Annotated in this window: 100 protein-coding genes, 2 tRNA genes, 1 other RNA gene and 1 pseudogene (1 of these 104 running past the window's edge); 32 read left to right on the top strand and 72 right to left on the bottom strand. The window is 40.1% G+C overall.

Annotated features, from left to right (window positions below):
- The 17 genes from nuoN to H0U71_04080 all read right to left on the bottom strand — a co-directional run.
- Nucleotides 1–94 carry the start of an NADH-quinone oxidoreductase subunit NuoN gene (gene nuoN / locus H0U71_04160; GenBank protein MBA2654246.1) on the bottom strand. It extends 1343 nt beyond the left edge of the window, so 94 of the gene's 1437 nt are visible here — the first part of the coding sequence; its start codon is at nt 92–94; its stop codon lies beyond the left edge, outside the window.
- 304 nt (nt 95–398) lie between these two features.
- A complete protein-coding gene (locus tag H0U71_04155) occupies nt 399–1916 on the bottom strand; it encodes an NADH-quinone oxidoreductase subunit M (protein MBA2654245.1) in 1518 nt (505 codons plus the stop codon).
- 13 nt (nt 1917–1929) lie between these two features.
- Nucleotides 1930–3837 carry an NADH-quinone oxidoreductase subunit L gene (gene nuoL, locus H0U71_04150; protein ID MBA2654244.1) on the bottom strand — a complete coding sequence of 636 codons (1908 nt, stop codon included), beginning with the start codon at nt 3835–3837 and terminating at the stop codon, nt 1930–1932.
- Between the two features lie 64 nt (nt 3838–3901).
- Nucleotides 3902–4207, bottom strand: coding sequence for an NADH-quinone oxidoreductase subunit NuoK (gene nuoK / locus H0U71_04145; GenBank protein ID MBA2654243.1), 306 nt, complete (start codon nt 4205–4207; stop codon nt 3902–3904).
- Nucleotides 4204–4809: an NADH-quinone oxidoreductase subunit J gene (locus H0U71_04140; GenBank protein MBA2654242.1), complete on the bottom strand. Its 606-nt coding sequence runs from the start codon at nt 4807–4809 to the stop codon at nt 4204–4206. Before H0U71_04140 ends, nuoK begins: the two co-directional genes overlap by 4 nt.
- The gene (gene nuoI / locus H0U71_04135; GenBank protein MBA2654241.1) at nt 4806–5303 is read right to left on the bottom strand and encodes an NADH-quinone oxidoreductase subunit NuoI; all 498 of its coding nucleotides are present in this window, start codon (nt 5301–5303) and stop codon (nt 4806–4808) included. Before nuoI ends, H0U71_04140 begins: the two co-directional genes overlap by 4 nt.
- 34 nt (nt 5304–5337) lie before the next feature.
- Complete coding sequence (gene nuoH / locus H0U71_04130) at nt 5338–6363, bottom strand: NADH-quinone oxidoreductase subunit NuoH (GenBank protein MBA2654240.1); 1026 nt, start codon at nt 6361–6363, stop codon at nt 5338–5340.
- Nucleotides 6360–8741: an NADH-quinone oxidoreductase subunit G gene (locus tag H0U71_04125; protein MBA2654239.1), complete on the bottom strand. Its 2382-nt coding sequence runs from the start codon at nt 8739–8741 to the stop codon at nt 6360–6362. Before H0U71_04125 ends, nuoH begins: the two co-directional genes overlap by 4 nt.
- Before the next feature lie 5 nt (nt 8742–8746).
- Nucleotides 8747–10012 (bottom strand): NADH-quinone oxidoreductase subunit NuoF, encoded by a 1266-nt coding sequence (nuoF, locus tag H0U71_04120; GenBank protein MBA2654238.1) that lies wholly within the window; start codon nt 10010–10012, stop codon nt 8747–8749.
- Nucleotides 10002–10511: an NADH-quinone oxidoreductase subunit NuoE gene (nuoE, locus tag H0U71_04115; protein ID MBA2654237.1), complete on the bottom strand. Its 510-nt coding sequence runs from the start codon at nt 10509–10511 to the stop codon at nt 10002–10004. Before nuoE ends, nuoF begins: the two co-directional genes overlap by 11 nt.
- A 35-nt stretch (nt 10512–10546) precedes the next feature.
- Nucleotides 10547–11800, bottom strand: a complete 1254-nt coding sequence (locus H0U71_04110) for an NADH-quinone oxidoreductase subunit D (GenBank protein MBA2654236.1) — start codon at nt 11798–11800, stop codon at nt 10547–10549.
- Entirely contained in the window at nt 11793–12488 is a 696-nt protein-coding gene (locus tag H0U71_04105) for an NADH-quinone oxidoreductase subunit C (GenBank protein ID MBA2654235.1), read from the bottom strand. The genes H0U71_04110 and H0U71_04105 overlap by 8 nt, the downstream gene beginning before the upstream one ends.
- 65 nt (nt 12489–12553) lie before the next feature.
- Nucleotides 12554–13036 carry an NADH-quinone oxidoreductase subunit B gene (locus H0U71_04100; protein ID MBA2654234.1) on the bottom strand — a complete coding sequence of 161 codons (483 nt, stop codon included), beginning with the start codon at nt 13034–13036 and terminating at the stop codon, nt 12554–12556.
- Nucleotides 13027–13383 carry an NADH-quinone oxidoreductase subunit A gene (locus H0U71_04095; protein ID MBA2654233.1) on the bottom strand — a complete coding sequence of 119 codons (357 nt, stop codon included), beginning with the start codon at nt 13381–13383 and terminating at the stop codon, nt 13027–13029. The genes H0U71_04100 and H0U71_04095 overlap by 10 nt, the downstream gene beginning before the upstream one ends.
- An 87-nt stretch (nt 13384–13470) precedes the next feature.
- Nucleotides 13471–13555: transfer RNA gene (locus H0U71_04090), tRNA-Leu, on the bottom strand.
- 14 nt (nt 13556–13569) lie between these two features.
- Nucleotides 13570–13926 (bottom strand): preprotein translocase subunit SecG, encoded by a 357-nt coding sequence (gene secG, locus H0U71_04085; GenBank protein MBA2654232.1) that lies wholly within the window; start codon nt 13924–13926, stop codon nt 13570–13572.
- Nucleotides 13914–14672: a triose-phosphate isomerase gene (locus tag H0U71_04080; protein MBA2654231.1), complete on the bottom strand. Its 759-nt coding sequence runs from the start codon at nt 14670–14672 to the stop codon at nt 13914–13916. The genes secG and H0U71_04080 overlap by 13 nt, the downstream gene beginning before the upstream one ends.
- 158 nt (nt 14673–14830) lie before the next feature.
- Here H0U71_04080 and H0U71_04075 point away from each other — a divergent pair, with 158 nt between their 5' ends.
- Nucleotides 14831–15553, top strand: coding sequence for a TerC family protein (locus H0U71_04075; protein MBA2654230.1), 723 nt, complete (start codon nt 14831–14833; stop codon nt 15551–15553).
- A 57-nt stretch (nt 15554–15610) separates the two neighbouring features.
- On the opposite strand, the gene glmM is transcribed toward H0U71_04075, so the two are convergent.
- The 4 genes from glmM to rlmE all read right to left on the bottom strand — a co-directional run bounded on the left by glmM (nt 15611) and on the right by rlmE (nt 20568).
- Nucleotides 15611–16951: a phosphoglucosamine mutase gene (glmM, locus tag H0U71_04070; protein MBA2654229.1), complete on the bottom strand. Its 1341-nt coding sequence runs from the start codon at nt 16949–16951 to the stop codon at nt 15611–15613.
- Entirely contained in the window at nt 16942–17832 is an 891-nt protein-coding gene (gene folP, locus H0U71_04065) for a dihydropteroate synthase (protein ID MBA2654228.1), read from the bottom strand. The genes glmM and folP overlap by 10 nt, the downstream gene beginning before the upstream one ends.
- A gap of 104 nt (nt 17833–17936) precedes the next feature.
- Nucleotides 17937–19871, bottom strand: coding sequence for an ATP-dependent zinc metalloprotease FtsH (ftsH, locus tag H0U71_04060; protein MBA2654227.1), 1935 nt, complete (start codon nt 19869–19871; stop codon nt 17937–17939).
- Nucleotides 19872–19938: 67 nt separating this feature from the next.
- Complete coding sequence (gene rlmE, locus H0U71_04055) at nt 19939–20568, bottom strand: 23S rRNA (uridine(2552)-2'-O)-methyltransferase RlmE (protein MBA2654226.1); 630 nt, start codon at nt 20566–20568, stop codon at nt 19939–19941.
- Between the two features lie 94 nt (nt 20569–20662).
- Here rlmE and H0U71_04050 point away from each other — a divergent pair, with 94 nt between their 5' ends.
- Nucleotides 20663–20929, top strand: a complete 267-nt coding sequence (locus H0U71_04050) for a YhbY family RNA-binding protein (GenBank protein MBA2654225.1) — start codon at nt 20663–20665, stop codon at nt 20927–20929.
- A complete protein-coding gene (locus H0U71_04045; GenBank protein MBA2654224.1) occupies nt 20926–21219 on the top strand; it encodes a DUF503 domain-containing protein in 294 nt (97 codons plus the stop codon). The genes H0U71_04050 and H0U71_04045 overlap by 4 nt, the downstream gene beginning before the upstream one ends.
- On the opposite strand, the gene rimO is transcribed toward H0U71_04045, so the two are convergent.
- Nucleotides 21216–22544 (bottom strand): 30S ribosomal protein S12 methylthiotransferase RimO, encoded by a 1329-nt coding sequence (gene rimO / locus H0U71_04040; protein ID MBA2654223.1) that lies wholly within the window; start codon nt 22542–22544, stop codon nt 21216–21218. The two genes, H0U71_04045 and rimO, sit on opposite strands and share 4 nt — an antisense overlap.
- Before the next feature lie 155 nt (nt 22545–22699).
- Between rimO and H0U71_04035 the strand changes: the two genes are divergently transcribed.
- Nucleotides 22700–26056, top strand: a complete 3357-nt coding sequence (locus H0U71_04035) for a CCA tRNA nucleotidyltransferase (GenBank protein ID MBA2654222.1) — start codon at nt 22700–22702, stop codon at nt 26054–26056.
- Between the two features lie 21 nt (nt 26057–26077).
- Here the strand turns inward: H0U71_04035 and sufT are convergent, their stop codons facing one another.
- The 9 genes from sufT to H0U71_03990 form a co-directional block, all read right to left on the bottom strand.
- Nucleotides 26078–26623: a putative Fe-S cluster assembly protein SufT gene (sufT, locus tag H0U71_04030; protein MBA2654221.1), complete on the bottom strand. Its 546-nt coding sequence runs from the start codon at nt 26621–26623 to the stop codon at nt 26078–26080.
- Between the two features lie 8 nt (nt 26624–26631).
- Entirely contained in the window at nt 26632–26970 is a 339-nt protein-coding gene (locus H0U71_04025; protein ID MBA2654220.1) for an iron-sulfur cluster assembly accessory protein, read from the bottom strand.
- Nucleotides 26971–26984: 14 nt separating this feature from the next.
- On the bottom strand, nt 26985–27434 hold the full coding sequence (locus H0U71_04020) for an SUF system NifU family Fe-S cluster assembly protein (protein ID MBA2654219.1): 450 nt from the start codon (nt 27432–27434) through the stop codon (nt 26985–26987).
- Nucleotides 27434–28702 (bottom strand): cysteine desulfurase, encoded by a 1269-nt coding sequence (locus H0U71_04015; GenBank protein ID MBA2654218.1) that lies wholly within the window; start codon nt 28700–28702, stop codon nt 27434–27436. The genes H0U71_04020 and H0U71_04015 overlap by 1 nt, the downstream gene beginning before the upstream one ends.
- On the bottom strand, nt 28699–30009 hold the full coding sequence (sufD, locus tag H0U71_04010; GenBank protein MBA2654217.1) for a Fe-S cluster assembly protein SufD: 1311 nt from the start codon (nt 30007–30009) through the stop codon (nt 28699–28701). The genes H0U71_04015 and sufD overlap by 4 nt, the downstream gene beginning before the upstream one ends.
- Complete coding sequence (gene sufC / locus H0U71_04005; GenBank protein MBA2654216.1) at nt 30006–30773, bottom strand: Fe-S cluster assembly ATPase SufC; 768 nt, start codon at nt 30771–30773, stop codon at nt 30006–30008. The genes sufD and sufC overlap by 4 nt, the downstream gene beginning before the upstream one ends.
- Nucleotides 30774–30819: 46 nt before the next feature.
- Nucleotides 30820–32271, bottom strand: a complete 1452-nt coding sequence (sufB, locus tag H0U71_04000; protein ID MBA2654215.1) for a Fe-S cluster assembly protein SufB — start codon at nt 32269–32271, stop codon at nt 30820–30822.
- Nucleotides 32272–32286: 15 nt separating this feature from the next.
- Complete coding sequence (locus H0U71_03995) at nt 32287–32736, bottom strand: SUF system Fe-S cluster assembly regulator (GenBank protein ID MBA2654214.1); 450 nt, start codon at nt 32734–32736, stop codon at nt 32287–32289.
- 256 nt (nt 32737–32992) lie between these two features.
- Nucleotides 32993–33496 (bottom strand): FKBP-type peptidyl-prolyl cis-trans isomerase, encoded by a 504-nt coding sequence (locus H0U71_03990; GenBank protein ID MBA2654213.1) that lies wholly within the window; start codon nt 33494–33496, stop codon nt 32993–32995.
- A gap of 178 nt (nt 33497–33674) precedes the next feature.
- Here H0U71_03990 and H0U71_03985 point away from each other — a divergent pair, with 178 nt between their 5' ends.
- From H0U71_03985 to H0U71_03975, 3 genes are read left to right on the top strand one after another with little or no spacing between them, the layout of a single operon-like run.
- On the top strand, nt 33675–34094 hold the full coding sequence (locus tag H0U71_03985; protein ID MBA2654212.1) for an SRPBCC domain-containing protein: 420 nt from the start codon (nt 33675–33677) through the stop codon (nt 34092–34094).
- A 16-nt stretch (nt 34095–34110) separates the two neighbouring features.
- Nucleotides 34111–35148 (top strand): tryptophan--tRNA ligase, encoded by a 1038-nt coding sequence (trpS, locus tag H0U71_03980; GenBank protein MBA2654211.1) that lies wholly within the window; start codon nt 34111–34113, stop codon nt 35146–35148.
- Nucleotides 35141–36550, top strand: coding sequence for an exodeoxyribonuclease I (locus H0U71_03975; GenBank protein ID MBA2654210.1), 1410 nt, complete (start codon nt 35141–35143; stop codon nt 36548–36550). The genes trpS and H0U71_03975 overlap by 8 nt, the downstream gene beginning before the upstream one ends.
- On the opposite strand, the gene H0U71_03970 is transcribed toward H0U71_03975, so the two are convergent.
- A complete protein-coding gene (locus tag H0U71_03970) occupies nt 36525–37271 on the bottom strand; it encodes a hypothetical protein (GenBank protein MBA2654209.1) in 747 nt (248 codons plus the stop codon). The two genes, H0U71_03975 and H0U71_03970, sit on opposite strands and share 26 nt — an antisense overlap.
- A 130-nt stretch (nt 37272–37401) precedes the next feature.
- On the bottom strand, nt 37402–39063 hold the full coding sequence (locus H0U71_03965; GenBank protein MBA2654208.1) for a hypothetical protein: 1662 nt from the start codon (nt 39061–39063) through the stop codon (nt 37402–37404).
- 511 nt (nt 39064–39574) lie between these two features.
- On the opposite strand from H0U71_03965, the gene H0U71_03960 reads away from it, so the two are divergent.
- Together H0U71_03960 and H0U71_03955 are read left to right on the top strand one after the other, a co-directional pair.
- Nucleotides 39575–40855 carry an MFS transporter gene (locus H0U71_03960; protein MBA2654207.1) on the top strand — a complete coding sequence of 427 codons (1281 nt, stop codon included), beginning with the start codon at nt 39575–39577 and terminating at the stop codon, nt 40853–40855.
- A gap of 60 nt (nt 40856–40915) precedes the next feature.
- On the top strand, nt 40916–41932 hold the full coding sequence (locus H0U71_03955) for a fructose-bisphosphate aldolase class I (GenBank protein MBA2654206.1): 1017 nt from the start codon (nt 40916–40918) through the stop codon (nt 41930–41932).
- A 132-nt stretch (nt 41933–42064) separates the two neighbouring features.
- On the opposite strand, the gene greA is transcribed toward H0U71_03955, so the two are convergent.
- The 3 genes from greA to carA are packed head-to-tail and all read right to left on the bottom strand — an operon-like array spanning nt 42065 to nt 46906.
- Nucleotides 42065–42541 (bottom strand): transcription elongation factor GreA, encoded by a 477-nt coding sequence (greA, locus tag H0U71_03950; GenBank protein MBA2654205.1) that lies wholly within the window; start codon nt 42539–42541, stop codon nt 42065–42067.
- 11 nt (nt 42542–42552) lie between these two features.
- Complete coding sequence (carB, locus tag H0U71_03945) at nt 42553–45762, bottom strand: carbamoyl-phosphate synthase large subunit (protein ID MBA2654204.1); 3210 nt, start codon at nt 45760–45762, stop codon at nt 42553–42555.
- Entirely contained in the window at nt 45746–46906 is a 1161-nt protein-coding gene (gene carA, locus H0U71_03940; GenBank protein MBA2654203.1) for a glutamine-hydrolyzing carbamoyl-phosphate synthase small subunit, read from the bottom strand. Before carA ends, carB begins: the two co-directional genes overlap by 17 nt.
- 256 nt (nt 46907–47162) lie before the next feature.
- Between carA and H0U71_03935 the strand changes: the two genes are divergently transcribed.
- From H0U71_03935 to H0U71_03925, 3 genes are all read left to right on the top strand, one after another.
- Nucleotides 47163–47558 (top strand): hypothetical protein, encoded by a 396-nt coding sequence (locus tag H0U71_03935; GenBank protein MBA2654202.1) that lies wholly within the window; start codon nt 47163–47165, stop codon nt 47556–47558.
- A gap of 369 nt (nt 47559–47927) precedes the next feature.
- Nucleotides 47928–49664, top strand: coding sequence for a hypothetical protein (locus H0U71_03930; protein MBA2654201.1), 1737 nt, complete (start codon nt 47928–47930; stop codon nt 49662–49664).
- A gap of 44 nt (nt 49665–49708) precedes the next feature.
- Nucleotides 49709–52351 (top strand): hypothetical protein, encoded by a 2643-nt coding sequence (locus tag H0U71_03925; protein ID MBA2654200.1) that lies wholly within the window; start codon nt 49709–49711, stop codon nt 52349–52351.
- Here the strand turns inward: H0U71_03925 and dnaJ are convergent.
- The 4 genes from dnaJ to hrcA all read right to left on the bottom strand — a co-directional run bounded on the left by dnaJ (nt 52348) and on the right by hrcA (nt 57434).
- Entirely contained in the window at nt 52348–53475 is a 1128-nt protein-coding gene (gene dnaJ, locus H0U71_03920; protein ID MBA2654199.1) for a molecular chaperone DnaJ, read from the bottom strand. The genes H0U71_03925 and dnaJ overlap by 4 nt on opposite strands.
- 114 nt (nt 53476–53589) lie before the next feature.
- Nucleotides 53590–55533, bottom strand: coding sequence for a molecular chaperone DnaK (gene dnaK, locus H0U71_03915; GenBank protein MBA2654198.1), 1944 nt, complete (start codon nt 55531–55533; stop codon nt 53590–53592).
- A gap of 124 nt (nt 55534–55657) precedes the next feature.
- The gene (grpE, locus tag H0U71_03910) at nt 55658–56242 is read right to left on the bottom strand and encodes a nucleotide exchange factor GrpE (GenBank protein MBA2654197.1); all 585 of its coding nucleotides are present in this window, start codon (nt 56240–56242) and stop codon (nt 55658–55660) included.
- A 139-nt stretch (nt 56243–56381) separates the two neighbouring features.
- Complete coding sequence (gene hrcA, locus H0U71_03905; protein ID MBA2654196.1) at nt 56382–57434, bottom strand: heat-inducible transcription repressor HrcA; 1053 nt, start codon at nt 57432–57434, stop codon at nt 56382–56384.
- A 202-nt stretch (nt 57435–57636) separates the two neighbouring features.
- Here hrcA and H0U71_03900 point away from each other — a divergent pair, with 202 nt between their 5' ends.
- Nucleotides 57637–58515 carry an NAD(+) kinase gene (locus H0U71_03900; protein ID MBA2654195.1) on the top strand — a complete coding sequence of 293 codons (879 nt, stop codon included), beginning with the start codon at nt 57637–57639 and terminating at the stop codon, nt 58513–58515.
- The gene (recN, locus tag H0U71_03895; protein ID MBA2654194.1) at nt 58515–60179 is read left to right on the top strand and encodes a DNA repair protein RecN; all 1665 of its coding nucleotides are present in this window, start codon (nt 58515–58517) and stop codon (nt 60177–60179) included. The genes H0U71_03900 and recN overlap by 1 nt, the downstream gene beginning before the upstream one ends.
- On the opposite strand, the gene fur is transcribed toward recN, so the two are convergent.
- A complete protein-coding gene (gene fur / locus H0U71_03890; GenBank protein MBA2654193.1) occupies nt 60180–60599 on the bottom strand; it encodes a ferric iron uptake transcriptional regulator in 420 nt (139 codons plus the stop codon).
- 68 nt (nt 60600–60667) lie between these two features.
- Here fur and H0U71_03885 point away from each other — a divergent pair, with 68 nt between their 5' ends.
- Nucleotides 60668–60994, top strand: a complete 327-nt coding sequence (locus H0U71_03885; protein ID MBA2654192.1) for an outer membrane protein assembly factor BamE — start codon at nt 60668–60670, stop codon at nt 60992–60994.
- Between the two features lie 28 nt (nt 60995–61022).
- On the opposite strand, the gene H0U71_03880 is transcribed toward H0U71_03885, so the two are convergent.
- Both H0U71_03880 and H0U71_03875 read right to left on the bottom strand, forming a co-directional pair.
- Nucleotides 61023–61295, bottom strand: a complete 273-nt coding sequence (locus tag H0U71_03880) for an RnfH family protein (protein MBA2654191.1) — start codon at nt 61293–61295, stop codon at nt 61023–61025.
- A complete protein-coding gene (locus H0U71_03875) occupies nt 61276–61719 on the bottom strand; it encodes a type II toxin-antitoxin system RatA family toxin (protein ID MBA2654190.1) in 444 nt (147 codons plus the stop codon). The genes H0U71_03880 and H0U71_03875 overlap by 20 nt, the downstream gene beginning before the upstream one ends.
- A gap of 56 nt (nt 61720–61775) precedes the next feature.
- Between H0U71_03875 and smpB the strand changes: the two genes are divergently transcribed.
- Both smpB and ssrA read left to right on the top strand, forming a co-directional pair.
- Nucleotides 61776–62264 carry an SsrA-binding protein SmpB gene (smpB, locus tag H0U71_03870; GenBank protein MBA2654189.1) on the top strand — a complete coding sequence of 163 codons (489 nt, stop codon included), beginning with the start codon at nt 61776–61778 and terminating at the stop codon, nt 62262–62264.
- Between the two features lie 61 nt (nt 62265–62325).
- Nucleotides 62326–62688, top strand: a transfer-messenger RNA (tmRNA) gene (ssrA, locus tag H0U71_03865).
- Between the two features lie 50 nt (nt 62689–62738).
- Here ssrA and H0U71_03860 read toward each other — a convergent pair.
- From H0U71_03860 to H0U71_03850, 3 genes and pseudogenes are all read right to left on the bottom strand, one after another.
- Entirely contained in the window at nt 62739–62978 is a 240-nt protein-coding gene (locus H0U71_03860) for an SDR family NAD(P)-dependent oxidoreductase (protein MBA2654188.1), read from the bottom strand.
- A 234-nt stretch (nt 62979–63212) separates the two neighbouring features.
- Nucleotides 63213–63478, bottom strand: a pseudogene (locus H0U71_03855) (AAA family ATPase).
- A gap of 234 nt (nt 63479–63712) precedes the next feature.
- On the bottom strand, nt 63713–64969 hold the full coding sequence (locus H0U71_03850) for a hypothetical protein (GenBank protein MBA2654187.1): 1257 nt from the start codon (nt 64967–64969) through the stop codon (nt 63713–63715).
- Nucleotides 64970–65119: 150 nt separating this feature from the next.
- Between H0U71_03850 and bla the strand changes: the two genes are divergently transcribed.
- Nucleotides 65120–66034 carry a class A beta-lactamase gene (gene bla / locus H0U71_03845; protein ID MBA2654186.1) on the top strand — a complete coding sequence of 305 codons (915 nt, stop codon included), beginning with the start codon at nt 65120–65122 and terminating at the stop codon, nt 66032–66034.
- 32 nt (nt 66035–66066) lie between these two features.
- Here bla and H0U71_03840 read toward each other — a convergent pair whose 3' ends face one another.
- Both H0U71_03840 and H0U71_03835 read right to left on the bottom strand, forming a co-directional pair.
- Nucleotides 66067–71316, bottom strand: a complete 5250-nt coding sequence (locus H0U71_03840; protein MBA2654185.1) for an AAA family ATPase — start codon at nt 71314–71316, stop codon at nt 66067–66069.
- Nucleotides 71317–71497: 181 nt separating this feature from the next.
- Nucleotides 71498–72697, bottom strand: a complete 1200-nt coding sequence (locus tag H0U71_03835; GenBank protein ID MBA2654184.1) for a trypsin-like peptidase domain-containing protein — start codon at nt 72695–72697, stop codon at nt 71498–71500.
- A 348-nt stretch (nt 72698–73045) separates the two neighbouring features.
- Here H0U71_03835 and H0U71_03830 point away from each other — a divergent pair, with 348 nt between their 5' ends.
- From H0U71_03830 to dxs, 4 genes are all read left to right on the top strand, one after another.
- On the top strand, nt 73046–73192 hold the full coding sequence (locus H0U71_03830; GenBank protein ID MBA2654183.1) for a hypothetical protein: 147 nt from the start codon (nt 73046–73048) through the stop codon (nt 73190–73192).
- Between the two features lie 118 nt (nt 73193–73310).
- Nucleotides 73311–73541, top strand: a complete 231-nt coding sequence (locus tag H0U71_03825) for an exodeoxyribonuclease VII small subunit (protein ID MBA2654182.1) — start codon at nt 73311–73313, stop codon at nt 73539–73541.
- A gap of 1 nt (nt 73542) precedes the next feature.
- On the top strand, nt 73543–74427 hold the full coding sequence (locus H0U71_03820) for a polyprenyl synthetase family protein (protein ID MBA2654181.1): 885 nt from the start codon (nt 73543–73545) through the stop codon (nt 74425–74427).
- A 10-nt stretch (nt 74428–74437) separates the two neighbouring features.
- Nucleotides 74438–76342: a 1-deoxy-D-xylulose-5-phosphate synthase gene (gene dxs, locus H0U71_03815; protein MBA2654180.1), complete on the top strand. Its 1905-nt coding sequence runs from the start codon at nt 74438–74440 to the stop codon at nt 76340–76342.
- Here dxs and H0U71_03810 read toward each other — a convergent pair.
- Genes H0U71_03810 through bioH form a run of 3 tightly spaced genes read right to left on the bottom strand, consistent with a single transcriptional unit; the run spans nt 76286 to nt 79077 of the window.
- Nucleotides 76286–77398 (bottom strand): acyltransferase family protein, encoded by a 1113-nt coding sequence (locus H0U71_03810; GenBank protein MBA2654179.1) that lies wholly within the window; start codon nt 77396–77398, stop codon nt 76286–76288. The genes dxs and H0U71_03810 overlap by 57 nt on opposite strands.
- Nucleotides 77399–77438: 40 nt before the next feature.
- On the bottom strand, nt 77439–78320 hold the full coding sequence (gene bioC, locus H0U71_03805) for a malonyl-ACP O-methyltransferase BioC (GenBank protein ID MBA2654178.1): 882 nt from the start codon (nt 78318–78320) through the stop codon (nt 77439–77441).
- Nucleotides 78313–79077, bottom strand: a complete 765-nt coding sequence (gene bioH, locus H0U71_03800; GenBank protein MBA2654177.1) for a pimeloyl-ACP methyl ester esterase BioH — start codon at nt 79075–79077, stop codon at nt 78313–78315. The genes bioC and bioH overlap by 8 nt, the downstream gene beginning before the upstream one ends.
- A gap of 109 nt (nt 79078–79186) precedes the next feature.
- Between bioH and H0U71_03795 the strand changes: the two genes are divergently transcribed.
- On the top strand, nt 79187–79900 hold the full coding sequence (locus H0U71_03795) for a ComF family protein (protein MBA2654176.1): 714 nt from the start codon (nt 79187–79189) through the stop codon (nt 79898–79900).
- A 157-nt stretch (nt 79901–80057) separates the two neighbouring features.
- On the opposite strand, the gene lpdA is transcribed toward H0U71_03795, so the two are convergent.
- The 8 genes from lpdA to H0U71_03755 form a co-directional block, all read right to left on the bottom strand.
- Nucleotides 80058–81482 (bottom strand): dihydrolipoyl dehydrogenase, encoded by a 1425-nt coding sequence (lpdA, locus tag H0U71_03790; protein ID MBA2654175.1) that lies wholly within the window; start codon nt 81480–81482, stop codon nt 80058–80060.
- Between the two features lie 15 nt (nt 81483–81497).
- On the bottom strand, nt 81498–83102 hold the full coding sequence (gene aceF, locus H0U71_03785) for a dihydrolipoyllysine-residue acetyltransferase (protein ID MBA2654174.1): 1605 nt from the start codon (nt 83100–83102) through the stop codon (nt 81498–81500).
- 29 nt (nt 83103–83131) lie between these two features.
- Nucleotides 83132–83530: a hypothetical protein gene (locus H0U71_03780; protein ID MBA2654173.1), complete on the bottom strand. Its 399-nt coding sequence runs from the start codon at nt 83528–83530 to the stop codon at nt 83132–83134.
- Nucleotides 83531–83543: 13 nt separating this feature from the next.
- Nucleotides 83544–86210 carry a pyruvate dehydrogenase (acetyl-transferring), homodimeric type gene (aceE, locus tag H0U71_03775; GenBank protein MBA2654172.1) on the bottom strand — a complete coding sequence of 889 codons (2667 nt, stop codon included), beginning with the start codon at nt 86208–86210 and terminating at the stop codon, nt 83544–83546.
- Between the two features lie 102 nt (nt 86211–86312).
- Complete coding sequence (locus H0U71_03770) at nt 86313–87266, bottom strand: ABC transporter substrate-binding protein (GenBank protein ID MBA2654171.1); 954 nt, start codon at nt 87264–87266, stop codon at nt 86313–86315.
- On the bottom strand, nt 87215–88072 hold the full coding sequence (gene ampE, locus H0U71_03765; protein MBA2654170.1) for a regulatory signaling modulator protein AmpE: 858 nt from the start codon (nt 88070–88072) through the stop codon (nt 87215–87217). The genes H0U71_03770 and ampE overlap by 52 nt, the downstream gene beginning before the upstream one ends.
- Nucleotides 88069–88641 (bottom strand): 1,6-anhydro-N-acetylmuramyl-L-alanine amidase AmpD, encoded by a 573-nt coding sequence (ampD, locus tag H0U71_03760; GenBank protein ID MBA2654169.1) that lies wholly within the window; start codon nt 88639–88641, stop codon nt 88069–88071. Before ampD ends, ampE begins: the two co-directional genes overlap by 4 nt.
- A 2-nt stretch (nt 88642–88643) precedes the next feature.
- On the bottom strand, nt 88644–89810 hold the full coding sequence (locus tag H0U71_03755; protein ID MBA2654168.1) for a cation:proton antiporter: 1167 nt from the start codon (nt 89808–89810) through the stop codon (nt 88644–88646).
- A 435-nt stretch (nt 89811–90245) separates the two neighbouring features.
- Between H0U71_03755 and glpD the strand changes: the two genes are divergently transcribed.
- On the top strand, nt 90246–91760 hold the full coding sequence (gene glpD, locus H0U71_03750) for a glycerol-3-phosphate dehydrogenase (protein ID MBA2654167.1): 1515 nt from the start codon (nt 90246–90248) through the stop codon (nt 91758–91760).
- A 46-nt stretch (nt 91761–91806) separates the two neighbouring features.
- Nucleotides 91807–92235: a hypothetical protein gene (locus H0U71_03745; protein MBA2654166.1), complete on the top strand. Its 429-nt coding sequence runs from the start codon at nt 91807–91809 to the stop codon at nt 92233–92235.
- Nucleotides 92236–92280: 45 nt separating this feature from the next.
- On the opposite strand, the gene adk is transcribed toward H0U71_03745, so the two are convergent.
- Nucleotides 92281–92940 carry an adenylate kinase gene (gene adk / locus H0U71_03740; protein ID MBA2654165.1) on the bottom strand — a complete coding sequence of 220 codons (660 nt, stop codon included), beginning with the start codon at nt 92938–92940 and terminating at the stop codon, nt 92281–92283.
- A 24-nt stretch (nt 92941–92964) separates the two neighbouring features.
- A complete protein-coding gene (locus H0U71_03735; GenBank protein ID MBA2654164.1) occupies nt 92965–93402 on the bottom strand; it encodes a hypothetical protein in 438 nt (145 codons plus the stop codon).
- A 365-nt stretch (nt 93403–93767) separates the two neighbouring features.
- Here H0U71_03735 and H0U71_03730 point away from each other — a divergent pair, with 365 nt between their 5' ends.
- Nucleotides 93768–94907, top strand: a complete 1140-nt coding sequence (locus H0U71_03730; protein MBA2654163.1) for an alpha/beta fold hydrolase — start codon at nt 93768–93770, stop codon at nt 94905–94907.
- On the opposite strand, the gene H0U71_03725 is transcribed toward H0U71_03730, so the two are convergent.
- Entirely contained in the window at nt 94904–95359 is a 456-nt protein-coding gene (locus H0U71_03725) for a hypothetical protein (protein MBA2654162.1), read from the bottom strand. The genes H0U71_03730 and H0U71_03725 overlap by 4 nt on opposite strands.
- 108 nt (nt 95360–95467) lie before the next feature.
- On the opposite strand from H0U71_03725, the gene prfB reads away from it, so the two are divergent.
- Nucleotides 95468–96575 (top strand): peptide chain release factor 2 gene (gene prfB, locus H0U71_03720; GenBank protein ID MBA2654161.1). Its coding sequence is split into 2 segments (ribosomal slippage): nt 95468–95542 and nt 95544–96575, totalling 1107 coding nucleotides; the frame shifts between segments, so codons are not numbered across the junction.
- 36 nt (nt 96576–96611) lie between these two features.
- Nucleotides 96612–98114 (top strand): lysine--tRNA ligase, encoded by a 1503-nt coding sequence (lysS, locus tag H0U71_03715; GenBank protein ID MBA2654160.1) that lies wholly within the window; start codon nt 96612–96614, stop codon nt 98112–98114.
- 133 nt (nt 98115–98247) lie between these two features.
- Here the strand turns inward: lysS and H0U71_03710 are convergent, their stop codons facing one another.
- The 7 genes from H0U71_03710 to ffh all read right to left on the bottom strand — a co-directional run bounded on the left by H0U71_03710 (nt 98248) and on the right by ffh (nt 103075).
- Entirely contained in the window at nt 98248–99135 is an 888-nt protein-coding gene (locus tag H0U71_03710; GenBank protein ID MBA2654159.1) for a folate-binding protein YgfZ, read from the bottom strand.
- Nucleotides 99132–99608 carry a methylated-DNA--[protein]-cysteine S-methyltransferase gene (locus tag H0U71_03705; GenBank protein MBA2654158.1) on the bottom strand — a complete coding sequence of 159 codons (477 nt, stop codon included), beginning with the start codon at nt 99606–99608 and terminating at the stop codon, nt 99132–99134. The genes H0U71_03710 and H0U71_03705 overlap by 4 nt, the downstream gene beginning before the upstream one ends.
- Nucleotides 99608–99955: a 50S ribosomal protein L19 gene (gene rplS / locus H0U71_03700; GenBank protein ID MBA2654157.1), complete on the bottom strand. Its 348-nt coding sequence runs from the start codon at nt 99953–99955 to the stop codon at nt 99608–99610. The genes H0U71_03705 and rplS overlap by 1 nt, the downstream gene beginning before the upstream one ends.
- Complete coding sequence (gene trmD / locus H0U71_03695) at nt 99948–100718, bottom strand: tRNA (guanosine(37)-N1)-methyltransferase TrmD (protein ID MBA2654156.1); 771 nt, start codon at nt 100716–100718, stop codon at nt 99948–99950. Before trmD ends, rplS begins: the two co-directional genes overlap by 8 nt.
- Nucleotides 100719–100726: 8 nt before the next feature.
- Nucleotides 100727–101230 (bottom strand): ribosome maturation factor RimM, encoded by a 504-nt coding sequence (gene rimM / locus H0U71_03690; protein MBA2654155.1) that lies wholly within the window; start codon nt 101228–101230, stop codon nt 100727–100729.
- A gap of 12 nt (nt 101231–101242) precedes the next feature.
- Complete coding sequence (rpsP, locus tag H0U71_03685) at nt 101243–101617, bottom strand: 30S ribosomal protein S16 (GenBank protein ID MBA2654154.1); 375 nt, start codon at nt 101615–101617, stop codon at nt 101243–101245.
- 99 nt (nt 101618–101716) lie between these two features.
- Nucleotides 101717–103075 (bottom strand): signal recognition particle protein, encoded by a 1359-nt coding sequence (gene ffh / locus H0U71_03680; GenBank protein MBA2654153.1) that lies wholly within the window; start codon nt 103073–103075, stop codon nt 101717–101719.
- Nucleotides 103076–103225: 150 nt separating this feature from the next.
- Here ffh and ccsA point away from each other — a divergent pair, with 150 nt between their 5' ends.
- From ccsA to H0U71_03660, 4 genes are all read left to right on the top strand, one after another.
- Nucleotides 103226–104005, top strand: coding sequence for a cytochrome c biogenesis protein CcsA (gene ccsA / locus H0U71_03675; protein ID MBA2654152.1), 780 nt, complete (start codon nt 103226–103228; stop codon nt 104003–104005).
- Nucleotides 104002–105270 carry an HlyC/CorC family transporter gene (locus H0U71_03670; GenBank protein MBA2654151.1) on the top strand — a complete coding sequence of 423 codons (1269 nt, stop codon included), beginning with the start codon at nt 104002–104004 and terminating at the stop codon, nt 105268–105270. Before ccsA ends, H0U71_03670 begins: the two co-directional genes overlap by 4 nt.
- 91 nt (nt 105271–105361) lie before the next feature.
- A complete protein-coding gene (locus H0U71_03665) occupies nt 105362–105787 on the top strand; it encodes a hypothetical protein (protein MBA2654150.1) in 426 nt (141 codons plus the stop codon).
- Between the two features lie 385 nt (nt 105788–106172).
- Nucleotides 106173–112889 (top strand): ankyrin repeat domain-containing protein, encoded by a 6717-nt coding sequence (locus H0U71_03660; GenBank protein MBA2654149.1) that lies wholly within the window; start codon nt 106173–106175, stop codon nt 112887–112889.
- A gap of 56 nt (nt 112890–112945) precedes the next feature.
- Here H0U71_03660 and H0U71_03655 read toward each other — a convergent pair.
- From H0U71_03655 to H0U71_03645, 3 genes are all read right to left on the bottom strand, one after another.
- Nucleotides 112946–113021 (bottom strand) — tRNA-Lys (locus H0U71_03655).
- Between the two features lie 62 nt (nt 113022–113083).
- Nucleotides 113084–114787: a protein BatD gene (locus H0U71_03650; protein ID MBA2654148.1), complete on the bottom strand. Its 1704-nt coding sequence runs from the start codon at nt 114785–114787 to the stop codon at nt 113084–113086.
- Nucleotides 114787–115343, bottom strand: a 557-nt coding sequence (locus H0U71_03645; GenBank protein MBA2654147.1) for a hypothetical protein, incomplete at its 5' end; no start/stop codon positions are given. The genes H0U71_03645 and H0U71_03650, both read right to left, overlap by 1 nt.

The raw sequence follows: 115343 nt of genomic DNA, 5'->3' as shown, positions 1-115343 counted from the left end.
TTAATACGGGGCGTTTAAGATAAACACTTAATAAGAGGGTAACACATGCCATGATCAATATAAGTATTTCTGCAGATGCAGGCACAAAGTTCATATCCACCTCTAATAATAAAAAAAGTCCAACTCTCTTCTCCCGCTCCGCGGGAGAAGGTGGCCTGAGGACAAAAGTCCGAAGGACGGATGAGGGCAACAAGGAAACAAAACAGCCCCTCAAACTTTCCACCCTCATTGCCCCTTCGGGGCATTTCTCCCGCCAGCGGGAGAAAAAAACGCCTCAACCCAACCTGAGGGCAACAAGGAAACAAAACAGCCCCCCAAACTCTCCACCCTCATTGCCCCTTCGGGGCATTTCTCCCGCCAGCGGGAGAAAAAAAACCTCAACCCAGCATGAGCTCAAATCAAAGTTTGCTGCGTAATCCCAGCTCCAATAAGTGACCTATTGATGAATGGAACACATTTAATAATGGTTTTGGATAAAGACCAATAAAAAATATAGGGATGATTAAAAGAATGAAAATCCCGATTTCAAGCCATCCTACGTCCACTAAAGAAGCCACTTTTTCATTGGCAACAGGGCCAAAAAATACTCGCTTATACATCCAAAGGGTATAGGAGGCCCCGATGATTAAGGTTAACGCACACGTGAATGTTATCCACATACTTGCTTTAAAGGCGCTTAAGATAACCATAAACTCTCCCACGAAACCAGAAGTTCCGGGCAAAGCCACATTCGACATGGCAAAAATCATAAAAAATGCCGAAAAAATGGGCATAGTGTTCGCTATGCCTCCAAAATCTTTTATTCGTCGAGTGTGATATTGCTGATAAAGCATCCCAAAGCCGAGGAACATAGCCCCCGCTCCAAATGCGTGGGAAATCATTTGCACCATTGCGCCCTCAAGGCTTATATACGCCTCTTGAACATTCCCAGTACGGGAAAATATAATATAGAGCATGAAGCAACCTAACGTCACAAAGCCCATATGTGCTATCGAAGAATAAGCAATGAGTCTTTTCATGTCAGTTTGTGAGAGTGCTATAAAACCAATATATACGATGGCCACCAAGGAAAGCGCTATCATTAACCAATCTAATGAATGACTGGCATCCGGTGTGATAGGTAAACTAAATCTTAGAAATCCGTAACCCCCTATTTTTAGCATGAGTGCTGCCAATATTACAGACCCACCCGCGGGTGCTTCGGTATGTGCATCAGGTAACCAAGTGTGCACGGGCCACATCGGTATTTTTACGGCAAAGGCAAGCAAGAACCCCAAAAATAGCAAAAGCTGTTCGCTTGAACTGAGTTTTAAAGGATAAAAGTCAGGAATAAAGAAACTTCCCGCTTTTAAACCTAAAAACAATAGCGCCACTAACATCAGCGCCGAACCTAAAAAGGTATACAAGAAGAACTTGATTGCTGCATAGGAGCGATTCTCACTGCCCCAGATTCCAATACTGAGATACATTGGGATCAACATTCCTTCCCAAAAAACATAAAACAGAATTGAATCCAAAGAAGCAAACACACCAATGATCATGCCTTGCATAATGAGAAAGGCCGCTAAATACTGCGAGACTTTATATTTTATAGTTTTCCATGAACCTAGAATTACAAGTAATGTGGTATAGGTCGTTAATATAATGAGAGGCATTGATATGCCATCCACCCCGAGGTCATAATGGATTTTCAAAGTAGGAATCCAGACTAAATGTTCTCGAAACTGCCAGTTTTCTGTGTATATATTGAAAGATGAATAAAGCGGCACACACAATAATATGCAAATAAGGGACACTGTTAGAGCAATTATCCGTGCTTGCTCGGCATGCTTCTCACTCCCGGTAGCTAATACGAGAATTCCACCTAGGACTGGCATCCAGATCAGGAAACTTAATAAGGGAAAATTTTCTAACATTGACTGTATCCTGCTAGGCTAACAACATCCAAAATAAAAGAGCACAAAGCCCAAGAATCATGGCAAATGCATAATGATAGAGATAACCGGATTGCGCTTGGCGTAATATGCTTGCCAATCTCGCTACCCCACGGCCAGTACCATTCACAATACTATGATCGATGACTTTCATATCCGCCACTTGATAAAGATCCTTACTCAGTTTCTGGCTTCCACGCACAAACACTAAATCCGTAAATCTATCAAACCCGTATTTATCCACTAATATTTTGTATATTAAATTAAAGCGTCGCTGTATTTTCCCCGGAATATCTGGAATTCGTATGTAAAAGACCCAGGCACAGACAATACCGGCAATTGCCAGCCAAAAAGGTAAACCTAACAAAGCATGTCCAATACTTTCCCATGGACCATGAAATTCATGTGCCATTTGAGCTAACACATCACGATCGGGCGCCACATAAATAGATTTACTAAGAATCGGCGTATGAGCGAACAAAATCGGCTTAATGAGCACGATACCCAGAGCCAGAGAAGGAACCGCTAATACGATAAGTGGAATTAACACAACCCAGCGAGGCTCTTTTATTTCTTCATCATGATGACCATGGCTTTTACCGTGGAAAGTTAAAAATAACGCGCGAAAAATATAAAGGGACGTAACAAATACGGCTAACAATAAGCACACATAAGCGTAGTGCGCGCCGGGTACGTGGGTCGCCATTTGCACGGCTTCAATAATTGAATCTTTAGAATAGAAACCTGAAAAAGGTGGGATAGCGCTTAAAGATAAGGCGCCAATTAAAAATGTGATGTAAGTAATGGGCAAGTATTTTCTTAGGTTACCCATATTTCGCATATCTTGTTCGTGATGTAAGGCAATGATCACAGAACCTGCCGCTAAAAAGAGTAGCGCTTTAAAGAATGCATGAGTGACCAGATGAAACATGCCGGCGGCATAGGCTGAGGCTCCGTTTGCAGCCATCATGTAGCCAAGCTGAGACATGGTTGAATAAGCGATTACCCTTTTGATATCGTTTTCGACAAGTGCTAATAACCCTAAAAATAAGGCTCCCGTCGCACCAAACACCAGTACGACACCTAAGGCAGTTGGGGATAATTCAAAAAGAGGCGACATTCTAGCCACCATATAAATTCCCGCTGTCACCATAGTAGCAGCATGGATTAAGGCAGAGATGGGAGTAGGACCTTCCATGGATTCAGGCAACCAAATATGCAGCGGTATCTGCGCGGATTTACCCATTGCTCCGACGAAGAGAAGGATACAAATTAAGGTCATGAGAGACCACTGAACTCCGGGCATTACAGACACCATCGTACTGCTCAAGCCGGGGGCCATGGCAAACACGGTTGCATAATCCAAGCTTCCAAAATAATCAAAAATTGCCGCAATTCCAAGTATGAAACCAAAGTCACCCACTCGATTTACGAGAAATGCTTTTAAGCTTCCTTGAGCAGCGGATTCTTTTTTAAACCAAAACCCGATCAATAGATAAGAGACAAGCCCTACGCCCTCCCATCCAAAAAACAATACCAGGAAATTATTTCCTGCAGTCAGAACCAACATGAAAAAAGTAAATAGGGACATATAAGCAAAAAAACGTTGGTACCCTGGGTCATTCTCCATATAACCAATACTGTAAATATGGACTAATAAAGAGACGATATTAACTGTCACCATCATAAGAACAGTCATTTGATCTATTAATAGCCCTACATTGAAAGTATATGCACCCGAGAAACCCCAAGTGAATACCGTCTCATTCGTAATTGGCACATGGTCAAAAATATATAACTTAAATAAAATTGCGGAACAAATTAGTGATAGGGCCATGCCACTAATCGTGACCCAACTAGCTCCCTGATGCCCAATTTTTTTACCCAATAAACCGGCTACCATGGCGCCAACCAGAGGAAATAAAATAGTAGCTATTGCTAAATTAAGTACCAATGTTTGCACAGCCCTACCCTTTTAATAAATCTAATTCTTCAACATTAATTGTTTTGCGGTTGCGATATAGTACTACGATGATGGCTAATCCAATTGCAGCTTCCGCAGCGGCTACTGTCAAAATAAAAAATACAAAAATCTCTCCCGAAACCTGGTGTAGATATTGGGAAAAGGCCACGAAATTAGTATTAACGGCCAGGAACATTAACTCAATGCACATTAAAAGCACGATAAGGTTTTTTCGGTTTATAAATATACCCGTTAAACTCATACCAAATAGAATGGCACTTACAATCAAATAATAAGATAAAGGTATCATGGTTGGTCTGATCTCATGTTAACGACATAAAAACGATCTTTTTTATGGACAGCCACTTGCTCGCTAATCTTTTGCGCCTTACTGTCAGGTCGCCGCCCCCGAAACGCAAGGCTGATAGCAGACACAATCGCCACTAATAATAATGCTGAAGCTATTTCAAATGGATAAACATATTGCGTATAGAGCACACTGCCCAATTCTTTTACGTTGCTATAGTTGCCGGGATGAATTTCGGGCACTGCCGTGACACCTAAAGGAAAATGTTTCGGACTCAAGGCGTACATAATCATACCGACCGTCATCCCGGTCACTAATAAGCCTAAAGGTAAATAACGCACAAAGCCTTCGCTCAGGGGTGCCAGATCAATATTTATCATCATGACCACAAATAAAAATAAGGTCATAACCGCACCTACATAGACGAAAATAAGCACTAATGACAAGAACTCCGCTTCGAGCAGCATCCATAAAATAGAACTTGCGAAAAAAGCCAACACCAAAAATAAAACGCCTCTGACGGGGTGTCGCGAAAAAATAACCATCGCCGCCGCAAACAATAAAATGGCTGAAAATATAGAGAAAATGATTAATTGAAAATTCATTGCTCTGTACCTTTTATCTCTTGTGCTCGCGCTGCAGCGATTTGCTTTTCATATTTATCGCCTACCGCCAGCAGTTTTGCCTTGGTTAGAATATTATCGCCACGATCATGAATAGTGAAATGGCTTTCAGGTGTTACAACTACAGCATCTACGGGACAAGCGTCTTCACAAAATCCGCAATAAATACATTTGAATGCATCGATGTCATAACGTGTAGTTCTTCTTGAACCATCAGGTCTTGGCGCAGCTTCAATAGTAATAGCTAATGCCGGACATGCAGCTTCGCATAATTTACATGCGATACATCTCTCTTCACCATTAGGATATTTGCGAAGTGCTAACATTCCTCGAAAACGAGAAGAGATGGGTGTTTCTTCTTCAGGATATTGAATAGTTATCTTTTTTGCCCAAAATGCACGCCAAGTTACTCTAAGACCTTGGAGTAATTCCAGGAGTAAAAAACGTTTAGCAAAATCTTTAAGTGTCTTCTTCATACTATCTCAATTTATAACGAAATTCGGAAGTCTATCAGGAAAACCATGGACCAATTCTGAACATGATCGCTAATGCTTCTAGAAAAATCCAAATTAGGGTAACAGGGATTAAAACTTTCCAACCTAACTGCATAATTTGATCATATCGATACCGTGGAAATGTGGCTCGCATCCAAATATATAAAAACAAAAACATGCTCACCTTCACCATCAACCAAACAATACCAGGAATAAAAGCCGTCAGTGACTCAAGGAGAGGTATACCTTGAAATGGCGACAACCAGCCTCCCCAAAACACAATCGCAGCTACTGTAGAAACTAAAATCATGCTTGCATACTCAGCCAAGAAAAATATTGCAAACATAATGCCTGAATATTCCACATGGAAACCCGCCACAATTTCAGATTCGCCTTCCGCTACGTCAAAAGGTGCACGATTTGTTTCAGCCACTCCTGAAATCCAATATACAACAAATAATGGCAACAATGGCAGCCAATACCAATGCCAGATGCCGCCGCTTTGTTTCAAAATTATTTCTTGAAGATTCATGCTATTGGAGGCCATTAATACCCCAACTAAGGAGAATCCCATTGCAATTTCGTACGATATTGTTTGGGCAGCAGCACGTAATGCACCAAAAAAAGCATATTTTGAATTTGATGCCCAACCAGAAATCAAAATCCCATACACGCCAAGCGACGTCATGGCAAAAAGAAATAATAACCCAGCATCAATATTCGCTAACACCAATCCTTGATCAAAAGGTATCACAGACCATGCTACTAGTGCGGGTGCAATCGAAAGAATGGGGGCAACAATGAACATGTAACGATTTGAGGCGCTGGGAATAATCAATTCTTTTTGTAATAGTTTAAGCCCATCCGCAATCGGCTGCAGAAGTCCTAGCGGCCCGACCCTGTTAGGGCCAATTCTGGCTTGCATGTACCCAATTACTTTACGTTCTGCCAATGTTAAATAGGCAACTGCGCCTAACAAGGGAAGCACGATAGCAAATATTTTTATTAGAACCCAAAGTAGGACTAATAGACTCTCCATTATTTACTACGCCCTCTTAGTAGCTTTATCTGACCCATGTTTTCACCAAAACCTGCTGTTTCTGAAATACCGACTGGAACGACGACATAATCACCTGCGATTCGATCATCTATTATCACTGGCAAATCAAGCAAGGATTCATCCTGGATCACGGAAATAATTTCACCGGATTGAAAATCATGTTCACGCGCTACTTTGCTGTTTATACGAATAGCCACTTGATTTTCGATTTGAGACCATTCTTGTAGCGAAGTGGCACGACGCACTAAATTATCTATCTGATACATTGGCCACTCAGAAAAGCGGATTAAGCCAGCCCCTGACTGAGCGGTCTGATTTGCTGTTAATGTCAGCGATGTAGTGTTTCTAGGAATAGACTCGATCATCGACTCGAGCTCTTTAGTAATTTGAGAAGGTTTTACATAATCAAATCCTTCTAATTCAAATAAATTGCCCAGTACCCGCAGAACTTTCCAAGCGGGCTTTGCATCACCCATAGGACGGGTTACAGAATCGGAAAATTGCCAACAATTAGCGGCATTAATAAGTGTTCCTGCTGTTTCAAAAAAAGGTGCGATAGGGAGTAGCACATGGGCATACTGTTCTTGCGCCTCGGTCATAAATGGGGACATAGCCACTACAAAGTCAGCATTGGTTAATGACTCCATTGCCCGCATTGAATTCGCACAATCTAGTTCGGGTTCAATATTTAATAATAAGTAACTTTTAAGTCGCTGCGAAAACATTTCGGATGCATTAAATCCAGGGTTTTCTACAACAGTTCCCGCAGGTCCCCGATGAGGTAACATTCCGGATAGCCAGCCACCTGCGGCATTAGCACCTTCACTCAAACATCCTAAGTCAAATATACATTCCCCCGCTATTTGTTGCGCTAAAACCCGTATTAAGGTGGCTTGAGGGTGGGTAATTGCATGAATGCCAAGTAATATAATTCCTTTATTTTTACGAAGCTTTTTAGCAATATTCATTTCTTCTTTTGATGGCTCAATATCAGCCAAGAAAGGATCTAGGTCTGATTTCCTTCTTAAAAGATATTTTGCAATGCCTGCAAGTGTGCGCGGAATAGAATGAGAAGGAACGATCATTTTGTGGGTGGGCTCAAAATTCAAATCATAATCAATAGGATTGACAAAGGTGACTTGTGCCCCTTTTAGCGCTGCCTTTCTAATTCTATGGCATGCCAAGGGCTGCTCTCTTCGCACATCAGAGCCGATGATCAAGAACGTTTCCATTTTTTCCAGTGCTGGGAGTGTCACGCCTAATTCTGGATGACTTGGATAATTTTCTTGTTGGCTAAAATCTAACTGTCGAATTCTATGGTCGAGATTATTTGAACCTAAGCCTCGTAACAGTTTTTGTAGAAGAAAAAATTCTTCAACTGTGGAGTTGGGTGACGCGAGTGCGGCAATCTGAGAAACATCTTGGGCTTCAATAATATTCCGCCATTTTTCTGCTACAAAATTTAATGCTGTGGTCCAATCGACATCCACCCATTCTGATTCTCGCTTAATTTTAGGTGTCAATAAACGATCTGTGCTACGAACTGCTTCGTAACTGAAACGGTCTCTATCTGATAACCAAGTTTCATTAATTGTTTCATTTTCGCGAGGAACTACCCGCATTACCATACGATAGTCATTGTATTCATATCCTCTTGTATGCACAAAAAGATTAGATCCAACACAATCATGTGGAGAGACGGACAAGTGTTGCTTAAGCTCCCACGCACGCGCAGAGAAACGATAAGGTTTAGAGGTTAATGCTCCCACCGGACAGAGATCGATAATATTACCCGAAAGTTCCGATTGCATGGTGTGATTAACATAAGTAGTGATTTCTAAATTTTCGCCCCGCTGGGTTGCACCCAATTCCCGCATACCAGCCACTTCGCTTCCAAAACGAACGCATCTTGTACATTGAATACATCGGGTCATTTCAGTAGAAATGAGAGGGCCAAGATTTTCATCGAAAACCGACCGCTTACCCTCATAGTACCGGGAAATATCATTGCCATAGCCAAGCGAAAGATCTTGTAATTCGCATTCACCGCCCTGGTCACATATCGGACAATCTAGCGGGTGATTGATCAGCAAAAATTCCATTACTGACTTTTGAGCTTCTACTGCCATTGAAGACTGGGTAAATACTTTCATCCCTGCCATAGCGGGTGTTGCGCAGGCGGGTAAAGGTTTTTTAGACTTTTCCACTTCGACGAGGCACATACGACAGTTTGCGGCGATAGTTAATTTTTTATGATAACAAAAACGTGGAATGTATATACCCGCTGCGTCAGCAGCTTCGATAATCATACCTCCTTCTGCAACTTCGACTTTTTTATTATCAATTTCAAATTCAATCATAATAATTACGCCACCATACATTTTTTATGTTTAATGTGGTATTCGAATTCATCATAAAAATGCTTCAAAAATCCCGCTACCGGCCAAGCCGCTGCTTCGCCTAGTGCACAAATCGTCCTACCTTCAATATTCTTTGCAATCGAACGGAGCTTCTCGAGATCACCCGGAACAGCTTCGCCATGCTCTATTCTATGTACCATTCGCATCAGCCACCCCGTGCCTTCTCGGCAAGGAGTACATTGACCACACGATTCATTTTTATAGAATTCTGCAACACGAAGCAGTGCTCGCACCATACAGGTAGACTCATCCATCACAATAACTCCGCCAGATCCTAGCATTGAGCCCGCCTTCATCAAGCTGTCATAATCCATATCCGTACGCATCATTATGTCGGCCGGTAGCACTGGCATTGAGGTGCCGCCGGGAATCACTGCCTTCAGTTTATTTCCATTAGAAACACCACCAGCCAGCTCCAAAAGTTCCGCAAAAGGAATGCCTAAAGAAACCTCAAAATTTCCTGGGTTATTCACGTGACCGGATACAGAGAAAATTTTAGTCCCACCATTATTCGGTTTACCTAGCTCTAGAAACCACTTGCTGCCTTTTTCTAAGATCACCGGAATTGAGGCAAGTGTTTCGGTGTTGTTAATCGTTGTTGGGTAGCCATAGAGACCATAATTTGCAGGAAAAGGGGGTTTAAACCGCGGAAAGCCTTTCTTGCCTTCCAAGGACTCCATCAATGCCGTTTCTTCACCGCAAATATAAGCACCTGCACCCAAAGTATTAAAAATATCAATTGATATATCAGACCCAAGGATTTTAGCGCCCATCAAGCCAGCAGCGCGAGCTTCTTCAAATGCTTGTTCACAACGATGAAAGGGCTCCCAAAATTCACCCCGTAGATAGTTGTAACCAACATCGCATCCCAACGCATAACAACCAATCAACATGCCTTCTAATAATTGGTGAGGGTTATAGCGTAAAATGTCTCGATCTTTAAAAGTACCCGGCTCCCCCTCATCAGAGTTGCAAAGTAAATACTTTTGGCCAGGGGCTCCGGGCATGAAGCTCCATTTTAGTCCGGTAGGAAAACCCGCTCCGCCGCGACCTCGTAAACCCGAGTTTTTAATTTCAGAAATAATTTCTTCTGGCGAAGTTCTATTTTGAATTATTTTACGCCATGAGGAGTAGCCACCAACCTCTTCATAGCTACTTAATTCCCATGGCCTTTCAAGATGAAGCACACGGTAACAAACTTCATTTGCCATTGGCTGTCTCCAGTGCTTGCATTTCATCCAAAATAACATCAATTTTTTCAGGGGTAATGTCTTCAAAATAAGATTTATCATCTATTTGAATCGCAGGAGCATTACCACAAGCCGCTAAACATTCCACCTCTTTTAACGTAAATAGGCCATCAGGGGTGGTCTCACCCATATTAATGCCCAATCGATCGCGGAGATGAGAAATGATTTTATCGGACCCCTTTAACATGCAAGAGATACTGGTGCAAACTTTAACTTTATGACGCCCTACTGGTTTTAAATCATACATAGAATAAAAAGTGGCGACTTCATAGACGGCAATAGAGGGCAGCTCAAGATATTTTGCTACCGCATCCATGAGATCGTTAGTAAGCCATCCGCCATTTTCTTCTTGGACGACACGTAGTGCAAACAATACCGCTGATCTTTTTTGATTGGCAGGATATTTTTTTAACCACACGTTTATTTGACTTTTGGCTTGTGTAGATAATAAGTTTGTCATTTTTTCAGGCTCAATCAATGTGTCATTCATCCTAGCTACCTATCTATTTCGCCAAAAACGACGTCGATACTGGAGAGAATTGCTGACAAATCAGCAATCATATGCCCACGAGTCATTTCATCTAGGGCTGCCAAGTGCGCAAAACTTGCAGCTCGAATTTTTAGACGGTAGGGCTTATTCGCCCCATCGGAAATTAAATAAACCCCGAATTCACCTTTCGGATGTTCGATGGCAGCGTATGCCTCACCCTCTGGAATAACATATCCTTCGGTGAATAATTTAAAATGGTGAATCATTGCTTCCATATCCCGCTTCATGATCTGTCTGGGAGGAGGAATAATTTTTTGATCTTGCACTAATATGGGACCCGGATTGTGTCTCAACCACTCCACACATTGGCGCACAATTTTGTTCGATTGACGCATTTCTTCAATTCGCACCAAATATCTATCGTAACAGTCACCATTTTTTCCAATGGGAATACCAAAGTCTAAATCATCATAAACTGCATAGGGCTGTTTGCGGCGCAAATCCCACTCAACGCCAGAGCCTCGCAGCATTGGGCCACTAAAGCCTAATTGCAAAGCCCGCTCTGGGGAAACCACACCAATTCCTACGGTGCGTTGTTTCCAAATACGGTTATCCGTAAGCAAAGTCTCATATTCGTCCACTAGATGAGGGAAACGATCTGTAAAATTCCAGATAAAATCTAATAAGTTGCCCTGACGCGGAGCATTTAATCGTTCGATATCTTTTTGGGTGCGGAATTTTGATTTTTTATATTGCGGCATTGTCTCCGGTAAATCACTTTTGACACCTCCGGGTCTATAGTAGGTAGCGTGCATCCTCGCTCCTGAAACCGCTTCGTAACAATCCATTAAATCTTCACGTTCCCGAAAGCAATACAAAAATACCGTCATCGCCCCAATATCAAGGGCATGCCCGCCCAACCAGAGTAAATGATTTAAAATACGGGTGATTTCATCAAACATTACCCGAATATATTGCGCTCGACGTGGCGCCGTGATGCCCAACAGCTTCTCCATTGCGAGAACATAGCCATGTTCATTACACATCATTGATACGTAATCTAAGCGATCCATATATCCAATGGATTGAGAATAAACTTTGGACTCGACTAGTTTTTCTGTGGCTCTATGCAATAACCCTATATGCGGATCAGCACGCACAATCACTTCGCCTTCTAATTCAAGTACCAACCGAAGTACACCGTGGGCTGAAGGATGCTGGGGCCCAAAATTTAAAGTGTAATTTTGGATTTCAGCCATGCGAGACGCCCTCTTCTTCTGTAATGATATAACGATGATCTTCGCGTATTACTTTAGGCACCAAGGTTCGGGGAATTATACTTACCGGTTCGTAGATACAACGTTGGGCGGTAGCATCATAGCGCATTTCCACATTACCAATAAGGGGGAAATCTTTACGAAAGGGATGTCCAATAAATCCATAATCTGTCAATAAGCGCCGAAGATCGGGATGATCTTTAAAAAGAATACCGTATAAATCGAAAGCTTCACGCTCATACCAATCAGCCGAATTCCAAACGTCAATCACCGAATCAACTATAGGATAATCATTGTCCACATAGACTCTCACAGAGAGACGGTGATTATTTTTTATTGACAATAAATGATAGACAACAGCAAAGCGACTTTTCGGTTTTAATTCTTCAGGCATAGATTCCGGCTTGGACAAAACCCCGCGACTAAAGCCAGAGAGAGTGGCTGATTCTTTCTCCCACTCATCAAAACCATAGGCGCTGTAATCAACGCCGCATAAATCCATGAGCATATCGAAACCGAAAAAAGCATTATCTCGCAATTCATAACAAATTGGACGAATATCTTCGGCTGGTATTTCAATTGTTAATTCATCTGCAATGATAAAATAGCGTGAAATCTTTTCAGCAAAAGTATTCTGTAAATGTTCTAATAATGTTGATATTTCAGCCATTTGCTTGCACTGTCCTCAAGTCGTATAGCCAGCATCCACTTGCCAGCCGATGGATGGATGGATATTTATTTTCTTTTTAATACTCTTTGATTGCGTATTTTATTTTGTAGTTGTATGACGCCATAAAGAAGGGCTTCAGCAGTAGGAGGGCATCCTGGCACATAGATATCCACGGGAACTATACGATCACAACCTCGCACTACCGAATAGGAATAATGGTAGTAGCCCCCCCCATTAGCGCAAGAACCCATTGATATCACCCAACGAGGTTCGGCCATTTGATCATAAATTTTTCTTAATGCGGGAGCCATTTTGTTGCAAAGAGTCCCTGCTACAATCATGACGTCTGATTGTCTTGGGCTGGGTCGTAATATCGTACCAAATCTATCTAAATCATAGCGAGATGCGGCTGAGTGCATCATTTCGACTGCACAGCACGCTAAACCAAAAGTTACAGGCCAAAGAGACCCGGTACGCGCCCAGTCTAATAATTTATCCACAGAGGTGGTAACAAAACCCTGCTGCTCTAATGAAGACATCATTCCCATTCCAGCGCACCTTTTTTCCACTCATATATAAATCCAACGATTAATACGCCTAAAAAGACCAACATGGCAGCAAATCCAAACCAGCCAATTTTACGTAAAACCACGGCCCAGGGAAATAAAAAAGCAGTTTCAAGATCAAAAATGATAAAGAGGATAGCAACTAAATAATAACGAACGTCGAATGGCATGCGCGCATCCTCGAAAGCATCGAAGCCACATTCATACTGAGAAAGTTTTGCTTTACTGGGATTATTTGGAGCGATCACTGCTCCTAAAACCATAGGAGCCAGTCCGAAGAAGATTCCAACAGCGATAAAAATAATTATGGGTAAATAGTTCTCTATCATACACGCCTTATATAAAGCTAAGCTTCCTTGAGTGATTACCTTAGCGCCTAGATCCTAGCGCTCTGCTATCTGAATTGCACATAAATTTGGTGCCGTTGGTCGGACTCGAACCGACACGGCTTTCGCCACTGCCCCCTCAAGACAGCGTGTCTACCAGTTCCACCACAACGGCAATAATTTTTATTTTTAATTGTTAGGCTTTTCTTGTGACTTGCTTGGTAACTCTTGTTTGTTATTCGTTGAGTTAACAGGCGCACTTTGCTGAACAGGAGCTTCGGTCAAGTCTAATATATCAGTTTGCTTAGCTCCCCCTTTAGAAACCATATAATTCAAAGCTAAGGTGGTGCAAAAAAACACTACCGCCAAGCCTGCGACGAGTTTTACCATGAAGGGGGTAGATCCTTGGGCTCCAAACATAGTGCCGGATGCACTTGCCCCGAAAGCAGCTCCCATTTCAGAGCCCTTACCGCGCTGAACTAGAACAAGCACTACGAGTGCTACAGCCACCAATACATGTAAGATCATTACTATTAACAGTTGCATAATTTAGCTATTTCCAAAAATTCTTTTGCATTTAAAGAAGCGCCCCCAATCAATCCTCCATCGATATCTGGCATCGAAAAAAGAGCGGCGGCATTGTTAGTCTTTACACTGCCACCATATAGAATACACACTTTTTCTGCAAGGGTTTTATCAAAAATTGTGACTTCCTGACGTATAAAATCATGTACTTCTTGCGCTTGTTCGGGGGTCGCCGTAAGGCCTGTTCCAATTGCCCAAACTGGCTCGTAAGCTATCACAGCATTTTGAAAAATAGTCAGGCCCTCTTCGCTCCTGAGTAAAGACGACAGCTGTTCTTTGATAACCTCAAAGGTAAGATTGGCCTCGCGCTGCTTTTGGGTTTCACCTACACATAATATGGGAGTTATGCCCTTTTTCCCTGCACAGATGAATTTTTCTGCTACAAATTCATTACTCTCACCTAAAATATGTCTCCGCTCTGAATGCCCAACCAGCACATAATCACAATGCAATTCTTGCAACATGGAAACTGAAATTTCTCCAGTATAAGCGCCTTCTATTGCTGGGTAGACATTTTGGGCACCCCATTTGATTTTAGATCCCTTAAGCAGATGATTCGCCTCTCCTAAGAATACAAAGGGAGGAAAAACAACTAGTTCTACACCCGGAATTCCATCAGAATTTTGTTTTATTTCTGACAATAAATCTCTGGCAAACGATTTATTGCCATACATCTTCCAATTTCCCGCAACGATTTTTTTTCGCATTTTGACCCCCAGCCATGATGGCGGGCATTGTATCTAAGTTAATGATATAGGACAATAATTAATTGGTTATGTTATGCCATAGAAGACGGCATTATACCTAGACCTACCCTATCCTTATGTTTACAATCTACTAATATAACAATCCATGAGAATGATAAATGGACTTTGCTACATTCACCCACAATGCTGTCAGTTTGGTGACTTTGACCTTCTTAGAGATTGTACTCGGGGTAGACAATCTAGTATTTTTGTCGATTGCTAGCGCGAAGCTGCCCAAGCCACAACAAAAACTGGCACGTAGACTCGGGTTGCTTTTTGCACTTGTGACACGATTAATTCTTCTCGCATCAGTGGTATGGCTAGTTCATTTAAAAGAACCTCTCTTCACTATTTTCAACAAATCCTTTTCCACCCGAGACCTGTTACTGAGCTTAGGCGGTATTTTCTTGCTTTATAAGGCGACTCAAGAAATACATAGCGAAATGGAACCCAAAGATCTTTCTCCTGCCAAACGGGTTTATTCAAAAGTTTTTTCTGTCATTGTTCAGATTGGTGTGCTTGATATTATTTTTTCATTAGATAGCGTCTTCACGGCGGTAGGCTTAACAGATCAATATTGGATTATGGCAGTCGCGATTTGTATTGCCATTCTCACCATGATTTTCCTTAGTGAGCCATTGAGCGCAGTGGTTCATGATCATCCCACCATCAAAATGCTCGCCCTTAGTTTTCTGTTGTTAATTGGGGCGATATTGGTTGCAGATGGATTTGGTTACCATGTTCCGCGAGAATATATTTATTTCGCAATTTTTTTCTCTATATTTGTGGAACTGCTCAATACCCTGGTAAAAAACCGAAGAGAAAAGAAACCTAAAAAGTAAGGTAACTATTTAGAATTTGGCAGGAACGTTCTGATTTAGGTCAACTGTAATAATAAATTAAGCACACTCACGCTGGACCATCGCGGCGAGTTCTTTTGCTAAAACATGTACCATTTGTTTTTGCTCGCCCTCAACCATCACTCTGACAACGGGCTCAGTTCCGGAAGGTCTAAGCAATACTCGCCCCTGCTTACCTAATTGTTTCTCAATATCTTTCACCATGCGCTTAATAAGTGCTGATTTCAGCGCTCGATCAGCATTAGACGTACTGATATTGATAAGTACCTGCGGGTATTTAACCATACCCAATTTCAAATCATGTAAGGTTTGGCCTGTTTTACACATTGCACTCAATACTTGCAGAGCGGAAATGATGCCATCTCCCGTGGTCGTTAATCCTAGATTAACAATATGACCAGACGGTTCGCCGCCCACCAACCATGAATTCTTAGCCAGTTCAGCTAAGATATAACGGTCACCCACCTTAGTTCTTTTGAAGGGAATATTCATTCGTTTCAGAGCTACTTCAAGACCAAGATTGCTCATTGCAGTGCCTACCACTCCCCCTCGGAATGTTTTACTAGCAATTAGGTTGTTAACCATAATGTAGACTTCTTCATCTCCATCTACGACTTCACCTTTATGATCGACCATAATTACTCGATCACCATCGCCATCAAAAGCAATACCCACATCAGCACTCTCAGTGACTACAATTTTTTGTAATAATTCTGGCTGAGTGGAACCACCCTGTTCATTAATATTAAATCCATCAGGATGAGTGCCAATTTCAATCACATCGGCCCCTAATTCACGAAAAACATGAGGAGCAATGTGATAAGTAGCTCCATTAGCGCAGTCTACAACTATTTTTAGACCCGCTAGGTTGACTTGCTGTGAAACAGTACTTTTGCAAAATTCAATATAACGCCCGGGAGCATCTACAATCCTAGCCGCTTTTCCGAGCCCTGCAGAGTCCATTGTGATCATGGGTTTATCTAACTGATTTTCAATAGCAAGCTCAACAGAATCCGGTAATTTTGTTCCCTGATTTGAAAATAATTTGATGCCATTATCATGATAAGGATTATGCGATGCACTAATGACAATTCCTGCTTCCGCCCGTAATGTACGGGTAAGATAAGCAATAGCCGGGGTTGGCATTGGACCCAGCAGGTGAATATTCATACCTGCAGAAGAAAGCCCCGCTTCTAAAGCTGATTCCAACATATAACCAGAAATTCGCGTATCTTTACCAATTAATACCTTGCCGGTTTTTTTCTTGCCCAGAATTGACCCAATTGCCCAACCCAGCTTGAGAACAAAGCTTGGATTTATCTGGGCATCTCCCACCCGGCCTCTAATTCCATCGGTACCAAAATATTTTCTTACTGCCATTCCAAAGTTCCCTGCACTAAAACTGCCTCAGCGATCTTCAAAGCTTCTGCAGTAGGTTTTATATCATGTGTTCGAATAATTGATGCCCCATGAATGGTAGCAATTATATGCGCCGCTAGACTACCATATAAACGCTCTTCCACAGGCAACGATAACAGTTCCCCAACACTGGCCTTTCGTGATAATCCCACCAAAATGGGTAGACCCAGTTTTTTAAATTGGTGTAGATTCTGTAGCAAGGTCATATTATGGTCAGTGGTTTTGCCAAAACCAAATCCCGGATCAATAATAATTCTGTTACGATCTAACCCTGCATTAAGACAGCGACGCACCCTTTCATGTAAAAATTCCCCTACGTCTTGCACAACATTACTATAAGCCGGCTGATCCTGCATCGTTTGAGGAACCCCCTGCATGTGCATCAAACATATCGCGACATTATTATCTAGCAACTCTTCTAAAGCACCCGGACTTTGCAAGGCATAAATGTCATTTATGATATGGACTCCTTGCTTAATAGCCTCTCGGATAACTAAGGGCTTATAAGTATCTACCGAAATTAAAATATCAAACCGGTATTTGATAGCAATCAACATCTCCATGAGACGTTCAATTTCTTCTTGTAATGAAATGGATTTAGAGTAAGGGCGGGAGGATTCTGCACCAATATCGATAATATCAGCGCCTTGCTCGATCATAGTTTCTACATGGCTCAAGGCAAGCTCTTTAGTTAAGAACTTGCCCCCATCATAAAAGGAATCGGGAGTGATATTTAAAATTGCCATTATCCGGGGACTGGCAAGTGTTAAAACTTTATTGGCACATTGCACAAAAGGACTTGAAACTTCACTAGCCCTAGAAAGAGTGTTCACACGAGTCATCTCATTAGTCGTAACTATTCTATAATTTTGAAAGTATCTAACGTTCAGTTTTCCCTGAAATTCAGCCAAAAAAGACTTTCGCCTTTAGAAGCTGAATATTACCGTTAGTCATTAACAGGATCGGCCTGAGGACCAATGAAACCATCTAATTTAGATTCATGATTATCTTTAATGAGATCTTTTTTCTTTTTAGAAGGCTTCTTTTTTGAATCCGTATCATCATCTATCCAATCAGCAGGCGCCTCTGGTTGCTTACCTTCCATTACATCAGCAATTTGATGTTCGTCTATTGTTTCGTACTTGATAAGCGCTTCCGCCATTAAATGGAGTTTATCCACATTGTCACGCAATATTTGTTCTGCTTTCTTATAGTTTCTATCAATCACTGCTCTTACTTCTTCATCAATAATGTTGGCAGTATTGTCAGAAACTTCTTTTCGTGGTGTTACGGATCGTCCTAAGAAAATTTCGCCTTCTTCTTCGCCATAAGTCAATGGACCCAGCTTGTCAGACAAGCCCCATTTTGTAACCATATTCCGAGCAATTTCTGTGGCTCTTTCTATATCATTGGCAGCCCCGGTAGTGACTTTATCCATGCCAAAAATGATTACTTCTGCAATTCTACCCCCGAACAATCCTGCAATTTGCGATTCCAGACGCAGACGAGAATAGCTGTAGCGATCTTCTTCAGGAAGGAACATGGTGACACCTAATGCTCTGCCCCGAGGAATAATGCTCACCTTGTAAACAGGATCATGATCTTGCACCAATATACCCACAATAGCATGTCCCGCTTCATGGTAGGCGGTGAGACGTTTTTCTTCTTCATTCATCACCATGGATCGTCGTTCTGCGCCCATAAGAATTTTATCTTTGGCTTTTTCAAGCTCAGTCATTCCTACGACACGTCGATTCGCTCTCGCAGCAAATAAAGCAGCTTCATTAATTAAGTTAGCAAGGTCGGCACCTGAAAAACCAGGGGTACCACGTGCAATCTTAGAAACATGCACATCACTATTCATCGGAACTTTACGCAAATGCACTTTGAGGATCATTTCACGGCCTCGTACATCCGGTAATGGAACGACCACTTGTCGGTCAAATCGGCCGGGACGCAATAACGCAGGGTCCAATACATCTGGACGGTTAGTGGCTGCCATTACAATGACGCCTTCCTTACCTTCGAAACCATCCATTTCCACTAGTAATTGGTTTAGGGTTTGCTCTCGCTCATCGTGACCACCGCCTAAACCTGCGCCGCGATGACGACCTACTGCATCGATTTCATCGATAAAAATAATACAGGGAGCATGTTTTTTAGCTTGCTCAAACATATCTCTAACACGTGACGCACCCACACCGACAAACATCTCCACAAAATCTGAACCAGAAATGGTAAAGAAGGGTACTTTTGCCTCGCCAGCTACTGCCTTGGCTAATAAAGTTTTACCTGTACCGGGTGAGCCTACTAACAAAACACCGCAAGGAATTTTGCCGCCCAGTTTTTGAAACTTTCCTGGATCTCGTAAGAAATCAACAAGTTCCTTAACTTCTTCCTTGGCTTCTTCAACACCTGCCACATCAGCAAAGGTGACCTTAACTTGATCTTCAGTAAGCATACGAGCACGGCTTCGCCCAAAGGCCATGGGGCCACTTCTACCCCCACCCTGCATTTGACGCATAAAGAAAATCCAAACCGCTATTAATAGTAGCATTGGAAACCAATTGATGAAGATACGCATCAATAGACCTTGTTGATCAGGTGCCTTACCCTTTATATCAACCTCTTTTTTCATGAGGTCGCCTAATAAATTTTGATCTTCCATAGGCATATAGGTAGTGAATTGGCTGTTATTCTTTAATGTCCCTTGGATGTTTCGATCATCAATAGTAACGCTCTTGACGTCACCCTTGTTTACAGTTTGCATGAATTCTGAATAGCTATATTTTTGAGCCACTTCTCGACGTGGTCCAAAATTACTAAATACAGAAATTAAAATCACTGCAATGACTAACCACAATAATAAATTCTTAATCATAAAATTAACCTACGACTCAATTCTCGGCCACCTTGAAGCGGCTTTCCAGTATTGTAAATTTTTATCATCAAAGGACTACTCCTTTAAATCCCCTTGCTAATAAATAAACCTCTTTCGACCTTGGTCGTGATGCTTGAGGCTTTCTAATTTGAACTTTAGTATATTCTTGACGTATTGCCCTCAAATAGCTATCGAATCCCTCGCCTTGAAATACTTTTACTAAAAACGCTCCCCCCACCTTCAATACGTTTTTGGCGAACTCTGCAGCGAGTTCTGCCAGATACATCGCCCTCGGTTGATCCACTTCAGGCATACCACTAATATTAGGTGCAATATCCGAAATAACAAGATCAATTTTGCGATTATCGATCATATTCAATAATTTTTCAAAAACTTCTGGGTCTGTAAAGTCCCCTTGTACAAACTGAACATTGGGTACATCAGCCATTGGAAGGATATCCATGGCAAATACCTGTCCCTTAGGGCCAACCATCTTACTCGCAATTTCTGACCAACTACCCGGAGCCGCCCCTAAGTCAACTATTATCATGCCGGACGTAATTAATCGATCTTTCTCTTGGATCTCTAATAACTTGAAGGCCGCCCTAGATCGATAGCCTTTTTGCTGCGCAAGTTTAACATAAGGGTCATCAAAATGCTCTTTTAGCCACCGCCTACTGCTTTTCGATTTAGTCATTTTAGTCTCTATTTAATTGACTCGGTCTGATTTCTTGCTACGCTTCGTTATATTAGGTATGTGCTTATTATTAATATTGTGACAGGATTATTCAATGAAACAAAAAATGAGAGAACTCGCCGCGCAAGTTCATAAGCTAAAACCCGTCATTTTGATCGGTAATAAGGGGCTAACCGATGCAGTGCAATCAGAGATAAATGCTGCTCTAGAACATCATGAATTAATCAAAATTCGCATTGCTGGAGGTGACCGTGATTACAGAGAAGAAATCATACGCCAAGTTTGTGCTTCACAACAGGCTATTTTGATAAAAAGAATTGGTCACATTTTTGCCATATATCGCAAAAAGAAAGATGAATGAATGTAGGGATAATTAAATTTACTATTCGGATGCCTGCCAATCAAAGCTTGAAAGATAAACGCAAGGTTGTCCATTCACTCTGCCAAAAATTGCGCAACACTTTCGGTATTTCGGTGGCCGAAGTGGAAAGCAATGATAATTTAAAAATTGGCGTAATAGGCATCAGTTTCGTCAGTAATAGCACCCAGATTTTAGATCAAATTGTTGCGCAAATTCTGAGCTATTTACGAGAGCATTCGGGTGATTTCGTCTTGGTCGATTTCCAACAGGATATTATCGCTGGATTTTAATCTTCATCCGATGCTATCTCAGCATAAAGATCATATTCATCCGCATCGGTTATTCTGACTTTTATAAAATCCCCCACCTTTAACTTAGGATTTAAGTCTAAAAATACCTTGCCATCAATTTCTGGGGCATCCCCTTTACTGCGCGCGATAACTCCCTCACTATCAATTTCATCAATTAATACGGTTTGGATAGAATCAATTTTTTCTTCCAACAAATCGGCACTAATACGACTTTGTATTTCCATAAATCTTTGCCATCGTTCTGTTTTCACTTCTTCATCTATGGCACCCGCAATTTCATTCGCTTTTGCGCCTTCAACAGGAGAATATTTAAAACAACCCACTTTATTGAGACGAGCCTCAACGAGGAATTCCAATAATTCATTAAACTCTTCCTCAGTTTCCCCGGGGAAACCAACGATGAAGGTACTGCGAATACTCAACTCCGGACAAATTGATCGCCATTTTTTAATCCGCTCAAGATTGTTTTGAGAATTTGCAGGGCGCTTCATGGCCTTAAGAATCCGAGGGCTAGCATGTTGAAAAGGGACATCGAGGTAGGGAAGAATCTTCTCTTCTGCCATCAAAGGAATAATATTATCAACATGAGGGTAAGGGTAAACATAATGTAAACGAATCCACGCGCCTAATTCACCCAGCCCCTTTGCAAGATCTGTAATGTGAGTATTGAACTTTTTATCCCTCCAAACATCTTCTCGATACTTAGTATCTACTCCATAAGCGCTCGTATCTTGTGAAATCACCAGCAGTTCTTTCACACCCGCATTAACTAATATTTCAGCTTCTTTTAAAACTTGACCTATAGGACGGCTAACTAAGTCGCCTCGCATAGAAGGAATAATGCAAAAGGTACACCGATGATTACAACCTTCTGAGATTTTTAAATAAGCATAATGACGAGGCGTAAGCTTTATACCTTGAGGCGGCAATAAACTAACAAAAGGGTCTCGATTAGGAGGGGCATGCTTGTGAATTGCACTCACAACTTCTTCATAGGCATGGGGTCCGGAAACATGGAGGATTTCTGGATATTTCTCAAGAATCCGCTCTTTGCGCGCCCCGAGACATCCTGTAACGATAACTTTACCATTTTCATTCAGCGCTTCACCTATCGCATCTAAGGACTCCTCCACAGCGGCTTCGATAAAACCACAGGTATTTACCACAACAAGATCGGCTTGCGGATAGGTCGGGACAATTTCATAGCCATCAGCCCTAAGCTGCGTTAAAATTCGTTCAGAGTCTACTAATGCTTTTGGACAACCTAAACTTACAAAGCCTATTTTAGGATTAGCTATTACCATTGTTAATTCTCGTCTCAATATAAATTTCATAACACAAGATTGTGCTGATAAATAAAATTGGGTAGTTTAATTCTTTTCAGACTTTTTGTAACCTATTCGTTCAAGATATAGCCCACTGGCCGCTATCAAATTAAAAAAACAATAATGAGAGCACCATGTCACAAACACAAGATGAAGCAACTCTACTTTTCAAGCAATCTACCTCTTTTCTAGATGAAAAACTCGATCTCTTACTCAAAATTGGCCAACGCATAGAACTAGAAGCCATATCATTAATCAGGGAGGTCAACTCTCCTTTGACGAAGGAGAAGTCACTAGATAGTGAACAGACACTGAAAATGAGGACGCAATTGAATAGCTTTTATGAGCTAGTAAGAGAAGTTAAAGCGATGATAGTTTCATTAGGAGTCGCAATAGAAGTCAATCTAATTAAGCTCTATAGATTGCAGTTACTAAACGCTTTTAGTTTGTTTTTTTTCTATAATCAACTTCTCAATAATCTAGGCAAAAAATATTTCCCCCAAAATTGGTTAGAGATCAATCAAGAAATCATTAACCACTATCCTACTTTTGCCACACAAATTCATGAAAATAAAAAGTCGGAATTATATTTTTGTCAAACAGTGATTGTAATGTTACAAGAAATAACGGGTAACTGTTTGCTTTTAGCGGATAAAGAAGGGAGAAAACGCCTAAATAGCACTATTCGTATTTTTCATGATTTCATTCAAAATACTACAAATAATCTTATGAAAGCCCATTGTTACCTTTATCTTTTCTTGCTGGACAATGAGAATTATATAAGAAAAATCATAGAAGACATACACTCAGAAAGTCTCGACCACGAAAATTTTTACTATTCAAAGATACTGCCACTAGTTGAGGATAAACTCAGCAATTCCGATGCACAACTGCTGCACTATTATGCTTGCGCAACATCTTTTTTTAACCAAATATACTATGCCAATCATAAGAAATTTGTCACTCTCGATCCTAAGAGCGCAAAGAAATTCCAGTGCAAAATATTTTTCCCTAAAAGCAACTTTAATCGCAATGTTAATCATCACCATGTAATGCTTATTTTTATAAGAAAAATAATTTCAGAATCAAAGATTGAGCTTGCGTTGAAATTTGTAGACTCTTTAGCAAATAAAAATGGCGGGTTGTCTATTAATTCAATTTTTCAGCTTGCAGAAATCCGATGGTACTTGTTAAAACTCTACAAACACTGTTTAGGCAATTGCGATACTTTTATTGTAACAGTTTTAGATCAAAATTGTAGCCCAAAGAACCAAATTTATTATGACTATTTGTTACTAAGAAAAGAGATTTTGTCGTTACAACTAGAAATTGATTCGAAAAAAATTACTGACAAAGATAATTTAAACGTACATACATTAAGCCTCTTAGATGCCACTATCTGTGAGCTAAAAAATCGTGAAAACGACATTGAGGCAAGCGAGCGAAGTTTTCAGGCAGCGCTCCTTGCTAAGGATACCAAATTAAATAAAGGTAGGAACAAAAAATTAAAAGACCAAAAGGTGAAAGACGAATATCAAAATTACAAAAAAAATCAAAGCAATTCAACCAATGAAAATAACTCCATTGAAAAATTGCTCGAGAAGGCAAATCAACTACTTTCCCAAGGTAATTACGAAAGCGCTATAGATCTCTATCAACTTTTACTTGACTCGCACTCTGACGAGACAAGTGTATATTATTTAAAAATTAATATGGGGCTGGGCAATGCCCACAAAAAACTCAGCAATAAAGAAATAGGCGCCGATAAAAAATACCTCCTCAAAGAAGCATTGAACTATTTTCGACATGTAATAGAAGCAATTGATAACGCTCCACCAATATCAAATAATGAATCATTAACCTTGGAGCACAAAACACTTCATGACATGGCAAAGAACTTATCAGCAAAAATTGAAGCTACTGCAGCAAAAATAGCAACACTTATTCCGCAAGATAAAACTAATCCACTTATTATAAAAAAAGAGATTCCGTTACCTGAATCTTTTAATAAAATACGAAAATTACTCGAGCAACAGGGATATATACTTATTATTGTCGGGGGATATATTAGAGATTTCCTGCTAAACGAACATTCCTTTGATATAGATACTTTAGTATTCCCAGCAACATTACCCGCCCCCGAGGCAACGCTGCACAATATACTTGGATCCGTGCAAACATTATTTCCTGATGCGGAATTAAGAAGCAAAAATTTCCCCAACATTTATATTGAAGAAGATTCCACCATAATTGAATTATCAATTTCGAAAGAAATTTACTTCTTTCAAAAGGAGAAAAAATTTTCGGAAATTCAAATGCAGATACTCTATAGAGATGGGAAAAATAGGGATACGACAGAAAATGCTATTTATTATGATCCACGCACACATGAGCTCATCGATTTTTTTGGCGGCATAAAAGATATAGAAGAAGATTTTGAATTACATACAATTCAACCTCCCGAATTAAGCTTCACAGAAGATCCTGCACGTGTTTTTAGGATGATACGCTCTATTGTTTACCGCACAATGAAGCATCCAACGTTGCATTATAGTGCTTTAATTAACATCGCACTGCAGAATCATGCGCGAAACTTAAGAACACTTAATAAGGATAAATGTTTCAGTGAAATTCACAAGACGATTTTTGGTGGCCGAGCATTAGCCACATGGCAACTAGCAACCAACCTCGGTATTGAAAATGATCTTTTTCTGTTGCCTTCAGAACCACAAAACCGTTTTAAACACTCTATTTTAGTAAAATTGGTTTTATCGGGACTAGACGATCGAATAAACTCACGAGCTAAATTTTACAGTGAAGCATTAATCTTCGCAGCCCTCTTATGGGGAGTGTTTCAAGAACGATTAGAAAATATTTTGCATAGTAACCAAGCCGGGAATATTGCCAACAAAACACAGCAATTAGTTGGGGCTACCCTTTATAACAATGACTTGATATTTCGCATACCCGCTCAATTAGGCAAAAAAATATCTTTGCTGTGGCTTTTGTATTTATCTTATAGAAAAATAGTCCCGATAAATGATTTGGTTTATTACCAACAGGACTTCCGCATGATGGTGGTGTTCTCTCGCTTGATCACTCACTCGTTATGCCTGGCGCCCGAAGAAAAAGTTACAGCTTTACTTAAATCCACAAGGCAGGGATTTTTTACCTATCGCAATACAGAAATGATCGCAAAGGAACTTATAAAGGAAAATAAGCTAATTTTAACTAAAGAAAATAGAACGTTCTATATAGCCTTTGAAGATTCAAGTCAAATACTTGCGTCGAGAGATAAGCAGACCCTGTTAAAAAATCTTCAAAAAAATATTCAGTCTACTTTAGGAAAATATCCGATTACTTATGAGGTAGGAGACAATGAGCTCCTGATCTTTACTAAATCAGTTTTGAAACACCAGTCTATCGTATCATTGATGGATTTTTTGTTCACAGAACCCAGTGATAATTTGGAGAGGGACTATAAAATTTAACTATCGTGCATCGAATTGGGTTTAATAAAACATTCCCAGTTCGAGCTTTGCAGCTTCGGACATCAGGCTATGATCCCAGGGGGGATCAAATACAATATCAATTTCAGCTTCAACAACATGGGGTACACATTCAACTTTTGCTTTTACTTCAGCAGCAATGGTTGGACCCATGCCACATCCTGGCGCTGTGAGCGTCATTTTTATGATTACCCGATGACACTTTGCAGAAATTTCAATAATTGAGCAATCATAAATCAGCCCTAAATCAACGATATTGACCGGTATTTCTGGATCATAACAGGTGCGCATCTGAGTCCAGATAAGATCTTCTAGCGTAGAAGTTTCCAGAGCATCTTCAGACAATTGCATTTGAACTGGTTTTCCCAGAGCATCCGCATCTTTACTATCAATTCTCGCTAAATTGCCATAAATATTAACGGTGAATGATCCACCCAATGATTGGGTTATAGTCGCTTCGGTGCCTCTTTGTAAAAAAATTCGTGCCCCGGAAGGAATTAACAGCGCATCTACGTCACGATTTAAAGTAATTATCTCATTTTCATGCATGTGATGTACTACTCATCTAATAAATTAAAGCTTTCGCCACAACCGCATTGGTTTGCAGCATTAGGATTATGAAAAATTAATTTTGATTGGCCAAGACCTTGATCAATGTAATCAATAAGTGTGCCTTGCAAAATATTCACTGCTTCTTTTTCAACGAAAATACTAAGATTCTCTATCTGGAAATGCAGATCTTGCTCCTTCCCTTCCTGAACTATATTGGGTACATAAGCATACCCCGAACAACCGGTTTTTTTAACCGCCAGACGAAAACCCGCGGCATGTTGCTGCTCTACGCTTTTTTTAATATGCGCAACTGCATTGGGGGTAAGTGTCACAACTTGGTTCATAATTTCACCTCTCATTACTCTGTGCTGATACATTGGGGGTTATTTTCCAATGCACCCATAAGGGTATGCCAAGCTAATGTGGCACATTTTACTCTGGCCGGAAATTCTAAAACACCTTTTAAAACCTCAAGTTTGCCTAGATGTGAAAAATCTTTATTTTCGGCACTTTCAGTTACCATCTCGTGGAACCTCAAAAAAATTTCCTTGATCTCTTCGCTTGATTTTCCCTTTAAAAAATCTGTCATGAGAGAAGCAGAAGCCATTGAAATAGCACAACCACTTCCCTGAAAAGTAATTTCATCCACGACATCAGCCTTCAACTTGATATAGAAAGTTAGTCTATCGCCACATAATGGATTGAAACCTTCTTTTATACGATGCGCATCTACGAGTACTGAAAAATTTCGCGGTCTTCTCCCGTGGTCAAGAATAAGTGACTGATAAAGCTCACGCAGCATTGTCATTAGTTAAACAACCTTTTTAATCTTAATAATGCAGCCACTAAGGCGTCTATTTCTTCCAAAGTATTATAAATTCCAAACGAAGCGCGCGCAGTAGCAGCAATATTAAATCTAGTCATTAATGGCATAGCACAATGGTGACCTGCACGTATTGCAATGCCCTCATGATCTAAAACAGTTCCAATATCATGGGGATGAATATCATCTATGACGAATGAAATCACCGCTGCTTTTTGTTGGGCGCGGCCAATAATTCTAAGACCTTCAATGGCTGTTAAAGATTCGGTGGCATACTGAAGCAACTTATCTTCATAACGTGACACCGCAGCCATGGTAAGTCGATTTAGGTAATCGATTGCGGCACCCAATCCAATTACTCCGGCGATATTAGGTGTACCTGCCTCAAATTTATGCGGAAGTTTATTATAGCTCGTTTTTTCAAAACTCACTTCAGCGATCATATCACCCCCACCTTCATAAGGAGGTAGACGATCAAGCCATTTCGTTTTTCCGTATAAAACACCAATTCCCGTAGGGCCATACATTTTATGACTAGAAAACACATAAAAATCGCAATCTAATTTTTGAACATCTATTTGCATGTGCGGAGCCGCTTGTGCTCCATCGAGCAAAACCGGAACATTATGTTGGTGCGCTATCTCCACTATTTTTGCTACCGGATTAATTGTGCCTATGGCGTTGGAAACATGTGCTACTGAGACTATTTTTGTCTTTTCGGTAAATAATTCCATATAAGCTGTTATATCTAACTCGCCTAGATCCGTAATGGGAATTACTTTTAGCTTAGCTCCCACTTGCTCGCAAACTAACTGCCAAGGAACAATATTAGAATGATGCTCCATTGCACTTATGATAATTTCGTCACCCGCTTTTAACTCAGAGCGAGCAAAGGTTTGTGCAATTAAGTTTATACTTTCTGTCGCGCCACGCGTAAAAATTATTTCATGAGTATATTCTGCGTTAATAAATTGTTTAACTTGCTCGCGAGCGGCTTCGAAACTTTCGGTAGCTCGTACGCTCAAAGTATGAACACCACGATGGATATTGGCATTATCCCAGTGATAATAATGCGACATAGCCTCTAAAACAGTATTAGGCTTTTGCGTGGTCGCCGCATTGTCGAGATATACTAATGGGTGCTGATTAATTTTTTGATTTAAGATGGGGAAATCATGCCTAACCATTGCTACATTGAGACATTTTTCTTCTTTCGAATAAGCTAACTCTTTTTCTATTACTGCTTTTGTCATGAGATTAATTCATCCCATTTGTGTTCAATCAGTTTATGTATTTTGTCGGCTATAGACGCATGAGTAATTGCGTTGACGTTTTCACGCACAAAAGCTAATAATAATAATTGATGCGCTTTATCGGCCGAAATTCCTCGCGAACGCAGATAAAACAGCATTTCTTTATCTAGGGTACTTATAGTTGCTCCATGCCGACACTTAACATCATCAGAATAAATTTCCAATTCAGGCTTAGTATTTACTTCAGCATCAGGCGCTAAAAGGAGATTTTTATTCTGTAAATTTGCTATAGCTTGTTTGATTTTTTTGGTCACACTAATTTTACCGTTAAATACAGCACGTGATTTAGCGGCGATCACTCCTTTGAATACTTCATCACTGGTAGTATGGCTTGCTAAATGATTGATAAAAGTATGTATATCAATATGCTGCTTATCTAAAGGAAGATATAGCCCTGCCAACTGTAACGAAGCACCTTCTTCATGCAAATTACAGCAGATATCTTCTCGAGCCAACTGACCGCCTAAACTATAACTGTATTCAGATACCCTGCTGTTTTTATATTGTGACAATAAAGTGTTACTAACATGAAATGATTTTGTATTCTGATTCTGGAGCTTAATATGCTCGACGTGGGATTCTGTATTGACTTGCAACTGAGTAACCACATTTGAGGTATAGCTCTCTTGAACAAGGCTTTGATATTCTTCAAAGAATGTTACATTCGCACGCTCTTCTGCAACAATAATATTCCTGATATGTTGCACTCTATTCACAGAATGAGATCCTGCGAGATAAAGAACATGAATGGGTTTTGTAATAACACAATTTGCTGGGGCATAAATAAAAACCCCATCTTGTATATAGGCAGTATTTAAATTCAAAAAAGCCGAACTATTCGATTCTGGAGCGATATACTTTTGAACAAGATCTTTATGTTGTTCGATTGCAGCGGCCAAATTCATGATAATAAATTTTTCATTGCATGGTGTTACAGATAATTCCGCAGAAAAAAATCCATCTATAAAAACTAGACGATAGTGGGCGCCGGTCATGAAAAAATGTTCGCAATCATCGAGTCTATTTAATTCTGAACTAGGCTGAGTAAGCTCAAATGACTGCTCTGCCAAAGGCATAATATTGGTATATTTCCACTGTTCGTGACGAATATTGGGAAAGCCTTGATCTAAGAAAGTAGCAAACTGCTGAGTTCTAAGTGTTTGCAACCAATCCTTTGGTTTAGCTTCAAATTGTGCCTGCCAAGATTTTTGATATTTCTGTAATAGAGGATCATTAACTATCATCATGCTGTAACAGCCTCTTTTACGAGTTGATTCTCAATCCACCCGTACCCTTTTTCTTCCAACTCTAAAGCTAATTCTTTACCACCAGATTTAACTATTTTTCCATGCGCCAACACATGAACATAGTCGGGAACAATATAATCTAATAAACGTTGATAGTGGGTGACCACGACGAATGAAGTTGTTGCGCTTCTCAGGCTATTAACACCCTTAGCAACGGTTTGTAAGGCATCAATATCTAAACCCGAGTCAGTTTCATCCAGTACGGCTAAACAGGGTTGTAATAGCAACATCTGCAAAATTTCATTGCGTTTTTTCTCGCCCCCGGAAAAACCGGCATTCACGCAACGATTCAAAAAAGCTTCACTCATATCTAATTCTTTTATTTTCTTTTTGATGACCTGTAAAAAATCAACTGCGTCGAGCTCACTCTCGCCCTTCGTTTGGCGTATGCTATTAATTGCCGCTTTCATGAAATACATATTATTGACGCCTGGTATTTCAATGGGATATTGAAAGGCCAAAAATAAACCTGCTGCTGCACGTTCTTCTGGAGACATCTCCAATAATAATTGATCTTGGAATTTCACAGTGCCTTTAGTCACCGCATAGCCATCACGGCCTGCCAAAACATTGGCCAGGGTACTTTTGCCGGAACCATTTGGCCCCATAATTGCGTGCACTTCGCCCGGTCTAACAGTTAAATTAATTCCTCGTAAAACGTCTTTTTGCTGCACGCTTGCGTGTAAATTTTCGATCTTTAGCATTCTTAAAGCCTCTTAATTTTTCTCGTTACAGAACAAGAAACTACTATTATCCGACACTGCCTTCTAGGCTTACTTCTAATAACTTCTGGGCCTCCACTGCAAACTCCAGAGGTAGTTCTTTAAATACCTCCTTGCAAAATCCATTTACAATAAGAGAAATTGCATTTTCGGTACTGATACCTCTTTGTTGGCAATAAAATAATTGGTCTTCACCAATCTTAGAAGTAGAAGCTTCGTGCTCAATGTGAGCTGAATTATTTTTAACTTCTATATAAGGGAAGGTATGGGCACCACAAAGATCTCCCAACAAAAGAGAATCACACTGAGTGAAGTTACGTGCATTTTCAGCCATTGGAGTGACGCGCACTAACCCTCTATAGGTATTCTGGGCTTTCCCCGCAGAGATACCCTTTGAAATAATGGTACTACTCGTATTTTTGCCAATGTGGATCATCTTGGTTCCAGTATCAGCTTGTTGATAATTGTTGGTTAATGCTACCGAATAAAATTCACCTATCGAGTTGTCACCTTGCAAGATTACACTAGGGTATTTCCAGGTAATAGCAGAACCTGTTTCAATTTGGGTCCAAGAAATCTTTGAATCTTTACCCTTACAAAGACCGCGCTTAGTAACGAAGTTGTAAATTCCGCCCTTTCCTTCCTTGTCGCCGGGATACCAATTTTGTACTGTAGAATATTTAATCTTGGCATTTTCATGGGCGACGAGCTCAACCACTGCAGCATGCAATTGATTTTCGTCTCGCATGGGCGCTGTGCACCCCTCAAGATAACTCACACAACTTCCTTCATCAGCGATGATTAAAGTTCGCTCAAATTGTCCGGTATTAGCCGCATTAATTCTAAAATACGTTGATAATTCCATCGGACAACGCACGCCCTTTGGTATATACACAAAAGATCCGTCACTAAAAACAGCTGAATTTAACGCTGCAAAAAAATTGTCTCGATAAGGAACTACCGTCCCAAGATATTTTTTTATTAGATCGGGGTAGGTGTGGACTGCTTCTGAAAACGAGCAAAAAATAACCCCTGCTTCTGCTAGTTTGTCTTTAAATGTCGTGGCAACAGAGACGCTATCAAAAACAGCATCAACCGCTACACCCGCTAATTTCCCATATTCATGCAAAGGAATACCTAATTTTTTATAAGTTTCCAACAAGGCTGGATCTACTTCATCCAAGCTTTGGGGACCGTCTTTTTGCGATCTAGGAGCCGAGTAATAAACAATACTTTGATAATCTATCTCTGGAAACGAAACATGTGCCCAGTGAGGAGAACGCATAGTTAACCAGTGGCGATAAGCCTGTAATCGCCACTCTAATAAAAAAGCGGGTTCATTTTTTTTATTTGAAATAGCGATAATGGTTTGCTCAGATAATCCCGCAGCAATAGCATCACTTTCAATCTCAGTGATAAAACCATGTTCGTATTTTTTATTAACAACTTCATCTAGAAAGTTGACTTCATTTGATGTCATTTTTACCTACTTAACTTACCGTTGCTCAAATTGGATACCTTGGACGATGGTCGGGTGCAGATTGATTGGCTTCATCATATCTGCCAAGGTAAGACTGTTTAATGCTAAAAAAACCACCTTATTTATCAAGTGCCAGTTATCTCTCACACCACAAATACCCTCATGAGGACATTTTTTTGCGATGGCGGTGCACTCTGTCAATGCTGGCTGGCCATCGAGTGCTGTAATAATTTCCGCGACTGTAATGTGTTCCGATGGGCGGGAAAGTCGGTATCCCCCTCCTGATCCTCTTACTGAGCTGACCAAATCTGCAGAAACTAACATCTTTAATATTTTACTAGTGGTTGGGAGTGCAAGATGAACTTTATGGGCAATTTCATGACACTTATGCGTGATTTCTGGATCATTCGCCAGACAATTCATAATTACCGTACCATAATCAGCCAACTTGCTAATGCGCAGCATAATATCAAACCAATGAAATTTTTAATATGGTACCAAAATTGTACAGATTAGCAATCTTATCTGTAGCATTGAAGTTATTGGGAGGGGGCTCATAACTACAGCAGCATCTAAATTACAGATTGGCTAGAACGTTCAGTTTCGCGTGGAATTTCAATGAAAAATGCAAAGAAAAAGCGGAGCATACACAAGTATGTGAGCAGTTTTCTTTGCATTTTTCATTGAAATTCCACCGAAAATGGACGTTCGCCTCTAGTGGCTAATCAGCCACTTCTACGCTGATGAGATGTACATAGTAGACAAGTGTTTGATTCGGGCCTACTAATTTGGGAATCCCCTTTTCACCAAACGCTAACTGAGGGGGGACATAGATGACCCAAACGGACCCTGGGAGCATCATCTTTAATGCTTGTTGTAGGCCAGGAATTCCCTGGGAAACTTGAAGTTTGATGGGTTTGTTTTGAGCATGGGTATTATCAAATACTCGACCATCAATGTATTGGCCCTGATAATAAAGTGTTACCCAGTCAGATGGAGAGGGGTAAACGCCTAAACCGTCTTGCAGAATCGCAAATTGCAGTCCATTAGGAAGTGAATGAATCCCTGGCTTTAATTTATTTTTGGCTAAAAATAGTCTGCCTACTTCTGCATTTATAGAGGGATTAGTCGGGGCGATAACCCTTTCCTGGGGTTTGGGATGGCAAGATTGTAATGAAAAACAAAGAATAGGTATTACTAAAAGTAACATGAGGTAGCGATACATAGAGCTCTCCATAGCCAACCTATAGTGGACTGCCGTTTCTAGCGCGGCTTACGCAGAGAATAGTAACGTTTATCCGCGCAAGTTGTAAACTTTTAATATTCGGGCCTACCAACTAGATGCGAACCTCGGCATTAATATGCTATATATACGCCCTGAAAAAATTTGAGGCGATTTTATCATGGCAGATATACTACACCAGTTATCTATCCGTACGTCACCAACCCAAGTTTACCATGCTTTGACTGACCAAAAAGGGCTTTCTAATTGGTGGACACGCGATTCAATCGCTGAAGTAATGATTAACTCAATAGCTCAATTTACCTTCGACCATGGCAGAACGATTGTTCGAATGAAGGTCATAAAATTAATGCCCAATCGAAATGTTGTTTGGCACTGCATGAATGGTTTCCCCGAATGGGAAGATACTCAATTATCTTTTGATATTGAAGCAACACGCGAAGGGACAACGCTTCATTTTGCTCATCGTGGCTGGAGACGTATTACCGGCAATTATCCAAAATACAATTTTGAATGGGCAAAATACTTAGTAAGTTTACGTAACTATCTTGAAAAAGGTAAAGGCTTTCCAGCACGATAATTTCTTGGAGACAAAAATGAAAAAAGTTTTGTTTAGCGGTATTCAGCCATCAGGCAACCTCATGATAGGCAATTATATTGGAGCCATTAAACACTGGGTTAATTTACAAAATGAATTCCAAAGTTATTTTGCATTAGTGGATTTACATACCATTACTGTTAAACAAGATCCTAATAGTTTGCGAAATCGGTGTTATGATTTTCTCGCGCTCTATATTGCCTGCGGCATCGATCCGGAAAAAAATGTTATTTTTGTACAATCTCACGTGCCAGCTCATGCAGAACTGGCTTGGATATTAAACTGTTTCACCTATATGGGTGAGCTGAATAGAATGACCCAGTTCAAGGATAAATCAGCACGCTATACAAGTAATATCAATGTAGGCTTATACGATTATCCTGTGCTTATGGCGGCTGATATATTGCTTTATGATACCAACCTCGTACCGGTAGGCCATGATCAAAAACAACATTTAGAACTCACACGCGATCTTGCCATTCGCTTTAATAATATTTACGGCGATGTGTTTGCCATTCCAGAACCTTATATTCCTCCTTTAGGAGGCAGAATAATGGGACTGCAGGAACCATTGAAAAAAATGTCTAAATCAGATGAGAATGAACATAACTATATTGCTTTACTGGATTCTCCTGATCTGATACGCAAAAAAATGCAACGCGCCGTAACTGATTCAGGACGTGAAATTAAGATGGACCCTGAAAAACCAGGTGTTTCTAATCTTTTAACGTTGCTTTCTGCTATAACGAATGTCTCCATAGAAAATCTTGAACTACGTTATCAACATGAAGGTTATGGCACTTTTAAAAAGGAAGTTGCAGAAGCCATCATTGATTTCTTGAGTCCCATTCAAGAAAAATTTCATCAACTTCGTAATGATGAAAAAAAAATGCATCAGATATTACGCGAGGGAGCTGCCTTAGCAAATAAAAAATCGAAGCAAACCTTGAGCAAAGTTCAGGATTGTTTAGGCTTAATACCCACACAATTACACTCTCAAGCAACAGATAAAAGCATTTTTAATATTAGTGAGTAGCATGGAAAGGACTTATTTATTTTACGACATTGAGACGACAGGGCTCAATAAAGCCTTTGATCAAGTAGTACAATTTGCGGCTATACGTACCGATCAACAATTGAATGAACTCGAACGCTATGAATATTTCATTCGACTTAATCCTGATGTGATTCCCTCGCCCCAGGCGTTTATCACACACCGCCTTTCTCTCACCCAGCTTGAACAAGGCATGGACGAATTCCAAGCGATGAAAATCATTCATGACCTAGTTAATACACCCGGCACTACCAGTATTGGCTATAACTCACTCGGTTTCGATGATGAATTTCTGCGGTTTTCTTTTTATAGAAATTTACTGCCGCCCTACACTCATCAATATTCAAATCAATGTTCAAGAATGGATTTATATCCTATGACTGTGATGTATTTTCTATTCAAAAATGATTTGCTTAAATGGCCAGAAAATAATTTAAAGCTAGAAAATATATCTCAATTAAATGCGTTGGGAAGCGGCATGGCTCACAATGCGATGGTAGATGTGGCTGCCACCTTAAATTTAGCAAAGTGTTTCCAACAAGATGTAAAAACATGGGAATACCTTGCTGGTTACTTTGATAAAACGATTGATTTGCAGCGTTGTCATCAAGTCGCGAATGACCCTATGGGAATTATGATTGACGGTAAATTCGGCGCTAATCAGCAATATCAAGCAGCAGTGATTCCGTTAGGTTTACATAATCATTATAAAAATCAATTCGTATGGCTACGAATTGATAATGAAAATATTATGCAAGCAAGTAGCGAAGATTTTCTCAACCACACGAGGACAATCAATAAAAAAATAGGTGAGCCTGCATGGGTGCTGCCGCTAAAAGATCGTTTTCGCCATAACTACTTACTTGAAAATCGACAAAAAATAGAAACCACGTTTTCGTGGTTAGAAAAAAACGCCTCACTAGTCGAGAAGGTAAAACAGCATTATTGTAATTATAAATACCCTCTCATTCCCTCATTAGACGTTGACGCAAGCTTGTATCAAGCTGGTTTTCTTTCTATTCAAGATCAAGAAGTGTGCAGAAAAATTCATCTTGCTGCCCCTGAAAACAAGGGTAAATTTTTGACGTCGTTATCGCAAAATCATTTAAAAGAAATTCTGATAAGAATTATGGGGCGCCATTTCCCAAATTATCTGAATCATGAGCAAAAAGAACTATTCCAAAACCACCTAGACACCCTGAAATTTCAGGGTGACGGTGGGGGGCATGATTATCGTGGTCAAAAACGTTTTACTGCTGAAAATGCCCTGCAAGAAATAACAACCCTCGCCTCACAATCGCTGGACGAACAACAACAAACTATTTTGCATGAGCTGAAGCAATATCTCAAAAATAAATTTAATCTGGTTGACGATTGCCCTTAGGACTAAGCGCTTTGGCAGTTGCTTCGCAGAGGGTAGCATCCAAGCTTCTCTTTAACTCGCTAACACTCACTGTAGGTTGATCTTTTAAAAGCTGGGACATTGCTTTTTGTAACCTCGCCGTATCTGAGTCGGTCCAGGCCGGGCAGGCTAAAATAGTCTGTAATAATTTAATGGAGCGCTCTCGAACCTCCGGATACACTACCGTATTCTTCATTACGTAATAAATAGTAGTGGTTAATTTATTTTTATGTCGTTGTTCGAGCGCAGAGTTTAAAAACTCTGACATTTTCTGTATGTAGTCATCAATATTTTGACTATATTTATTGGACAACAGCACATAGCTTAAATCAGGCAGCGCGTGATATTCATTTAATTCAAAGCATATACTCAGGTAAGTAGTGGCAGTTGATTGATTCACACTAGCTGCTGCACGCAATATTCGATTGTAGAGATAATGGGGTAGTTTTTTGGAACTATTTCCTAAAGAGTGTTTAATCAAATTAATAGCATCGTCATTTGTTCGGTCCACCACCCGCCCATCAAGAATAGCAGCAGCAAAACACTCACTTATCGTTAATTTCTGGGAAGAATCTCCCTTAGCCATAATCAATTTAATAGCATCTAAGAGATTTTGGGGTAGCGGGGTTTTTGCATTAGCAAGTTCGTGGTTTAAAAAATAGTTAACCACTTCATCAAAAGACTGTTCTATCGTTTCCTGCATGTTTCACCCTGTTTTTGTTATTAACTTTAATTGCCTTGTACTACTCAACGTCGGGACGACCCTGGCTAAACACTTACCTTTATTTTTAATAAAACGAAACAAGGCAATCCTTAGGAATTGCCTTGTTAGATTATTGCTGTTTTAGCTTTCTACCTTCTGAGTCGGAATCATCATCACTTTGGTCCTCTTCGCTCATCAGATCCTCATGCGTTTTGTCTGGTGAAGGGAAGTTTGTTGGTCTTAGAGTCGTTAAATTATTTGCTAGTGCATCACGCAAGTCTTTTTGTTTAGAATTGGAATGCAACTTTTCCTCCACAACCTGGAATATTGGGCTAAAATCTTTAGCCACAATTTCAGCTCTCCCCAGGCTTGAGTTCACTCGATTCAGCAACTCCACTTTTTTATCGTCGGAACCAGCAATAACCACAATTTCTTCAATTCTCCTCTTAAGATCTTTTAAATTGTTGTGGTTCTGTTCGATTTCTTTTTGTAACATCTTCAGCTGCGTATGGGTAGCAACCTTGAATTGATAGCTGCCAAAATGACCTGAGTCAAAAGCTATCTTTTTTACACTTATCTCATGATTTTCGAGTCTCACCTCATACTCTTTCAAATCATTTTCCCGTGTTTCTAAGACAACCTCCACAGTGGCCACCAACTCAGCAGTTCTAGCCTTATGATTTTTAACAATCTCCTGAACTTCATTATTCGCTTTGTCCTTGATATAGGAAGTTACACCATCTATTTGTTTTTTGGCTAAATTTACTTTTTCCATCTTTTTTTCTTGTCTTCTTTCAACACGGCGATAATAGAGCCAAGAGCCTGCCCCTGCCAGTAGACCTATACCGAGTGCTGGAATGAGGATGGGCCATCCTATTGCCAAAACCGCAGCAAAGCCCCCTACAGCGAGAATTGCCACTGTCAAAACTAACCCTGATCCTCCTAAAAACCCGCCGAGAGCGATCCCTGAATGAGTAATGGCTTTAACACCGGTGAGACGATGTTTTTTTTCAGGTCCGATTCTGTCTTTAAGATCTTGCTCATATTGTTCGTTCTCCTTATAGGACAAATCTATCTTACTCCATACCGTATTTAGGCCTCGCTCAACTCTAGAGAACTTGTCTTGGGTCATTTTTCCGCTTTTAAATTGATAAAAACAATTCTCAAGCAACGCTTCTTTGGGTCCCCTGCCATTCGAACCAAATAATAAGGATAGTTTTTCGCTATTCGACCCGCCCGTGAAAATTTCTAAGCTTATTTGTAAACGAGCCATAATTTCTTTTTGTAGGGCTTGCATTTTCAGGACTTCATCGTTTAATTCAGCGAGTCTGGCTTCGATGCTTGCCTTCTCTTTATCGGATGCCTTCGCAAGAACTTTGTTTAAATGTTTAATCTCCTCATCAAGTGTTGAGGAGGTATCCTCTAATAATTGATAATTGCTAATATAATCAATAATCGATGCTTTTAGATTGGATATCGTCGTTAGGAGTGCGGGCTTTAATTTTTCTATTTTCTTGTGTTGCTGCCATAATTGGTTAGCCCCTAAAATCAGGGCGAGAGTACCAAATATTGTTCCACCTACTGCAGCACCTATTATTTGAAACACAAAGGAGATAGAAAATCCCCCTAGGGCTAAAATAGTTACAATGAACCCGCCCAAACCAAGACCGCCACCTGCCCCTTCAAATCCTTTTTTTGTCATAAATAAAGCACGCTGGAGGGAGCTTGGGTCGGTTAGATTATGAAGAGTCTTCAAATCTATTTTATCTTTCTCGCGAACTATATTAGGCATGATATAAGCACCAATAAATTATGTTACTTTAAGTGTACTTCATTAATATTAAGTCTTTATTAACAGACATGTATACTCCAAACTTTAAGCTTTGTACTGGACAATAATTCAAAAAGGCTTATTTGAGGGTGACAATCACGCCTCGTCCGGCGGCCAATCACCTCCACGTCGTCCCGCGACTTGTTCGCGGGATCCATGCAATCTTTAACTTACGCATCTAAATAGACAAAAAAGTGTTTCCCCATGTCCTGTGCCATACATATCTTTTGTGCTGTTAACGGCTAATACATGGATCCCGCGAACAAGTCGCGGGACGACGTGGAGAGTGCGCTGTGGTACGACGTGGAAAGGCATGTCGCGGGATGACGATGAATGGGTATGTTTTTGTCTGACCCAAAGAAAACTTTATACTTCCTTGTCCTGTGACTTACAGTAGGCGCAGGGATATACGTAGGAAAACGAGTCAACTTTAGTTAGAATCCTGACTTTACACCACTGTTAGGACCTAGGGATGAGTCAAACTCAATATCACCTACTTAAAACCCGCCGTTTTTTTCCTTTGTTTCTAACTCAGTTTTTCAATGCCTTCAATGACAACGTGTTTAAAAATGGATTTGTGATTTTAATTGCCTTTAAAATGACTCAAATTCTAGTAGATGAACAAACACTGATTGCCTTAATTGGCGGAGTCTACATATTGCCCTTTTTCCTATTCTCCGCCACCGCTGGACAAATCGCTGATAAATACGACAAATCGGTGCTCATTAAGATTATTAAATCCGTTGAAATTTTCATTATGCTGATTGGCAGTATAGGGTTTTACTTTAAAAGTTTAACCTTATTAATGGCGACATTGTTTCTTTTAGGAATCCACTCTACCTTTTTTGGGCCGATAAAATATTCAATATTACCCAACCTACTAGCGAAAGACGAGCTGATCGGAGGCAATGCGCTCATTGAAGCAGGCACTTTCGTTGCCATCTTGGCAGGCCAGATTCTAGGCAGCTGTTTAATTCTCGGCAATAATGGGGTGCTGGCCATCACGATTGCTCTCTTTGTTATAGCCGTTGCAGGATTAGTGACAAGTTTTTTCATTCCTGCTATCACGCCCGCCAATCCTAATCTCCCAATCTCCGTCAATATTGCTAAAGAAACCCTGCGTATAATTCACCTCACTCGCGAAAAAAGCGTTATTTTTTTGGGAATCATTGGCATTTCATGGTTTTGGTTTGTCGGTGCCACGCTTCTCACGCAGCTGCCTACATTCACCAAAGAATATTTACATGGTAGGGCAGCTATTTTTACGCTTTTTTTAACCCTGTTTTCTTTTGGAATTGGAACGGGTTCATTACTTTGTAACAAACTGCTCCAGGGGAAAATAACGGCGAAATATGTTCCATTCGCCATCGGAGCCATGTCTATTTTTCTTATAGATATCCATCTAGCGGCACCAAAAGCGATAGTTTCATCCCTACCACTTGTGACACTCGGGCAGTTTTTAGGGTCACTACATAATTTTCAGATCTTAACTGACATTTTCTTGATGTCGGCCTGTGCCGGTTTTTTTGTAGTCCCCTTATATGCATTGATTCAGGCCGAATCAGATGACCTTGTAAGATCGCGAATTATTGCTGCCACTAATATAATTAGCGCCCTATTCATGGTAGGCTCGGCTTTATTTATTATGTTTTTTACTGCCTTGAGTTTTAGTATTCCGCAGGTCTTTATTGTACTTGCGGTGGGAAATCTATTCATGGCTCTTTATATGAGGAAGTTAAAAGCGCTTTCTTGATATCTTGTGAAGATTAATGAACGGCTTACTAACATATTTAACTTTTATAGTGGAGGAACTATCTTGAGTAACCAGGAACTTGCAAAGACAATTGATGACATCGTAAAACAAGGCAAGGGTATACTAGCGGCGGATGAAAGCACGGGTACTATTACCAAACGCTTCCAGCCCATAAAGGTAGAATCGACTGAAGAAAACCGCAGAATTTATCGTGAACTCTTATTTACCACACCAAGCATACAAGAATATATTTCTGGGGTTATTTTATACGAAGAAACTCTGAGCCAAAAGACCCACGATGGCAACCCCTTCCCAAAAATGTTACAAGATGCAGGAATTGTTCCAGGCATAAAAGTAGATAAAGGAATCATTCCTCTTTCGGGTTCTCCAGAAGAGAATATCACTCAAGGGCTCGATGGTTTAGAAGAACGATTAAAAGGGTATAAAGCCCTGGGAGCACGATTCGCCAAATGGCGGGCAGTCATTCCGATTACAGCTCACCTACCCAGCCAATACGCATTACATGCCAATGCTGAGGCGCTTGCACGTTATGCTTCTATCTGTCAAGCCGAGGGGATCGTACCCATTGTAGAGCCGGAAGTGCTAATGGACGGCAATCATTCCCTGCAGCGATGTGCTGAAGTTACCGAGCTCGCCTTACGTGAGGTCTTCAACGCTTTATACCTAAACAAAGTCAAACTGGAATATATAATTTTAAAGCCTAATATGGTGGTTCCAGGAACAATGTATCAGCCTCAAGCGAGCGTAGATGAGGTTGCAGAAGCCACCCTGAAAGTGTTGCGTAGAACGGTTCCTGCCGCTGTACCAAGCATAAACTTTTTATCAGGCGGACAAACAGACGAACTTGCCACCGCACATTTGAATGCAATGAATCACACTAAAGACAATCCTTGGTGTTTGAGCTTTTCTTATGGTCGCGCGCTGCAAGCACCTGCCCTTAAAAAATGGAGCGGTCAACAACAGAACATTTCTGCAGCTCAAGAAGAATTATTAAAACGTGCACGGTTAAACAGTGCTGCGTCAAAAGGTGCTTATACCGAAAAACTTGAAGCTTAGATTAGGAAATTTGCATCTCCTCCTGCAAAGGAGGAGATCATGGGAGTGGATGCATTTAATTAGACGTGGCGTAGATTGCAATAGCAGAATCAGAGTTCCCTACACGTCATGTTGATCCCTCTTTTGATTTTTTTATAAATATTGGACGTTGCCAATTTCATATTCTATCAAGCCACTTGGCGTTCTAACTTCCACAGAGTCACCGGAATATTTCCCAATAATTGCGCGTGCAATAGGGGAGGTAAAAGAGAGTTTACCGGATCGTATATCCGCTTCTTCCTCGCCAACTATTTGATAGACCACTTCTTCATCCGATTCTACATTAACCAGGGAGACTGTTGCACCAAACACCACCTTGCCTTCATTGGTAAGCTTCGTGACATCGATAATACTGGCTCTTGAAAGACGGTGCTCAATATCTCTAATCCGCGCTTCTATAAAACCTTGTTGTTCTTTAGCTGCGTGATATTCAGCATTTTCTTTTAAATCTCCGTGACTTCGAGCCTCTGCAATGGCCTTAGTAACACTCGGGCGTTCCACCCTTTTTAGTCGCTCTAATTCTTCGGTTAATTTTGCTGCGCCGATAGCAGTCATTGGTACATTATTCATACGTACTCCAATCAAAAGTGCAGATCTTGAAGGCGAATGATATTACTTAACGCATCATGATGAAGTGATGCACAAGCAGCCTTACCGCCAGCGATGGTTGTATAGTAGCAAACTTTATGCTGAACCGCATTTCGCCTTATTGCAAATGAGTCCGCAATAGCCTGCTCGCCCTCAGTTGTATTTACGATCAAATCAATCTCATCATTTTTAATCATGTCGACAATATGGGGCCTGCCTTCATTGACTTTATAAACCAACTCACAAGTAATCCCAAATTTTTTGAGTGCTTGGGAGGTACCTTCAGTCGCCACGATTTTAAAGCCTAAATCGATAAGCGCTTGCGCTAAATCAATCACACGATGTTTATCCGCATCTCTGACGCTGATGAAAGCTGTGCCCGTTTTAGGTATATCTTTATCAGCCCCTAATTGTGCCTTGGCAAAAGCCTCTGCGAAGCAACTTCCGATACCCATCACTTCGCCTGTTGACCGCATTTCTGGACCCAAAATAGGATCAACCCCAGGGAACTTAGCAAAAGGAAAAACAGGTTGCTTAACGGCGTAATGCGTCGGAATAATTTCTTCGAAACAGTTTTGTTCTTTCAGTGAAACACCCACCATACAACGTGCTGCAATTTTAGCTAGCGGAATGCCAATGGCTTTAGCGACAAACGGTACCGTTCGAGAGGCGCGCGGATTGACCTCTAGGATATAAACTTCATTATCTTGAATAGCGAACTGGGCATTCATTAACCCTATCACACCTAATTCTAATGCCATTTTACGCATTTGTGAGCGTAACTTTTCTTGGATTTCGGGAGGAAGGCTGTGAGGAGGAAGACAACATGCTGAGTCTCCTGAATGAACACCCGCTTGCTCAATGTGTTCCATCACGCCACCAATAAGGATGTCTTTACCATCAGAAATAGCATCAATATCGACTTCAATAGCATTATCTAAGAAATGATCTAAAAGTAAGGGTGAATCGGGTGATACCTCTTGCGATTCATTCATATAACGTCTTAGTTCTCTGTCGTTATAGACGACTTCCATTGCCCGCCCACCTAAAACATAGGAGGGTCTCACTACCAGAGGGTAGGCAAAAACGTTCGCTAAACGAAGACCTTCTTCTACGCTTCTCACGGTACCATTTGGAGGTTGACGCAACTCAAGCTTGTTCACTAACTGTTGAAAGCGTTCACGATCTTCAGCGCGATCAATAGCATCAGAGCTGGTGCCAATAATAGGCACTCCTGCTGCCTCCAGAGATCTCGCTAATTTTAAGGGGGTTTGCCCTCCATATTGCACAATTACTCCCCTCGGCTTTTCCAAACGAACAATTTCTAAAACGTCTTCCAAAGTAAGGGATTCAAAATAGAGGCGATCAGATACATCATAATCGGTTGAAACAGTTTCAGGATTACAATTAATCATTATGGTTTCGAAACCTAGTTCACGAATAGCCATTACAGCGTGAACACAACAATAATCAAATTCTATGCCTTGACCGATACGGTTTGGACCACCGCCCAAAACAATAATTTTTTGTTTATCCGTAGGCTTGGCTTCACACTCTTCCTCATAGGTAGAATAGAGATACGCTGTATTCGTTTCAAACTCTCCAGCACAGGTATCTACCCTTTTGTATACGGGATGCACATTAAGACCGTGCCTGAAGTTGCGGAATGCTTGTTCACTTACGCCCAATAATGTCGCTAAGCGAATGTCAGAGAAACCTTTGCGTTTAAGATGGTAGATCGCTGCTTTATCAAGATCGGTTAGCCTTGTGCCACTGATCGATTGCTCAGTTATAACAAGGTCTTTGATCTGTGCTAAGAACCAGGGGTCTATAAATGATAGTTTATGCACTTCTTCAATCGACAAACCATAACGGAATGCGTCTGCGACATACCAAATCCGATCCCATCCAGGAATACTCAATTCTCTACGAATGATGTCTTCAGCATCGGACCGGGTAAGATCAATTTTTGGATCTAAACCGGATACTCCCACCTCTAAACCACGCAATCCTTTCTGCAAAGATTCTTGGAAAGTGCGTCCAATTGACATAACTTCGCCGACCGACTTCATTTGAGTGGTTAATCGAGCATCTGTTTTAGGGAATTTTTCAAAATTAAATCGAGGAATCTTAGTCACCACATAATCAATGCTAGGTTCAAATGATGCCGGTGTTTTATTATTAGTAATTTCATTGCCTAATTCATCTAAGGTATATCCCACCGCCAGTTTAGCGGCCACTTTCGCGATAGGAAACCCCGTAGCCTTTGAAGATAAAGCGGAGGATCGTGAAACTCTGGGATTCATTTCAATGACCACCATTCGCCCATCTTTTGGATTGATTGCGAACTGAACATTGGACCCACCTGTGTCAACACCAATTTCGCGTAAAACCGCTATCGATGCATTCCGCATGCGTTGATATTCTTTATCAGTAAGTGTTTGGGCGGGAGCCACAGTGATTGAATCACCCGTGTGGATACCCATTGCATCCATATTTTCAATTGAACATACGATAATACAGTTATCTTTATGGTCTCTGATAACTTCCATTTCATATTCTTTCCATCCAATGATGGATTCATCGAGCAGAAGCTCATGAGTAGGAGAAAGCTCTAAACCTCGCTCACAAATCTCGACAAACTCTTCACGATTATAAGCAATACCGCCCCCACTACCCGCCAAAGTAAAAGAAGGGCGAATAATTACTGGAAATCCGAGGTCATCCACAATAGCAAGGGCTTCTTCAAGGGTATGAGCTAGGCCGGAGCGGGGCATTTCTAAACCAATCTTAATCATTGCTTCACGAAATAATTCACGATTTTCTGCTTTATCAATCGCTTCATGGGTTGCACCAATCATCTTCACATTGTACTTTTCTAAAATCCCTTCCCTTGATAAGTCACATGCACAATTTAAGGCAGTTTGGCCGCCCATGGTGGGCAACAATGCATCCGGGCGTTCTTTTTCAATGATTTTAGCGATCACCTCCCAATTCACAGGTTCAATATAGGTGGCATCAGCAAGCTCAGGATCGGTCATGATCGTTGCGGGATTCGAATTCACTAATATGACGCGATAACCCTCTTCTTTCAGCGCTTTACAAGCTTGAGCACCAGAATAGTCAAATTCACTGGCCTGCCCGATTACAATGGGGCCTGCGCCAATAATTAAAATACTTTTAATATCATTTCGTTTCGGCATAACTCGCTCTATTATGATTTTTAATCAATTCAACAAACTGATTAAATAGATTTTGCACATCGTGAGGACCTGGACTGGCTTCTGGATGACCCTGAAATCCAAACCAAGGTTTTTGAGTATGTTGAATTCCCTGCAAGGATCCATCAAAAAGTGATCGATTAATGACTTTCAGGTGAGAGGGCAAGGTTTGCTCGTCTACTGTAAAACCATGATTTTGACTAGTAATAAAGACTTGCTTAGTTTGTTCGTTAAAAACTGGATGATTGGCTCCATGATGACCAAACTTCATTTTTACTGTCTTCGCCCCACATCCAAGCGCTAATAACTGGTGCCCAAGACAAATTCCAAACAAGGGAATATCATCGGTAGCTTGGAGGACTTGGATTGCCTGAATAGCATAATGACAAGCCGCTGGGTCGCCAGGACCATTAGATAAGAAAATCCCGTCTGGATTCAAGTTTAAGACGGTTTCCATCGGGGTCGTAGCGGGAACCACTGTTAATCTACAGCCTCTATCAACAAGTAAGCGTAAAATGTTTCTTTTCACACCAAAATCGTATACCACAATATGCCAAGGCAAATCTTCAGTAGCATATTTTCTATATCCCTCAGGCCAGCTCCAACTTCCTTCTGTCCAGGAATAGGTTTTTTTGGTGGTGACTTCTTTTGCGAGGTCTACTCCTTTCAAGCCTGGGAACGCATTGGCTAATTTTAAAGCCTCGTCACTATTAGCCTCTTTACCCGCCATAATACAGCCATTCAACGCCCCTTTTTCACGCAAAATTCTTGTCAATTTACGGGTATCAATTTCAGCGATGGCTATAACATTATTTTCCTTTAAATAATTATCTAGGGACATCTCAGAGCGCCAATTACTCACCTGAAGAGATAGGTCGCGAATGATAAGACCTGCGGCCCACACGTGATCAGATTCTTGATCTTCAGGGTTAACGCCTACATTCCCTATATGAGGGTAGGTCAATGTGACCAGTTGTTTCGCATAAGAAGGATCCGTCAGAATTTCCTGATACCCTGTCATCGCCGTGTTAAAAACAACCTCACCTATCGTCTTCCCTTCCGCGCCGATAGAAATACCTTCAAACACACTTCCATCTTCGAGCGCAAGAATAGCTGGCTGTTTCAAAAAACCTCCGAAATAGGTCAAAATAGATTATTAAGATTTTTATAGGGCTGGAAGCACATTTTACGGTTTTAATATCAAAAGTCTACTTTTGTTACCAACGCTCTACGTAAAGCACGTAAGTTTTTCAAAATATGGTCTAAATTCTAGCATCCAGCCTAAAAAACTTATTTATAAATTGGGAAAACGAGTGTATTATACGTTCCGCTCTCAAATGGCTGAGAGGAATAGCAATTGATAAACAATACGGAGAATCTCTATGAAATTCATCAAAGCATTAGCCCCAGTTTTATTATCAGGCTTACTCGCTTTCCCAGCTTTTGCTGCTGAAAACCAAAATGCACCAATGGCTGCTGATCAAAATGCGCAAATGCAAGGTCAACAACAAGTTAACGCAGCTAATGAAAATCAACAATTAGCAGCGAGCAACGAAAAAGCTCAAAGCGACATGAATGGTGAAAAAACCAAAACCATTTACCACAAAAACCAAAAATGCAAATGCAAATGCAAAACCGCTCATAAAAAAGCAAATAACAAGCAAGCTAAAAACGACGCTATGAATGCTGATCAAGCTCAACAAGCTAGCGCAGACAACAATGCAATGGCTCCTCAAGCTCAAGAAGCACAAAGCCCAGCTTCTAACCAAAACTCTTAAGAGTTATGTAAGAAGGGAAGTTCTCTTCCCTTCCTCTCCTAGCCTTTCCGTTAAAAATTTCTAAAGACTCCCCAATACAAGTGCCTACTCTGTTCCGGGTTCTTATTATGGAAAGCTTCCTCCCCATGGCAACCGCATCAAACTGAATAAGCCCTGGATTTCGCTACGCTACATCCAGGCTACAACACCCCCAAGTATCCTGGATGTAGCGTAGCGAAATCCAGGGAAATTCAAGCCTCAAATGTTTGTCACGGGTGTTTTTGATGCGGTTGCCATGCTTTCCTCCCATTGCTAGCACAGCCCTTAATATTTCCCTAATTAATTGAAGGTATGATTACTCTCTAGATCACTCATTATGAAGGGCAATATATGCAAAAAGAAGATGAAGTAAGAGCGGATGCTGCGGCTCCTGGTGAGGTTTTGCAAAAATACTTCGATGCAGACGAAGCTGCCCAAGCTTTACAAAAATTGAAGGAAACTGTCCCTACCCCAAGTTTAAGAGCACAGAATATTGAGGATCTTAAAAGGCTAGCTCAGGATCTTCCTAAGCCTTTCAATTTAGAAAGTGGTTTAGAAAGTTACTCCAATTTCAAATATCAGGCTGCTCGGGTTAAGTACACGCTTTCTATAGAGGAAACCAGAGTATTAAATAAAATCACCGGTTTAGATTTTACCCAAATTGGTAGTAAAGGTGGCACTTCCTATAAGGACGCTAAGGATCAAATAAATGAAATCATTCTTCAGCGAGACCTTCAAAACAGCACACACTGGTTTCGCAAACACATTTGGCCTAAAAGAATTAGTCATTTGAATTTAGCGCTTGAATACCTCCACTTCCACGAAGAAAATACTAAAGGATTAAAAAATCCTGAGGAACGTCTGGCGAACGGTTTATACCGTAATAAAAAAGATGAAAACAGCAGTCTAGAATTTAGAAAGCGCTTCTCAAATATGACTGGATACTTTTCGGGTTTAATCAGCACTAACCGTTCTCTAAAAAAACTGAATGCTCTATTTACCCAAAAAAGAGCTATCATTTCCAATTTGAAGCATGAACAGGGCTTATCGGGAGCAGCGTATAAACTACAGCTAGACACTCTCATTACTAAAAATTTAACCTCTCCTGAAAAAGCGGCTGGCAATTCCGAGGGGTTGCCTTTACCCCGTTTCTTTCAACCACAATTCATTCAAAACGTTGAAAGATTTAATGAAGTTGTTGGGGATTGTGTGGTTTCCAAGGAAGTTACCAACTTTGAATTGTTAGAAGGGCAGTCATTAACGCAATTATCAGAAACGATATGCTTAAAGACAAAAAAACTTGCCAAACTTAACTCAAAGCCACCAGGTACCAGTGAGGCACTCAAAACCGAACTTGCGACACTACGTGAGCAGCTAGACAATGTTGACACCGCCTACACTGATTTAACCTTGCAAGTACTTTTAGATTTTCATCAAATTAAAACTAAGCAAGCTTGCCAACAATTAATTACAGCGACCAACTTAGCAAATTTTAAAGTCGATGAATTTGAGAGGGAGGGTTTCAATCGATCTGAAACCAAGGCCCTTCAAAAAGTGGCTACAATGATCACCAATATTAAAGCGGCTAAAAAAGCGGTGGTTAAATACGCGCCTGTTTTTAAAAGATGCATATTAGCATCTATCCAGGCAAATGATCTCTGCACATCCATTCTAGAAAAGATCGCTAAACAATTATCGATAGACAACAATGTCCTCTCTCTTGTTGACCTATTGGGTAAGGCTATCAGCGAAGTTACGGCCGGCTGCGATCCCAAGCCATTAATTTCTATCTCTGATAAGCAAGCTTTAACGCCAGAATTCCTCAACCTAAAAAAATATGATCAAGTACTGGTTAGGTTGCAGAGCACTTTAGAGCGGATAAAAGCAGACCCAACCGCTAGTAATGAGATCATTAATAAGCTTAAAACTGAATTAAGTGAAGAGAAGGTTAAGTTAACAAAAATACAGGCTTTTGATGAGGGGCGCGCGAAAAATATCGTTGACGCCGCCAGAGATACAACGAGGAGTTTAGTGCATCTTGCAGATCATCCAACTTCAAAATTTGGTCCAGTGGGACCCAAAAACTAGATCGCGCAATGCAACCTATTTGTCTATAGGAATTGAGGGACACTATGAACGAAAAACATCAAATAGCTTATAACCAATTTACTTCCATCATAGAAAACCTTTCTAATCTATCTAATCCCTCTGAGTTGCCCTCAAACTCAGCTGAAGTTACTCAACAATGCGTGGACATACTTGATAACTTCCGCTTATCAATTAACAACGATGGGGGTGATTTCGCAAAGGTTTGGTCAACTATCTTTTCAGAAATAGGGTCCGCCGAAAAACCACCACCTGCTGCCCTACTTAACGCAATCGATGATTATTTCAATGACAATCCATACTCTTTAAAAATATATATTCTATTAAAAAATCCACAGCCCTCTAGTGAAAAAAGCAACTTCCGTACACTTTGGGAATTGGCAGCTAAAGAGTATCACGCGTATAATGGTGAATCTCCGTTAGATTTTGTATTTGCTATCAGTAATTTTTATCGCGCAGCCCGCAACTACACTGAAGCTGACAGAGTTAAATTAAGCTCTTTTTTGAATATTTTTAAATTATTGCTTCCCGATGCGGAAAAAAAGTTTGCTTCTTCACAGCAACAACTTTTACTTTTCTCAGATTTATATACCCAAAGTTTAATAGGTAGTCTCAACCATTCTAAATATGAATTAGCTAAAACTGTCTGCAATCAATTTATTACCAGTATCGCTTCCCACCTTGATAATGATCGGATTCCTCCAGAGAAAGCGGAATACTCAGAAACGTTTCACTCTTTAGTGAGAGAAGAAATTTCTCACGTTCTAGCTGCATTAGAAACATTCTACGGCATTGGATTTGAACCAAACAATTTATTAGAAGAACTTTCTGCCCATAACTCTCCGGAAAATAATGAATATCATTTATTACAACAAATATTACAGCAAGATCAGACATTTATTGATTCGGTTAACGGTGCTGCCTTCGAAATTGCAGCGGAAATTCCTGTTCTGGAATACCTTGAACAACTGAGCTCAAAAACTCACAAATCTAGTACTGCCTTGGGTGAATTACAAAAACTGGCACGTTCTATCAATTCTGGTGTCCCTATAGAGAGGCGTAGCCTAGAAGACCAAGCCGCTTTCAAACATCAGGTGAGCAAAATCAAATATACTATCAGCGACGAAGAGACAATTATTTTAGCCGCTATTACTGGCATCACTGTTACCAAACTTGTGCAGAAATATTCAATCCCTTTTGAAAAAAATGTGCTCACGTATGATGATTTCATTACTTTAATAGATAATGAAATTGCAAAGAGACAGAAAGCGAATAAACGATTCATTGCAATATTCCCTCCTTTTCGCGAGAAAATAGCTCATTTGGAAATAGTTAAAAACTATGTGCAACATTGTAGTTATAAATATGATGTCACGGTTAATTCCGAAACCCACCTGGGGCAGCTAAAGCCAGGCGAACACCCTAAATCTCCATCAAGTAAGGTGACTAGAGCATTTATTAATAAGCAAATTCAAAAAATTCCTTTTTACTCGCGCCATAAATCCAAATTGAATGCTCTAAAAAAGATTCTTAAACAAAAAATTGATTATGCTGCCACATTGAAATTTAAAGCCGATTTATTAAGACCAACGACGATGCCCCTACTGCAAACCATTATGCATGCCAACCTACGACCGAAAAAAGCACCGGACCCCAAAAATGGCTGTGAACCTTCAGGCAAAATTCTCAATCCTTTTTCATTGCAGCTACATCAAAATCTTTTTTCCGTTACAATGTTCAGACCAGAATTGCAAGCTGCACTCGAACAACACAAATTCTTTAATAGATCTGTTTTACCTAATTTGAAAAATAAAGAAAAGACACTTTTAGCGCAATATCGGGAAAAATGTCCCGTTACCCTCACTTTTACTAAAGAGGAGGATGGGACAAAATTAGACAACCTATTTTCTTTAAGCAATTCTATTCGCACCAAAATTAAGAATATAGATTCATCGGCACCCAAGACTGCTGAAGAAATTAAGGCCTGTCTCAAGGAAATTAATGAATTAATATGGTGCGACCAAGATTTAGGTGAGCTTTTAAAAGAGGAATTAGCTACGTTGTCGCTGAAAGAATATATCATTATTACAAAACAACTATTTTTAACTGCATATAAACAACTTATAAAGGATTGTAATGTACCCAGCGATTTCAATCCTGATGAACCTTTAGCTCTTAATAAAGTGAGCAAAATGCTACTTGATGCAAAAAATGATAACGCTACATTAAAATCTGGATGCCATAACTATCTTGCAGCTTTACATATGCAAATATTAGCCAAACAGGAAATAGTAGTGCTGCTTAGCTTGCATGAATTTACCTCTGGTTCTGATTCTGAAAAACTGGAGATGATTGAAGAATATTTGAGGGAACTTACAAATAATTTAATGTGTGAAAAATATATTATTGCACATCCAAAATATATTCAAAACGCAAAAATTATAGAGTTAATGGTTTGTCTTAATGACCTGAAGAAAAGTATCGAAGAAGGAAGCATCCCTAAGCTAGCCTCACAATATGAAGCCGAAATAGCTACGCTGCAGCAAGAGCACCTGCTTGAAACTGGGAAAGTTAAAACGCTAATTAATGCAGCCCAAAAAACAGTCGATGCTTTTAGTTATTTTGCTGATCATGCAACCCATAATTTGGGGCGCGGCCCAGTCGCCTAAGAAGTTATACCATCGAAAAATCGTTTTACGCCTTCAAACCAGCTTTTGGAACGAGGACTATGCTTCCCCCCCTCCTTACTCAATGAATCCGAGAATTGCTGTAACAATTCTTTTTGTTCGTGGGACAAGTTAACTGGGGTCTCAACCATAACTTTACAAAATAAATCACCCGCACGGCCTGTTCTAGGAGAATTAACACCCTTACCCCGCAGTCGAAATAACTTGCCACTTTGTGTTTCAGCAGGAATCTTTAACATCACTTTACCGTCTAGGGTAGGTACTTCTAATTCTCCGCCTAACGCAGCGGCTACGAAATTAATAGGAACTTCACAATGTAAATCTGCACCTTCCCGCACAAAAATAGCGTGGGTTTTAAGATGTACTTGCACATATAAATCACCCGCAGGCGCTCCGTGACCCCCTGCTTCTCCTTCACCCGAAAGCCGAATGCGATCGCCTGTATCAACCCCTGGAGGTATTTTTACTGAAAGTGTTTTATGTTGCTGAGTGCGGCCTTGTCCCCGACAATTAGGGCATGGATTTTCAATTGTTTTCCCTTTGCCATGGCAAGTAGGGCAAGTCTGTTGGACAGTAAAAAAGCCATGTTGGACACGAATTTGTCCAATTCCATTACAAGACTTACAGGTAACTGGGCCGGATCCTTTCTTGGCGCCTGAACCCTGACATTCATTACATCCGACTAATGTTGGAACACGAATCTCTACTGCCTTGCCGTGGACTGCTTCTTCCAGTGAAAGCTCTAGATTATAGATTAAATCTGAACCTCGCTGACTCCGCCCTCGACCACCACCACCGCCAAAAATATCTCCGAATATATCACTTATATCACCGAATATATCACCGATATCAAAGCCTTGTGGCCCGCCACCCATGCTTGGATCCACTCCAGCATGACCAAATTGATCATAGGCTGATCGTTTACGACTGTCCGATAGAATTTCATAGGCTTCTTTAGCTTCTTTAAACTTAGCCTCAGCTTCATGATTATCCGGATTCCGATCCGGATGATATTTCATTGCTAGACGCCGATAAGCTTTCTTAAGATCAGCTTCGCTAGCGTTACGTTCTACTTCTAAAATCGTGTAATAATCTTGTTTTGCCATGTTATTAATGCCAGAAAATTAAATTAAAAGATCCCAACCCACTATTCAGTTGCATAATATAAGCAAGAACACCTCATTAATGAGGTGTTCTTGCTATGCGGGGAAAGAGAGGGTTTATTTTTTATCATCATCCTTAACTTCTTCAAACTCAGCATCCACAACGTTATCCCCTTTGTGTTGCTCTTGTCCTGGGGCGCTAGATTGGTCTCCCGGTGCACCTTGTTGTCCTTCTCCACCGGCTTGAGCATAAGCTTTTTCAGCCATCTTGGAAGCTGCTTCAGAAAGTTTTTGAGTCTTCGCCTCAATCTCATCCTTATTGTCGCCTTTTAAAGCTTCTTTCAATTCTTCTACAGAAGATTCGATCTGTTGTTTTTCATCCGCAGTAATCTTATCTCCTAAATCTTTTAATGATTTAGTCGCACTGTGAATTAATGCGTCTGCTTTGTTTCGAGTATCAACTAATTCATGGAATTTGCGATCTGCTTCTTTATTTTGTTCAGCATCTCGCATCATTCTTTCTACCTCGTCATCAGACAAACCGCTGGACGCCTTAATTTGAATGGATTGCTGTTTTCCGGTTGCCTTATCTTTAGCAGAAACATGCAGTATACCGTTTGCATCAATATCAAAAGTTACCTCAATCTGTGGCATCCCTCTTGGAGCAGGAGGAATGTCTGCTAAATCGAAGCGACCGAGTGATTTATTGGCAGAAGCCATTTCGCGCTCACCTTGTAACACATGTACGGTCACTGCAGTTTGGTTATCATCTGCAGTTGAAAATACTTGATTCGCCTTAGTAGGAATAGTGGTATTTTTTTCGATGAGTTTGGTCATCACTCCACCTAGGGTTTCAATCCCTAGTGAAAGAGGGGTCACATCTAATAATAAAACGTCTTTCACCTCGCCCGATAACACCGCGCCTTGAATAGCAGCGCCCATGGCGACCGCTTCATCAGGGTTAACATCGCGACGCGGTTCTTTATCAAAGAAGTTCTTAACCGCTTCTTGAACCTTCGGCATCCGCGTTTGTCCACCCACTAAAATAACTTCATCAATATCTGTCACTTTAAGACCCGCATCTTTGATAGCGAGTTTACAAGGTTCAATAGTGCGTTCGATTAAACTTTCAACTAAAGACTCTAATTTTGCACGTGTTAGACGAATATTTAAGTGCTTTGGACCGTTCGCATCAGCGGTGATATAGGGCAAATTGACGTCTGTTTGTTGGGCAGAGGAAAGTTCAATTTTAGCTTTTTCTGCTGCTTCTTTAAGACGCTGTAAGGCGAGTGGATCTTGTTGTAAATCGATGCCACTGTCTTTTTTGAATTCGCCCACTAAGTAGTCAATAAGGCGTTTATCAAAATCTTCACCACCTAAAAAGGTATCTCCATTCGTAGCAAGCACTTCAAATTGATGTTCGCCCTCTACTTCAGCAATTTCAATGATAGAGATATCAAAAGTACCACCCCCTAAGTCATACACTGCAATTTTAGTGTCGCCCTTTTTCTTATCCAGGCCATATGCTAACGCCGCAGCTGTAGGCTCATTGATAATACGTTTAACTTCTAGACCGGCAATTTTGCCAGCGTCTTTTGTAGCTTGACGTTGGGAGTCATTGAAATAAGCAGGCACGGTTATGACAGCCTCTTTTACTTCTTCCCCTAAATAATCTTCGGCTGTTTTTTTCATTTTCATTAAAATTTGAGCAGAAACTTGTTGCGGCGCTAATTTTTGGCCATTTACTTCAACCCAAGCGTCACCATTGTCCGCGCGCACAATTTTGTAAGGTACCATGCCCATATCACGCTTAACGACTTCGTCCTCAAACTTACGACCAATTAGCCGTTTGATAGCGTATAATGTATTTTTAGGGTTGGTTACTGCTTGTCGCTTTGCGGAAGGGCCCACTAATATTTCGCCGTCGACGGTATAAGCGACGACCGATGGGGTAGTTCTCTCACCTTCAGCATTCTCAATAACACGAGGTTTACCACCTTCCATAATTGCTACGCAAGAATTGGTAGTACCTAAGTCAATACCGATAATTCTATTAGCCATGATCAGAAATCTCCGATTCTCAAATTATTAAAACTATTTTTTACAAATTTTAAATAAAGTAATTTGCAAAATTCCTCTAAAAACTAGTTGGATAAAACCTAGATGGGGGTAACCCATTCTATTTTCAAGCATGATTAGCCGCCGCTACTACTACTAATGCGGGTCGGATAAGACGATCATTTAACAAATAGCCTCTTTGTAAAACTTCTAACACAGTATTTGCTGGTGCATCACTCGGCTGAGTGGCAATTGCTTGATGTAATTCAGGATTGAAAATTTCATTCTGCGGATCTAATTGTTTAACCCCGTATTTCTCTAAGGTTTTTAGAAATAAATCCATAGTCAATTCAATGCCTGTATGAATATTTTGAGCGAAGGCATTATCACTTACATCACTTTGCAAAGCACGTTCTAAGCTGTCGATGACAGGCAACAAATCATTGACGAATTTTTCTAACGCATATTTATGTGCATTTGCCACATCACGTTCTGACCTGCGCCGCACATTGTCTAATTCTGCCTGAGTACGAAGTTGCTGGTTCCAGAAATCATTTGCTTTGATTTCCATTTCAGTTAACTTGTTTTCTAACTCTTTGTAGGAATCATGCTCTAAAGAACCCGCTACTTCCCCGCCTTCATCATCGTCTTCTACCATATCCCCTTCATCCTTGGGCCATTGTTTCTGTTTACGGGGTTCCAAATCTTCCATCCGAAGTTTAGGCTCTTCTCGTGTTTTATGATGTTTTGTCATGCATCGCCTCATTATTTCAATTTGGTTAAGTATAGATATATGTGGGCATAAATTTGAGTTTCAAGTCATCTTAATGAGGAGACCGAGATAGCTTGCACTACTCAGGTGAAGTCAAACGATCCTTTAAGATTGAGCTAAGCAGCTTGGCGGTGATATCTACCGCAGAAATCACCTGCTGATAATTCATGCGTGTAGGCCCGATGACTCCAAGCACCCCTAGCACCTTCTCCCCTACAGCATAGGGAGCTGTGATTAAGCTACACCCATCAAACACCTCATAGCCGGATTCTTGCCCAATAAAAATCTGTATCCCCTCAGTGCGAATACACTGATCGAGTAAATGTAAAATATCATGTTTTCTTGAAAAAACGTCAAATAGCATGCGTAGCTGACCCACGCCATTCTCTTCTGCTATTTTCAATAGATTCGATTCCCCCGCGATAACATAGTCTTCTTGTTGTTTTTGAAGGTTTTTTTCTGCCACATCAAATACCGTATGCATTATTTGATCCATGCATTGGTGATCAGTGCGCATTTCATTTAGGAGAGCCTGACGAATTTCTATAAGATTCTTGCCTATGTAGTGCATCATTAGAAAATTGGCTGCTTGCTGTAATTCAGATTCAGAATATTCTTTGTCTGTTTGGATAATTAGATTTTGAACCTCTTGCTCATTCAATACCAATATCACTAGAACCCTATTATGGGAAAGGGGCAAAAATTCAATATGACGAAATGTAATTTGCTCATGTCTTGGTATCGTCACAATACCCGTCAATCGAGTAAGACTTGAGATCAAGTTTGAAGCAGATTCGATGAGCTCTTGTTCGCTGGTATGGGCATTGAGATGGAATGGCGCCCCTTCCCCTTCTTTACAATTTGAATCATTTTGAACTCGCAGTAGATTATTAACGAATAACCGGTAACCCATCACTGTGGGCACACGCCCAGCAGAGGTATGCGGTGAACTCAAATACCCCGCCTCTTCTAGTTCTGCCAGAATATTACGGATAGTTGCCGAGCTTAATGATAAGGAAGCCTCTTCCTCAGAAATTGTCTTAGAACCAACGGGCTGCCCTTCCCTAATGTATCTAGCAATCAAAGCGCCCAGAATTCGTTGCGATCTTTCATTTAATGGGTTTTTGTTCATATTTTGTTTTCGTAGTTATGTGGTTCTAAATTTGTAGTTGAAAATCTGGGTAGAGATTCGATCAAACAAACGATATTATACTGAATTAATTAACTGGCAATTAATGCTAAAACATCTCAAGGACGATTTATCCAAGGAGCCAACTCTAATGGTAACATATGAGGATATTATTTTGGAAAGCACTCATGATATGGATGTTTTAATGAAACCAAAAAAATCTAAGTTCAGGAAAGTAGCTTTATTAGGACGCCAACGGGTTGAAGGGATTGAAGAGACTCTTCTAGCACTGAAAGACTATTTATTAAACTATCCTATTGAAGTGGTATTAGAGCCTGATACGGCCGAACTCATCCCTGATGCCAATGTACCTATCTACCCCAAAGATTTACTTTGCAAAAATTGCGATTTAATCATTGTAGTAGGCGGCGATGGCAGCATGCTCAATGCCGCGCATATAGCGGTTGAGTATAATTTACCCGTATTAGGCATCAATAGAGGCAGATTAGGATTTTTAACCGATATCCGTCCAGATGAGTTACAAAAAGTGGATGAAGTGTTATCAGGGCAATATCTTGAGGAAGAGCGTTTTCTTTTAGAAGCAAAAATTATTCATCCAGATGGCGAAATTTTAGAAACTATTGCTCTCAATGACGTGGTGCTATTGCCGGGAAATATTGCTCATATGATCGAATTCGAAGTTCATATTAATAATCAAATGATATGTTACCAAAGGGCTGATGGAATCATTGTGGCTACCCCAACCGGGTCCACCGCCTATGCACTTTCAGGAGGAGGCCCTATTCTTCACCCGCAACTGGACGCGATAGTGTTAGTTCCTATGTTTCCCCATACGCTAAGTAGCCGACCTATCGTAGTAAAAGGTGATAGTGAAATTAAGATAATCCTAGCGCCTTCTAACGAAGCCTGTCCCCGCGTAAGTTGTGATGGTCAAGATAGAATTCCTTTAGCACCCGGGGGTCAAATTACAATTAAAAAAATGGGCAGAGCCTTGCGCCTTATTCATCCCCTAGATTACAACTACTTCCAAACACTAAGAGAAAAATTGGGCTGGGAAGGGTAATGCTGACCCATCTTCATATTCAAAACTTCATCATTATAGATAAACTTAATCTTGATTTTGAGGCTGGACTCACTGTGCTCACTGGAGAAACAGGTGCCGGCAAATCAATTATTATTGACGCACTCTCGTTGATACTGGGTGGACGTGCTGATAGCGCACTAATAGGGCCTTGCGCAGATAAATGTGATTTAAGTGCTTGTTTTGATATAGAGACGATTCCTACGGCCCAAGCCTGGTTAATTGAGCGTGAGTATGCAGCTGAAGGATCAGAGTGCATTCTACGAAGAGTTCTGCATAAAGATGGAAAATCACGACAATTTATTAATGGGTACAATTGCACATTACAACAGCTTAAAGAATTTCTTCCTTTTCTAATAAATATTCACAGTCAAAATCAACAGCAATTACTTACCAAACGCAGTTATCAGCGAGACCTTATTGACAGCTTTAATCACGAGACCACGCTTTGTGATCAGACCAAAATAGCGTATCAACAATGGTCAGAAAATCAAAAAGAAATGGAGCGGGTATCCCACCTACAAAACAATACCGAGGTACAACAAGAGCTTTTGGAATATCAAATCAAGGAATTTGAAAAAGAGGCTATTGTGGCTGGCGAATATGAACTACTCGACGCAGAACAAAGAACGCTCGCAAATGCGGAACAATCAATTAAAAATTGCCAAGCCGCATTAGAGCAGCTCTCAGAAATTGAAAAAAGTTCAGCACAAGCTCGCCTATATCAAGCCCAAAACCATTTACAAAGCCTACAATATTCTGATGAAAAAATTGCGGGAGTCAGCGATTTAATTAATCATTCAATCATTCATTTAGAGGAAGCCACCAATGAGCTCAAGGCTTACCTCAATCAATTAGAAGTTAACCCTGAACGATTAACCATTATTGAACGTCGGCTCTCCAGAATCCATGAATTGGCGCGCAAATATCAGACACCCGCTCCTCAATTGCATCTTGTCTATACTCAATTAGCTACCCAACTTTCAGAGCTTACAGAGGCTAACCTCCATTACGAAACTTTAGAGAAAAAAGCCCATGAATTGCGCGCTTTATATTTGGAAGTGGCCCAAAAACTTCATGCTAGCCGCGAAAAAGCTGCGCATCTACTCAACAAACAAATTAGCCAACAAATACAAAAACTTGGGATGCCCGGAGGACAGTTTAACGTCCTGATCAGTTTAAGAGACGACATCTCCCCTCATGGGATAGATGATATAGAGTTTTTAGTTGCAACTAATCCCGGGCAAACCCTGCAACCACTTACTAAAGTAGCCTCAGGCGGAGAAATATCACGCATAGCCCTCGCCATTTATGTTGCAACAGCCCAGAAAAAAACAACACCTGTTTTGATCTTCGATGAAGTGGATGTGGGTATTGGGGGAAGCACAGCGGCAATCGTGGGAAATTTATTGAAGTCCCTAGGTAAATCCGCTCAAGTAATTTGCATCACCCATCTCCCCCAAGTTGCCGCATACGGCGACAATCACTTGCGGGTTCAAAAAGAAACCATAAAAAAGCAGACGGAAACAACTATTGTAGAATTAAAAGGAGAAACAAGAATAAAAGAAATTGCGCGTATGTTGGGCGGCATAACCATTACAGAGAAAACATTAGCTCACGCACAAGAATTAATTGACTGTGAATAATTACCTTTTACCAGAATGGCACTTTTTACAGACCCCATAAATAGTTAAACTATGATCTGTCATGATGAAGTCTGATTGCAGGGCAATATCCTCTTGTCTTTTTTCAATGACCTCATCGATGAATTCATCGACTCGCCCACATTTAACACACACCAAATGATCATGGTGCTCGCCTTGTTCAATTTCAAAAACAGCATGATCTCCTTCAAAATTGTGACGTTTAACAAGGCCCGCGGTTTCAAACTGAGTTAAAACCCTATAGACCGTGGCCAGCCCTACGTCATCTCCTGACTCAAGAAGGGTCTTATAAACGTCTTCTGCACTCATATGATGCGGATCCGCTTTCTCTAATATTTCTAGAATCTTGAGCCTAGGCAGAGTAACCTTTAGCCCTGCATTTTTAAGATCTTGATTATCCAATAAAATCCCCTTTTAAAAAAAAATAAAATTCGCTATCATAGCTTAAATTACTGCCAAGGCTAATCAAGATGAAAACAAAAATTATAACCTTTTTATCCGCTACGTGTATTGTTTTCACGTTGACTGCGTGCACACAAACAACCTGGTTATACCGAGTGAATGTGCAGCAAGGCAATATTGTCACAGCAGATATGATTCACCAACTACACCTAGGAATGACTAAGGACGCCGTCACCGACCTTATCGGACCCCCCGTTCTAATGGATACCTTCAACGACAACCGTTGGACTTACATTTATACTTACAAACCTGGAAGAGGCAAGTACGTAGAAAGACGGGTAGTCATCTATTTTAAAAATGATCGAATTAGCCATTTATCAACACACAACATATAAATTTCGCCCCTTTTCGAAAGAATAGGGGTTACGTCTTAGCGCGCAATAATCGTAATTGATTGGGAGTCATGACTAAGGGTCGATATATCTCGATTCGGTCATTCTCTGCCACAATACAGTCCAACGCAACTTTCTTGCTGAAGATACCCACATTATTACTGAGCACTAACTCCGGAAATTGATCCAGGATTCCCGATGCCATAATTGCTGTGATAACTGTACTCCCCTTGGGAATTAATACTGTTAAAAGCAATTGCTGCTCGGGTAGAGCATAGGCAATTTCAACTCTGATTGTTTCCATAGACCTCTGATGCTCGTTTAGAAAATGCGTCTACCAGGGAGTTTGCCACTTGATTAAAAACTGCGCCAAAAGCCATGCCTAGAATTTTGTTAGCCAGCTCGAATTCAAGATCGAGTTTGACCATGCAATGGGTATCTTCGTGATGCTCAAATCGCCAAAAGCCCTCAAGATGTTTAAAAGGCCCATCTATAAGACGCATTTCAATCATTTTATTTTTTTGAAGACGATTACAGGTCGTAAAAGATTTATTAAACCCACCCCCTTCAAAAGACAAGGTAGCATGTATTTCATCCTCATCCCGACTGTGCACTACGGTCTGTTTACACCACGGCACGAAGTCCGGGTAATCTTCGATGGCATTGACTAACTTATACATTTCTTCTGCGGTATGAGGTACTATTGCACTTCGCTGGATGATAGTCATAACTCTAACTCTTGATTAAGGTTAACATTTCTGCACAAAGTTATAGAGTCTAACTTATGAACACGAAAATTAAAAAAAAATCTGACAATAGTCGTTCTATCTCTGTAAATAAAAAAGCTTTTCATGATTATCATATCGAGCAACGCTTCGAAGCGGGTCTGGTGTTAGAAGGATGGGAAGTTAAAAGTATCCGAGCAGGACGATTGCAGCTAAGAGATAGTTATGTCATTCTCAAAAAAGGTGAAGCGTGGCTAATTGGTTTTCATATCAGTCCGCTGCAGACTGTTAGCACCCATATTACCCCGGACCCCTTGCGTACCCGAAAATTGCTGCTGCATGCTAAAGAATTACGCACCCTCATCGGCTCGGTCCAACGCAAAGGCTACACCTTAACTGCGCTCTCCCTCTACTGGAAAAATAATCGTGTAAAGCTTGAAATTGGTTTGGCAAAAGGCAAAAAAGACTACGATAAGCGTGAAAGCCTAAAACAGCGCGATTGGGATAGAGAAAAACAGCGCACCGCAAAAATAAGCCGCCTAAGTTAATAACTAAGAGGTAGTAATGCCCAGGCACGCTTGCTATACTTAATAGGTTAGGTAGAAGCTTGGGGGCGACAGGCTTCGACGTGGATATCAAAGCCTAAGGTGCATGTCGAGCAGGTAACTCCACCTCGTAAAACTGAGTTGCAAATAAAGTAACTGCAAACGATAGTAAATATCAAGTAGCCGTAGCTGCTTAAAAACCAGCTCCTACCCATTGCCAAAGCTTGTTTATGGGCTTTGACCAGTGGTAATAGCACATAAAATCGCAATTAACTCTGTCTCAGGTTAATTGTTAAATTCTTGGCTCGCTTATTGTTCTTCCTGCCTTGTCGGAAAGCAATGAGTTAAATTGAAGACAAGTCTAAACATGTAGATGTCTCAGGTCTAGAATTTGCGGACGCGGGTTCGATTCCCGCCGCCTCCACCAATGTATAAATAATGACTAGCCTAACATGCTGGTCATTTGTCTATGCGATCTCAGTTATTATTTTTATTAAGATTATCTATGTCTTTTTGTAATGTTAAATCCGCATAAATAGCACGCGCTGATCCACCATCTTTGTTAATCTCATCACATGCATCATTTAATTTATCTTCATCATTAGAAGTTAATATAACTCGCACACCTTCTTTAGCAAGCTGCATTGCGACTTCTTTACCGATACCTTGGCTGGCACCAGTGATCAATGCTGATTTTCTGTTTAAGTGTAATTGCATTAAGTATTCTCATTATTATTGTTTTTAATTTAGAATCTATATATTTGTCCTACAGCAGATAGTACAACAATATTATCACCAAATTTATTACCTAAAGCGCTCACTACTCGGAATCTAGTGCAATGTGCAGATATTATTATAAAGTAATCATATCTATACTTTAAATTAGAGTTAAATATCATATTAAATCAAGCAAACGATGTATATTGCCGATTAGGTAAAAAGGAATAGAAGCTAAGGTAAAACATAAACCGACATCGAGAAAAATTGCTTTGAAATATCTTTCCCTGATTTCTGCTGGTCAATATTGTTGGATGAAAAGAGGTGGGTGTAGGACGGATTTTTTTCAAAATTAAGCTTTATTAACTGCTTTCCAGCCTTTTGAGCAAGGTGCCTAATTAACCATGTTTTGCCACCTTGCCTTGTACCACGGATACCAATGGTTTTCGATCGGATGAACTAAGCCAGTTTTCTAGAGATGTTAATAGGATTCTTTCCATTTGTGTCCAAATATAAAAAATGTCGTCTATTGGATTATAAATCTTAATGATATTAAGTCATCAAAACATGGGGCTGTTTTGATGGGTAGCCCAATAAAATAGACGGTTGTTTTAGTTGGATGCCTTACACGGAATATTCTCGTAGCGTTTAGCAATTGGAGAGCGCATTGACTGATTCAAAAGATTCCTCCACCGGTATGCCGGTGAGATTTCTTGAATCAGTCAATGTAATACTTATTGGTTATAATTAAAGCCTTGTTGTTGATTCAGTTGCTGCAAAACATCCTCTTCATTTCCTAGATTAATACCGTCTACTTGTGCCTGGGTTAAATTTTTTGCTTGCTCTATGGTAAGTCGTTCTTCTTGAATCAAAATAAAAATTCGCTCTTCTCCTAACCGAAGATGCTGATAACCCGTTAACTCTAAAGCTTCTGGCACTGACATTAACTCCTTTGAAATGAGAGGTTGAGTACATACAAGCCGATCAAGTTCTACTTGGGAGAAATTTTTTGCTTTATCTATGGTAAGTCGTTGTTCTTGAATTAAAGTAAAAATTTCCTTGTGTCCCAATGAACAATGCTGGACACCTGTTAATGCTAAAGCCTCCAGCACAGACATTAACTCATTTGAAATGAGGGGTTGAGTACATACAAGCTGACCATGTTCCACGTCGGATAGATTTTTTGCTCGCTCTAGGGTAAGTCGTTGTTCTTGAATCAGTGTAAAAATCTCCTTGTGCCCCAACGAAAGATGCTGGTCACCTGTTAATGCTAAAGCCTCTGGCACTGTCATTAACCCATTTGAAATAAGAGGTTGAGTACAAACAAGCCGATTACGTTCTACTTGGGATAATGCTGCGGCTGCTGCATTAGTCAGTAGGTTAGCCTGAATCAAAATCTGTATCCTAACTGGGATTAAATGAACTCGGAACTGCACACCTTGGAAAAAAGCGGGGTTGTGGTGCGCGCTGTGGCTTGCCGGTGCTAATTGATCTTGAGGTAAATCCAATTCTCTTCGCCAAGCAGTCTGTCTAATTATATGCGTTTCTGACGCTGCTCTTGTCTCTTTTTGTGCTGCTATCACTTCTTGCTTGCCTTCACTTAGAACAACAATCCCAGCATTAATAATTTCTTCGATGATTATTTTGAAATCATTTGCACTAATACTGCCTAGCGAAGCGAAATAATGAGACAACGCATCTCTGATGCCATACTCTTGGTATTTCACTGGATTATTAAAGCAGAGATCATTAATCAACTTTAATGCACGCACAAACTCAAGGTTAGCTTGCTTTGCTTTACCCATTAAATGTGGGTTATATAGCCTATCAAGTGATTGTAAAAAAGCCTGACAATCTTGACTGAGCGCTCTTTGTAAGTACAACACCTTGGTCCCTAAATCAAAGGCTTGATCATCTCGAATAGTTTCAAAATAAATACCTTTATCACCAACTAAGCTATCTAATAATTCACGCTGCATAATATTTGGCATAATTCCCTCATTAATGTTTTAATCTATATGCTCTATTTTTAGAGGAAATTTAATAGAATTCGATTTTACTAAGCGATAAGTATGATACAGAAATTCACCTTAAAATCGACAAATTTCAGATACCATAGACAAAATCATTAAGGCGACAGCATGAAATCATCTTGGATTAAATACTTTTTATTAACATTAGCAATTCTGTCTGGCGGTTACTATGCAATCTTATTTGCTAACACTAGGAATAATGAATCTCGCCAAATAAATAAAAAATTTGAAACGCTGGAGACATCTTTAGACGGTCGAATTGGCGTATATGCAATCAATACCGCTAATAATCAATCTATTCAATACCGTGCTGTAGAGCGTTTCCCTATTCAAAGTACCTTCAAAATAATGGCAATTTCAGCCATTTTAAAACAGAGCGCAACCAACCCTCACATACTTAAACAAAAAATGACTTATACCACACAAGATTTGGTTTATTGGTCACCCATTACAGAAAAACATGTAGCGGAAGGAATGACTATTTCTGAACTATGTGCAGCCACCATGATGTACCGTGATAATACAGCAACTAATCTCATCATCAAAAAACTAGGCGGGCCCGGCGCGGTCAATGCTTATGCTCGATCAATTAATGATGAGACATTTCGAATAGACAGTTTGGAACCCAATTTAAATTCAGACCCAATGCAGTTGCGCGATACTTCTACGCCGACAGCGATGGAAAATAGCTTACAAAAAATAATACTGGGCAATGTTTTACCCTCATTCCAGCAGAAGCAATTAATAACTTGGATGAAAGGCAACACCACTGGAGATGCGCGCATCCGCGCTGGTGTACCAAAAGGGTGGATTGTTGCGGATAAAACAGGCGCGAGCAATGAATACGGAATATCGAATGATATCGGAATAATTTGGCCACCAAATTGTGCTCCGATTGTGGTTGTTATATATTCGGTACACCATACAAAAGATGCCTCTCGTCGCGATGACATACTGGCAGCAGCAACACGTATCATCATCGATGGATTTACCAAAACTGATTCTCGTCTTAAAGAAGGCTGAACTGTTCAGCCTCTAGAGAGTCAATCATTGACTTAGAAACCTAGATTTTGCTCAACGCTTTTTAATAGCAACTCAATAACTTCATCATCGGGATCTTCCTTGTGACAGTCGAGCAATAGAGTTCTTGCTTCCTTGTAATCACCGTCATTATAGTATTGAACTGCTTGTTCATAGCGAGAGAGCGTGGCAAATCTTTTTTCCTTAAGATGTTCAGGTAACCCATCGAGAACTTCCCATATTAAATTCTCAGATTGTTTACCTCTAAGCTTAACTTTGCCAATAAAGCGTAACGAATACTTCTGAGCATCCTGCAATTTTATTCTGGTTTGCTCGCTAATTAATAACGTGGTGTTATACGTCTTGTTTAAATTTTCTATGCGTGAGGCAGTATTCACGGTATCACTTATGACGGTTCCATCCATACGTTTACTACTGCCTACTGTGCCTAACATACAAAGTCCGGTGCTAATACCAATTCCCCCTGCCAACGCAATATTATGTTGAGAATTAAAATGGATGAGTTTGTCTTGTATTTCAATAGCAGCATTAACCGCATCGTCTGCATTTCGGGGAAATAACGCCATGATTGCGTCCCCAATAAACTTATCTATAAACCCGTTATGTTGAGTGATAATAGGCTCTACATAACTTAAGTATTGATTGAGTAGATCAAACACATACGCTACATTTTGTTGCTCAGTTAAGGTAGTAAAGCCGCGAATATCGGTGAATAAAACGGTAATATTTTTTTGAATACTATCACCTAATTTCACCGATGACAGATCTTCTTTTCCTAATAATTCCAAAAACTGTTTTGGAACAAATCGTTCAAAATTATAATAAAGGCGAGCATTTTCAATTGATATCGCTATTTGAGAGGATAATACTTTTAAAAACTCCAGACGTTGCGGTGTAAACGCGGCTGTTGACATATTATTTTCGAAATATAAAATTCCAAGCAATCTTCCTTGATAAAGGATAGGGAAACATAATACTGACTTGGGCGCTTGTTTAATAATGTACATATCCCGCATGAATTGTTTTACTTCAGACGCATTATCAAGCAGCAGGCTTTCATGCGTACTATTTACATATTGAATAATCGTTAACGGCAACTCCAACTGATCTGACTCTAAAGGAATAGACTGCATCAAAGAAAGTATTTTTTGTTGGGAATTGAATTCACCTTCTACCATCAACTTATCATTTTGTTGATAGAGCAAGACGCATCTTTCCGCTCCGATATTCTCAGTAAGAATCTCCAATAATCTAGCAATCAATTTTGGAAGAACGATTTCACTTGCGATAGTAACCGAAGCCTTCATAGCAGAACCGTAATCTAATTCATCGGTCTTATAGGTCTTAGAGGTAAGGGCAGATAAAAAACCAAATAAATGTGGCTGCAGCAATGCTTTCGCCAGCCAAGGATAATCCGTTTTTAGCTGATCCAATTTTGCAGTGGCTCCCCACAGAGAATAACTATAAAAGGCATCAAACAAATAAATTTTCCCCACTTTTTCCTTGTTTGATTGAAAATAAAACTTGGCAGTCAGCTCCTTTGCCAAAGCCTCATCATTTATAAACTCATTTTCGTGAGCAAATTGAATTGCATCCTCATAGTAATCAAGTGCTTTTTCATAGTTACCTTTTATTCTATAGAGCTCTGCTTTAACGAGACAATATTTATGCCGATAATTCATAGGCGCTGATTTTGCCAGTTTACCCAGATTATAAAGATTCATTGCAATGCGGACTCGGACTTTTAGCTTGTCAGTCAATTTCATTTCTGGATACACTGCAATATCAGTTAACAAGGCATAAAACAAATAAATGGGATAGTGAAAACAGGATAATAATACTTTGGCATAGGGTTTTTCTTGATTAATAAACTGCACCGCCGAATCCATGTCGCCAAACAAATACGCCATCATTAATTTATGAATATAAAGAAAAGCCAAACCCAAAATATCTTGATTGGCAAGATGGAGCGGCACTTGTTCGTTCTCATTGTAAAAGGGACCAGTAAAACTAGAGGGGGAGCCGCTATTTTTCCCTAAAAGATTAGTCATCAGCTGTAAATGGATTAAATGATAGGTGACCATTTTGAAATCTTTATTGAATTTCATCATGTATTCAGCAGTTTTATTCGAATGGTCTGCCACTGTTTGAAGGTGGTCTGACCCAAAAAGATAAACGGCACTCGGAAAAGATAATCCATAAATAGCATACTCTAAATCACCCACTTCCAAGCCGCTATAATATGCATCCTTTAAAAGATCAACATCATCTTTGTAATAATTTTTTAAATGGCTAACGAAAAAATAATAGGTAAACAATATTTTCGCCTGATACGCTTTGGCTTCAAATTTTGGAATCAGTTCAATAGCCAATTTTGCGAATTTATAAGCACCTTCGTAATCTCGTAAAATACCGCCGAGAACAATCGCATAACACATAAAACTATAGGGAGTAAATTCAGAGACGCCATACTTAACAGTAATGCGAAATACTTCAGAAAAAAGTATAATAGAAAGTTCGGGTTGGGCCTGAAAACTAGGCGCCGCAAGATCTAACATAATTTGCTGTATTGCCTTCATCTTATCGTTTTTTAGTGTGGGCAGATTCATCACCTCTTCGGGCTTCACTTTGCGACTTGCAAGTCTAGCCCTAATCACTGCGCGTATCACTTGAAGGTTGCCAGGATGAAATGGCAGATTATAATTCATTTTTTTTAAAAACTGCTGTCCAACTCTAATTGCATCCGTTAAATTACCCCGCGCTATTTCAGCCGATATTTTTATACGATAGATTTTAGTCAAATCAAGTATCGACCTGGCTTTGCTGATCACCACATCATTAAAAAACTGCATTTTTTCATAGTTAGCCAAAAAGCTATTAACTTCCGCCGCTTCCGTATATAGACTTAAGGCTATATCATATCGGTCATTCCAATCACTCTCTTTTAGTAGCGAAATACCCGTTTCTAGATAGTAGGAAGCTTGCTCAAAAGCCTGTGAGTGTTTAGCCTTAATTCCTGCTTTAAGATTAAGTGTTACTAATTCATATTTTTCATTTTCGTCAGTAATTAAATGTATCCCGCGGTTAAAATGATCTGCAATAGCAATAACTTTATTTTCAAGCTCACTCTCTAAGGTGACATTTTTAAGTAACCGCCCAATTCTAAGATTGATCTCACCTTTCTTTTCTGCGCTTATTTTTTCATAAATTACTTCACGAATTTTTTCATGCGCGAACCGATAGACGGTTCCTGACCCTTCCGTTTCCATCGCATAGCGATAGTTATCATTTAAGGGAATCAAATAATTTTCCCGTAGTGCTTCATCCAACAATTGCGCGGTTTCATGCTCCGAACGATTTAACAGGGTAGCCGTTGTCTTTAAGTCAAACATGTTTCCTAAACATGAAGCATAATTTAATGCAATACGAGAATGTTCATTCAATGCATCCAACCTTGCCAACAATAACTCCAAGACATTGTCAGCAACTGACTGCTCGTTAATCATTGAGACATCCCATGTCCATCTGCCTTTAGCCGTTTCAAAATATATAATCTTTTTGTTATACAGAACTTTTATCAGTTGATTAAGGAAAAATGGATTGCCACTTGTTTTTGTATAGCAAATTTCTGCCAGCGCTTTAACCTCTTCTTTTTCAGTATGCAAGGTGTCGGCGATTAATTGTGATACCGCTTCAAGACTTAAAGGTTTCAACTGAATTTTATAGAGAGGCAGCTCTCGCTCAACACGATTTAAAATTAGCTTGAAGGGATGCCCCTCATCCACCTCATTGTCTCTATAACAAAAAACATAAAATAGGTAGCCGGTGGTTTGGAGTAACAATACCTCTAATAGCTTAAATGAAATACTATCAGCCCACTGAATATCATCCCAAAAAATAACAAAGGGATGTTCCTTTTGTGCTAAAACTTGCACCACATTTTTAATGACATATAAAAATCGACTTTCGGCAGCAGCCGGATCCAGCTCCATCAGTGGCGGTTGTTTTCCGATGATTAATTCCATCGAGGGAGCATGCTCAATGAGTATTTGACCATTCTCCCCTACTGCACCCAGTATTTTGTTTTTCCATTCAGCACGCTGCTCAAAACTCTCGGTCAATACTTGGTCGACATAATCTTGCAACATTCGACTCAAAGCTAAACAGGGGAGATTTCTCTGAAATTGATCAAATTTTCCCTGAATCAAATAACCCCTTTTTGCCACAATAGATTTATAAAGTTCATTAATTAAAGTAGATTTACCAATCCCTGCATAGCCTGAAATAACGGCCACCTCACGACTACTTAAACAAACGTTTTCAAAAACATTCATCAACGTTTTTATTTCTTCTTCTCGTCCATATAATTTTTGCGGCAGCTCAAATCCTGAAATTAAATCTTTTTTACCCACGTCAAATGTGTCAATCGTGCCGCGTTTTCTTAATTCACGCAGACAATGCAGGAGATCATATTTAATACCATATTCTGTTTGGTAACGATCTTCAGCCTTCTTAGCGATTAACTTCATAATAATGGCGGAAAGCATTTCGGGGATTTCATTATTAATTTCATGAGGAGGCACTGGTATCTTGACGATATGCTGATGAATCAATTCCAACGGATCTTCTGAATCGAACGGCAGCTGCCCTGTCAACATTTGATATGCTGTAATTCCTAGAGAGTAGAAGTCACTGCGATGATCGATCAATCGGTTCATCCTACCTGTCTGCTCAGGCGACAAATATGACAAGGTACCTTCCAGCATATTGATATTTTTGTGATCCACATTTTCATGAGAAAGATTACTTGCGATACCAAAATCTATAATTTGTAATTTATTGCTTTGTGGATTCCAGACAATATTAAATGGATTAATGTCTTTGTGTACGATACCTTTTTTATGAACTTGCTCCAAAGCGGAAACAATATTAATAGTCAAATCCAAAAAGTCGAAAACATTAAAGGTTTTCTTGGCAATATAATAGGCTAGTGTTTGGCCTTGTATATCCTCAAAAACCATCATCCATGAATCATAATATTTTTTTAATTCATAAACCTTTGGTACACAGGTTAACATTTCCAAATTTGTCATGGTGCGTGCTTCGTGTTTGAAGGCCGCAACTTTTTCGAAGGGGGGGTTTTCCATATTCAAAATTTTGACAATTACGGGCAAATTATCAGGCTCTCGTTTACCTCTTAAAACAAGTGTCATATCACCTTCGTAGATTTGCTCTGTAATTTCGTATCCTGGTATGGCAATCATTCATTAATCCTAGATAACAGTTAACAATAGGATTTCTACGGTTACGCCCTATTCAATTAAGTATAGTACTCGAGGAATTTTCAATTTGTGGGAGTAGCCTTTAGCCTTTGATCGTGAGAGCTTATGAGGTTAACAATCACTTTACAGTAGGCTACAGCGCCCGATTTTAACCTCGCTTAAGTTATTTCTTCTCAGTTGCTGGAGTTTCGGAAGGTTTATTAACTTTACAGTTTTGGTCATACGCCTCAATAGCCTCTTTAAAGCCTTCCAAACTATATGCTGTTTTAGCATAACCCTGTACTGTCATCCCATCTTCATATTTGATTTCAAAATTGGAGGATTGGAGTAATTTATTCTTGGTATCTTCTGGCAACTTGGTAACTAAGAGCGGATATCGACTATTTTCATCTCGCACCCCTACTAATTCATATTTTTTCTTATCGAAAAAGAGGAAATTTTTAGAGTAGCTCGGGCTTTGATCTTGATCGCCATAAAAAGCTGTGTTCATTATTTGGAAGTTCTTGGTCAAATTGGTAGAGTTGGGAAAAATTAAAATAATGCCGGGTTTTTCAGGATACCAAATAGCAGACCCCGCGGCTTCACCGAACTCATTTTTGCCGGTCAATAACACAAAGCACTTTTGATTATATTGGTAGAGGGTAAGGTTCCCTTTACCATATGTACCGATTTTTTTAATGGCTTTGGGATTCTCAGGAGAGGACGGGGCGGCTTGCGTTGTCTCTTTTGCGTTTGCTAGCACTTTCGGGAAAAGAATTTGAGTTATCCACTCTGTAGGCAGGGCAAAGGCAATATTTTTACTATGCCTATCAACACTATTTGTTATGCCCACGAGTTGACCTTGTTGATCAAAAAGTCCGCCGCCGCTTGAACCGAAAGAGACAGAAGCGTCGGTTTGCAGAATGTAGCCACCGCGATCTTTTCTTTTATTAGAAATAATCCCTTGTGAAATTGATTTTTCTAAACCTTCTGGATTACCTACTGCGTAGACCTGTTCTCCGACTTTAACATCTTGTGAACTACGGATTTTTACGGGCTCAAACTTAACGCCGGGCACCTCTACAAAACAGATATCTCGATTAACGTCTCTAAAAAAGATAGTGCCTAGCTTAAATTCTTTTTCAATTACTATGCCTAAATAGTTTCCTGTTAAAGCAACATGGCAATTAGTTGCCAAAATATGATCCGTCACTGCAATAGCACTACCTAATGACTCAGGAGATTTATCATAGAAATTAACTGTATATATGGTGTATACAGATTTATTGACCTTCTTATAAATCTCTTCAGCATTTAAGGCATACGCGTTGTATGACATCGCCGTCATTACTAATGCTGAAACAAATAAGCGAACCTTTTTCATTTTTTTATCCTTTACAATCTCTACTTGATTACTATAGCAAAGCTATTTGGCGTCAATTAATGGTTTTATCAGGAAACAGGGGGTTAAAAAGCTATAAATTGGCATTAAATGGAGGGATTTTAAAAAAAAGGTAGAGGAAAGAGGAGGTTGCGCTTAAATCGCTCGAAAGCGAACATTTTTAAGATAAGATGCCATTCTCGCCCCAAAAAACCTTAAGATATAATGAAATTGGCTAAAAAATGAACAATATGGCAATTATCCTACAAGTCTTTATTTATATAGCTGACATACCCACCCTTGCTTCTTTGTTAAGCTTGATTTTTAGTAGATTTTAATGAGGTGACACATATGTTCGGCCATTTACCAGAAGCGATAAAACAACAAGTATTATATTACTTGCAAAATGACAATTTTCGCGCAGCTAAAGAAATTTATGATACATGGTTACACGATAATACTGTTGATAATATCGTAAAGAGAGAAACTAGCCAATAATCCACGTTCTTGCTCACGAATCTCACTGCCTAGATAACATTTCATTTCATCAAACTCGTTGTTACAGCAAAAAATCAGTATAATGCCTTTTTGGATTTACCATTGAACAGAGGTAATTATGGCCAGCGACACGTTTAATTTTGAAAAAGCATTGGAAGACCTCAACCAAATTGTTGATAAAATGGAACAAGGCGGTCTCTCTTTAGAAGAATCCCTCTTACATTTTGAAAAAGGCATAGGCCTGACTCGTAGATGCCAGGTTGCACTGCAAGAGGCAGAGCAAAAGGTCCAAATTTTAATGGAAAAAAATGGCGAACTCGCCTTACACGAATATAAATCTGAAGATTAAAATGAACTTCAAAAGCTACCTGGAAGAACGTCAACAACGTATAAACTCATTTCTTGAGAGTCACCTGCCTAGTCCACAACTTGAACCTCAACATTTACATCAAGCCATGCAGTATTCTGTCTTAAATGGAGGCAAACGTATTAGACCCTTATTGGTCTATGCAACGGGAGAGGCCCTGGGAGCAGACCTTGATCTGTTGGATTACGCCGCGTGCTCTGTCGAGCTTATACATGCTTATTCTTTAGTACATGATGACTTACCCGCGATGGACAATGATGACCTAAGACGTGGCAAGCCAACTTGTCATAAGGCTTTTGACGAGGCTACGGCAATTTTAACAGGGGATGCACTCCAAACCCTGGCCTTTGAAATAGTGGCCGCCCCAGCAGGGTTGGAAGCCGATATACGCTTGGCCATGGTAAGTTGTTTAGCTAAAGCCTCTGGTTCCCGAGGTATGGCAGGCGGTCAAGCCATGGATCTTAAAGCCACAGGCCAAGCACTTGATAAAGCTCAATTACAGACAATTCATCACCATAAAACGGGTGCCCTTATTACTGCTTGCATTCAATTAGCTGCGTTAACCGCACATTTAAAAGAAGGCTGGGTGCTCGACACTTTATTGAAATTCTCAAATTACATTGGACTTTGTTTTCAGATTCAAGATGATATTCTCGACTCTGAAGGATCCACCCAAATTCTAGGTAAAAGAATTGGCACTGATCATGCCAATAAAAAGGCAACTTTCACCACAATGCAAGGCCTTAAACAAGCTAAGGAAAGTTTGCTTTTTTTTTACGAGGAAGCGCTTAATTCGTTAACTCCATTTGGACAAAACATGCATTCTCTCAGGTCACTTGCCGAATTTATCATCCTGAGAAATCACTAAGGTATTACCGATGCAATACTCTCTATTGAATAAAATAAATGATCCCTCTGATGTACGAAAATTAACTATCGATGAACTTGAAGAACTTAGTCGCGAATTAAGAAACTACATAATAGAAACTTTAAATATTTGCGGTGGACACTTTGCTGCTAACTTAGGGGCAATTGAACTTACTATCGCCCTCCATCATGTCTTTCATACCCCCGAAGATAAATTAATTTGGGATGTCGGCCATCAAGCCTATCCGCATAAAGTGCTTACGGGTCGCAAATCACAACTACACACTATTAAGCAAGCGGATGGTTTAGCACCTTTCCCGAAACGAGAAGAAAGCATTTATGATACTTTTGGTGTCGGACATTCTAGTACTTCCATCAGTGCTGGCTTAGGCATGGCGATAGCAGCCAAAATGCAGGGAAAAGACTATAAATCAGTTGCCATTATTGGGGATGGTGGCTTAACCGGGGGGATGGCTTTTGAAGCGCTAAACCATGCCGGGAGTATTGACGCTGACCTTTTGGTTATATTGAATGATAATGATATGTCTATCTCACCAAACGTCGGGGCACTTAACAATTATCTAGCTCGAATTTTATCAGGAAAACTATACACCACGTTGCGCGAAGGCAGTAAAAAAGTATTGGCAAAAATGCCGCCTATCCAATCCTTAGCGAAACGCACAGAAACGCATCTCAAGGGCATGATTGCACCCGGCACGTTATTCGAAGAATTGGGATTTCATTATTTTGGTCCGATTGATGGTCATGATCTCAAAACCTTAGTTCCCATGTTAGAAAATTTGAAAGTACTAAAGGGGCCACAATTTTTACATGTCATAACCACTAAAGGCAAAGGATTTGCTCCTGCTGAGGCAGACCCCGTTGCTTATCATGCTGTTAAATCGGGCTTTAATAATAATCCGACCTCGTCAATTCCTGCCAAGATAACCAAACCCACTTATTCAGATGTCTTTGGAGAATGGTTGTGTGATATGGCAAAAATCGATTCAAAACTTTATGCCATCACTCCCGCCATGTGCGAAGGATCTGGAATGACTCGTTTTGCCGAGGAATTCACTGAGCGCTATTGTGACGTCGGTATCGCAGAACAACATTGCGTCACATTTGCAGCGGGCATGGCCTGTCAGGGAATGAAACCCGTAGTAGCTATTTATTCAACTTTTTTACAACGGGGTTATGATCAGCTCATCCATGATGTGGCCATACAAAACTTAGATGTAACCTTTGCGCTTGATCGGGCAGGCTTAGTGGGTGCAGACGGCCCCACACATGCTGGCAGCTTCGATCTCTCTTATCTGCGCTGTATTCCTAATATGATCATTCTAGCTCCGGGGGATGAAGATGAATGTTGGCAAATGCTATACACCGCCTACCATTATCCGGGGCCAGCCGCTGTACGTTACCCTCGAGGCTCAGGACCGGGGAAACCACTTACGAAAATGATGACGCCCCTAGAAATTGGCAAGGGCGAAATTCGTCGATCTGGCCAGCGCATATGCTTACTTGCTTTCGGTTCGATGGTTACTCCTACACTTAAAGCGGGCGAGCATTTGGATGCAACGGTTGTGAATATGCGTTATGTGAAACCGCTAGATGAACATCTGCTCATCCAAATGGCGGATACACACGAACTTATTGTAACAATTGAAGAAAACGCTGTGATGGGAGGCGCGGGCAGTGGAGTGAATGAAACGCTGACAAAATTGAATCGTCACCCTCCAATTCTTAATTTAGGCCTACCCGACGTTTACATTGAACACGGTAACCCCGATAAGATGCTAAGTGCATGCGGCCTTGATGAACATGGAATTATTTCTGCAGTGCTAAACAAATTGTCTTCAATTCCCTTTGCCAACACTCACGCTAGTGAGAGGGAAACTAGCACGCAATTGTGATGGTCTTCTAAAAAATACCGGATAGGTTATTAGCGTTAGCAGAGTGGTCACGACAAAAATCACAAGAAACTGCGCAAAAATAGAATTCAAAAATCTGGCCGTGATATCGTGAACAATAAGAATGAAATAAATTTGACTCAGATACATCCAATAAGAAGCATCTGCACAATAGCGTATTAATCTATTTTTCAAGGGGAAAAACTTCACGCATCCGCCAAAAAAACTTAAGAGCAATAAATATCCTGAGAAAGAGTACAAAACTATGGCGATAGATCTGATAATTTCAGAATCGCTTTTAGTTTGCATAATAATGAAATATAGCCCGAATACTATAAATCCACTCACACAATATTTCAGCTGCACCCGAAAAAATTTCTCGAATACGTTGTACTGCATCACTAATACGCCTAACAGAAAATAAATCGCATACATGAGCAGTAAATAAAAACCAGGAATAATGCTTAGTATCACTGGGATGTACCATGCATTACTCAAATAAAGTAATAAAGCCTGCAACCCTACAATGGTAATAAAGCTCCATCTTGAATTTATCCAATAAGAGGTGGGCGCATCGAACAATCTGCTGATTGTCGCTCTAGACATTAATGGCATTATTAACAGATAAAAAATGTAATAGATTAATAGATACTCTAAAAACCATAAATACGAGACATTATTATAAATTAGCAATAGATCTTTTAGGGAGTGAATTTGATTTAAAAAAAGGCTGGAGATTAACAAGCGCAAGTGGATTAAAGTAGAAAAAATTAATAAGGGTAGCACAATGCGTTTTAATCGATTTACAGTGAAACCCAAAAATTTTAATTTCTTATTTAGCAAGTGACAGAAAAAACCCGCCAAAAAGAAATAAGCAGGCATATAAATCAAGTGGATTATTCCCACCAAATAATCAAAAAAAATATTATACTCAGCTCCGTAACGTGGCCATTCTGCAATTGCAAATTTCATATAGCCACATGCTGCATGTAATACAATTCCCATCAATGCAGCAAATGTTCTTGCAGCATCGAGATAAGCTATTCTATTTTCAGACATTAGCTGGGTCATAGTAATTAATTCTAGTTTCGGGTCATGATTAACGTTGAAGAGGATTTTTTTGAATCGACCCTATTGGAATTGAGATTTCCTGAATTTGTAGGGGATCAACTTCTCTCCGCCACCCCAGTCCATAGATAACTTCGTACGTTACAGGAATTAAACCCTCTGGGTTACGATATTTTTCGTAGGCATGAACAAATTTATTAAACTTAGCTTTGCCTGTAAGACCTCTTGATCTATCCGGAGCAATATTATGGGTGCCTAAATCTTTCAAATCCAATAATACTTTCTTCAAATCATTATAGGTAATGGTTATAAATTCCATATCTACTACGGAATCTGCAAACGAGGCTTTTTGCAAAAAATCGCCAATATTATGCATATCCGTAAAATAATGCACATGAACTCCGGCATCAATCGATTGCCAACTTTGCCGCAATTCATACAATGTATCGGGCCCTAGTGTTGAAAATAAAAATAAACCGTTAGGCTTTAAAATACGATGTACTTCTTGAATGGTTTTGTCGATATCGTGCGTCCAATGCAGCATGAGGTTAGAAAATATTAAATCCATTGATTTATCAGCAAAGGGAAGGTGGTCGGCATCGCCACAAAGATAACGTTTGCGATCAAACCAACGTTTATTTTGTTTGCTTTTTTGTAACATTTTTTCCGCTATATCAAAAACGATCACTTTTGCTTTTTTATATTTTTTTTCTAACAGTGACGTAGCGTATCCTGTCCCTGCCCCCAGGTCTAAAATATACTTCGGTTCAATACGAATATAATCTAGACGCTCAATTAATCTATCAGCGACTTCTCGTTGAAAAAATGCTGCTTCATCATACGTATCTACAGCACTGTTAAACGATTTTTGTATATCCTGTTTTAGCAGCAACGGTTTATTTAGCTTATTCATAGGCAAAACGTCGCACTTCAGACAAAAATGTTTTGCCATCTGTTATAAAAGGAGCATGACTCGCATGTGGCAACACGACGGCACGAATATCTGCATGCAAATCAGTCAATTTGTCTTTAATGCGTGAAGGGACTAAAGCGTCCATTTTTCCTAAAATATAGAGTGCAGGGCATTGTAAATTCTGTAACTCATCGCGCAAATCAATCTTTGATAATATATCTAAGGCCGCATTGAGTACTGCAACTGCAGGTTTGCCATATAAAAATAAATTTGAACCTAGCCACTTAACTATTTTTTTATCCACGTTAACCCCGTAAAATTGCAGAAGCAGAAATCGCATCAACGTCGTTTCATAATCACTGGCAAGTTGTTCATTAAATTTCTGTAATACTGAAATATCCATTCCCGGCCAGTCATCACACTTTAGAAACTTAGGTGTGCTCGCTACACAAATTAATTTATTAACTAATTGGGGATAAACCAGTGCGAACTTGGTGGCGATGAGCCCTCCCAAGGACCATCCTAGCCACATAGCCTTTGAAGGGGCGATTGTAAGTAAACTTGCAACAATACCTTCTAAAGTATAGTTGGAGATCATTTCACTACGGCCAAACCCGGGAAGATCAATAATCGTCACACGAAATTCTTCTGCCAGACTTGCGGCAATAAATTGCCATATCCCGCTGTGTATTCCCCATCCATGAAGCAAAACAATCTCAGGACCCTGCCCAAATGTCTCAGAAAATAATTTTTTCACGTGTCTTCTTTATCACTAGCGCATAGCTACTGTATTTATAGCTGTATATATAATTAAGAGAATACGAGTATTGTAATAATAAAGAAGAGTGAATTAAAAGAAGTATTTCATGCTAAAAAAATGTATCGATTGGTTATTGCCTATAAATTGCATTGTTTGTGGCTTTACACATAATGACTTTTTTTGTTCTGACTGTTTAGCTGAATTACCCTGGTTAAAAGGATATTGCTATACTTGCGGCACAGAGCTCCCCAGCGAAACATGGGCACAGCAATGCGGTGAATGTCTTATCAACCCGCCCCCCTTTGAGCGCGCACTTATCTTATTTAGTTATAGGTTTCCTATACCCTCACTGATTACCCAACTCAAATTTCAAAAAAAATTACGCCTTGCTTACCCCATTGGAGTGTTACTAGCCAAAAAAATTTTAGAGCAATATAACGCCCATAATCTTACGTTGCCGGAGTGCATTATTCCTGTGCCACTTCATATAAGTCGATTAAGAACACGGGGTTACAATCAATCAGTTGAGATTGCTCGACCCCTGAAAAAGTTACTTGATCTTCCTGTCGATTTCTTATGTGTTAGACGCACCCGCTCCACGGCACCGCAAAGTTTACTAGAAATTAAGGATAGGCAGAGAAATATTAAAAACGTTTTTCAAGTCACCAAACCCCTTCCTTATCGTCATGTCGCGATTTTGGATGATGTCATCACAACTGCTGGGACAGTATCAGAATTAGCTAAAGTACTTAAAAAGGCTGGCGTTGCTACCATTGAGGTTTGGTGTATAGCAAGAACAGAATTAGTTAGAAAGGGGTAGCGCCCTTTCTCGGTACTAGTTCAGGCCACTTTTATTATCAGTGGACTTCTCCCACGATATATCTTTCTATCGTACTGCGACAATCTTTCCATGTCCGCGACATGTAGGCTATTCGTGACGTGACAGATATGTCACGTCACGAATAGTTCGGAATAATTTATGACTCTTTTTTCTTAGGGAGGTAAAGGTCTGTAATAGTCCCTTCAAACACTTCTGCTGCTAACATGACAGTTTCAGATAAAGTTGGATGGGGGTGAATAGTTAATGCGATATCCTCTGCATCACAGCCCATTTCTATTGCTAATGCTAATTCACTAATCAATTCTCCGGCATTGGGTCCCACGATGCCTGCGCCTAATATACGCTGGGTCTTTTCGTCAAAGAGAATTTTAGTGAGCCCTTCTGTTCGCCCTATACTCAAGGCACGTCCACTTGCAGCCCATGGAAACACACCCTTGCCATATTGGATGCCTTGTTTTTTTGCATCATTTTCGGTAAGCCCCACCCAAGCAACTTCGGGATCGGTGTAAGCCACTGAAGCGATACATTTGGGATCAAAGTAATGTTTTTTACCTGCGATGACTTCGGCCGCAATTCTTCCTTCCGGCATAGCTTTATGAGCAAGCATAGGATTGCCCACCACATCACCAATCGCAAAAATATGACCAACATTCGTTCGCATTTGCTTATCAACCGTAATGAAACCTCGTTCATCAACTTTGATTCCGGCATTTTCTGCTCCAACGAGATCTCCATTAGGTCTACGACCTACTGCAACTAAGACACTATCAAAGAGTTCAGGTTTTTCTGGAGCATTTTTACCTTCAAAGGTCACTAATAAACCTTTGGGGGTCGCTTCCACTTTAGTCACCTTGGTTTCTAGCAAAATATTTTCATATTTCTTACCGATAAACTTATGCAAAGGAGCTACTACATCTCGGTCAGCACCTGGAATAAGTTGGTCCATTAATTCAACGACTGTAATCTTACTGCCTAATGCTTGGTAAACGGTGGCCATCTCCAAGCCAATAATTCCGCCTCCGATGACTAACATCCGCCCCTGAGTGTGTTCAAGCTTTAGCGCACCCGTTGAGTCAATTACACGGGGATCCTCTGGAATGAAAGGTAATTTAACTGGCCTGGATCCGACTGCAACAATTGCATTCTCAAAAGAGATTAACGTTTTGCCCTCAGGGCCGGTAACTTCTATTTGACGATCGGAAATAAATTTTGCCGTTCCTTGCACTACCTGCACTTGGCGTTGCTTTGCCAGCATTTTGAGGCCACCAGTTAATCGGCCTACTACGTTTTTATCTTTCCATTGATTCACCTTGGGTATATCAATTGCTATGTCGCCGACGGTAAGTCCAATTTCCGAAGCTTCATGCGCCTCTTGTAAAACTTTCGCTATGTGCAATAAGGCTTTAGAAGGGATACAACCCACATTCAGGCATACTCCTCCTAATGTTTCATATCGTTCTACTAGGATAACTTTTTTCCCTAAGTCTGCAGCGCGAAAAGCAGCGGTATACCCCCCTGGCCCGCTCCCTATTACAACAACCTCAGTTTTCAGTTCTGACATAGTTAATCATTCCTCTTATAGTAATAATGTGCGTATATCTGAAAGATATTTCGCTAAATAGACAATGAAGCGAGCGCCATCGGCACCATCTATAACACGGTGGTCATAGGAGAGTGAAAGTGGCAACATCAGTCTCGGGTTAAACGCTTCGTCTTGATAGATAGCTGTCATCGATGCTTTGGAAACACCTAAAATGGCGACGTCTGGTGCATTAATAATAGGTGTAAACCCTGTGCCGCCTATACCCCCTAGACTTGAAATGGTGAAGCAACTTCCCGACATCTCCGCAGGAGACAGGCCTTTCGATCTTGCTTTTTGGCTGATCTCAGCAAGTTCTTGAGCTAATTCCAAAGTACTTTTTTTATCAACGTCTTTAACGACCGGTACCACCAAACCATTTGGAGTATCAACTGCTATTCCTAAATTATAATATTTTTTCAAAATTAGGTTTTCACCTTTGGAATCCAGGGATGCATTAAAATGGGGAAACTCTTTTAATGAAAGGATGACTGCTTTCATTATAAATACCAAGGGAGTGAGTTTGACGCCCTGCTTTTCTGTTTCCTCTTTTTGGGATTTTCTAAATTCTTCTAGATCAGTTATATCTGCCTGTCCAAATTGCGTCACGTGCGGAATAGTCACCCAACTACGATGCACATTAATACCCGTTAATTTTTTAATTTTGTTTAGGGGGATGCATTCGGTTTCCCCATATTTTGAAAAATCAATTTCCGGCATTTTAGGTATTTGTAAACCAGACCCCCGCGAATCTCCCTCACTTAAAACACCTTTCACGTATTTTTGTAAATCTTCTTTCATAATACGTTGTTTAGGACCCGTACCCTTTAGACGACTAAGATCAATGCCAAATTCTCGTGCCAGTCGACGTACCGATGGGCTTGCATGTGTTGACTCATTACTTGTGCTCGGTGTGGCGAGTACGGGCGTGACTGAGGATTTAGTACTTGCGTTCTCTACTTTAGGCACAGAGGGCTCACGGACCGGCGCACTAGGGAGTTCAGCACTGAGTGTAGAGGGATACTCTTCTGAAATGACTAAGGTAAGTATTGCATCGCCCTTCGAAACTTTATCACCCATTTTAAGAGTAATAGTCTTAATTTGCCCGGCAAAAGGAGACGGAATTTCCATAGTAGCCTTTTCACCCTCCAAGGTGATTAAGGACTCTTCCTTATTGACGTGCTGGCCAGGCTCTACGAGTATTTCAATCACTTCGGCATCTTTAGCGTCGCCGATATCGGGAATGGTGACACTCACTTCTTTAGATTGTTTGGTGGACGATGCGACAGGCGATTTTATTTCGCTTTTTTCAGGCGGTATAGGTTCATTCGTTTTTGAAGGTTCGGTCGAAACGGATGTTTCTTCTTCCGTACGCAACGTTATAATGACGGATCCCTCTGATACTTTGTCTCCCAATTTTACCTTCACTTCCTCAACCGTTCCCTCATCTGAAGACGGAATTTCCATGCTGGCTTTTTCACTTTCGAGTGTAACCAACGAGTCTTCTTTTTTTACTCTGTCTCCCGGTGATACCGATATTTCAATGACTTCAACATCACTGACATCGCCTATGTTGGGAACTTTTATTTCCTTAATGGTCAAGGTATTACTCCTATTGGGAAATTTGATGCTTACGAAACGGTTTTTGAAGTCTTTCTTTTAAATTCATCCGCTTCAAATGAAGTAAAATTATATACTGTAAAATCTTTAGGAAGGGGGGACTTTAAAACCTCCATGCTCAATACTCTCCCATCCCAAATCCAAACAACAGATTTTCCCACTTGTTCTTCAGTCAATTTGTGAAGCCTAGCGGCGGCAGAAGGTTTTAAACTAATAATGGCTGAAGCTGACCCAGGGCTAGTTTGAAAAACTTGTATTTCTTCGATATCACTATTTTTCACATCTATGAGGGAATCCGGTAATTGTAAATGCAAACCGGCACTATGATTTACCATGGCTGAGCTATTGGAAATAATAAAAAAACTGGCAAGGATAATTAATTGAATCCATTTGCTTGGATATATATTCATAGCGACACCCCTGTTAAGCAGTCATGGGATTTATTTTTTCTGGATTGATATCGTATAGCTGAATCGCTTTAGCCACTATTTCCGCAGATACTTTGTTCTCATCAGCAAGTGCCTTAATCGCGGTATAAGCAATAAATTTGGCATCAACTTCGAAATACCAACGCAGTGCTCTCCGCGTATCACTTCTACCAAAACCATCGGTGCCTAATACATAATAAGGCTGTTCAATAAATTCTCTAATTTGATCCGCAAATAATCGCATATAATCTGTTGCCGCAATCACGGGGCCTGATTTATCTCTCAAACACTGCGTTACATAAGGTATTTTGGGTGACTGCTCAGGGTGCAATAAATTTTCCCTCGCAATATTTAGACCTTCTCGGCGTAGTTCAGTAAAGCTGGGTACACTCCAGACATCGGCGCTAATACCAAAATCTTTTTCTAATAATTCACTCGCACTAATGACTTCTCTTAAAATTGTTCCTGCACCTAAAAGTTGTACTCGAACATCCGCTTTTTTCCCTGGCTGAAATAAGTACATCCCTTTGATAATGCCTTCTTCAACCTTAGTTGGCATATCAGGTTGATAATAGTTTTCATTCATCAGCGTGATGTAATAAAAGACGTCTTCTTGATCTTGAAACATCCGCTTCAAGCCATGTTGAATAATGACAGCGACTTCATAGGCAAAAGAAGGGTCATAACTGACGCAATTAGGGATGACGCTTGAGAAGATATGGCTATGGCCATCGGTGTGTTGCAACCCTTCTCCCGCTAAAGTGGTACGCCCCGCTGTTCCTCCAAGTAAAAATCCGCGGGCTCGCATATCACCTGCTGCCCAAGCAAGATCGCCCACGCGCTGAAATCCAAACATCGAATAATAGATGTAAAAAGGGATCAGGGGTAAACCATTGGTGCTATAAGAAGTTGCTGCTGCCATCCACGAAGCAAAGGCACCCCCTTCAGTTATCCCTTCTTCTAATAGCTGACCGTCTTTTGCTTCGCGATAAAACATTACCTGGTCTTTATCCACTGGGTCGTAAAGTTGACCTAGCGGAGAATAAATCCCAATCTGACGAAATAAACCCTCCATTCCGAATGTTCTACATTCGTCAGGGACAATGGGCACAATATTAGCGGCAATATTTTTATCTTTTAATAGGATAGTGAGCACTCTGACAAAAGCCATTGTGGTGGAGATTTCTCTATCACCAGAGTTTTTGAGTAAAGGCTCGAAAGTTTCTAACGCAGGGATAAGCAGCTGCGGAGATTGCGAATAACGTTTAGGTAAATACCCTCCGAGTGCTTGCCTTTGCTGATGGATAAATTTGTATTCCGGGCTGCCTTCTTCCGGGCGATAAAACGGCAGGCTTTCTATTTTATCCGCCGAAATCGGAATGGAAAATCGATCACAAAATGTTTTGAGATGTTCAATCGACATCTTCTTTTGCTGGTGGGTGATATTCATCCCTTCTCCAGCCGCACCCATTCCATAACCTTTGATTGTCTTTGCCAGAATGACGGTAGGCTGCCCTGTATGTTTAGTGGCAGCAGCGTAAGCGGCATACACTTTTTGTGGGTCATGGCCACCGCGATTTAAATGCCAGATGTCGTCGTCGGACATGTCTTTTACCAGCTCAAGTAATTCAGGATACTTACCAAAGAAATGTTTGCGGACATAAGCGCCATCATTTGCTTTGTAATTTTGATATTCGCCATCTACGGCTTCATCCATTCTTTTTTGTAACAGTCCTGTTTTATCTTTTGCTAATAAAGTATCCCAGCGACTTCCCCAAATAACCTTAATTACGTTCCACCCAGCGCCACGAAATAAGCTTTCCAGTTCTTGAATGATCTTGCCATTTCCACGTACTGGACCATCTAAGCGTTGTAAGTTGCAGTTAATTACAAAAATTAAGTTATCTAGTTTTTCACGAGAAGCGACCGTCAATGCCCCCAATGATTCGGGCTCATCCATCTCGCCATCACCACAGAAACACCACACTTTCCTTTGTTGATCTGCCACTAACTTGCGATTTTCTAAATATTTTAAAAATCTAGCTTGATAGATTGCCTGCAAGGGACCGAGGCCCATAGAAACAGTCGGGAATTGCCAAAAGTCAGGCATTAACCAAGGGTGGGGATAGGAGGAAAGCCCATCGCCATGCACCTCTTGGCGAAAATTCATTAAATTCTCTTCACTTAATCTGCCTTCAAGAAAAGCACGGGCGTAGATTCCAGGCGCTGAATGACCCTGAATATAAAGTAAATCACCTAAGTTATTATCATTTCTGCCCTTAAAGAAGTAGTTGAACCCCACCTCATATAATATTGCTGCCGACGCATAAGTGGCTATGTGCCCTCCTAATTCCGGGGCTGTTTTGCCGCCATGCAATACCATAGCGACCGCATTCCAACGAATAAAAGAGAGAATTCGAGCTGCGATGTCACTGCCATTAGGCATTTTTGCTTCTAATTCAATGGGGATGCTATTTCTATATGGCGTATTCAGCGAAAAATCCATATCGGGATCGCGCTGTTTAAGACGATGAAAGAGTTTTTGTATTAAAAATTTTGCACGCTCTGTACTTTCAAAACTCATTACTGAATCAAGCGCGGACAGCCACTCCTGAGTTTCAATTGGATCGACATCATCGAATTGATTTTTCTGTTCGGACATTTATATTCCTTAATGGGACTTTTAGTCGGTAAACTACGAGATTAAGTTATTGTACTGTTATTGAATCAATCGGCAAGCAGATTTCTCATTTCTTATCATAACTCAAGCCCTTACTCCATCGCTCAAAAACCGGCAAATCATCTCATAGCCTTGAAGAATTCTAGGGCCGGTACGTTCTAACAGATCAGATGGGATATAATAAATCTTCCCTCCTAATATAGATAAGCGTTTCACATTCTTTTGTTTCAGACAACTCGTGATAATGACTTGTGGACGATGGCTAATTACACTTTCTAACGAGATAAAAGCGGCACGTGGATAGAGACGGCCAAAAATATTTTTGCCGCCTGCAAGCTGAATCATCTCACCTATGATGGTGTGGTCATTGACAGTCATTAAGGGGCGGTCCCACAGGACAAAAAAAACAGTTACCTCATTATTGTGTTTGTATTTATTTCTAATGGTATTAATATTTTCGCGGAAAAGCGTTGCGCTTGATTGTGCTTTTATTTTATGACCCGTCAATTTCCCCAAATCAATCATCGTATGGGCAATGCCCTCTAAGGTACTCGATTGATTGATATATACCTCTACTCCTAGCTGTCGTAACCTCGCAATATCTTTTTTGTAAAAAGTAGATTGCTCGATGGCAATGAGATCAGGACGCAGCGCTAAAGTATGCTCAATATTCAATCTAAAATGGCTTGCTAAGTGGGGGATGTTCTTTACTGATTCAGGGTAATCACTGGCTGCATCGCAAGCAATAATTTCTCTTTCTGCTCCAATATCACATAGAATTTCAGTTAAATTAGGACTGAGAGAAATTATTCGCCTCGGTTGGGACTGAGCATAGGCAGGAGGAGACAAGAATAAAAATATAATTGCGATTGTACGGAAGCTTTTAAATAAAAGACTGAAAAAATCGAAGCGATTGCAGGGTCTTCTAGCCCTCAAAAAATGATTTCTTCTCCTAGGAATAGAAGAAGAAATCTTATTAAGGATAATTAGAGCCAGGACGTAATCGTTAATACGCCTATGACGATCGTCCAGGTCCATAACGTACGATTCACTAGACTTAATGCTTGATTGTTTTCTGTGGCACTCGCTTGAGTAGGCTCTAGATCAGCATTAAGTGCGGTTAGGCCCGCATCTATTAATAATTGTCGATTGTCAGAGAGGCCTGCCCCCAATCGATCAATCCACAGCGTAAAGACCGGTCCAAAATGACCTATTAATGCAAAGGTAAGGGTAAGCACTCGCACCGGTAACCAATCAAACAATTCTTTGATATATTCCGCAGCAAAGTAGGTGTCCGTATAACTAAATTCAGGATTACAGGCTAATTTAGTAAGGGTAGTTGCCAAGTAATACAACACAGCACCAAAAGGACCGAGCAGCATAAACCAAAAAATCACCGAAAATATATTAGTTAATGCTTTTATAAAAATGGATTCTGTTACAGCGCGTGTCATTTCGCTTTTATTTTGGTGAACACTGTGACTTACAAATTGTTCAGCCTCGATTTGAGCTTTTACCAAATTTTCATTCGTGATAGCCACAAAGTAGTCGCCAAGTTGTTTTTTCATGTCTCGAATGTCCAGACAAAATAGCAAGACTATTGCCGCATAGATGAAATATAAAATGCCCACGTGACTAAAAAGCGCATTTAAGATTAATACTAAAATCAAAATAGGCAGCATCAGGCTGATGAGTGCCACCCAGCCGTGATTCGCATTAATCTTCGTCAAGAAGGGTTTCATGCCAGAAGCGTAGTGTTCCAGCAAATGATATTTACCTCTCTTAATACTGACATGGAAAATAGCCTGCAACAGGAGGCAAATTAGAAGTATGATAAATTTCATGCTGAAACTTCCTTTTCTACTAAATCAAAAAAATAACCCCAATCAAAAGCAGGGCCAGGATCGGTTTTACGGTGTGGCGCTATTGTACAATGCCCCACTATGCGATCAAATGAAATTCCTGGATAGCTTTTCATTAATTGTTTTGCAATCGCGCTAAGCTGCGCGTACTGAATACTAGTATAAGGTATATCATCTGCCCCCTCCAACTCAATCCCAATTGAAAAATCGTTGCACCGAGCTCTACTCTCAAACTGCGACTCTCCCGCATGCCATGCTCGCAAATGGAAGGGGACAAACTGTTTGACTCTTCCATCACGTCTTATGAGTAAATGGGCCGACACTTTCATATGGCGGATGTCTATATAAAAAGGGTTAGCCGTGAAGTCCAGTGTATTCATAAAAAATTGTTCAATAGCGTCTCCCGAAAATTCACCGGGAGGTAAGCTGATATTATGAATAACTAAAAGATCAATTATTTCTTCTTCTGGACGCAGATCATGATTGGGTGAGAGACAAAAATCAGCAACGTTCAATAAACCCGTATCAAGATTAATACGTATTTTGTCCATCCTTAATCTCGTCTCAAGCGATCACTAGCCGCAACGGGGGTAGGGAACTTCATGACGATAATGTAAGAGGAAGCCACAAAGGTGATCATAGTAGCGGCTTGGATCAAATTCGACGCAGCTGCATTAATCAAACCTAAACTTGCTGCCAGGTAGCCAATTAAAAGCGAAAATTCACTCGATTGACCGAGCCGCATCCCTACTTCCCATGCAACATGGCGAGTCTCTTTTACCGATCGCAGCAACAAGCTAAAGGCAATAGGCTTAATTAAGAGCAATGAACCACCCAAAATCATGGCAGGAATAGCCACTTCAGGGAAGAACTTCAGGTTGAAACTTGCGCCGACAGCAAAGAAAAACATGACCAGAAAAAAGTCTCGAATGGGTTTCAAACTTTCTGCAATATAAAGCGCGATTGGACTAGACGCAATTGACACACCTGCAATAAAGGCGCCTATTTCCCGTGAAAGACCGATCATGCTGGCTAATTCTGACACACCAAGACACCATGCAATTGACAGCAAAAACATATACTCTCTGACCCGATCGAAACGTGCAAATAATTTCAATAGCACAAAACGTTCGAATAAAAATGCAAATAATATTAAAGCAGGTAAGGACAACGAGACCAAGCCTAAGTCGATGAGTTGTAATCCCCTCGTGCTAGCATGTATCACCAGCAACAAGATTATTGCGATTAAATCTTGCATCAACAGAATACTAATCATGATTTCACCAGTATGTTGGTGATGCAGAATAGTAGTGGGCAAAAGTTTTAGACCAATAATGGTACTCGAAAACATCATAGCCCCACCTACGATCATCGATTCAATTTGACTGAAATGAAAGAGGCGAGCAACGATATATCCAGTAAGAGCAAAAACAATTGAACTGATAATGGCTATCCAGGTGGTTTTCTTGAACATATGTAATAAATTTTGAGGCTGCAGGTTTAACCCTAATAAAAACATCAAGAAGATTATTCCGACATCGCCAATTTCTCTCACCATACTTGCGTCGGCAATCAATCCTAGACCAGAAGGTCCTAATAGAACCCCTAACAACATATAAGCAACTAAAAGTGACTGACGCGTATACAACGCCACGGTAGAGAGTGCGGCAGCTCCACAGAAAATCAAAAAAATGGAATAAAGAATGGAATTATCGTGCATCTCGTCACTCTGTCATAAAATATAGAATACTTGGGAATGCTATATTGAAGCATATATTCCCATTAAACCTCAAGATGGGAAATTTTAACAGCCAGATTTAAAAGAGTTATCAATCCTTGTACTGAAATAAAACTTAGTTCCATTCGCCGGCCCGCAACTTGATCGGTGTTATTGCAGATTTTTGCCTCTTAGCCGCCGCACCATGAATAAATTCGCGGAACCACTGCACAGGACCCACCCTGGGGAAATAAGCTCTTAATCTTTGTCCAGGACTCAGCTACAGTACAGACAAAAACAGCTCGCCAGTTACGATTAGGCTACACTATTTGCAATGATTAAGAGAGTCGTAACTGTTCAGCCAAATAGGGCGGTGCTTATGTAATTCTAAATGTGTGCTGAATAGTTATAGAGATCACATAAAACAAGGGGACATGATTGGAAGAAGATCAAATATACGATATAGCTATTATCGGTGGCGGTATAAATGGTACAGGCGTGGCTGTGGATGCAGCAACACGGGGTTTAAAAGTATTGCTCTGTGAGCAAAATGATTTCGCAAGTGGTACCTCTAGCGCTAGCAGCAAACTCATTCATGGCGGGCTAAGATATCTAGAGCAATATGAATTTAGGTTAGTGAGCGAGGCATTAAACGAACGAGAAGCGCTCCTCAAAAATGCAAAACATCTAGTGAAACCCTTAAACTTTATTTTGCCCTACCAGAAAAAATCACGCTCCCGTTTTGTCATCCGCCTCGGGCTATTTCTGTATGATCATTTATCACGACATTCGTCACTCCCCAAAACAAGATCAATCTTATTAAAAAAGCACCCCGCCGGGAAATATCTTAAAAAAGAATTCAAGCATGCCTTTCAATACTCTGATTGCTGGGTCGATGATTCTCGCCTAGTCATCACCAACGCTATAGCCGCAAAACAAAAAGGGGCTGATCTTCTAACTTATACTGAATGTATAAATGTTAAGCGGTTACACCAATATTGGGAATTAGAGTTAAAAGATAAAAAATCAGGCGCTACCTGCTTCAAAAAATCACGCGCATTAATTAATGCAGCTGGCCCTTGGGTAGAAGATTTTTTGCGCAATAAGGCTCATGTAGAGAGTCAATATGAGTTGGCCCTTGTAAAAGGAAGCCACCTCATTGTGCCTAAACTCTATGTTGAGGATTTTGCTTTCATTCTGCAAAATGATGATGGACGAGTGATTTTTATAATTCCGTATCTCTCTGAGTTCACCTTAATTGGAACGACAGATGTTTATCTAGAAAAAATACCCAGCAAACTAAGCATTTCCCCGGAGGAAATTATCTATATTTTGAATGTGGTAAACCATTATTTTGAGATACCACTGACTCAAGCAAACATTCTGCATAGCTATTCGGGAATTCGCCCACTTTTAAAAAATCGTGCCGACAATCCCTCCGTGATTACCCGTGATTACGCACTAGAATTAAACGGCAATCGCTCCACCCCACCCATTGTGTCAATTTTTGGCGGCAAATTAACGACCTATCGAAAATTAGCTGAAAAAGTGATTAATTTACTCGATCCGTATTTAAATAATATAAGACCTCCCTCCACTGCTAACAGCATTCTACCAGGGGGTAATTATCAAGATGACACACAACTTTATGCCGCCCTGAGCTCACAATTTCATTGGATTGACGAGGCTTTATTGTCGCGATATTTAAAACAATACGGAACTCGTACCAGCGATTTATTAGGTAAAAGCAAGGATTTTAATGACCTCGGTGAAAATTTCGGCGCTCACTTATATCAACGAGAAATTGATTATCTAGTCTCTAACGAATGGGCAAAAACTGCGGATGATATATTATGGCGCAGAACAAAATTAGGGTATTATTTTCCACAGCAAAATCTCAAAAAATTAATGACATATATAGAAAAATGTGCAAATTCTTTGATTTTGAAATGAAACTAGTTTATTGTAGCGTTTCGTAATATTTTCAAGGAGATTAATTATGCGCGCAAGGAAAACAACCGCGAACACTTCCAAATCTAAAAGCTCTCAAAGTAAACGTTCTAGCAAAAGCAAAAATGCTCAAAGTCAAAAGTTACAAGCCGCTCTAAAAAAATCCAATGAATCTCGTAGAGATTTGCAAAAACGGATATCAACTCTCAATGCAGAGTGGAAAGAGAAACTTCGCAGAATCGAAGAAGAGGTTCTGGAAAAAGCACGAAGCCTTTTCGAACGTGACCACACGAAAAAAGAAGACGCTCGAAAAAGAGCAGTCGACACTGCAGTTGCCAAGTTTGAAAAACAATATTCTAAGACAACGCGAAAAAGCAGCTCTACCAGATCCGCATCTGCTAGAAAACCTTCAAAATCTAAAACAACTCGATCTTCTACGAAGCGTAAAGCTAGTGTGAAGAAAGCTAGCGCAAAGTAAGCGTTGTTGTAAAAAAGCCGTCAGTAGACGGCTTTTTTTTGGCCTTTAATCAAGTCTCAAGATTTTATCAATCTGAGCACATATCCTCTCCACTGAATCTTCCCCCGACACTCTAGAGTAACGTGGTTTTTCACTCTCTGAATGGCTGCTAAGGACTTTATAAAATTCAATTAAAGGCTTCGTTTGCGCATGATATATCTTTAATCTTTTACGAATAGTTTCCTCACTATCATCGTCTCGTTGAACAAGAGGCTCCCCTGTAAAATCATCTTTCCCAGGCTCCTGCGGCGGATTATGCTTGAGGTGATACACCCTTCCCGATCGTGGGTGGATTCTCCTTCCCGACAATCTATTAATAATTTCTTGATCAGACACATCAATTTCAATGATGTTATCAATTTCAATTCCTTGAGATTGAATAGCTTGTGCCTGCGGTATAGTTCGGGGGAAACCATCAAACAGAAACCCATTTTTACAGTCCGGCTTGCTAATCCGATCTTTCACTAACTGGGTAATAATTTCATCTGATACCAGGTTACCTTCATCCATAATTTTTTTGGCTGTGATACCGAGAGGGTTATTTTCTTTTACAGCAGTTCGCAACATATCTCCCGTGGAGATTTGCGGAATACCTAGGTTTTTGGCAATTAATTGCGCCTGGGTTCCCTTCCCTGCGCCCGGCGCCCCCAATAAAATTACCTTCATAAAAAACTCCTTAGTGACGAGATACTATGATCTTAATTTAAAGAGGAGACGAATGGTCGCCAATCTACTTTTAATTTCTATCTTTTGTAGTTGAATTTCAGCTTCTAAATCGTGAAGCTTTTTTAGTGGAGCAGACTCTTTTAACGCTAGAGCATGGGCATTTTGCAAATTTACGAGCTTGATTTCCGCGCGCATCAAATTAAGACCGAAAATGCCAGTGTTGTTAAGAATCTCAGATAGATTTGCCTTGAATTTTGGGATGGCTTCAAGTACCGCTACGCACTCATTCGATTTTTGAATTTCGGTGACGTTGTTTAATGAAACACATCTTTCATAGGTTGGCTGTATTTCTTCGGGGTGGGTTATAAAATATTCTGCTGATTTATTTTTACTACACGCACTTAACGAAGAGAAAACGAAAACGATGGCTACATATTTCATTAGTGAGGCGATATAGCGCATTTCTGATTAGTATCCTTTCAAATTCATGGGTATAAATCCTACAATGATCAACGCTATGCCAAATAAGAGCATAAAAATCACAGCGCTTAATCGGACAGCCACAGGATTTCGTCTATATTCAATATACCTAAGGATACTCCCTATTACTAAGCCGGCGCCAGAAATAATACTAACCCCCCTAACCAGGTGGATTACCATGGAAACCGGTTCATAGATATTTGCGGCTACTTCACCGAACCCCTGAGCATTGACATTGCAACTATAGACAGAACTCAATACTATACCGATTAACAACAAATGAATCATAGCGCCACCCAATTTTATAAAGTGGGATTATATTAAAACTAGAGCTATAAACAAGACATATGGATAAACTTAAAAATAAATTACTGTTACAACCATCAGGATTGAATAGCCATTTCCTGGGAGAGGGCTTAGCTTTTGACGCGTATATTCAACTCATGCAAGATGTAATCAAGAAAAGTCGTATAGATCTAACCAGCCAAAATGCGCTGCAAATTATCAATGCAAACAGTCCTTTTTCTCGCACCCCGAAAGACCAACCCGTAAAAAATGGGGTATTACTCATTCACGGACTTTTCGATTCACCCTATTATGTTCACGATTTAGGGGAATATTTTTTAGATAAGAATTTTTTGGTGCAATCGATCTTATTACCTGGCCATGGAACAGTTCCAGGAGATTTGTTAGATATCGGCTATCGGGAATGGGTGAAGGCGGTTCAATATGGCGTGGCCACACTCGAACAACAGGTTGAAAATATTTATCTTGTGGGTTACTCGTTAGGAGGGCTACTTTCTTTACACCATGCGCTTAATAACACTAAAACAAACATTAAAGGCATAATATTATTCGCGCCTGCTCTGCAACCCAAAAGCCAACTCAAATATTACTTAGCAAAATATTATAAATTGTTTGGCTGGATCAACCAACGCGCCAAATGGTTTGAAATCCAAGAAAACATTAACTATACAAAATACAGTTGCTTTCCATTTAATGCTGGGTTTCAGGTGTGCAAGTTATTAAATCTCGTCCAGCACGCTTTAAAACAGCGGCAAATTGAAGTTCCCTTATTTATTACGATCAGTACAGATGACGAAACTATTTCAGACAAGGGAATTATCTCTTTCTTTCTGCAACAGTCTAACCCGAAGAACAAACTTCTTCTTTACACAAATGACAATCATTCCCTGAAAGATAAACGCATTCTAGTTAAAGACAGTCATTTTCCTCAACTTAAAATTATAAATTTCTCACACACATGTTTAATGATTTCTCCAGAGAATGTTTTATTTGGAGAGGCCAGTCATTTTCTAGATCTGCAACACTATCCAAATTCTCACAATATTCAAAAAGAAGACTTATATCGAGGAGCTGCCTCTAAGGGCAATCTAAAGAATTATCGCATCTCACGCTTGTCGTATAATCCCGACTTCAAAAATTTACTAGAAAATATAGACGATTTCTTATCCAGTATAAATTAGCTCTCTACTCTTACTTTGCCACACACACCGATAACTATGCGGACAGATTTGCAGGGACCCTGTAAATAAAAACTGCCTCTTTCTGCGTTGGTGAACCCTTCCGGCATAAATGTAAGGTAAGCATTCTTACTCAGACTATTATGCAATGACAAATGATATTGCGATGGAAGCACACCAAAACGCTGTAATACCTCACCTTCTTCGCCCGCTAGATATCTTTTTTTATCCCCGCTTTCTGAGCAGACGTAGCGGATTTTTCTATGTATGGTAATGGCTTTATTCCGCGCCATATATAATTCTTCTGTTATTTGTTGCGTGAGCAACGCGAGTTGAGTTTGCTCATGATAGGTATTAAAAGTAGGGACTGACATTAGCAACAACGTAGCCACCATACTTAATACAAGTAAGATCTCCAATAACGTAAAACCTTCAGCAGGATGAACTCTTCGCATAAATATATCCTACCCTAAATACCCTAAAAAAATAGCCGGTATTTTTGACTTGACTGCGAACTTCATGTCACTATTAACACCTGTGTAATATTGACCGTGGAATGTGTAATGATTGAAATAAATCATCTAGAAGCCGAATTAAATGATCTCACGGAGCGACTGAACGCTTTACGGGGGTATCTTTGAATTCGATGAGAAGAACGAACGCCTGCAAGAAATCACACAAGAACTAGAAGCTCCTGACATCTGGCAACAACAAGATCGCGCCCAGGCATTAGGAAAAGAGCGCGTAAAACTTGAAACTGTGGTCTATACCATTCAAAAACTTGAAACCAGCATCCATGAAGCCAATGAGCTAATCAAACTCACCTCCCAAGAAGAAGACTTAACGCTGCTAAACGATTTAACAAATGATATTAGTAAAATCGCACGGGAAATTGAACAACTTGAGTTTCACCGTATGTTCTCAAATCCACTCGATACAAATAATGCCTATGTCGAAATTCAATCCGGCTCAGGAGGGACTGAAGCGCAAGATTGGGCTGAAATGCTCCTAAGAATGTATTTACGCTGGGGAGATAAACATGGGCTTAAAACAGAGTTAGCCCATGTCTCTCCCGGTGAAGTTGCAGGAATAAAAGGGGCTACTGTCTATTTTGAAGGTAGCTATGCTTATGGATGGCTAAGAACAGAAACCGGTGTGCATCGATTGGTACGTAAATCCCCTTTTGACTCAGGCAATCGACGTCATACTTCATTTGCTTCGGTGTTTGTATCCCCTGAAATTGATGATGATTTTGAAATTGATATAAACCCTGCAGATTTGCGCACCGATACTTATCGTGCCAGGGGCGCAGGCGGACAGCATGTTAACACAACCGATTCAGCGATACGCATTACACATATCCCTTCTGGAATTGTGGTCCAATGTCAAAGCGATCGCTCACAACATAAAAATCGCGCACAAGCCTTGAAGCAGCTACGCTCAAAATTATATGAACTGGAAATACAAAAAAAGTCGGCAGAAAAACGTACTTTAGAAGAAAACAAGTCAGATATTACCTGGGGCAGCCAAATCCGCTCCTATATATTAGATGATTCACGCATTAAAGATCTCCGAACGGGAGTGGAAACTACCAGTCCTCAGAAAATCCAAGCTATCTTAGATGGAGATTTAGACATGTTTATGGAAGCAAGCCTAAAAGAAGGCATTTAAAAATTATGCAATTCAACTTATGTGATGAGGAAAACAATGTTAACTGATACAGAAAATACAGGTGCTCTTGAAGAAAATGAACAAATTGCACAACGTAAATCAAAACTTCAAAACCTTCGTCAGCGAGGGGGGGCCTTTCGCAATGATTTTAAACCCCAGCATGTTGCCTTGGATCTACACAACCAATATGGCCAACTTTCGCATGATCAGTTAGAAAGCCAAGAGATTAATGTTTCTCTCGCTGGTCGCATAATGACAAGACGAAATATGGGCAAGGCGAGTTTTGTTAACCTTCAAGATCGAACTGGTCGTATACAACTCTATGTGAAGAAAGATGATTTACCAGAAGAAATTTATGAAGATTTCAAAGACTGGGACCTTGGCGATATTATCGGCATTACGGGTACATTATTCAAAACGAAAACGGATGAATTAACAATCAAGGCTCACAATCTTGTTTTTCTTACCAAAACATTACGTCCACTTCCTGATAAATTTCACGGCTTAAATGACCAAGAACTTTGTTATCGTCAACGTTATCTGGACATAATGGTCAATGAAAAAAGTCGACAAACTTTCCTCATACGTTCAAAAATCATCGAAGCAATGCGTGAATTTTTATGCGCTAAAGATTTTCTCGAAGTAGAAACACCCATGATGCACGTTATCCCGGGTGGCGCAGCAGCGAAACCGTTTAAAACGCATCATAACGCCTTAGATATGGAATTATATTTAAGGATTGCTCCTGAATTATATTTAAAAAGATTGGTAGTGGGTGGATTTGAACGCGTGTTTGAGATCAACCGAAATTTTCGTAATGAAGGAATCTCTACTCGGCATAACCCCGAGTTTACGATGATTGAATTTTATCAAGCCTATGCAGATTACAATGATTTAATGAATTTAACCGAAGAAATGATTCGCTTCATCGCTCAAAAAGTATTAGGTACCACCGCGGTGACCTATCAAGGCAAGATCTATGATTTTGGAAAACCTTTTCTACGCATGTCCATTCAAAATGCTATTTTACATTACAATAAGGACATCTCGCTTGCCGACATAACGGATTACGATACCGCCATGAAAATTGCTAGAAACCTTGATCTGGCGATTCATGATGATTATGGGCTAGGCAGAATACAATATGAAATTTTTGAAAAAACAGTAGAACGCCAATTAGACGAACCCATTTTCATTACTGAATTTCCCACGGAAGTTTCACCTCTTGCGCGAAAGAATGATGATAATCCCCTTATCACTGATCGATTCGAATTTTTTGTTGCGGGCCGTGAAATAGCCAATGGATTTTCTGAATTAAATGATCCTGAGGACCAAGCCGCACGCTTCAAAGAACAAGCAGAAGCACGAACTGCGGGTGACGAAGAAGCAATGTATTATGACGCAGAATATATTACTGCTTTAGAATATGGCTTGCCACCTACTGCGGGAGAAGGAATTGGTATTGATAGATTAGTGATGTTACTGACTGATTCACCTTCCATTAGAGATGTCATTTTATTTCCGTTAATGCGATCTTGATAAATATGATTCCCTCCTCTCTCGCGTAAATTACTATTTAATTCTTCGAAGCTTATTCGTGAGAGAGGGGAGAATATGGATGGATTCGATGCCATGCTCCCGCGATTAGCCATCAACCCTTTATACCGAGACCTTAACTTAGTGGGCTAGCATTGATAATGAGAGGATGTTTTCGTAGGGTGAGCATTCTATCCATTGGATCTTGAATGACAATCAAAAGAAAAGTTGTGCTATCTATGACAACAGAATCCATCAAGATTCCTACTTCTTGATCCCCTGCAAATATTAATTCACCTGGATCTAGTTGCACATTGCTGTTAATTTCGGCGTGATGTAAATGGCGTTTTGATTTACCCAAATAATGAGTGCGCGCTACTATTTCTTGCCCTACATAACACCCCTTGCTAAAACTTACTGCTTCTAAATGATGCAGATTAAGCATATGAGGTGTGACCGTGGCAATTGTTTGCGGATAAATAGTGGCATGCCCTGACAGAATATCCACTAACTTCCATGATAGACGCTGAGTATTAACCTCTTCAGGCGCAGTTATTTTTGCGCTATCTTGAGCTTTATCACTCCAAATTAAATATCGAGGTGTTCGCCCTGGAAGATGGCAAATTAATAATTCAGCACTAGCACGTACTTCATTGGGTAATGGAATGCCTGCATCGAACCAATCGGAATTTTGCTCGCCGGTATAACCATAGAGAAAAAAGTCAGCAGTAATATCGTTTAAAGTCACTTTGGAAAATGCTGCAAATTTCGATAAGTGGTTAATGAAGTGGCTAACTAAACTGGAAGACAGTAAACAAAAAAACTCGCTGCCTCTTTTAAAGAGAGTGAATACGGCTAAAATTCTGCCTTGAGGATTACAAAGCGCACCCAAAGAACTTTTATGTTCGTTAACTTGAGTAACGTCGCAAGTAAATTGACCTTGTAAAAAATTTGCAGAATTATCACCACTGATTTTGACTATGCTGTAATTTTCTAGTGCGAATAGACTATGAGTGATTTTCAATTGTCTGCCTCGTGACGCAACAGCCAGCCTTTAATTGTTAATAAATCTCCGGAAGTAGCACCAGAATATCCGCCGATCCCATTTTGAGACAGCACCCGATGACAAGGAATTATGACAGGGATTGGGTTGCGTCGACAGGCATTTCCAATAGCACGAGGTCCCGTGGCTAAGCCGTGAGCCAGCTGTCCATAGGTAATTGTTTTACCAAAAGCGATACTTTGCAACGCGGTTAAGACTTTTTGTTGAAAAGAAGTGCCTTCAATAAGCAGAGGTAAGTCAAAAGTAGTTAATTTATTATTAAAATAGGCGGATAGTTGGTGTTGCACCTCTAAGGCCAACGGTGAAGAAGGAGCAATAGTTCTTTCTTCTTTGGGGAGAAATAGAACCGACAGCAAAGACTCTTTGTCGGTTCTAATACCTAGCCTTCCGATTGGAGACTCTAAAACAGCATCTAATCGAGATAAATCGCTCATTACACCTTTTCTTTGATACGCGCTTTTCGACCGGTTAAGTTGCGTAGGTAATAAAGCTTAGCTCTTCTAACGGCACCACGACGTTTTACTTCAATGGATTCGATTAATGGGCTATATGTTTGAAATACCCGCTCAACACTCACACCGTGAGACATTTTTCTAACAGTAAATGCTGAGTTAAGCCCGCGATTACGTTTCGCAATCACTATACCTTCATACGCCTGTAAGCGCACACGCTCACCTTCCTTTACTTTTACCTGCACAATCAAGGTATCTCCAGATTGAAACTTTGGAATTTCTTTACCTTGCATTTGCTCGGCTTCAAGTTGATGAATAATGTTACTCATGAGTTTTTCCTCTAAATTCTTCATATTCGCGAATAAAATCATTTAACAATTGTTGCTCTGTGGGTGTCAATACCCGAGTTTTCAATAACTCTGGGCGTCGCAACCACGTTCTGCCTAGGGCTTGCTTCAATCGCCAGCTCGCGATAGCTTGGTGATTGCCTTCAAGCAATACTTTGGGAACAGATTTTCCCTTAAACGCTTCTGGGCGAGTATAATGTGGACAGTCTAAAAGTCCATTCATAAACGAATCTTGAGTCGCCGAACTGGGATGCCCTAGTACGCCCGGCATTAAGCGAATCATCGCATCAATTAATACCATGGCGGGAAGCTCTCCCCCCGTTAAGACATAATCTCCAATTGACCACTCTTCGTCAATCTCCTCTTCCAGCAACCGCTCGTCGACCCCTTCATAACGACTCGTCACTAAAACGATCTCTTGTTGCTGAGCCAGGACATTGATACTTTCTTGAGTCAACACCTTCCCCTGAGGGGACAAATGAATAATGCGTGGTTTGCCGCCTATCTCACTTTTAGCTGCTCTAATGGCATCACGCAAAGGTTGAATCATCATTACCATGCCGGGGCCACCGCCATAGGGACGGTCATCGACTGCTCGATATTTACCCACGCCCGCTTCAGGAACAAAGTCTCTGGGATTCCAAAATTTAAGGCTAACTTGGCCCTTCATAATGGCCCGACCGGTGATACCACAATTAAGCGAATCAAACATTTCAGGAAATAAGCTGATGATAGCTAATCGCATTTAATACCTTAAAATGAAGAATCCCAATCGACCGTTAGTTTTTGATTCTCCAAATCCACTTTAATAATGACGTGGTCAATATAGGGTATTAATCTTTCCTTAGCCTGCTCATCTTTTACCAAAAGAACATCATTAGCGCCGGTGTCGAATAAACGCTCAACTCGCCCTAGGTTTTCACCTTCGCAATTAAATACAGTTAACCCAACGAGGTCTATCCAATAATACTCATCTTTTTCCGGAGCAGGTAATTGCTCTTTATCGATGTATATTTCTAAGTTGGTATAGGTTTTAGCCTCATCACGATCTTTGCATTGCGGAATCTGGATCACCAGATTATTCCCATGCCTTTTACCGTTAACTTTTACTATAGGCGTTTTGTTATTATCTTTAAAAATATACCAGGGCAAATACTCTAAAATTTTCTCAGTTGGATCCGTGTAGGAAATTACCTTCACCCAACCTTTGATTCCGTAAGGACTGCCAAACCGCCCTATGGCAATTTGATTATTCATCGCGGAATAGCACTATTCAGACTTTGTTTCGGTTTCTTTTACAGCATCTTTCTTAGACATTTCATTAGCCTGAGACTCAGTTGCTTTCTTAGGCGCTTTCTTTGCCTTGTTATCTGAAGCAGAAACCCCGTCTGCTGAAGCAGCCTGTTTCTTGAATTGTTTGATTAAACTAATCACGCGATCAGAAGGCTGAGCGCCTTTAGATGTCCAATGATCAACCCGCGCTTCTTCTATAAGCAGGCCGATTTCGCCACCTTTTGCGATAGGATTGAAATATCCAATACGCTCAATATAACGACCATCACGTGCTTCACGACTATCTGCAACAACTATGCTGTAAAAAGGGCGTTTTTTGGCCCCCCCACGAGCTAAACGAATAACTACCATCGTTCTATATTTCCTCTGTAAATAATGCTTTTTTAGCTAAACCTGGGATTGTATGCAAATTTAGGAGAAGAGTAAAATATTTTTTCAAGAGATTGCCAATTACATCGGCAAATCGCCTGGCATAATATTTTTCAAGCGCTGCATCATTTTTACCATGCCGCCGCCCTTGAGCTTCTTCATCATTTTTTGCATTTGCATGAACTGTTTTAGTAAACGGTTAATATCCTGAATCTCAGTCCCTGAACCGAGCGAAATGCGCCGTTTGTGCGAACCCTTAATTAGCGCAGGGAAGCGCCGCTCTTTAGATGTCATGGAATTTATAATGGCTTCCATTTTCACAAACATTTTCTCATCGATACTATTTTTGGCCGCGGCAGGTAGCTGGCCCATACCAGGTATTTTGCCAAGCAAACTGGTAATACCGCCCATATTGCGCATTTGCTGTAACTGATTTTTAAAATCTTCTAAATCAAAGCTTTTGCCTTTTTTAAGTTTCTTTTCCATTTTTTCGGCGTGAACTTTATCAACTTTGCGCTGAGCTTCTTCAACTAGCGATAGAATATCGCCCATGCCTAATATGCGTGAGGCAATTCGTTCTGGATGGAACATCTCGAGAGCATCAACTTTCTCACCTACCCCGATGAATTTAATGGGTTTTCCGGTGATTTGTCGTATCGAAAGAGCAGCCCCACCTCTTGCATCGCCGTCGGTCTTGGTGAGCACCACACCTGTCAAAGGTAGCGCTTCATTAAAGGCTTTCGCGGTATTGGCGGCATCTTGACCGGTCATACTATCTACAACAAACAATGTTTCAATTGGATCTACCGCCTGGTGCACTTGACGGATTTCATTCATCATTTCCTGATCTATATGCAATCGCCCTGCACTATCAATAATGACAACATCTATGAACTGTATTTTTGCCTTTGCCACTGCTTCTTTAGCAATAGTGACCGGATTTTCATTAGCACTGCTCGGGAAATAATGGACATCGATTTGTTTTGCAAGGGTTTCTAGCTGGGCAATAGCCGCTGGTCTATAGATGTCGACACTGGTAACCAATACGGATTTTTTGTGCTCTTGTTTCAACCAATTCGCCAATTTCGCCACAGTGGTGGTTTTACCAGAGCCTTGTAACCCGGCAACTAAGATAACAGCAGGCGGCTGCGTCTGTAAGTTTAAGGGTGCGGAGTCTTTACCGAGTATATTGGTCAATTCATCATTGACTAGTTTTACCAGTGTATCGCCCGGGGTCAAACTTTGCAGCACTTGTTGGCCAAGTGCTTTTTGCTGCAAAGAATCGATAAATTCTTTTACAACAGGAAGAGCAACATCTGCCTCAAGCAAAGCCATGCGGACATCACGCAGGGTATCCCCAATGTTTTTTTCGGTTAAGCGCCCTTGACCCGTTAGGTTTTTAATCGTTTGCGCCAAACGCTCTGATAAGCTACTAAACATAATTACCTCTAATTCCAGGCCAGTCCTTTTTATATAGCAAAAGGCGGAACCCACTAATGTCGATGATAGTTGCAAAAAGATTCCAGAGGATAGCAAGAATATGTTACAATTTCACCCTTTTAAGCACAGGCGGCTTTGTTTTTATCCTATATGTTTAACATCATAACCATATTGCTCTATGTCGCAGGCTCCATCACCCAAGCCTATCCTGCGCGTTCGATTAGGCATATTAGAAATACCCTACTATTTGTGTTCGTTATTCCCGCCATCATACTGCATGGCGATCTTCTCTATAAGTGGATTGATCTGACTCAGGGCCAGAATCTAACTGTCTACAATCTCTTCTCCTTAGCCACATGGCTGACTACGAGCATTATTATTTTCATTGCCTTATTCAGGCCAATAGGATACCTAGCAATATTAATATTGCCGTTAGCGGCACTTTCCATCTTACTCGCCGGCAATTTCCCTTCTAGCCATATTATTAATACTGCTGCGCAGCCTAAACAGTTCCTGCATATATTGTTGTCTGTCGCTACATTCAGTGTCCTATTGATCGCTGGATTGCAAGCCGTCACCCTGGCATTTCAAGAAAAGCTTTTAAAACAAAAAAATTTTGAAATCTCCCAAACTCTCCCCCCCATTGAAACAATGGAAAAACAGCTCTTTCAGATGATTATTGCCGGCTCCATTTTATTAGGCCTGGTTTTAATCACCAGCATCTACTTTTTTCACACTGTGCTTCTGCAACAATTTTTGCAAAAAACTATTTTGACGTTTGCGGCATTGTGTGTATTTGTTCTTCTGCTCATTGGACGACATTACTTTGGATGGCGCGGGAAAAAAGCCATTTATTGCACCTTAAGCGGCTTTGGAATTCTCTCAATCATTTATTTTAGCAGTATGATCATAATGGAATTATTACCTTGAATACGTTACCAGCACACTTATTAATTTTGATTTTAATTTTCTTGATTCTATTAACTGCTTTTTTTTCGAGTACTGAGACAGGCATTATGTCGATCAATCGCTATCGATTGAGACACCTAGCACGGAAAAAGAACCCTGCCGCGATCCGCATTAGCGAACTATTAAGCAAACCAGACAAACTTCTAGGCATCATTTTAATAGGCAACACCTTCGCCACCATCTTTGCTTCAGCGGTAGCAACTATTCTCGCAGTGAGATTTTGGGGAGACTTTGGCGTCGCAGCAACGACCTTAATTCTTACCTTAGTAATTTTAATCTTTGCAGAAATCACCCCAAAAGTGTTGGCTTCCTTATATCCCGAGAAAATTGCATTCTTCGCCTCTTTCCCCTTGAAAATTTTGTTGAAAACACTCTACCCGTTAGTTTGGGCCACAAGTGGCATCGCAAACGGTTTGTTACAGATTTTTCACTTAGAGAGAAAGGCACACCATAAAATAGATACTTTATCTCACGAGGAGTTGCGCACAGTCGTCTTTGAAGCCCTGGGTAAATCTGCGAATCGTTATCAGGAAATGCTGCTAGGCATATTGGATCTTGGTAAAGCCACCGTGGAAGACATTATGATTCCTCGCAACGAAATTTGCGGGTTAAATCTTGACGAACAATGGTCAAAAATCTTAACCCAGCTCCAATCCTGTCAGCACACCAGACTGCCGATTTATGATGGAGATATTGATAATGTTAAAGGGATTTTGCATGTTCGCAATGTGCTGCAATTGTTTGCTGAAAATAAATTAAAAAAAGAAGACTTATTAAAAGCGGCTGACCAAGTCTATTTCATCCCTGAAGCCACGCCTTTGAATGACCAGCTAGTCAATTTCCAACAACAAAAAGTGCGTATTGGATTGGTGGTTGATGAATATGGAGATATTCAGGGACTGGTTACATTAGAAGATATTCTGGGTGAAATTATCGGTCAATTCACTACAAATTTAGCGGCCCCCTCTAATGAAATTATCCCTCAAAAAGATGGAACCTTTCTAGTAGAGGGCAGTATAAATATTCGTGAATTAAATAGAACATTGGGTTGGAACTTACCCGTGGAAGGCCCTAAAACATTGAACGGACTTATTTTGGAATACCTACAAACCATTCCCAGCACCACAATTTGCTTAAAAATTTCGGGCTATCGTTTTGAAATTCTAGAAATTGAAGGAAACTTCATTGAGTCAGTGAGGCTATCCGCACCTGCTCTTAATATTTAATTAATTATTGACATTCGATAAAATATTATCGTAAATTGGCCAGCGGCTTTCAGCTGAAGTCACATTAATAATTAAATATTAGGAAAAAAAGATGACAAGAATTCACAAGTTAATATTGGGGCTATCTTTACTGCCACTCTTTATTAGCGGCTGTGCCACCATAGTTTCTGGCACCACCCAACCCATCCATTTACAAGCAATTGATTATCAAACCCATGAAATCATCCCTGGCGCCGTCTGCACCTTAACTGACAGCAAGGGTCGCACTTATGGATTTAACTCAAATCCTGGCACCGTTGTAGTGACAAAGGGACAGGGAGCGCTAGTAGCATGTTGCCAAAAACCCGGGTACTTTCAAAAACAAGTGGGTATAGGACAAAGCTTTAATGCCTGGACAATAGCGAATGTTATCCTATTTTGGCCAGGGGTTTTTGTAGATGCGTATTCTGGTGCAATGCAAAAGTATCCTTCGCACATTACCGTGTTAATGGACCGAGCTTATCGAAAAAAGAGTTAGGAGACCTTCTTAAGTTTGATGTAGCGAAGCAAAGAGGAGGGAGCTTTTTTGAAGGATAAATCTTGATTTCGCTTCGCTACATCAATGGGTTACTCTCAAGCCTCCCTGAATAAACAATTAAAGACCCTTATCGATTTCATTTTCTTATATGGGTGATGATGCCCACTTAATTTCTAACTCTCTGCAATTGATGATTTCCTGAAAACGCCAGAAGATAATCCAACTATTGGTCGTAACTTTGCGGCACCCATCACCAGATAAGATTTCATTAATCTTAGCAAGTTAAGATTGAAATACAGTTAACTACGATAGTGCGATAAATCAAGGTGCTATTAGAAGTCTATAATTATAGATAATATATTTACTACGTCGCTTAGGGCTTACTATGCTACCTACTAGCTTATGGTCTACTTTTGCAACTGCGAGAGACGTCTCGCCGGAGAAATTAATTAGCCTAGTGGCTGATGAGCAAGTGGGCAACAAAGGTCTGTTGAGTGGAGGTAGTGGTGGTGTAAGAGTGTTTAAAGCACCCGATGGCAAACGATACACCCTAAAAACAAGTAATAGCCCAACTGCATTAAAAGACGAAATATTCGCTGATGCTGTCTATCAAAAGCTCGGATTCAACGTTCCTTCATTTTCACTTTTTCAGGCTAGTTATAACGAATTACCCACAGCAATCAAAGCAGCTGTACCAAAACCCCCCGATGAAACTGAAACAGTATTGTTTCGACTCGCTGACTATATAGAACCAAACCATACATTGTCTGAAGAAGACAAAAAAGAAATTATCAAAGCTCAGTTGCCTGACGGATTTCTCATCGATTGTTATCTTGCTAATACAGATATTGCTGGGCACTGGAAAAATGTGCTAATCGATGAAAATGACAGCATCTGGCGAATAGACAATGGTTCTACACTCCGGTTTCGTGCCAAGGGTGAAATGAAAAGTCTGCGTACCGTTGTCGACGAATTGACATCCATGAAAAGCCAAACAGAAATGATGAGAGAGGTTTTTGGGGATATCAGCTCAATTGAAATTCAGAAACAAGTTAAAGCGCTGCTCGAAAAGCGTAATATTTTGATCGAATTATTTTTGGAAATGCAAAACAAAATTGGTTTTGATCAGCCGGAGATGCTCTTAAAAATAATAGTGAATCGTTTACAGTATTTACATGAACATGCCAGTCCTGAACTCTATCCTTATGCTCCTTCATTTAGTGAAGCTTGTCTAGATTATAGCGGTGCGGGAATTCTTCTATTTAGCGAAATTGAGGGGAGAAAGCATGTATTATTGGGTAAACGTGTAGGGCATGATTGGTGGGGTAGCTTTGGTGGTGGCACTGATGAATTCGATTTATTCTTAAAAGATACGGCTGCAAGAGAGAGTAACGAAGAACTAATGGATCTTTACAAAATCCAAGCTACGGAATTAGATAAAGCGCCCTCCCATGATTTGATTATTGAAGAGAAACTCGATCTTAATGTACCTAAATTTAGAATGTACTTTGTGGAGCGAAAAGTTGTAGAAGCAACTGTATTTAACAAAAAGGTAGAAACCGAAAAATTAACACAACATGAACATGATGAATTTATCTGGGCTCCTGTGGACGCCATATTGAGCGCTAAAACATTAACTCATGATGATAAAAAATACGGGGCTCATCAAACGCTAGAAGTAAACATTCTGCAATCTGATAATTCACAACGAACATTACCACTTCATCCTCCCTTTGCCATGATGTTGCAACAAGACTCGGTACGAGCTCAACTAGAATCGTTGGCACATGGAAAGAAACTAGATAATCGCCATACACGATCTCGCCTAAGCAAAACTTACCCAGCAATTATAACCAAGGATGTAACCAAAGCTGATGAAATCACTCCCATGGCAGAACGTTATCAGTTAGCAAGAACCACCGTGCAAAGTGGTCTCATGAAGCGTAATTTAAAACAACAATTTTCTCAAAGAAGTTCACAGGTTCAGGGTCAAATGAGCAGGGAATGCCAATCAGATATTCATTTTCGCGCTATCATGAGTGACAAATTTCAAGAACAGGATACACCGCAGAACAAAGTGGATTCTTTCGATAAAAGTTTTAAAAAAATCGATGATGCATCTATGAGTGACTTTCAACGGCAACAATTTTCAAAAATGTTACAGGAAGAAGCCCAACATCCCAATCAATGCGTTTTTTATCATGCTGGAGCAGCTGAAATTGGTTTTCTGTATGATGTGTTTACCGAGTTTCGTAAGCAGCTAGAGCATCAATATGAGGGAAATTTTCAGGTATTACGTGCATTCGATGATTTATTTGCACAGTTTAAAGATGTTACTGAATTTATGGCCGCTTATAGCTCAGAGAAAGGACACATTGATAATTACGATAAAGATTATCAAGAGATGGGATTGTCGGTAAATCCTTTCCCGTTTGGTTCCGATGGAAATAAATCGTCAGCAACTTATTACTATTTTTTACAAAGCAAGAGCAGCAAACCACCGGACATAGAAAAACTATTTCATTATTTTGTTTCACGGTTACAAATTGACGTCGATTATTCTTTGTTTAATTCAATTTTCAAACAATTTCGAGAAAAGGCGGGGGGGGTATGCTATCAAATATTTGTTGATCGCACTGATATTGATAAAGTTGCCTATGCTGCAAAACCAGGAGGTGCATTTACTTCGCTACAAACTGCGCAAGGTGAAATTAAAACATTTTCAGGCATTCTTGAAGAGCTGCGAAAAAATCCCATCGAGCATGCTGAGTACATTCAAAAATTACAGGCAAGATTATTTTTAAAACCAGAAATTTTTCATGATTATTCTAAAGTTGAAATCAAAACCTATCAAGCACAACCCTTAACTCCGACAGAAAGCTTAGAGTATCAATATGCGTTAAGTCGTGAGGTGAGTCATTGTATGACGCAACTTATGGCTAGTTATAGAAAGTTACCCGACAATGCTTTTGCGAGCGGAAAACCAAGTTTGCATAGACAAATGAGTGAAGTATATAAACAAATGAGTCGGTTACCGGTCAGCGAAGTATCCGATGTGACAATTTTAATACCCCTAATGCTTGAACAAGGTAATACAACAAGTCTGAAGGATATCATACTTACTACGCCACTTTTAGACCTGTCTCAATCTCTCCCTGCACGGAATTACACCCGTGGTGGTGTTTCTTCAGAAAAAACAACCTTACTCGGCCTTTTTAACAATTACCGTGATATTACTAGGCAAGTCTTCACTTCATTACAATCTTCTCAAGGTGAGCCGCACGTCAATAAAGTATTAACACAGTTAAAAGACGTTATCCTACCCGATATGATTGTCAAAAAGGAGTTGCCTCCGCTGATTGACATCATCGTCAATACACCCGATTTAGATATAACTCAAAATAAACATATGGCCCTACCAAATACTGTGCAAGAAGTTTTTTACAATCATACTGATATTGCGAGACAAGTATTTTCTCACCTACTGAAATCACATCAAGATAAATCGCATATACCTAAAATATTAAATCAATTAAGGCCAGTTGTGATATTTGATATGATTGAACAAGAGAGTAGCATCTCTGATCTGATCGAAATAATGGTTGATACAAAAGATTTAGACTTATCTAAATCTTTTGTAATTAGCGATTATATGAAGGGTAGCAGTTTCCTGCCCGATTTTACTTTGCTGTATTTCTTTAATAAGCACCTCAGTGTTGCTAGAAAAGTTTTTTCTGGACTGGCGTCATATCTAAATCAACCTCATGTCAAATCCATATTTAATCAATTAAAAAAAGTAGTCCTATTCGATATGATTGTTAAAAAAGAGGCATCTCAGTTGATCGACATCATAGTCAATACACCCGATTTAGATATAACTCTAGATAAAGATATTGCTATGACACATACTATTGCAGAAGTCTTTTACAATCACACTGACATCGCGAGACACCTATTCTCTGAACTTCAGAAATCACATCAAGATAAACCGCATATACCCAAAATATTAAATCAATTAAGGCCAATTGTGATATTTGATATGATTGAACAAGAGAGTAGCATCTCTGATCTGATCGAAATAATGGTTGATACAAAAGATTTAGACTTATCTAAACCTTTCATAATTAGCGATTATATGAAGGGAAGAAGAAACTTCATACCCAATTTTACTTTACTGGATTTCTTTAATAAACATCACGCTGTTGCTAGAAAAGTATTTTCAGGATTGGAGCCATATAAAGGTCAACCTCATGTTAATTCTGTATTAAATCAGTTAAAACAAGTAGTCATATCCGATATGATTGCTAAAAATGATGCATCGGAGTTGATTAAGATTTTACTCGACCCCCAAAGTACAGATTTAGATCTAACTAAATCTTTCACAATTTTTAATTTTGCCATTCAATCCGAATCAAGACATAACTTACTTGATCTTTTCGAGGAACATCCCGAGGTTGCAATGACTGTATTTAGTGCACTGCAAAAATCTAATCAAGTTGACCCTCGCATAACTAAGACAGTAGAACAGTTGCGAGTTATTGCTTGGTATTATTATGCCAGCATGGGAGATTTACCTCAGGTTGAGGCACTATTTGATGAAACACACCCCAATAAATCTGAGCATCTTTTTAAAGCAATACACCTTACAGCCATTCATGGAAAAGACAATGTGCTTGACTGGTTACTAGAAAAAAGTAATGCGCTTAAGGACAACCTACCCAAGTGGATTTACAATACTGAGGACATCACTTATCGCGGGATTGGGAAAAGTAGTTTAGTTACGGCAGTAACAAACGGGCATTCTAAAATTGTTGAAAAATTTTTATCTTTTTTTAATAATTCAACACTAACCTCCCAGTATTTTGGTGATCTTCTATGGTTGGCAGCTGAGCATAATCATCCAGAAGTGATTACGGTTATTATAGAAAAATTACTGACCATGCCTGAATATTTCTCTGAAGAAGTGTTAATTAAGACAAGAGACTTACAATACGGTCGAGATTCTATACTATGCTATCTCGCAGAAAAAGGACACTCATCGATTTTAGAAACAGTCTTAAAAGTTAAGTCTCTTAGTAAATTAGTTTCTTCCGTTACAACTCGTAAAAAAATGTTTGACTTGGTTTATTTGGCAACTATCGCGATCGAAAATAAACAGGTAGATGTCCTCCAAATTTTGTTAAAATATTCAGCGGAAATCCGAAGCTCCCTTGGCGGTGCAGACTTGCTTTTAGCAACAAAACAAAATCATATAGGAATGGTTAATCTTCTGCTGCCTTATATGAGTTATTTTAATGAAACCGATGATGAAGGAAAAACTTCGCTTATGGTTGCCGCTGAAAATGGTAATACCGAAATAATATATGCTTTGCTAAATAATGAAAAACTTAACACATCCGAATATTCTTTTGAATATTTTTTAAAGAAAAAAACAAAACTCGAAAATCTAGATGCACTTGCATTGGCTGTTAGAAACGGTCACTTTGAATCGGTTCGGGCTTTGTTGACTCCTTCACACCCTGAATCTCCTATCCCTGGCATTTGGAATTTCAGGACTGCGTTACAATTAGCCAAACAATCTGGACATGCTGAAATTTTCAAACTTATTATCAACTCCGAAGGGATTCCGATAACTATTTTAGCTGCATTAATCGAAATAGACGATTCCGAAGCTATTAAGAACCACTCTCAGAGAATTAAAACGGCAAAAGATTTTAGATCAGTGAACGAATCTGCAACACCTGAAGCTCGCACAAAAATTTATGAGCTATTTAAAGATTCCTTACCTGATATGATTACAAATAATTTTGTTGACGTGTTTGAATATCTTACCCCAGAGCAATGTCTCAACTTAGCTCTTAAAAAAATAAAAACAGCAGAAGACTTTAGAGATGCGATGAAAATCGAAAATCAGGAAAAACGAACTAAAATTTATGAATCCTTTAAGAATTCCTTGCCTAACATGATTAAAGAAAATGTAGATTATTATTTTGTATTTAAGTACCTTACAGCAGCACAATCTGCAGAACTTATTCTTAATAAAATTAGAAATTTCCACGGCTTTGAGAATGCGATCGAATCAGGCGACGAAGTACATCGCACGGAAATTTTTGAAGCAGTTAAAGATATATTGCCCGACATGATTAGCTCTCCACGGGATTTTGTTATTATTTTTAAGCATCTAACACCGGGACAAAGCGCTGAATTGGTGCATAAAAAAATTACAAATCTGGATACCTTTGTTGCCTCAATGCTTGCTTACGACCAAGATAATAACTCTAAAATTTACGAAGCAGTCAAAGAAAAATTGCCTGAAATGATAAATAATGATTTTTACAAAATATTCAAATACCTTTCTCCAGAACAATATGTTGAGGTATGTCTGAAAAAAATTAAAACTGCCGAAGAATTTAACAGTGCACTGGACCCAGCCAATGAAGAACAACGCACGCTAATTTACGAACAGCTTAAAAACCAACTTCCGGAGATGGTTAAAGGCCACGACAATTTCGTGAAAATCATTCAATACCTTACACCGAAACAATGCACTGAATTTTCACGCATGACAATCAAAACTAAAGATGATTTCAAGAAAGTTAGCGCTCAGTTTTCATCTCTGTTTTATGGTAAGAAGGAAAATTTTGATGCGGTTAAAAAGGGATATGAACTTAACTCCTTATTCAGTATGGGAACGAAAAGTAGCAATGTTATTATAGATAGCCTACATAATTTCTTTATGAGTAAAGATACACCAGAAAAGCATATATTAAAAATATATGCAGCACCGTTACAGAAATTAAATAAATTTCTCATGCTAGACAACGATAAAATGTCCGATCGAGACTTGGAACGCTATAAGCTAGCGAAACTTATAAAAGTAGTTATTCGACATTTTGCTAGCTCTATGGAGGAAGAGACTCTGTGTGACCACTTAGAAACCATTATTAAAGAATTGGCAAGTGAAAATAGTTTCCCATTACTCACATCAAATGATCGATTTGAGTTTTTAAATATTATTGAAGAAGTTGATCAGACCAGAAAAGAAATTCTTCGTTCAACTAAACAATTGAACATAGAGGGTACCTACTCGCACCCCAAGTGATTCGTTGGCTAGGACGTTCAATTTTGGGCGGCACTAAGGGTGATTTATTGATTAATTGGTGGGCCGTGACAGATTCGAACTGTCGACCAACGGATTAAAAGTCCGCTGCTCTACCAGCTGAGCTAACGGCCCACGAAAGGGAAATAATACTGGTTTATATAAAAATAACAAGTCTTTCTCTGCTTAACTTCGTCTTAATAATAAAGTGGTGGCAAGGGATCAGCATTTACAGTGGCGTCGCTCGCTTCCTTTGACTCTAAATAGTCTTGAAAAGACTGCAAAAACGCCCCCCCTTTCCAACTACCTTGATTTTTTCCATAAAAGACAGCTTCCAAGTTCATTATCTCATTTAAGAGCACAGAAGCGCCTTGGGCTTGCAGATGCTGCGCTATATCAGACAAGGAATGTAGCTCGGACATTTGCCAATAGAGGCGGGCCCACTCCAGCAAATACCGCCGCACTTGTTTTGGATCATTCGCCAGGCTCGCAGATTTTATGTGTTTTTGAAGATCGCCGGTATTGAAGGGATGATAACCACCGGGTGAATGGCTACCTTTTTTTATTTGACGGCGCCACAACCACACTGTAATTAGCCAGAGGGTGATAAAAAGAATAGCGATTATCGGCCAAAACAAAGGTCGACCCTGCTTTGAATTAGGCTGTATCGAGGCTGTTACCGGAGGGGGCGCGGGGGGATTCAAGGTAGACTGGGCAACAGCTGGGTTATTAACAGGTAACTTTACAGTTGAGGGAGAAACCTTAACCATTTTTGGTGGGAGCATCGCAACCTGTTCTTTTTGGAGCACACTGTTCCACCACCTCACTTTAACCGCAGGAAGTGTTACTGTTCCAGAATGGGTAGGAATAAAAACAATCTTCTGAGTAAGCTTACCTACTTGCATAGTGCCATTTACAGTGGTGTCTCGCTTCGGCAGTTGAGGATAACTATTCAGATTAGGCGAAGAAGTAATGCTGACATTCGGGATTTGATCACCGGTGGCTCCTTCTGCTTTGACTTCAACTATTTGGGTGACAGGCTCACCTTCTTTAAACACAGGCGGATTAGGCTCCCAAGACTCTTGCATTGTCACTTTTCTCGCAGGCAACCATTTTCCAACAAAGCTAGCGGGCTTGGGTTTAACTTTTATCTCTAACATGGGTCCCACTATTTTAAGGGGGCGTAAGGAATGATTTGAAAATCCGTAAACATCGCGCAGATCCCGAGGGCCTTCTAGATACCCTTTCAAGATGGGCGGTTGAATGGCAAAACTGCCAATGTTTTTAGGCGTGATTAAGTAGGAACGTTCTAGCACTCGATAATATTTGCCATTTTTGATCGTGGTATAGATTATATCTTGTCCATTCTGAGTAATTTTGGCATCAGGCAAATCGGGAGCCATAAGGTAGGGATTTTCTATCGATTTGCTAAAGAACAATTTGAGGGTATAGACGAATTGTTCTTCGATAAATGTTTCTTTAGGCACAACATTGGCCTGAATAAAAATATCTTGGTTTTGGGAAGCAGACTGATAATTAACCGTTTTTTTTATCTCGATTACATGCACAATCCTCGACCCTGTTTTTTCTCTGCCGACTTGCAAGGAGGGGATAATAATGTCGCCCGCATGTTTGGGGATCAATATTATTTGCCACTGGGTCTGCATCTGGGTAGAACCATTAATAATGTTAAATTGGGAGTTTTGACTGGTTCCAGCCACATCAAACTCTTTTTTTAGCGGTGACAAATCGGGGGCAATGCTGAGATGATCATTACTTGAAATTACCAGCGTTAACATTTCATCTGTTGCTATGGTGTCACGGCTAAGCTCTACTTGCAAAGTAGCAAATGCCGGCGTAATAAAAAAAAACAGCAGGGAGAGAAGAAATTTTCTATACATTAATTTTCCTCTAACTGATTTAGTTTTTTCAAATGATCACGCATTATTTTGCGCCGCAGCAAATCACTCGGATCATCTGTGATTTGCTGCAACCACTGGTCTGTTTCTTGATCTAATTTTTTTTTGGCCACGGCTAATTGAGCTTTTTTTACTTGTTCTTTTTGGGCCTGTGCATTCCCCAAAGAAGCTGAGTTTGGTTTATTCTTAACTTGCGATTTGTTGCCATTGGGATCTGGCTCACTATTTTCAGGACCGCCACCCGTTGTTTGAGGATCGCTCTCTTGATTAGCGGAAGGGTTCTGCTGAGATTGATTTTGAGCACTATTTCTCGGGATTTTTTTATCACCGCCCTCACTTTTCTTTAACTGGTCTTTATTATTTGCCTGCTCATCTTTGTTCTTAGATTGCGATGGTTGATCGTTATTTTTTGCAGAGTCGTTAGATTTATCCTTATTATCCTTATTATCCTTATTATCCTTATTATCCTTATTATCCTTATTATCCTTATTATCCTTATTATCCTTATTATCCTTATTATCCTTATTATCCTTATTAT

The sequence above is a fragment of the Gammaproteobacteria bacterium genome (assembly GCA_013697705.1).
GTDB lineage: Bacteria > Pseudomonadota > Gammaproteobacteria > UBA6002 > UBA6002 > UBA6002.
This window is presented reverse-complemented; position numbering and strand designations above follow the sequence as displayed.

Bases quoted from the DNA above. Each gene is read 5' to 3' on its own strand.
- trpS (MBA2654211.1), top strand. From the start codon at position 34,111: ATGAAAAAAGTTTTGTTTAGCGGTATTCAGCCATCAGGCAACCTCATG.
- H0U71_03650 (MBA2654148.1), bottom strand. From the start codon at position 114,787: ATGTATAGAAAATTTCTTCTCTCCCTGCTGTTTTTTTTTATTACGCCG.
- H0U71_03725 (MBA2654162.1), bottom strand. From the start codon at position 95,359: ATGCGAAGAGTTCATCCTGCTGAAGGTTTTACGTTATTGGAGATCTTA.
- H0U71_04035 (MBA2654222.1), top strand. From the start codon at position 22,700: ATGTCACAAACACAAGATGAAGCAACTCTACTTTTCAAGCAATCTACC.
- ftsH (MBA2654227.1), bottom strand. From the start codon at position 19,871: ATGATTAAGAATTTATTATTGTGGTTAGTCATTGCAGTGATTTTAATT.
- nuoE (MBA2654237.1), bottom strand. From the start codon at position 10,511: ATGACAAACTTATTATCTACACAAGCCAAAAGTCAAATAAACGTGTGG.
- H0U71_03930 (MBA2654201.1), top strand. From the start codon at position 47,928: ATGCAAAAAGAAGATGAAGTAAGAGCGGATGCTGCGGCTCCTGGTGAG.
- H0U71_03965 (MBA2654208.1), bottom strand. From the start codon at position 39,063: ATGCCTAATATAGTTCGCGAGAAAGATAAAATAGATTTGAAGACTCTT.
- rlmE (MBA2654226.1), bottom strand. From the start codon at position 20,568: ATGACTAAATCGAAAAGCAGTAGGCGGTGGCTAAAAGAGCATTTTGAT.
- H0U71_04015 (MBA2654218.1), bottom strand. From the start codon at position 28,702: ATGACAAAAGCAGTAATAGAAAAAGAGTTAGCTTATTCGAAAGAAGAA.
- H0U71_03850 (MBA2654187.1), bottom strand. From the start codon at position 64,969: ATGCCAAATATTATGCAGCGTGAATTATTAGATAGCTTAGTTGGTGAT.
- H0U71_04100 (MBA2654234.1), bottom strand. From the start codon at position 13,036: ATGGGAATGATGTCTTCATTAGAGCAGCAGGGTTTTGTTACCACCTCT.
- lysS (MBA2654160.1), top strand. From the start codon at position 96,612: ATGTTAACTGATACAGAAAATACAGGTGCTCTTGAAGAAAATGAACAA.
- H0U71_03755 (MBA2654168.1), bottom strand. From the start codon at position 89,810: ATGCACGATAATTCCATTCTTTATTCCATTTTTTTGATTTTCTGTGGA.
- carB (MBA2654204.1), bottom strand. From the start codon at position 45,762: ATGCCGAAACGAAATGATATTAAAAGTATTTTAATTATTGGCGCAGGC.
- H0U71_04155 (MBA2654245.1), bottom strand. From the start codon at position 1,916: ATGTTAGAAAATTTTCCCTTATTAAGTTTCCTGATCTGGATGCCAGTC.
- recN (MBA2654194.1), top strand. From the start codon at position 58,515: ATGCTGACCCATCTTCATATTCAAAACTTCATCATTATAGATAAACTT.
- H0U71_03820 (MBA2654181.1), top strand. From the start codon at position 73,543: ATGAACTTCAAAAGCTACCTGGAAGAACGTCAACAACGTATAAACTCA.
- H0U71_03780 (MBA2654173.1), bottom strand. From the start codon at position 83,530: ATGAATATATATCCAAGCAAATGGATTCAATTAATTATCCTTGCCAGT.
- H0U71_03745 (MBA2654166.1), top strand. From the start codon at position 91,807: ATGCGCGCAAGGAAAACAACCGCGAACACTTCCAAATCTAAAAGCTCT.
- smpB (MBA2654189.1), top strand. From the start codon at position 61,776: ATGAACACGAAAATTAAAAAAAAATCTGACAATAGTCGTTCTATCTCT.
- ffh (MBA2654153.1), bottom strand. From the start codon at position 103,075: ATGTTTAGTAGCTTATCAGAGCGTTTGGCGCAAACGATTAAAAACCTA.
- nuoF (MBA2654238.1), bottom strand. From the start codon at position 10,012: ATGGCAAATGAAGTTTGTTACCGTGTGCTTCATCTTGAAAGGCCATGG.
- H0U71_03985 (MBA2654212.1), top strand. From the start codon at position 33,675: ATGGCAGATATACTACACCAGTTATCTATCCGTACGTCACCAACCCAA.
- greA (MBA2654205.1), bottom strand. From the start codon at position 42,541: ATGAATAATGTACCAATGACTGCTATCGGCGCAGCAAAATTAACCGAA.
- H0U71_03705 (MBA2654158.1), bottom strand. From the start codon at position 99,608: ATGAGCGATTTATCTCGATTAGATGCTGTTTTAGAGTCTCCAATCGGA.
- glmM (MBA2654229.1), bottom strand. From the start codon at position 16,951: ATGGCAGTAAGAAAATATTTTGGTACCGATGGAATTAGAGGCCGGGTG.
- H0U71_03960 (MBA2654207.1), top strand. From the start codon at position 39,575: ATGAGTCAAACTCAATATCACCTACTTAAAACCCGCCGTTTTTTTCCT.
- H0U71_03875 (MBA2654190.1), bottom strand. From the start codon at position 61,719: ATGACTATCATCCAGCGAAGTGCAATAGTACCTCATACCGCAGAAGAA.
- ampD (MBA2654169.1), bottom strand. From the start codon at position 88,641: ATGGACAAAATACGTATTAATCTTGATACGGGTTTATTGAACGTTGCT.
- aceE (MBA2654172.1), bottom strand. From the start codon at position 86,210: ATGTCCGAACAGAAAAATCAATTCGATGATGTCGATCCAATTGAAACT.
- H0U71_03795 (MBA2654176.1), top strand. From the start codon at position 79,187: ATGCTAAAAAAATGTATCGATTGGTTATTGCCTATAAATTGCATTGTT.
- sufC (MBA2654216.1), bottom strand. From the start codon at position 30,773: ATGCTAAAGATCGAAAATTTACACGCAAGCGTGCAGCAAAAAGACGTT.
- ampE (MBA2654170.1), bottom strand. From the start codon at position 88,072: ATGAAATTTATCATACTTCTAATTTGCCTCCTGTTGCAGGCTATTTTC.
- H0U71_03770 (MBA2654171.1), bottom strand. From the start codon at position 87,266: ATGGACCTGGACGATCGTCATAGGCGTATTAACGATTACGTCCTGGCT.
- H0U71_04125 (MBA2654239.1), bottom strand. From the start codon at position 8,741: ATGATTGAATTTGAAATTGATAATAAAAAAGTCGAAGTTGCAGAAGGA.
- H0U71_03990 (MBA2654213.1), bottom strand. From the start codon at position 33,496: ATGTATCGCTACCTCATGTTACTTTTAGTAATACCTATTCTTTGTTTT.
- trmD (MBA2654156.1), bottom strand. From the start codon at position 100,718: ATGCGATTAGCTATCATCAGCTTATTTCCTGAAATGTTTGATTCGCTT.
- dxs (MBA2654180.1), top strand. From the start codon at position 74,438: ATGCAATACTCTCTATTGAATAAAATAAATGATCCCTCTGATGTACGA.
- ccsA (MBA2654152.1), top strand. From the start codon at position 103,226: ATGTTTAACATCATAACCATATTGCTCTATGTCGCAGGCTCCATCACC.
- H0U71_03735 (MBA2654164.1), bottom strand. From the start codon at position 93,402: ATGCGCTATATCGCCTCACTAATGAAATATGTAGCCATCGTTTTCGTT.
- H0U71_04050 (MBA2654225.1), top strand. From the start codon at position 20,663: ATGAAACAAAAAATGAGAGAACTCGCCGCGCAAGTTCATAAGCTAAAA.
- H0U71_03730 (MBA2654163.1), top strand. From the start codon at position 93,768: ATGGATAAACTTAAAAATAAATTACTGTTACAACCATCAGGATTGAAT.
- rimO (MBA2654223.1), bottom strand. From the start codon at position 22,544: ATGGTAATAGCTAATCCTAAAATAGGCTTTGTAAGTTTAGGTTGTCCA.
- H0U71_03835 (MBA2654184.1), bottom strand. From the start codon at position 72,697: ATGAAAAAGGTTCGCTTATTTGTTTCAGCATTAGTAATGACGGCGATG.
- lpdA (MBA2654175.1), bottom strand. From the start codon at position 81,482: ATGTCAGAACTGAAAACTGAGGTTGTTGTAATAGGGAGCGGGCCAGGG.
- H0U71_04080 (MBA2654231.1), bottom strand. From the start codon at position 14,672: ATGCGAAAAAAAATCGTTGCGGGAAATTGGAAGATGTATGGCAATAAA.
- H0U71_04140 (MBA2654242.1), bottom strand. From the start codon at position 4,809: ATGAATTTTCAATTAATCATTTTCTCTATATTTTCAGCCATTTTATTG.
- H0U71_04075 (MBA2654230.1), top strand. From the start codon at position 14,831: ATGGACTTTGCTACATTCACCCACAATGCTGTCAGTTTGGTGACTTTG.
- nuoL (MBA2654244.1), bottom strand. From the start codon at position 3,837: ATGGTAGCCGGTTTATTGGGTAAAAAAATTGGGCATCAGGGAGCTAGT.
- H0U71_04105 (MBA2654235.1), bottom strand. From the start codon at position 12,488: ATGGCTGAAATATCAACATTATTAGAACATTTACAGAATACTTTTGCT.
- grpE (MBA2654197.1), bottom strand. From the start codon at position 56,242: ATGGAAGATTTGGAACCCCGTAAACAGAAACAATGGCCCAAGGATGAA.
- H0U71_03860 (MBA2654188.1), bottom strand. From the start codon at position 62,978: ATGCAATTACACTTAAACAGAAAATCAGCATTGATCACTGGTGCCAGC.
- sufD (MBA2654217.1), bottom strand. From the start codon at position 30,009: ATGATGATAGTTAATGATCCTCTATTACAGAAATATCAAAAATCTTGG.
- secG (MBA2654232.1), bottom strand. From the start codon at position 13,926: ATGCAACTGTTAATAGTAATGATCTTACATGTATTGGTGGCTGTAGCA.
- sufT (MBA2654221.1), bottom strand. From the start codon at position 26,623: ATGCATGAAAATGAGATAATTACTTTAAATCGTGACGTAGATGCGCTG.
- bioC (MBA2654178.1), bottom strand. From the start codon at position 78,320: ATGAATAAGCTAAATAAACCGTTGCTGCTAAAACAGGATATACAAAAA.
- H0U71_03925 (MBA2654200.1), top strand. From the start codon at position 49,709: ATGAACGAAAAACATCAAATAGCTTATAACCAATTTACTTCCATCATA.
- H0U71_03810 (MBA2654179.1), bottom strand. From the start codon at position 77,398: ATGTCTGAAAATAGAATAGCTTATCTCGATGCTGCAAGAACATTTGCT.
- bla (MBA2654186.1), top strand. From the start codon at position 65,120: ATGAAATCATCTTGGATTAAATACTTTTTATTAACATTAGCAATTCTG.
- rimM (MBA2654155.1), bottom strand. From the start codon at position 101,230: ATGAATAATCAAATTGCCATAGGGCGGTTTGGCAGTCCTTACGGAATC.
- hrcA (MBA2654196.1), bottom strand. From the start codon at position 57,434: ATGAACAAAAACCCATTAAATGAAAGATCGCAACGAATTCTGGGCGCT.
- nuoI (MBA2654241.1), bottom strand. From the start codon at position 5,303: ATGAAGAAGACACTTAAAGATTTTGCTAAACGTTTTTTACTCCTGGAA.
- H0U71_03880 (MBA2654191.1), bottom strand. From the start codon at position 61,295: ATGGAAACAATCAGAGTTGAAATTGCCTATGCTCTACCCGAGCAGCAA.
- H0U71_04025 (MBA2654220.1), bottom strand. From the start codon at position 26,970: ATGAACCAAGTTGTGACACTTACCCCCAATGCAGTTGCGCATATTAAA.
- nuoK (MBA2654243.1), bottom strand. From the start codon at position 4,207: ATGATACCTTTATCTTATTATTTGATTGTAAGTGCCATTCTATTTGGT.
- H0U71_03825 (MBA2654182.1), top strand. From the start codon at position 73,311: ATGGCCAGCGACACGTTTAATTTTGAAAAAGCATTGGAAGACCTCAAC.
- H0U71_04045 (MBA2654224.1), top strand. From the start codon at position 20,926: ATGAATGTAGGGATAATTAAATTTACTATTCGGATGCCTGCCAATCAA.
- adk (MBA2654165.1), bottom strand. From the start codon at position 92,940: ATGAAGGTAATTTTATTGGGGGCGCCGGGCGCAGGGAAGGGAACCCAG.
- dnaK (MBA2654198.1), bottom strand. From the start codon at position 55,533: ATGGCTAATAGAATTATCGGTATTGACTTAGGTACTACCAATTCTTGC.
- H0U71_03995 (MBA2654214.1), bottom strand. From the start codon at position 32,736: ATGCTGCGCATTAGCAAGTTGGCTGATTATGGTACGGTAATTATGAAT.
- rpsP (MBA2654154.1), bottom strand. From the start codon at position 101,617: ATGGTAGTTATTCGTTTAGCTCGTGGGGGGGCCAAAAAACGCCCTTTT.
- dnaJ (MBA2654199.1), bottom strand. From the start codon at position 53,475: ATGGCAAAACAAGATTATTACACGATTTTAGAAGTAGAACGTAACGCT.
- H0U71_03830 (MBA2654183.1), top strand. From the start codon at position 73,046: ATGTTCGGCCATTTACCAGAAGCGATAAAACAACAAGTATTATATTAC.
- folP (MBA2654228.1), bottom strand. From the start codon at position 17,832: ATGACTCGTGTGAACACTCTTTCTAGGGCTAGTGAAGTTTCAAGTCCT.
- H0U71_03665 (MBA2654150.1), top strand. From the start codon at position 105,362: ATGACAAGAATTCACAAGTTAATATTGGGGCTATCTTTACTGCCACTC.
- H0U71_03970 (MBA2654209.1), bottom strand. From the start codon at position 37,271: ATGCAGGAAACGATAGAACAGTCTTTTGATGAAGTGGTTAACTATTTT.
- H0U71_04110 (MBA2654236.1), bottom strand. From the start codon at position 11,800: ATGGCTGAAATCCAAAATTACACTTTAAATTTTGGGCCCCAGCATCCT.
- rplS (MBA2654157.1), bottom strand. From the start codon at position 99,955: ATGAGTAACATTATTCATCAACTTGAAGCCGAGCAAATGCAAGGTAAA.
- H0U71_03900 (MBA2654195.1), top strand. From the start codon at position 57,637: ATGAAACCAAAAAAATCTAAGTTCAGGAAAGTAGCTTTATTAGGACGC.
- H0U71_03660 (MBA2654149.1), top strand. From the start codon at position 106,173: ATGCTACCTACTAGCTTATGGTCTACTTTTGCAACTGCGAGAGACGTC.
- H0U71_04020 (MBA2654219.1), bottom strand. From the start codon at position 27,434: ATGACAATGCTGCGTGAGCTTTATCAGTCACTTATTCTTGACCACGGG.
- H0U71_04095 (MBA2654233.1), bottom strand. From the start codon at position 13,383: ATGATAGAGAACTATTTACCCATAATTATTTTTATCGCTGTTGGAATC.
- H0U71_03840 (MBA2654185.1), bottom strand. From the start codon at position 71,316: ATGATTGCCATACCAGGATACGAAATTACAGAGCAAATCTACGAAGGT.
- H0U71_03935 (MBA2654202.1), top strand. From the start codon at position 47,163: ATGAAATTCATCAAAGCATTAGCCCCAGTTTTATTATCAGGCTTACTC.
- H0U71_03885 (MBA2654192.1), top strand. From the start codon at position 60,668: ATGAAAACAAAAATTATAACCTTTTTATCCGCTACGTGTATTGTTTTC.
- sufB (MBA2654215.1), bottom strand. From the start codon at position 32,271: ATGACATCAAATGAAGTCAACTTTCTAGATGAAGTTGTTAATAAAAAA.